This window comes from uncultured Serinicoccus sp. (assembly GCF_947500995.1).
Lineage (GTDB): Bacteria > Actinomycetota > Actinomycetes > Actinomycetales > Dermatophilaceae > Ornithinicoccus.
Genome location: NZ_CANMUA010000007.1, coordinates 57,672 through 171,457 on the forward strand (window position 1 = coordinate 57,672; position 113,786 = coordinate 171,457).

A 113,786-nucleotide genomic window follows, 5' to 3' on the forward strand; every position below is an offset into this window, starting at 1 on the left:
CCATCGTCAGCCGGCCGGGACGCACGCGCAGCCCGGACCTCTCGTCGACGAGCTCGCCGGCCGCCAGGGAGCGCAGCTGGTCGGGCTCGAGCGGCGCGCGCTCCGGCCACGGGTCGGTGGTGCCGAAGACCCCGACGGTCTTGCGGGCCGAGACGACCGAGCGGGTGATCTGCTGGGCCGCCTCGAAGACGACGCGGATGGGCTGGACGAGGAAGAGGGCATACCCGAGGAAGGTGATGAGCTCGCCGATCTCGATGTCGCCCTGGCGCACGCGCTGGACGCCGAGCACCATGAGCGCGACGACGAACAGCCCGGAGAGCAGCACGCCCACCCCCTCGACGAAGGCGCCCCAGGCCCCGGCCTGGACGCCCGCGTGGCGCACCCGCTGGCTCTGCCGGGCGTAGTTGTCGCCGAAGATCCGCTCGCCCCCGATCCCGCGCAGGATGCGCAGCCCGGCCACGATGTCGGTGGCCATCGAGGTCAGCTCGGAGTCGCGGCTGCGCTCGCGCGTCTGCGCGGCGGCCAGCGGCCGCAGCAGCACCGAGGAGATGAGCACGAGCACCGGCGCGACGAGCAGGACGACGAGCCCCAGCGGCACCGAGATCTGCAGCACGATGACGGCGACGAGCAGGTAGGCCACGACATTGCCGACCAGCCGGGAGAAGATCTCGATGAACTGGCCGAACTGGTCGCCGTCGCTGCCGTTGACGCTGAGCACCTCACCGGTCGGGGCCCGGCGGGGCAGGACGTGCCCGAGCCGGGTGGCCTGGTGGGTGACGAGGCGGGTCTGGCCGTACGCGGCATACAGCCAGGAGCGCACGACGACGGTGTGGTAGAAGACGCCGCTGCTGGCGCCGACGAGGGTGACGACGAGCAGCATCCCGCACCACAGGGCGGTGCGGGTGCTGTCACCGGCGAGGATCCCCTCGTCGATGGCCTGGCCGAAGATCCACGGCGTCAGCGCGGTCGGCAGCATCCACAGCAGGCTGCACAGGCATCCGACGAGCACGAGGTCGCGCTGCTGGCGCAGCAGCCACCAGAGGAAGCGCCCCGGCCCCCGGGTGTCGGGCACGCCGATGCCGGCCCGATGACCCTGCTGCGTCGAGGCGGGGGTCCAGGCGGTGACGGTGGGTGGGAAGTCGCGCATGGCGTGGGTCAGCCTAGGACGCCCGCCCGACAGACCTCCACCGGTTTTCCGTGCACGTCAAGGCGCCCGGGAGGGTGGGTCCGGGTATGCCGTGCCGCCGCGTGCCGGAGAGGTCTGGGACGGCTCGCCCAGGGATGAGAGGATGAGGGTCGAAGCATCCGTCCCGGCGTCCTGGAGGAACCTCGTGAGCACCCAGCAGAACCTGGCCTGGTGGCAGAAGCTGCTCGTCGCGCTGAAGCTGTGGCGCCCGGAGCACCGCACGGACCACCACGTGCGCAAGGAGATGGAGCGTCCCGAGATGCCCCCGGTGACCGGGGCCTACGGCAACCGGCTGGTGACGGCCACGCGGCGCCGGTTGGTGCCGCAGCGGGGGGACGACGCCCCCATCACCAGCACGATGGACTGAGCCTCGCGAGCGTCTGTCGGTGGCGCGTGGCACAGTGACCGCGTGACCGGCAGCCAGCAGCGGGACAGCAGCCCCGCGCCCCCGGACCCGGCGACGGTGCTGGGTCGTTTCTCCGGGCCGACCCGGGCCTGGTTCGAGGCGTCCTTCGCCGGGCCCACCGCCGCGCAGCTGGGAGCCTGGGACGCCATCAGCCGCCGGGAGCACACGCTCGTCGTGGCGCCGACCGGCTCCGGCAAGACCTTGTCGGCCTTCCTGTGGGCCCTCGACCGGATCGTCAGCGAGCCCCGTCCCGACGCCCGGCCCCCGTCCCGCCGGCGCTCGTCGGCCGCCCGTGGGTCCTCGGCGACGACGGGCGACCCGGAGCCCGAGCAGCGGGGTCGGTGCCGCGTGCTCTACGTCTCCCCGTTGAAGGCGCTCGCCGTCGACGTGGAGCGCAACCTGCGCTCGCCTCTCGTCGGCATCGGCCACGCGGCGCGACGGCTCGGGGGCGCCGCGCCCGAGGTGTCGGTGGCGGTGCGCTCGGGCGACACCCCGGCCGCCGAGCGACGGGCCTTCGCCAAGGACGGCGCGGAGATCCTCATCACCACCCCGGAGTCGCTCTTCCTCCTGCTGACCTCGCAGGCCCGCAGCGCCCTCACCGGGGTCGAGTCGGTCATCGTCGACGAGGTCCACGCCGTGGCCGGGACCAAGCGCGGCACCCACCTGGCCCTCACCCTGGACCGCCTCGACCACCTGCTGGAGCGCCCGGCCCAGCGCATCGGGCTCTCCGCGACCGTGCGGCCGGTCGAGGAGGTCGCCCGCTACCTGGCCGGCGGCCGCCCGGTGACGACCGTCCAGCCGCCGTCCACCAAGAGCTGGGACCTCGAGGTCGTCGTGCCGATCCCGGACATGTCGGACCCCGGTGCCGCCGACCGTCCCGACGCCCCGGGCGCCGAGGTCGCGTCGCGCAGCGGCACGCCGCCGCCGGGCAGCGAGGACTGGGAGCACCCGGACCACCACCGGGGTGAGGGGGGCGAGGGCCCGGTCCTGCCGGAGCCGGACGACGACGACGACGCACCGAGCGTGGGGACGGGCCCGGTCCTGCCGGACCTCGACGGCACCGGGACGGGCCCGGACGAGGACGTCTGGGCCCCGGTCGTGGACCCCGAGGAGCGTGCCTCGATCTGGCCGCACATCGAGCGGCGGGTCGCCGACCTCGTCTCGGGGCAGACCTCGACGCTCGTCTTCACCAACTCGCGTCGGGTGGCCGAGCGCTTCACCTCGCGGCTCAACGAGGAGTGGGAGGACCGGCACCAGCGTCCGGGCGAGGAGGACGACGGCGACCACCAGGGCGGCGACCACCACGACGGCGACGACGCGGGAGGCGGCGGGGGGCGGCATACCTCACGCACCCCGGCGCAGGTCATGGCGCAGTCCGGCGCGAGCGGCGGCGCCGCACCCGTGCTCGCGCGCGCCCACCACGGGTCGGTGAGCAAGGAGCAGCGCGCGCAGATCGAGGACGCCCTCAAGACGGGTCAGCTGCCCGCCGTCGTGGCGACCAGCAGCCTGGAGCTGGGGATCGACATGGGCGCGGTCGACCTCGTCGTCCAGGTCGCCAGCCCGCCGAGCGTCGCCTCGGGGCTGCAGCGGGTCGGGCGGGCCGGCCACCAGGTCGGGGCCACCAGCCACGGCGTCTTCTTCCCCACCCACCGGGCCGACCTCGTGCAGACCGCCGTCGTGGTGGACCGCATGCGCCGCGGCGCGATCGAGCAGCTGGCGGTCCCCACCAACCCCCTCGACGTCCTGGCCCAGCAGGTCGTCGCCATGCTGGCGATGGAGGACTGGTCCGTCACGGACCTCTTCGAGCTGGTGCGGCGCAGCGCCTCCTACGCCGCCCTCCCCCGCTCCCTGTTCGACGCCGTCCTCGACATGCTGGCCGGACGCTACCCCGGCGAGGACTTCTCCGACCTGCGCCCGCGCATCGTGTGGGACCGGGTGACCGACACGCTCAGCGCGCGGCGCGGGGCGCAGCTGCTCGCGGTCACCTCCGGCGGCACCATCCCCGACCGGGGCATGTATGCCGTCATGCTCGCCACCGGCGAGGGTCCCGGGCGCCGGGTCGGCGAGCTCGACGAGGAGATGGTCTACGAGTCCCGCGTCGGTGACGTGTTCACCCTGGGCACCACGAGCTGGCGCATCGAGGACATCACGCACGACCAGGTGCTCGTCACCCCCGCACCGGGTCAGATCGGCCGGCTCCCCTTCTGGAAGGGAGAGTCCCTCGGGCGCCCCGCCGAGCTCGGGGCGGCGGTCGGCGAGTTCGTGCGGCGGATCGCCGGGCAGCCGCGGGAGGCCGCGCTGGGCGAGCTCACCGAGCAGGGGCTCGACGGGTTCGCCGCCGACAACCTCGTCACCTACCTCGGCGAGCAGCGCGAGGCCGTGGGCCACCTGCCGGACGACCGCACCCTCGTCGTCGAGCGCTTCCGCGACGAGATCGGGGACTGGCGCGTCGTCGTGCACTCGCCGTGGGGCAGCCCGGTGCACGCCCCGTGGGCGCTGTGCCTGGCCGCCCGGATGCGCGAGCGCTTCGGCACCGACGTGCAGGCGCTCGCCGCGGACGACGGCATCGTGCTGCGCCTGCCCGACCTCGGGGGCTGGGACGACCCGGGCGGCTCCGGCCCGGCGGACGACGGCGTCGGCTCCCGGGGTGGCAGCCCTCGTGGCAGCACCGGCGGCGCTCCGGGGGGCGGCTCGGAGGCGGCCCGGCTGGACGCGGAGATCGCCGAGCTGCTCACCCTCGACCCGGACGAGGTCGCCGACCTGGTGACCCAGGAGATCGGTGGCTCGGCGCTGTTCGCCGCCCGCTTCCGCGAGTGCGCGGCGCGGGCGCTGCTGCTGCCCCGGCGCAACCCTGGCAAGCGGCAGCCCCTGTGGCAGCAGCGGCAGCGTTCGGCCCAGCTGCTCGAGGTGGCCGCCCGCTACCCCACCTTCCCCATTGTGCTCGAGGCGGTGCGCGAGTGCGTCCAGGACGTCTACGACGTCGACGCCCTGCGCGAGCTCATGCGGCGCCTCGCCGCCCGCGAGGTCCGGCTGGTCTCGGTGGCCAGCCAGCGCCCCTCCCCCTTCGCGTCCTCGCTGCTCATGGGCTACATCGCGCAGTTCCTCTACGAGGGCGACTCCCCGCTGGCGGAGCGGCGCGCGGCGGCCCTCTCCCTCGACGCCGGCCTGCTCGCCGAGCTCCTGGGCCGCGGGGAGGGCGCGGCGCTGCGCGACCTGCTCGACCCCGAGGTGGTCGCCCGCACCGAGGCCGAGCTGCAGCGGCTGGCCCCGGACCGCCGGGCACGGGACCCCGAGGAGGTCGTGGACCTCCTGCGGGTGCTGGGCCCCCTCAGCCGGCAGGAGGTGACGGACCGCACGACCGAGGAGGCCCAGGACCAGGTCGAGGGCTGGCTCGCCTCGCTCCTGGACTCCCGGCGCGTCATCGAGGTGCGGATCGCCGGGGAGCAGCGGGTGGCCGACGCGCAGGACGCCGCGCGGCTGCGCGACGCGCTGGGGGTCGCGATGCCCGTCGGGGTGCCCGCGACCTTCCTCGAGGGCGTGGAGGACCCGCTCGGCGACCTGGTCGTCCGGCACGCGCGCACCCACACCCCCTTCACCGTCGAGTCGCTGGCGACCCGTCTCGGGCTCGGCACGGCGGTGGTGCGGGACGCCGTGCGGCGCCAGGTGTCGTCGGGGCGGATGGTGGTCGGCGCGCTGGCCCCGTCCGGCACCGGCGAGGAGGACGTCTGCGACGCCGAGGTGCTGCGGCTGCTGCGCCGTCGCTCCCTGGCCGCCCTGAGGCAGGAGGTCGAGCCGGTCACCCAGGCGACCTACGCCCGCTTCCTGCCCCGGTGGCAGTCGGTCGGCGAGCTGCGCGGGCTGGACGGCACGGTGCGCGCGGTGGAGCAGCTGGCCGGGGCCCGCATCCCTGCCTCGGCGCTGGAGTCGCTCGTCCTGCCCGCCCGGGTCGTCGACTACTCCCCCGCCATGCTCGACGAGCTCATGAGCTCCGGCGAGATCCTGTGGCAGGGGCACGGGTCGCTGCCGGGCGACGACGGGTGGGTCTCCCTGCACCTGGCGGACACCGCCCACCTGACGATGACGCCGCCCCCGGAGCAGTCGGCCGGGGCGGGCGGACCGCAGGAGGACGCCCCGACCGACGATCTGGGCGGGACCGCACGCGCGGTGCTCGAGGTGCTGGAGCGGGTGGCCGGCGGGGCCTACTTTTTCCGGGCGCTTAGCGACGCCGTGGGCTCGTTGGACGACCAGCAGCTGGCGGGCACCCTGTGGGACCTGGTGTGGGCGGGTCGCGTCGGCGCCGACACCTACGCCCCGGTCAGAGCACTGCTGGCAGGCGGGCGCACCACCCACAAGGCCCGTCGCGCCCCGTCCCGCACGGGCCGCTGGTCACGCACCTCCGTGGGCCTGGCGGCCTCGCGTGGTGGTAGCGCCTCCCGCCCGGGTCGTCCGACGCGGTCCGGGCCCCCCGCCACCGTCGGCCGGTGGTCCCTCCTGCCCCCCGTCGAGACGGACCCGACCGTGCGCGCGCTGGCGAATGCCGAGCAGCTGCTGGACCGCTACGGCGTGCTGACCCGCGGCTCGGTGGTGGCCGAGGGCGTGCCCGGCGGGTTCGCCGGGGTCTACCGCGTGCTGTCCGGGGCCGAGGAGGCCGGGCGGGTCCGCCGCGGGTATGTCGTGGAGGGCCTCGGCGCGGCGCAGTTCGGCAGCAGCGGGGCCATCGACCGGCTCCGCGCCCTCAGCCACGAACGCCGGCCCGGGTCCTCGGCCGACGGGTCGGACCAGGGCCCCGAGGTCGTCCTGCTCGCGGCGACCGACCCCGCGAGCCCGTTCGGGGCCAGCGTGCCCTGGCCCGAGCGTGGCGACGACGAGGGCTCGCACCGCCCGGCGCGCAAGGCCGGCTCGATGGTCGTCCTGGTGGACGGCGCCCTGGCGCTCTACCTCGAACGCGGCGGCCGCCGGGCGCTCACCATGGAGCTGCCGCCCGAGGCCGCCCCCGACGTGGTCTGGCCCGCGGCTGCCCGCGCCCTCGTCAGCGCCGTCCGCCGCGGGTCGGTCAGCGGCCTGACCATCGCCACGATCGACGGCGGGGGCGCCCTCTCCTCCTCGCACCCGCTCGCCGCCGCCCTGACCGACGCCGGCTTCCACACCGCGCCGCAGGGGTTGCGGCTCCGCCGCTGACGTCGGCCCCCCTAGCCTGGGGTGGTGCACGAGCCACCCCGCAGCGTCACGTCGGACCAGATCCTCAGACAGGTCCGCTCCCTGTGGGACAGCCGCGTGGTCGGTGTGGAGCACCTGGCCGTCGGGTTCGGGGCCTGGCACTGGCGCGCCGACGTCCCCGGCCGGGATGGACACCCCCAGCCGGGCTACTTCGTCACCCTGGACCCCCCGTGGTGGCACTCGGCGGCGACCCTGGAGGCGACGTATACCGCCGCGGCCTCCTTGGGCGAGGCCCTCCCGTTCGTCCATCCGTGCGTGCGGACGTCGACCGGCAGGTTCACCATCCCCACCGGTGACGGCAGCCTCAGCCTGACGTCGTGGGTGCCCGGCCACCGACCAGGATCGCTCGGGCCGGAGGCGGTCCGGGCCCTGGCCGACCTCCATGCGAGCCGGCCGCCGGAGGGGATCCTCACCTGGGAGCCCTCGGTCGGACCAGACCTGGTGGACCACCTCGCGGAGTGGACACGCAGCGCGTGGACGGACGGTCCGCTCGGCGAGGCGGCGCGAGACGCCGTCCGGGAAGGAGCGGCCGACGTCCGACGGGGCCTCGCGGACTACCTCCGGCTCGTCCAGCGTCTCGACCCGCAGACCTACGTGCCGACCCACGGCGAGCCCGGAGTGCACAACCTGTGGCGATCGGACGACGGTCGCCTGCTGCTGCTGGACTGGGAGACCCTGCGTCTCGCACCCCCCCGAGCGCGACGTGCTCGCGGGCTATGCCTCCGCGATCCCCCACGACCCGGCGTTGCTGGAGCTCTTCCGGCTGGAGTGGCAGCTGAGCGAGGTCGGCTCCTACAGCGACTGGCTCCGTGGCCCCCACGACGACGACGCGGACACCCGCACCGCCCTGGACGGGCTGCGCGCGGAGCTGAACGGCCTGCGGACGTCGACTATCCGGTCGCGCCGGGCGGAGGGGAGCGCCTAGGCTCGGCGCCATGTCGATCTCCTGAGGCTGCCCCGCGCCGCACGACCGCCTGCCCGCTGCCCCAGGAGACCCATGTCCGTCACCTCTCACCTGCCGTCCGGCGACGCCGACGGCCCGCTCCACCTCCGGGTGGACGGGGTGTCCAAGTCCTTCCCCACCCATCGGGTGCTGACCGACGTGTCGCTCGTCGTGCCCTCCGGCGGACGGGCCTGCCTCATCGGCGAGAACGGCTCCGGCAAGTCGACGCTGCTGCGGATCGTGGCCGGACTGACCGCACCGGACGCCGGCCAGGTCCAGGCGCCCGGCACCGTGGGCCTGCACCACCAGGAGGTGCCCTTCGACCTCGGGCTCACCGTGGTCGAGGTGCTGGAGGACGCCGTCGCCGCGGTCCGCCGACTGGCCGACCGGGTCGAGCACGCGGCCGCGGCGCTGGCCCGTGCGGAGCCCGGCGCCGGTGCTGCGCTCGACGCGGCGATCGAGGACGCCCGCCGGCACGCTGCCTGGGACGTCGAGCACCGTGCCGCGCGAGTGGTCGACGGCCTGGGTCTGGGCTCCCTCCCCCGCGACCGCCGGACCGGCGAGCTCTCCGGCGGTCAGCTCTCCCGGCTCTCGCTCGCCTGGACGCTGCTGCGCTCGCCCGACACCCTGCTGCTCGACGAGCCGACCAACCACCTCGACGACGCCGGCACCGCCCTGCTCACGGACCTGCTGCGCTCCTGGTCCGGGCCGGTGCTGCTGGCCAGCCACGACCGGGCCTTCCTGGACGAGGTGGCCACTACCGTGCTGGACCTCGACCCGACACCGGTGCCGCACGCCCGGGTCGCCGCCGACGACGACTCGCCCGGTTCGGGATACGGGCTGACCCGGTACACCGGCAGCTACACGGCATACCTGCAGCAGCGCCGGGAGGACCGGCGGCGCTGGGTGCGCCGGCACCGGGACGAGCAGGCCGAGCTGGTGCGGCTGCGGCGCAAGGTGGCCGACGACCACACCGTCGGCCACGCCGACCGGGGACCCCGCACCGAGGCCCGCGCCAGCAGGAAGTTCTACGCCGACCGCAACGCCAGGGTCGTGGCCCGGCGGGTCAACGACGCGAGCACCGCGCTCGAGCGCCTCGAACGTGAGCAGGTGCGTCGCCCGCCCGCGCGGCTGCGCTTCCGTGGGCTCGGCGCACCTCAGGGTGGGCCGGCGGCGCGCCCCGGCACCGACCCCCTCCTGCGCGCCGTCGACGTGCGCCTGCACGGGCGGCTCGCGCCGCTGTCCCTGGTCGTGCCGGCCCACGGGCGACTGCTCGTCACCGGCGGCAACGGCTCGGGAAAGTCCACGCTGCTCGACCTGCTGGCCGGCACCCTGCGCCCGAGCGGCGGACGCATCACGTGGGCGCCCGGGCTCAGCGTCGACCTGCTGTCCCAGGAGCCGACACCGCACCCGACGCGCGACACCGCCCGGTCGGAGTATGCCCGCCGGGTCGGCCACGAGCGCGCCGCCCGGCAGCCGCTGGCCGGCTTCGGGCTCCTCGCCGGCCGCGACCTCGACCGACCGGTGGCGGAGCTGTCGGTCGGCCAGCGGCGGCGTCTGGACCTGGCCGTGGTCCTGGCCGACCCGCCGGACCTGCTGCTGCTGGACGAGCCGACCAACCACCTCTCGCTCCTGCTGGTCTCCGAGCTCGAGCTCGCGCTGCCCGCCTACCCGGGAGCGGTGGTCGTCGCCAGCCACGACCGGTGGCTGCGCGAGGACTGGTCGGGTGAGCGCCTGCACCTCCAGGAGCCCGCCCACGTGCAGTCCGCCGGGCCGGAGGAGACACTGGGCACGTGAGGGCACCCGACATCACCCGGCGGACGGGTCTGAACCGGACGGTGCTGCTGCGCCCCGGTGCGACCTGGCACGGGCGGCCTGCGGGGCGGGTGCTGGGCGCCACCGGGTTGTCCGCGACCGTCCGGGCCGCGGCGTCCGAGGCCGAGGTCGCGGTGGAGGGTGCGCCGCTGCTGGTGCTCGACCGTGCCCTCCGGGCCGGGGACGCGTGGGCGGAGGGGGTCGCCGAGGAGTGGGTCGACGCGTTCGCGCACCTGCTGCGGACCGTGCGCAGCCCGACCGCCGCCGACCGTGCGGCCCGCGCCGAGTGGACCGAGGCGGACTGGGCCCGGTGGGAGACGGCCGCTCGTGTCGTCGTGTGCGGTGGCGTCGTCGCCGGCGAGCTGGGGTCCCGTGCCTCCGGCGACCCCCGGGTGCGGGCGCACGGCGCGGAGGTGGCGCCCGACCCGGGCCGGGCTGCGCTGGTGGGCCTCGCGGTCGGCGTCGGTGACGATCCGGGCGTCGTCCTCGACCTCGGTCACTCGCGCATCAAGGCGTCCCGGGTGCGCCAGGGCCTGCTCGGGCCCTCGGTGGCGGTGGCCGTCCCCTGGACCCCGTTCGAGACGCGCACCTGGCCGGCCCCCACCGCCCTCCTGGACCTCGTGGCCCAGGCGTGCCGACAGGTCCTCCCGGACGACCACGAGACCGGTCCGCTGCGGGTGCGCGTCGCCATCGCCAACTACGTCGTGGACGGTCGGCTCGACGTCGACGAGACCTACGGCACGATCGCCCGGCCCGAGGAGGACCCCCGCGCCCGCCTCTCCGGCGAGCTGTCGGCCCGCCTCGGCCGGCCGGTCCAGGTCGACCTGCTGGTCAACGACGGAGCGGCGGCCGCCCTGTCCGTGCGCTCGCCCCTCCCGGCGGCCGCGGTCATCAGCATCGGCACGTCGCTCGGGACGGGGTTCACCGGTGCCTGAGGGCGATGCGGTCTGGCGGACGGCGCGGCGGTTGCACCAGGCCCTGGCCGGCGAGGTCCTCGAGGGCTCGGACGTGCGGGTCCCCGCCCACGCCACGGCCGATCTCTCGGGCCGCCGGACCCTGGAGGTCGTGCCCCGCGGCAAGCACCTGCTGCACCGGGTCGAGGGTGACGTCACCGTGCACAGCCACCTGCGGATGGAGGGGTCCTGGCGGGTCCACCCGGTGGCGCGCCGGCACGCGCTGGCGCGACGGCATACCGTGCGGATCCTGGTGTGGACCGGGCGCCGGGTCGCCGTCGGGGACTCCCTGGGGATGCTCGAGCTGGTCCGCACCAGCGAGGAGCACCGGGTGGTCGGCCACCTCGGTCCGGACCTGCTGGACCCCGCGTACGACGGCGAGCTCGCCCTGGCCAACGTGCGCTCCGACCCGGCACGGACCGTCACCGAGGCCTGCCTCGACCAGCGCAACGTGGCGGGCATGGGCACGATCTTCACCGCCGAGCCGCTCTTCCTGCTCGGCATCAACCCGTGGACCCCCGTCGGAGAGCTGGACGAGGAGCAGGTGCGCGAGCTGCTCGAGCTGGCCCGCCGACTGCTGGTCGTCAGCTGCCGGGCCGGCCGGACGACCATCACCGGACGGGGTGACGTCAACGAGGACGACGCGTGGGTGCACGGGCGCATGGGGCTGCCCTGCAAGCGCTGCGGGAGCACGATCCGGCTGGCGCCGATCGGCCGCCAGCCCCAGGAACGCGTGATGTTCTCCTGCCCCCGCTGTCAGGGAGGTCGCGCCCCGACCGACGACGGGCGCCCGCAGTCGCCCCTCGGGCACGGGCGGCGGCCGAGCTACTGACCCCTCTCCTGCGGTCCCGGCACGGACGCGGGTCAGGCCCGGGTCCCGGGCAGGAGGCGGCGGACCGCGTCGCGAGCCCGCCGCGCCCGGGCCCGCGCCTCCCGGCGCGCCCGCCCCCGCATCCGCGACCACCGCTCCTGCGGCGGGTGGGCCTCGAACCAGTCGACCAGGGCCTGCTGCGCCGCCGCCCGGTCCTCGTCCCGGACGTCGTAGTCGCGGACCGCCTGCTCCTCGGCGGGGCTCATCGGCGGGGCCACCCGGTGCAGCCAGTCCGAGACCTCCTCCCGGTAGGGCTGCGGGACCAGCTCGAGCGCGGGGTCGAAGGAGCGCGAGAGCCACGGCAGCGGGTCCGGGCCGACCTTGCGGGCGACGAGGCGCAGCAGGGCACTGTCGCCCCCGTCGGCGAGGTGGCGGTGGACGGCGTGGGAGATCACCGGCTCCACCTTGATCGGGTCGGCGAGCAGGTGGGCCCGCGGCTCGGCCCCGCGCCACTGGCGCTCGAGCGTCGACGCCGAGGGCCATCGACCGGTCACGGCACCGGCGAGCAGCGTCTTGCGGGCGCACTTCGCGCACCGGCCGCACGGCGAGCCGAGCCGGGGCCCACGCACGCACGACTGCGCGGCCGCGCCCAGCGCGTGGGTGTGGACGATCCTGCTGGTCACCAGCTCGGAGACACCGGCGATGGGCACGCACACCGGGAGCCCGACCGCCTGGAAGACCGGGCCCCACTCGGCCACGAAGGGCGAGTCGGCGAAGTCACGGTAGTGACCGCGCTGCAGCCGGTAGGTCGCCTCCAGCGGGGCACCCCAGGCGATGACGTCCACCCGGTCCCGATCGGCGTGCAGCAGGAGAGGGACGGCGGTGGTGAAGTCGTGCGGGAAGCCCATCGACTCGCGGAGGTACTCCACGTCGCTGTCCACGACATCGACCCGGCGACCGTGTCGCCGCACGACCTCGCAGGACTCCTGCGCGGCCCGGGTGTCGAACATCGTGGCCCGCCGCTCGCCCTCCGGCGCCCGTCGGAGCAGGTGGTAGGAGCGGGTGGTCTCCGGCATCACGGCGAGCGTGGCGACGCTGTCGGTCCCGCCGCTGAAGCACAGCCCGGGCACCCCCGGCTCGGGCCTGCGCCGCGGGGGCAGGGCCGGGTCCACGGACCCGAGCCGCAGCCCCGGTCCCGAGGCCAGGGCTCCGGCCAGGGCGGGGCTCCCGGACAGGTTGCTGGTCACCGGCGTCTGGCGGCGGATCCACGGGCGGGCGCAGAGCACGGCGGACAGCACCAGCAGGTCGGGGTGCAGGCTGCGCGGGGCGACGGTGACCGCGAACGACGCGGTATGCCTGGCCAGCGCGCCCTTGCGGGTGTCGGGCTCGCGGTCGCCCGGGGTCAGCGTGATGTGAACCCGGCCGGGCTCGTGGTGGATGTCGAGGTGCATCAGCGATGCGCCGTGGTCGGGCTCAGGCGGCGGAGACCACGGAGTCGCGGCGACCGACGCGGCGCGGGTCGATCGGCTGCGCCAGACCCTCGGTGAGGACCGTCGTCATCTGCGTCTCGGCGGTCTCGGTGAGGCTGACCCGGTCGGCGACGGTCGAGAGCATCTGGGACAGCGGCACGTCCAGGGCGCGGCAGATCGAGGCCAGCAGCTCCGAGCTCGCCTCCTTCTCCCCCCGCTCGATCTCGGAGAGGTAGCCCAGCGAGCAGGACGCCGAGGCACTGACCTCCCGCAGCGTCCGGCCCTGCGTCTGCCGCGTCTCCCGGAGAGCGTCCCCGAGCTCGCGTCGTAGGAGCACCATGGTCATCCCTCCTCACCTCTCGCGTCCGCTGTGCCCGGTGCCGCTGCGTCGACCCGTGCCGACCCGGGGGCCGGACCGGATGCCGTGGCGGCACCTCGTACCTCTACCGTACCGTCCCCGCCCGACACACCTCTCCTCAGGCAGTCCTGCAGCAGGTCGAGCGCGACGCTCACCGTCGCCCTCCTGATGTGGTCACGGTCACCATGGAGGGAGAACACCCGGTGGCCCACCACCTGTTCCCGGCGGGCGACGGCGACGTGCACGGTGCCGGCGGGGGTGCCCTCGCTGGGTCCCGGCCCGGCCACGCCGGTCGTCGCGACGCACCAGTCGGCGTGCAGCACCCGGGCGCCCCCGAGTGCCATCGCCTCCGCGCACTCGCGCGAGACCGCCCCCGGCCCCTCCAGCACCGCGGCACCGACCCCCAGCACCTGCTCCTTGACCGGGTCGAGGTAGGCGACGACCGAGCCGCGCACCGTGCCGCTGGCGCCCGGCACGTCGGTCAGCGCAGCGCACACCAGACCCCCGGTCAGCGACTCGGCGGTGACCACGGACTCCTCGCGGGCCAGGAGGTCCCGCACCAGCACCGAGGCCCGCGCCCCACCCGGGGACCCGGTCATGACCCGGTGGCCGGCGGCCTGCCCGCGGGAGCCAGGGCCTGACGGACGTAGTCGACACCGGTCACGACCGTGACCAGGGTCGCGGCATACATGACCCACAGCCCGAGGTCGTGGAACCAGCCCGCGACCGGTGCGACGAGCACGGCGATCCCCACGGACTGCAGCACCGTCTTGAGCTTGCCGCCCTTGCTGGCCGGGATGACCCCGCGCCGGATGACGACGAAGCGCATGAGCGTGATGCCGACCTCGCGCACCAGGATGACGACGGTGACCCACCACGGCAGGAGGGAGAGGAGGGAGAGACCGACGAGGGCGGTCCCGATGAGCGCCTTGTCGGCGATCGGGTCCATGAGCTTGCCGAAGGCCGTGATCAGCCCCTGCTTGCGGGCGAGGTGGCCGTCCACCCAGTCGGTGCCGATGGCCACGAGGAAGACGGCGAGCGCCCACCACCGCAGCCCCGGGTCGTCCCCGCCGCCGCTGAGCAGCAACCACCCGAAGATCGGGACCAGGGCGATCCGCAGGACGGTGAGCGCGTTGGGGAGGTTCCAGGGGGAGACGCGCTGCGAGGCCGTGGCGGTCGCCAGGTCAGGTCCGTCGGGGTCGTGCGGGCCGATCATCGGCCGGGCTCCTCGCTGCCGGGGGACGCGATGGGACATGCCACCAGATCCACACCCTCGGTGTCCACCACCCGCGCCGTGACGACCGCACCGGGCACGAGCGCAGGCATCCGGCCGTCCTCGTCGACGAGGTAGGTCACGCCGTCGACGTCCGGGCCCTGCTGCCCGGCGCGACCGACGAGCCGCAGGTCCTCGTCGTCGTCCTCGACCGCCTCGACCAGCACCTCCACGAGCGTCCCGACCCGTTCGGCGGCCCGTTGGGTGGTCAGCTCCTCGACGAGCGCACCCACCTGCTCGACGCGCTCCCGGATCACGTGCTCGGGGACCTTGTCGGCATACCCCTCCGCCTCCGTGCCGTCCTCGTCGGAGTAGCCGAAGACGCCGACCACGTCGAGGCGCGCCGCAGCGAGGAAGTCGGTCAGCTCGGCGACGTCCTCCTCGGTCTCGCCCGGGAAGCCGACGATGACGTTGGTCCGGATCCCTGCCTCGGGGACGCGGGAGCGCACCTGCTCGAGCAGCCCGAGGAAGGACTCGCGGTCGCCGAAGCGGCGCATGCGGCGCAGCAGGGGCCCGGAGGCGTGCTGGAAGGAGATGTCGAAGTAGGGCGCCACGCCGGGGGTACCGGCCATGGCGTCCAGCAGGTCGGGACGGATCTCGGCCGGCTGCAGGTAGGACACCCGGACCCGCTCGATGCCCGGCACCCGGGTCAGCTCGGGCAGCAGTGCGTCCACGAGCCGCAGGTCACCCAGGTCCTTGCCGTAGGACGTGGTGTTCTCGCTGACGAGGAACACCTCCTTGACGCCCCGCTCCCCCAGCCAGGCCGCCTCGGCGAGGATCTCCTCCGGCGTCCGCGACACGAACGCGCCGCGGAACATGGGGATCGCACAGAACGCGCACCGCCGGTCGCAGCCCGAGGCGATCTTCAGCGGCGCCCACGGCCGTCCGTCCAGGCGGGCGCGGACGACCCGGGGGCCGGTGGCCGGTGCCACCTGCTCGAGCGGGACGACCGGCTCGACCTCGGTCCGGGTGGGCGTCCCCCCCGACTGCTGGTGGCCGGGCAGCGCCACCGCCGCGCTGGAGGTATGCCGTGCGCTGGGGGAGATCGGCAGCAGCCGACGCCGGTCGGCGGGGACGTGCGAGGGCACGCTCCCGCCCCCGAGGATGGTGCGCAGGTGCTGGGACATGTCCCCGTAGGAGTCGAAGCCCAGGACCGCGTCCGCCTCCGGCAGCTCCGTGGCGAGCTGCTCGCCGTACCGCTCGGCCATGCACCCCACCGCGACGACCTTCTGGGTGCGCCCGGTGCGCTTGAGGTCGTTCGCCTCGAGGAGGGCGTCGATCGAGTCCTTCTTGGCCTGCTCGACGAAGCCGCAGGTGTTCACCACGGCCACGTCGGCGTCCGCGGCGTCCTCGACGAGGGTCCAGCCCTCGGCCGCCAGCCGCCCCGCCAGCTCCTCGGAGTCCACCTCGTTACGGGTGCACCCGAGGGTGACGACGGCGACGCTTCGCGTGGTCTCCAGCATCCCTCGAGTGTAGGTGCGGCCCGCCCCTGCCGTGGCCGTCCACGCCTCCCCCCGGCCCGGGCCGCGGCCTCCCGTGGTCAGATGTGCCCATGGACGAGCAGACGGACCCCGGGTCCTGGAGCGGTCGGCACCTGGTCGTCGACGGGCACAACGACCTGCCCTGGGCGCTGCGCGAGCTCGTCGGGGGGGAGCGCGGACCGGAGGTCGACCTGCGCTCGGGCACGCGCGACCGCGGTCTGCACACGGACCTCCCGCGGCTGCACCGCGGAGGGGTGGGCGGGCAGTTCTGGTCGGTCTACGTCCCGTCCTCGCTGGACGAGGCCAAGGCCGTGGCGACCACGCTCGAGCAGATCGACCTCGTGCACCGCCTGCTCGAGCGGTATGCCGACCGCCTCACCCTCGCGGCGACCGCCGCCCAGGTGCGCGAGGCGATGGCGCAGGGCCGGGTCGGTTCCCTCCTGGGCGCCGAGGGCGGGCAGTCGATCGGGTCGTCGCTGGGGGTGCTGCGGGTGCTGCACCGGCTGGGGGTGCGCTACCTCACCCTCACTCACAACCACAACACCCCCTGGGCCGACAGCGCCACCGACGCCGCGGAGCACGACGGCCTCACGGCCTTCGGACGCGAGGTGGTCGGCGAGCTCAACCGGCTCGGCATGCTCGTGGACCTCTCGCACGTCGCGGCCACGACGATGCGGGACGCGCTGGCGGCCTCGACGGCAACCCTGCTCTTCAGCCACTCCAACGCCCGCGCCCTGTGCCCCTCGCCGCGCAACGTGCCGGACGACGTGCTGGCCTCGATGGCCTCCGCCGGAGGGGTGTGCATGGCGACCTTCGTGCCGCAGTTCGTCTCCCCCGCCTGCTGGCGCTGGCAGGTCGACGCCCGCGAGGCGGCGCAGGAGGCGGGGCTCGACCCGAACGACCACCCGGCGATGACCCGCTTCGCCGGGTCCTGGGAGCAGCGCCACCCCCGGCCGGAGGCGACGCTGCCGCAGGTGGCCGACCACCTGGACCACCTGCGGGCCGTCGCGGGCGTCGGGCATCTCGGGCTGGGCGGGGACTTCGACGGCACCGAGCAGGTCGTCGTCGGCCTCGAGGACGTCTCGACCTACCCGGCCCTGCTCGCCGAGCTGCGGGACCGGGGGTGGTCCGCCTCCGACCTGGACGCGCTGACCCACGGCAACGTCCTGCGGGTCCTGCAGGACGTCGAGGACGCGGCGCAGGCCTGAGGGGCCCCTAGAGCCAGGCCGGCAGCTGCGGCAGCCGGTCGCCGGTGACCCCGAGGGGCAGCGTGGCGGGTCGTCCGGTCACCCAGGCGGCCAGCGCGCGGACGTCGCCGACCACCGGCTGCGTCCCCGACCCGGGACGACCGACCTCCCAGCGGGCCCCGCCGTCCTGGTCGAGCAGGACGAGGCTCGGGTGTCCCTCCATGCGGGACCGCTGGCGGGTGACGTCGCCCAGGAGGGCGTGGGCGAAGGCCTCGGGCAGGTCCTGGTCGCGGGCCCCGGCACCCAGGTCGAGCGCGTGCAGGAAGACCTCCCGTGCCCGCAGCCAGGGGATCGTGTCGGCGGCGATCGCGGTGCCCTGCCGGACCCGCACCCGCGCCTCCCACTGCTCGGCCCCCAGCCGGCCCATCCCCTGCATCAGCTCCTGCGCCGCGTCCTGCGAACGTGCCCGCAGGACCGCCGCCGGGGCCGGGGCCAGCTCCTCGATGTCGGCGTCGCGGGCCTCCGGCGAGGCATACATGGGCGTCTCGACCCCGGTGCGGGCCCAGGTGACGAGGTGGCCCAGGGCCCGGGCGTTGAGCGCGACGTGCGCGACGACGTGCGCCCGGCTCCAGCCGGGCAGCAGCGAGGGTGCCCGCAGCGCCTGGTCCTCCACGGACCCGAGCGTCGTCTCCCAGAGACGGGTCCCGGCCTCGACCCACGCCAGCGAGTCGCGGCGCCCGGGAGCCACGTCAGTCGCGTCCCGTGAGCGACCAGGCGTCCTCGCTCTCGGGCTCCTCCTCGTCCTCGACGTAGCTGCCGCTGATGGGGTCGCCGTCGTAGCGGGTGTCGCGGCGGGCCGCGTGGGCCGGCGCACCGTCGTCACGCACGGAGCCCGGCGCCTCCGCCACGGCGGCGTCGTCCTCGTCGGCGACCTCGGTCGGATCGGCGTCGAAGGGTGCGGTGTCGGACTCCACCTCGGGCCGCGGCGGGTCCTGACCCTGCATGAGCGCGAGGGTGGTCTCCAGGTCGTCCGGCTTGACCAGCACGTCGCGGGCCTTGCTGCCCTCTGACGGTCCCACGATGCCCCGGCTCTCCATGAGGTCCATGAGACGGCCCGCCTTGGCGAAGCCGACGCGCAGCTTGCGCTGCAGCATGGAGGTCGAGCCGAACTGGGTCGTGACGACCTGCTCGGTGGCCTGGAGGAGGAGGTCGAGGTCGTCGCCGATGTCCTCGTCGATCTGCTTCTTGGCCGGAGCGGCGATGACCTCCTCGACGTACCTCGGCTTGAGCTGCCCGGTGACGTGCGCGACGACGTCGTGGATCTCGGACTCGGTGACCCACGACCCCTGCACGCGCATCGTCTTGCTGGCACCCATCGGCAGGAAGAGCGCGTCGCCCATGCCGATGAGCTTCTCCGCACCCGGCTGGTCCAGCACGACCCGGGAGTCGGCCAGCGAGGACGTCGCGAAGGCCATCCGGCTCGGCACGTTGGCCTTGATGAGGCCGGTGACCACGTCGACGCTGGGGCGCTGCGTGGCGAGCACCAGGTGGATGCCGGCGGCGCGGGCGAGCTGGGTGATGCGCACCACCGACTCCTCGACGTCGCGCGGGGCGACCATCATGAGGTCGGCCAGCTCGTCGACGACGACGAGCAGGTAGGGGTAGGGCTGCAGCACCCGCTCCGACCCCGGCGGGGGCGTGACCTTGCCGGCCCGGATGGCCTTGTTGAAGTCGTCGATGTGCTTGTAGCCGAACGCCGCGAGGTCGTCGTAGCGGTGGTCCATCTCCTTGACCACCCAGGCGAGCGCCTCGGCGGCCTTCTTGGGGCTGGTGATGATGGGGGTGATGAGGTGCGGGATGCCCTCGTAGGCCGTGAGCTCGACCCGCTTGGGGTCGACGAGGATGAGGCGCACCTCGTCGGGGGTCGAACGCATGAGGATGGAGGTGATCATCGAGTTGACGAAGCTCGACTTGCCGGAGCCGGTGGCGCCGGCGACGAGCATGTGCGGCATCTTGGCGAGGTTGGCGATGACGTAGCCGCCCTCGACGTCCTTGCCGACGCCCATGACCATGGGGTGGGTGTTGTTGCGTGCCGTCTGGCTGCGCAGGACGTCACCGAGGCTGACGTTCTCCCGGTCCGCGTTGGGGATCTCCACGCCGACCGCCGACTTGCCCGGGATGGGGGACAGGATGCGGACGTCGGCGCTGGCGACGGCGTACGCGATGTTCTTGGACAGCGCGGTGATCCGCTCCACCTTGACGCCCGGCCCGAGCTCGACCTCGTAGCGGGTGACGGTCGGCCCGCGGCTGAAGTCGGTGACCTGCGCGTCGATGTTGAAGTCCTCGAGCACGCCGGTCAGCGCCTCGACCACCTTGTCGTTGGCCTCCGAGCGCTCCTTGTGCGGGGTGCCGGGCTTGAGCAGCGCCGACTCCGGCAGGGTGTAGGTGATGTCCCCGGCCAGCTGCAGCTGCTCCACGCGCTGCGGCAGCTGGGCCGTCGGCGGCGCCTCGAGCTCGGACTTGGCCGCCTTGGCCTTCTCGACCGCGGTGGGGGCGGCCGGTCGCTTCTGCCCGGGCCGGGGCCCGGGGATCTCGTCGGTGGAGTCGCCCTGGACCTCCCGGGCGGGAGCCGTCCTCGACGCGGGCCGGGGGGCCGTCCTCGGGGCGGTCCTGCCGGTCGCCGGCGGGGCGACCTCCCCCGTGCCGTCGTCGTCGGCCGCGGCCTTGCGGGCCCCCGCACGCCGGGCGCGCCTCGCCGCACGGTCGACCTCCGCGGCCTGGTCGAAGGGCACGTCCCCCACGCGCGGGCCGTCGACGTCCCCGGCGCCGCGGCGACGACGCGGCAGCGGGTTGCCGTCGGCGTCGACCTCGTCGAAGCGGGCGGAGTCGAAGAGCTGCTGCTCGACCTCGCGGATGCGGTCGGGGATGCGGTGCACGGGGGTGCGCGTGAGCACGAGGAACCCGAAGACGCCCAGCAGGGTGAGCACGATGTAGGCCCCGGTCACGGTGATCGCCGACGCCGGGATGGAGGACGCCATGAACCCCAGGATCCCGCCGGAGCGCTGCAGCACCACCGAGCCCTCGGCGTAGTCCGGGTTGCCGGTCGCGAGGTGGGTGATCCCGCTGGCGGACACGAGGATGGCGCACATCCCGATGCTCATCCGGTTGGTCGCCTGCTGCTCCCCCGGGGCGCGGAAGAGCCGGACGGCGAAGAAGAGGAGCACCGCCGGCAGGACCAGCGCGACCCGACCGAAGGTGCCTGCCGCCGCGACGTGGATCAGGTCGCCGACGTAGCCGTCCAGGCCCCACCACTCCCGCAGGGCCACGACCAGGGCCAGGGCGAGCAGGAGGAACCCCGCGCCGTCGCGCCGGTGCTCGGGGTCCAGGTCGTGCGCCGTGTCGGTCATCGCGCGCACGGTGCCCCCGGTGACCCCGGCGATGCCGCGGAGTGCCCGGCCCGGGAGCGAGGGACCGTCGGCCGGCCGGGAGGCGGCGGGCTTGCCCCGGCCCGAGCCGGCCGAGCCGCGGCCCTTGGTCGTCGTCGATCGGCTCGCGGGGCGCCGGGAGGCGCCGCCGGAGCCGGCTCGGGTCGAGGTCACAGTCTTGGCCACGGTCGCACGGTACCCAATGGTCACCGTCGTCACACGGGTCCCACGCCGTCCACCGCCCGACCCGGCTCGCCGTCCGCGTCGTGACGGGGCACCCGGCCACCTCCTGACAGGTGTCACGCCCCTCGGGACGCCGCGACGTCTAGCGTCGAGGCATACCGTCCGACCAGCGAGGAGCTGCCATGACCATCCCGGTGCAGGGCCGACCCGGCCCGTTCGACACGACCGGTGCGACGGGCGCCCCGCCCCCGCTGCCCACGCCCGGGACGGGGGGCGTGGAGGAGGTGCCCGTGCGGCCCGTGCGAGCGCACGTACCCGGCCTGCCCGGACCCGGCGGGTTCCCGGTGCCCCCGGGCGTCGCCCGGTGCGGTCCGCACGGTCGTGGCGACCTGTCCGCCAGCCGGGACCGGGTCGTGCGGGCGGTGGCGCTCATCGGGCTGCTCGTCGCCGTCTGGGCGGTCAGCGGCGGCGGGCACTTCTGGCCGGCGTGGGTCATGATCGGCTGGGGGGCGTTCCTGGTGCCCGACATCATGCGCATCCTCGACGGCCGAGGGGGTCGTGGCCGTGGCCCCTGCTGAGTACGCTGGAACGGTGAGCCAGCTACCGCAGGGACCGCAGGACCCGGTCGAGGGGGGCGTCCCGCTGCAGCCCTACCGGCCGCACGCCGAGCTCGACCCCGAGATGCGCGAACGGGCGCTGCAGCGCCTGCAGCAGCGCAAGGAGTTCGCCCAGCACCTGTCGGTCTACCTCATCGTCATGACGCTGCTGACCGCCATCTGGCTGGTGTCCGGGATGGGCTACTACTGGCCCGTCTGGCCGATGATGGGCTGGGGCGTCGGCGTCGCCATCCACGCCACCACGCTGCGTCTGGACCGCGAGCCCACCGAGGCGCAGATCGCCGAGGAAGCCGCCCGCCTGCGTCGGCGGCTCGGCCGCCCCGACCACCCCGAGGACTGACCGCCGCCGACCGACCCGGGTCAGGCGTCGATGACGATGGGGATGATCATCGGCCGACGGCGCAGCTTGTTGCCGACGAACGACCCGACCGTGCGCCGGATGACCTGCTGCAGCTGGTAGCTGTCCTGGGTACCGGTGCGCTGGGCCTCCTCGAGCGCCGCGACCAGCTTCGGGCGGACCCGCTCGAAGACGTCCTCGCCCTCGGCGAAGCCGCGGGTCTGGATCTCGGGCCCGGCCGCGATCGCCCCCGAGGAGGCGTCCCGGACGAGGATGATGGTGACGAAGCCCTCGTCGCGCAGGATCCTGCGGTCCTTGAGCATCGTCTCGTCCGCGGCGCCGACGAGCGAGCCGTCGACGTAGACGTAGCCGCAGTCGACGGCGCCCGCGATGCGGACCTTGCCGTCGACGAGGTCCACGACGACGCCGTCCTCGGCGATGACGACGTTGTCGTGGGGCACACCCGTCTGGACGGCCAGGTCGGCGTTGGCCACCATGTGCCGCCACTCGCCGTGGACGGGCAGGACGTTGCGCGGGCGCACGATGTTGTAGCAGTAGAGCAGCTCGCCGGCGCTGGCGTGCCCGGAGACGTGCACCAGCGCGTTCTCCTTGTGCACGACGTCCGCCCCGCGGCGGGTCAGCCCGTTGATGACGCGGTAGACGGCGTTCTCGTTGCCGGGGATGAGCGAGGAGGCGAGCAGCACGGTGTCGCCCTCGCCGACGTCGATCTTGTGGTCGCCACCGGCCATGCGGGACAGGGCGGCCATGGGCTCGCCCTGCGAGCCGGTGCAGACGAGCACCTGCTGGTCGTCGGGCAGCCGGGTCAGCCGGTTGAGGTCGACGAGCACGCCGTCCGGGATGCGCAGGTAGCCCAGGTCGGCCGCGATGCCCATGTTGCGGATCATCGAGCGTCCGACCATGGCCACCTTGCGGCCCGACTCCTCGGCCGCGTCGAGCACCTGCTGCACGCGGTGCACGTGGGAGGAGAAGCAGGCGACGATGATCCGTCGCGAGGCGTTGTGGAAGACCCGCTCGATGGCCGGGGCGATCTGCCGCTCGGGGGTCGTGAAGCCCGGCACGTGGGCGTTGGTCGAGTCGGTCATGAAGAGGTCGACGCCCTCCTCCCCCAACCGGGCGAAGGCGCGCAGGTCGGTGATCCGCCCGTCCAGCGGCAGCTGGTCCATCTTGAAGTCGCCGGTGTGCAGGATCGTGCCGCCGGAGGTGCGGACGAAGACCGCGAGGGCGTCCGGGATCGAGTGGTTGACGGCGACGAACTCGCAGTCGAAGGGGCCGAGCTGCTCGCGACCGCCCTCCCTCACGCCCAGCGTGAGCGGGGTGATCTTGTGCTCCTTGAGCTTGGCCTCGATGAGCGCGAGGGTCAGCTGGGAGCCGACCAGCGGGATGTCGGGCTTGAGCCGCAGGAGGTAGGGGACGGCGCCGATGTGGTCCTCGTGGCCGTGCGTCAGCACGATGGCGACGATGTCGTCCAGCCGGTCCTCGATGGCGGTGAAGTCGGGGAGGATGAGGTCGATCCCGGGATGGTGCTCCTCGGGGAAGAGCACGCCGCAGTCGATGACCAGCAGCTTGCCGCGGTGCTCGATGACGGCCATGTTGCGGCCCACCTCACCGAGCCCCCCGAGCGGGATGACGCGGACGCCCCCGTCCGGGAGGGGCGGGGGCGCGGACAGCTCGGGATGGGGGTGGCTCATGGCGCACCAGGATATCTCCCGGAGCGGCCTCCGACCCTCCTGGCGTCGGCCCTGCGGTGCTGCCGTCCGCGCCCGCCTGTCGGGGCGCGCCTCTAGAGTGGGCGGCATGCAGGCATACCTCGACCTCCTGGAGCGGATCCGCACCGAGGGGGTGCGCAAGGAGGACCGCACCGGCACCGGCACCCTGTCGGTCTTCGGCCACCAGATGCGCTTCGACCTCACCGAGGGCTTTCCGGCGCTGACCACCAAGAAGCTGCACCTGCGCTCCATCGTCGGCGAGCTCATCTGGTTCCTGCGCGGTGACACCAACGTGCGGTGGCTGCAGGAGCGCCGCATCACCATCTGGGACGAGTGGGCCGACGAGCACGGTGACCTCGGCCCCGTCTACGGGCACCAGTGGCGCTCCTGGCCGGCCCCCGACGGGGGGACCATCGACCAGATCCAGCGGCTCGTCGACGGCCTGCGGACCGCCCCCGACTCGCGGCGCCACGTCGTCAGCGCCTGGAACGTCGCCGACGTCGACCGGATGGCGCTGCCGCCGTGCCACACCATGTTCCAGTTCTACGTCGCGCCGGCGGCGGCCGACGACCCCGACCGGCGGGGCTGGCTGTCCTGCCAGCTCTACCAGCGCAGCGCCGACACCTTCCTCGGCGTGCCGTTCAACATCGCCTCCTACGCCCTGCTGACCCATCTGGTGGCACAGGTCACCGACCTGCGGGCCAAGGACTTCGTGCACACCCTCGGTGACGCGCACCTCTACCTCAACCACCTCGACCAGGCCGCCGAGCAGCTCACCCGCACCCCGGGGCCGCTGCCGACCCTGTGGCTCAACCCCGAGGTCCGCGAGATCGACGCCTTCGAGATCGAGGACGTCGAGGTCCGCGACTACGTCGCCGCCCCCACGATCAAGGCACCGATCGCCGTATGACGCACGGCCCGGTGCAGCACCCCCCGGACGGGCGCCTGGTGCCCGCGACCTACGTCGTCCTGCAGCGCGAGGGCTCGCACGGCACCGAGGTGCTGCTGCAGCTGCGCCGCGGCACCCCGTTCATGGACGGCTGGTGGGCGTGCGGCGCGGCCGGCCACGTCGAGGCCGGTGAGTCCTTCCCGCAGGCGGGGGTCCGCGAGGCCCGGGAGGAGCTGGGGGTGACCCTGCACGCCGCCGACCTGCACCACGTCGCGACCGTCCACCGGACCTGCGCCCTCCCCGACCCGGTCGAGCAGCGGGTCGACGTGTTCGTCACCACCAGCTCGTGGGAGGGCGAACCGCACGTCGCCGAGGCCCACCGGGCGGCTGAGCTGCGGTGGTGGCCGCTGGACGCCCTGCCGGACGGCGTCGTTCCGCACGAGCGCCGGGCGCTGGACGCCCTGCGGGAGGGCCGCACCGGCGCGCTGCTGGTGCACGGGTTCGAGCAGTCGCTGACGCTGGTGGCGGCGGTCGGCCGCAACGGGGTCATCGGGGACGGGTCCGCGATGCCGTGGCACCTGCCGGCCGACCTGCGCTTCTTCAAGGAGACGACGACGGGCGGGGTCCTCCTCATGGGCCGCGGCACCTGGGACTCCATCGGCCGGGCCCTGCCCGGCCGGCGGACGGTCGTGGTCACCCGCCGACGGGGGTGGTCGGCGGAGGGCGCCCAGGTCGCGCACTCCCTGGCCGAGGCCCTGCTCGTCGCCGGCGACACGGAGGTGTTCGTCGTCGGTGGCGGGGAGATCTACGCGCAGACGATCGAGCACGCCAGCCGGCTGGTCCTCACCGAGGTGGACCTCGAGCCGGAGGGCGTCACCCGGTTCCCCGAGGTCGACCCGGCCGTGTGGCAGGAGGTGTCCCGCGAGCCCGGCCCCGGGGACGACGCGATCGGCGCGTGGGTGGTCCTGGAGCGCCGCGGCGCGCCGACCCGGATGCGCTGAGCCACCGGGGGACGACGCCGGGAGCGTCCGTCGTAAGGTCGAGGACGTGAAGCCCTCAGACCTGACCGCGATCCGCACCCTGTCCTCCCCCACCGTGCGGCCGGACGGTGGCGACGTCGTCGTCGCCGTCAGCAGGCCGGACACCGAGGACAACCGCTACCGCTCCAGCCTGTGGCGCCTCGACGTGACCCAGGAGGGCGCCGAGCCGGTCCGCCTGACGAGCAGCACCCGCGACTCCGCCCCCCGCTACTCCCCCGACGGCCGCATGCTGGCGTTCCTGCGCGCCGGCGAGGACGGGCCGGCCCAGCTGCACGTCATGCGCGCGGACGGGGGTGACGCCCGCGTCCTCACCGAGCAGAAGCTCGGCGTGAGCAGCTTCGACTGGTCGCCGGAGAGCACCCACCTGGCGTATGCCGCGCGGGTCCCCGAGGACGGCCGCTACGGCACAGACGACGACATCAAGCCTGACCAGGAGGCCCCGCGCCTCATCAGCCACAGCACCTACCTCGCCGACGGCCTGGGCTACGTGCTGGACCGGCCCAGCTCCATCTTCGTGCTGGACCTCACCGACCTCCCCGACGGGGACGCGGCCGACGCCGACGAGGTCCCCACCAGCACCCGGCTCACCCAGGGCGGGGGCGACGACACCGAGCCACGGTTCATGCACGGCGGCACCCGGATCGCCTTCCTCGCCTCGCGGGACCGACGGGGCGCCTGGGTCCCGGACACCCTGGTCCGTGACGTCTGCTCGGTGGACCTGCGCGGCAAGGGCTTTCGTCGGCACACCGACGGCACCGGCAGCGTCGCCAGCGTGACGGTGGGCACCGACGGCACCGCGGTCTACGGCGCGAACGACCTGGGCAGCTCGCGGCAGGACTTCGTCGCCCGCAACGCCGTGCTACGGCGGCTCGACGGTCCCGGCGTCGCCCTGACCGACGCCGAGGCCGACCACCTCGCCTGCGCCCCGGTCATCACCGCGGACGGCAGCGTCGTGGGGGCCTTCGAGCACCGCGGGGACACCGTGGTCCGCCAGGTCGGCTCGGGGGACGTCCTGCTCGACGGACACGTGTCGGTGTCCGCGCTGGCGACCGGGGGCGACCTGGTGGTCGCCGTCGCCGGCACGCGCACGTCATACTCCGAGCTGTTCGTCGGCCGGCTCGGCGAGACGCTCACCCGGCGCACGGACTTCGGTCGCCACCTCAGGGATGCGGCCGCCCCGATCGAGCCGGAGGAGCTGTCGGCGTCGGCGAACGACGGCTACCCGGTGCACGGCTGGCTCTTCCGCCCCACCTCCCGGCCGCGTCGCAAGGTGGGCCACCCGGTGGTCCTCATGATCCACGGCGGTCCCTACACGCAGTACTCCGGCAACCTCTTCGACGAGGCGCAGGTCCTCGCCGGGGCGGGGTATGCCGTGGTCATGGGCAACCCGCGCGGCGGCTCCGGCTACGGCGCCGAGCACGGGCGGTCGGTCAAGGAGGCGATCGGCACGGTCGACGTCGCCGACCTCACCGCACTCCTCGACCACGCGCTGACCCTCCCCGGGCTCGACGCCTCGCGCGTCGGGGTGCAGGGCGGGTCCTACGGCGGCCTCATGACGACGTGGCTCATCGGTCACTCCGACCGGTTCACCGCCGCCATCAGCGAGCGCGCGGTCAATGCGTGGGACTCCTTCGCCGGCACGAGCGACATCGGGTGGTTCTTCGCCGACGAGTACGCCGGCGCCCGCCAGCACGAGCAGTCGCCGCTGACCTGGGCCGACAGCATCACCACGCCGACGCTCATCATCCACTCCGAGCGCGACTTCCGCTGCCCGCTCGAGCAGGGGCAACGGCTCTTCGCCCGGCTGCGCCGCAACGGCGTGCACACCCAGCTGCTCGTCTTCCCCGGCGAGGGCCACGAGCTGACCCGCAGCGGGCAGCCGCGGCACCGTCAGCAGCGCTTCGAGCACATCCTCACCTGGTGGGACCAGCACCTGCGCTGAGCCGGCGGCCGTGCGCCCACCGCACGCGGGCGGGCGGTGCCCTCAGTCCAGCTCGGGTCCGTGCACCCGCTCCTCCGGGGTGCGGTGGTGGTAGGTGACGAGCTCACTGACGCTGCGCCGGCCGATGGCATACCGGCCCTGCTCCGGCTCGAAGAGGCGGTACTCCGCGAGGGCGGCCTTCTTGACCGCCCGGGCCCGCTCGTCCAGCACGACGCGCTCGGCCCGCTCGTCGAGGACCTGCGGGACGGGGAGGAAGAACTTCGCGTCACCGACCAGCCCGAGCCGGTGGGCCCGCCGCAGCGCGCGGCCGGCCGTCGCGTGGTCGGGGTGCGGGTCGAGGTAGCTCATCGTCCGGTGCGCCGCTCCGGGTCGACGTCGGGCGTGCCGGCGGATGACGGCCAGGACGGAGTCCTCGGTGATGCCGCCGTCGGGCAGCCCCACCCGGTGCACGTCGCGACGGTCGACCCCGAGCCGGGCGACCGCGGCGGTGAACTCGCGGTCGCGTGCCGCGACGAACTCGTCGAGCCCGATCTCCCGGCCCAGCCGTCGCCGCAGGCTGTGGATGGCCTGCGACCCCTCCCCCGGGGTGAGCAGCACGATCACGTGCCGCCGGTCCGGCTCGGAGGCGATGGCCCCGCCCATGAAGATCGACTCGTCGTCCGGGTGGGGGACGTACCAGACCGTCACCGCCCGGGTCAGCCGTCGGGTGCGCGCGACCCGCTTGGCCTGCTGCGCCGCGGGCTCGGGCATGCGCGCGATGGCGGCTCGGACGCCTCGGCGCACGGTCCGTCGCCACGGCGGCTGCCCGTCGTCGGCGGGCGCTAGGGACGACGACGACGCCGGCGACGGCGAGGGTGAGGGCGAAGGCGGGCGCGCCGTCCCCGCTGCCGGGGCCGGCGTCACGGCCCGGGTCGCGGCGGAGGTCGTCGCCACCGGCGCCGGCTTCGCGGCCGGGGGCCGGGGTGGCTTGAGCAGGTAGCGGTAGGTGGGTCGCTGGTGCGGGGTCCACTCGAACTTCCACGGGTACTTCCCCGCGCCCAGGTCGAACTCGTCGGCCAGGTCGTGCTCGGTCACGTGCTCGAGGATCGCCAGCTGGAGCACCTTGCCCATCCGGTAGCGCTCGAACTCGGGCAGGTAGGCGCTGTTCCAGGACAGCAGCCGGCGGCCGTCGCGGAAGACGGTGCGGTAGGCCAGCACGCGACCGGTCGCCGGGTCCTCGCCGTCGAGGAACGCGAAGGTCAGCGCGTCGTCGGTCGTGGTGAACACCTGACGGATGTGCTCGGTCCGCCGGTCGTCGTCGTAGAGCGAGTGCCGCTCGGAGCGGGCGTGGGTCTCGATGAGGTGGTTCTTCTCCGCGCGGTGCACCTCGGCGATCCGGTCGAGGATGCCGTGCTCGTCGGCGGTGAAGGTGTGCAGGTGCACGTCGTGCTCGCGGCGCAGCTTGCGGAGGTACTTGCCGGTGTGCGACGGCGCGGACCAGGGTCCGCGCAGGTCGATCCAGGGGTTCTCGATGAGGAAGGCGAGCCGCCGGTGGTGGACCTGGGAGGTGCGGACGTGCCACGCGAACGCCGACTCCGACGGTATGCCGGTCAGCTGCACGACCTGCGCCTCGCCGTCGTCCACGACGCGGTCCAGCTCGGCGAAGACGTGGCCCGAGATCGTCTGCGGGCTGGCCACCGACGGACCGTCGGCGTGGAGCACGGACAGGTAGTCGCCGTGGGACGCCCAGCGCAGGACCGTCACCGGCTCCCCCTCCCGCTTCTCGGGACGGAAGGCGAACGGCCCCACCCCGACGAGCTGGCCCTCCTGACGCACCAGCACCACGTGCAACCGGTAGCCCGGGGCGTGCCGGTAGCTGGCCCACCAGGCGGAGACGAAGCGGTGGCTCGTGTAGTAGGACTCCCCCGGCCGCTCCAGCGCCTCCCACTCCTCGCGCAGCGCGGCCAGGTCCTCGGTGGTCCGGCAGATCGACGTCTCGATCATCGGGCGGGGATCTCCACCCAGGTCGGGAAGGTGAGCGTGCGTCCGCGGTCCTTGAGGAAGACGTGCTGGCGGGTGCGCCGGGCTCCGAACACGGCATACGAGGCGCGGGACGCCTTGTTCTTGCGGGAGATCATCGTCACCCCCCGCACCTTGCCCTCCTCGGCGAGGATCTCCAGCCGCCGGGCGATGGAGAAGGCGTGCAGGCCGCGTCGCCGGTGGGCGACGAAGACGTGGTCGTCCCAGAAGTACGCCTCGCGCGCGGAGACCCGCAGCCGCAGGTGGATCCGGGCGTTCTCGGTGTCGCCGTAGGTGAGGTGGCAGTAGCCGCACGGCTCACCGTGCTCGTCGCGGATGACGAGGGTGCGGTCGGCGGGGTGCTGCAACCGCTCCACGAGCATCCGGTGCTTGCGCTCGTTGAGGTCGTCGGGGTAGTCGCGCCGCATCTGGTCCAGCACGGCCTCGGTGGCGTCCTCCAGGGTCCGGGACGGCTCGGGCGCCGGCCCCGGTCCCTGGACGGGGAACACGTAGGTGTCCAGCACCTCGCGCTTGCGCCAGGACTGCTGCCACGACGCGGGGAGCAGGGACGTCAGCGGCATGCCGGTCATGCTAGTCGACACCCCGGGCGGGGCCGTGGACTCCGTCCAGCGCCTCAGGTCCTCAGGTGCCCCGGCAGCCGGTCGAGCACGTCGTTCCAGCCCTGCTCGTAGGCGCCGGCGTGCTCGGTGGAGGTATGCCGCACGGTCACCTCGGTCCCGACGCCTACCGCGAGAGACGTGATGCGCAGGTGCCCGCCCTGGCGGACGTCCACCTAGTACGTGGTGTCTTCTGCCCGTCCCGTCTCGGCCGGGCCGTCAGTCCTGACCGACCCCTGGGTCGTCGTCATCATCCTGGGACGAGAGCGCGGAGGAGGACAACTCGGGTGGCGCCACCCGGTCGACCTCCGGGTCCCGCAGCCGCGGCGGCTTGGCCGACCACGGCTTGAGATGCTGCACCACGGCGCCGTAGAACAGGTCGACCCCGTCCACGACGCTGTCGATGAAGGCTCCCTGACCCCGACCCCTCTTCGTGCCCAACGACACGGAGTGGGTGATGCGGAAGCTCTTGATCTCCCGCTTGGAATCTCCTGCCAGGAGCTCAGGGCTCTCGCGCGCCGATGCCAGGAGCTCAGCCGTACCTGGTCCCCTGGAGCTCACGAAGAAGGCCTCGACGCGAAGGTCGTCCGGGGCATCCTTCAACTGTCTGATCAACCAGTTGACCCGGGTCTTGCTTCGACCTTCCTGAGGCGCCGGCAGATCCACCGAGCACTCCACGACCCCGGACCTGAGATCGGCGGTGATGGAGAGGGGCGACACCGTGTCTGGAATGCGGACCGCTCCGCGCAGCTTTCCCTCGTCCACCAGACGGTCCAAGAGGTCCTGTGCCCGGACAGCAGGATTGGGCTGCTCACGACGCGACCGCACATGGATGACGTCAGCCCCCAACTGTCGCCCGAGCCGGAGACTGACATAGCGGAGGAGGGCATCGAACTTCGCCACGATCTCCGGGCCACCCTTGTCTGCCGGACGAAGCGTGCCGGCCTTCACGGCTTGGCGGATGCCGACCCAGTCCCCACCCATGTCGTCGAACTCCAGGGCGCCCGAACGCGGATGCTCGAGATACCTGATCAGCTCGCCCAGGATCCAGGCCTGCTCCGGATCCGAGACACCGCGATGCTCCTTCTGCACGACCGCGGTGGACAGGAGGTAGGTCCAAGACCAGTGGTGGATGTCGACCTTCCGCAGCTTGCGCCGGTCGATCTTCGTCGGATGCTCGCCCCAGGCCACCGGGATCTCGTTGCTGATGGTGATGAGTGTGTCAAAACCATAGCTCCGGCAGATATCCAGGTAGCGGTCGAGCTGGTCCGCCCCGAGCTGGTTGCGTCCTGTCTTCACCTCCACCAGGGCGGTCCACGATGTCTTTCCCCTCGTGACTCGGATCAGCCCGTCCGGGTACCACTTCTTGTCACCCATCTGGAAGGGCGCCTCGATATAGGTGGACACCGTCCCCGCCGGCGCTCCTACGGACTTCAGCAGTCCACGGGAGAAGTCCGGGACCGCCCCCATGACCGCCAGCAGCGCGGAGGTGGCTCGCCTTTCCTGTTCCTCCGCGCCGGAGATTCCTGAGGTCGGAATGAGTCGTGCTTCGTTCCAGCTCTCAACAGACATACGTTCCTTCGACTTCCTCGTCGGGAATGCTGGACGCCATCGAGGCTACCCATCAGTCACGTGAACGGCAGCGCGAGGAAGTCAGGACCCTGACCCGACCCGAAGGGTGAGCGGTGCCGGGCACCGCGCATGCCTCATCTCCCCGAGGAACGGCGACCCAGGAGATAGCTGCCGACGGCGAGCAACGCAGCACCGAGGCATATGGCGATCGGCCCCATGACGTCGGCCCAGGAGAAGACCTGGTAGGGCTCGATCTCCAGGTCACCGAACCACCCGAAGGACACCGGGCGGTTGAGGAGCGCGACCAGGCCGACGACGACGCCGGCCGCCCCTGCCAGAGCCAGCACGAGGGGAAGCGCACCCCGCCGAGCCATCAGACCGGGGGGATGCTGCGGTGACGGGTGGAGAAGTGCCGGTCCCGGCGCGCGGCATACCGGAGCCGGTGCACGACCTCGGCGCGCAGGTCCTCGGGCTCGGTGATGGCGTCGATGACGAGGTCGGAGGCGAGCCGCTCCAGGTCGACGTCCTCGAGGTACTCGGCGCGGCGGGCCTCGATGAAGTCCTGCCGCTCCTGCGGGTCCGCGATCTCGGCGATCTTGTTGGCGTAGACCGCGTTGACGGCGGCCTCCGGCCCCATGACCGCGATCCGGGCGGTGGGCAGCGCGATGGTCGCCTCGGGACCGAACCCGGGCCCGCCCATGGCGTAGAGCCCGGCGCCGTAGGCCTTGCGCAGCACGATGCACAGCTGCGGCACCGTCGCCTCGGACACCGCCGAGACCATCTTGGCGCCGTGCCGGATGATCCCGCCGCGCTCGACCTCCGAGCCGATCATGAAGCCGGGCACGTCGGCGAGGTAGAGCAGCGGGATGCCGTAGGCGTCGCATAACCAGATGAAGCGCGCGGCCTTGTCGGCCGAGTCGGTGAACAGCACGCCGCCCTTGACCGCCGAGTTGTTGGCGAGGATGCCCACGGTCTGGCCGTCGACCCGCCCGAGCCCCACCACGAGCTCGGCGGCGAACAGCGGCTTGACCTCGAAGAAGCTGTCGTCGTCGACGAGCCCGTCGATGACGTCGTGGACGTCGAAGGGCACGGACTCCGACTCCGGCACGGTATGCCGCTGCAACGGCCGCGCAGGCTCCTCGGCCTCGTAGGCGGGGACGGGGGCGCGCCACGACTCGGGCAGGTAGGAGAAGAAGTGCCGGGCGAGCTCGATCGCCTCGGTGTCGTCGGCGGCGAGCAGGTCCCCGACCCCGGAGACGGTGCAGTGCATGCGCGCGCCGCCCATCTCCTCCAGCGAGACCTTCTCCCCCACGACCATCTCGGCCATCCGGGGGCTGCCGAGGTACATCGAGGCGTTGCCCTCGACCATGATGATGAGGTCGGTGAAGCTCGGGATGTAGGCGCCGCCGGCCGCGCTCGGCCCGAAGAGGCAGCAGATCTGCGGCACCTTCCCGGAGAGCGCGACCTGGTTGTGGAAGATCCGCCCCGCGCCGCGCCGGCCGGGGAAGAGGTCGACCTGGTCGGTGATGCGGGCGCCGGCTGAGTCGACGAACCAGAAGATCGGCAGCTCCTCGCGCAGCGCCGCCTCGGTCGCCCGGATGATCTTCTCGACGGTGCGCGCTCCCCACGACCCGGCCTTGACCGTGGGGTCGTTCGCGACGACGATCGCCGCCCGCCCGTCCACCTCACCCCGACCGGTGACGACGCCGTCCGCCGGGAGCGTCCCCGCGGTCGCGTGGGCATACCGGCCGTCCTCGACGAAGGTGCCCTCGTCGAAGAGCAGGGCGATGCGCTCCCTGACGTAGAGCTTGTTCTGGGAGTCCAGCTTGGCGCGGGCCCGCTCGCTCGGCTCCGCCGAGGCACGGTATGCCGTGCCCAGCCGGTCGCGGAGGTCGGCGACCCGGGGGTCGCCGGGGGTGTCGGCCTCGCTGCTGCTCATCAACGTCCGTCCTCTTCTGTGCTGGCGTCCGGCGAGGGGGTCCTGGCTCAGCGGGCGGGCAGGCCCAGACCGCGGGCGATGACCATGCGCTGGACCTCCGAGGTGCCCTCGCCGATCTCCAGGATCTTGGCGTCGCGGTAGAAGCGGGCGACGGGGTACTCCTCCATGAAGCCGTTGCCGCCGAAGACCTGGGTGGCGATGCGGGTGGCGCTCACCGCGGCCTCGGTGGAGTAGAGCTTGGCGATGGCGGCGGCCTGCTTGACCTCGGCCACCCCGCGCCGCCCGGCCTCCTGCTCGTCCTTGAGCCATGCGGCCTTGTAGGTCAGCAGCCGGGCCGCCTCGACCATGACGGCCAGGTCGGAGATCTGGAACGAGACGCCCTGGTTGACCGCGATCGGCCGCCCGAAGGCCTGCCGCTGCTGGCTGTAGGCCGTGCACTCCTCGAGCATCCGCTGGGCGCAGCCGACGGCGAGCGCCGAGATCGCGACGCGGCCGTCGTCCAGCGTCTTGAGGAACTGCCGGAAACCCTGGCCGCGCTCTCCGAGCAGGTTGTCCTCCGGCACCCGGCACCCCTCGAAGGTGAGCCCGTGCGTGTCGGAGATGTGCCAGCCGAGCTTGCGGTAGGCCGGCTCCACGACGAAGCCGTCGGTGCCCGCGGGGACCATGATGGCGCTGATCTCGGGTCGCCCGTCCGCGGTCTCGCCGGTCTTGGCGGTGACCGTGACGACCGACGTCAGGGCGGTCCCCGAGTTGGTGATGAAGGCCTTCGCCCCGTCGACGACCCAGTGGCCGTCCTCGAGCCGCGCCTTGGTGCGGCTGGCCCCGGCGTCGGAGCCGGCGTCCGGTTCGGTGAGGCCGAAGCCGGCCAGCGCGCGACCGGCCAGCAGGTCCGGGAGGTAGGTCTCCTTCTGCTCCTGGGTGCCGAAGGACAGGATCGGGTTGATGCCCAGGCCGACGCCGGCCGACAGGGTGATGCCGATCGACTGGTCGATCCGGCCCAGCTCCTCGATCGCCAGGCAGGTGTAGGTGAAGCCGCCGTGCTCGGTGCCCGCGCCGCCGAACTCCTCGGGGGCGTTGAGGCCGAACAGGCCGAGCTCGCCCATCTGGGGGATGAGGTCCTCCGGGAAGGTCGAGTCCTTGTCCCACTGCTCGACGTGGGGGGCGATCTCACCCTCGGCGAACTCGCGGACCAGGCCGCGGAACTCCTCGTGGTCCTCGGTCAGTTCGAACATCGGTGTCCGCATCCTTGCTCGCCTCGACGGTGGCGACGGGGACTCCCGCCGACGTCCTCACCATCCTGCTTGACGTTGACGCCAAGGTCAAGCAGGATGGTCGCGACGACCTTGACGTTAGGACAAGCACCGTGACCGACACCACGACGACGTGGACCATCGCGCAGATGGCCGACGACTACGACGTCACCCACCGGGCGCTGCGGCACTACGAGCACCTCGGGCTGCTGGCCCCGGACCGCGAGGGGCAGCGCCGGATCTACCACCGTCGCGAGCGGACCCGCCTCGCGCTCATCCTGCGGGGCCGCCGGCTCGGCTTCTCCCTCGAGGAGATCGCCACGATCCTCGACATGTACGACGACCAGCCCGGCGAGGTCGGCCAGCTGCGCTACCTGCTGTCGCAGATCGGCGACCGACGCGCGGACCTCGAGCGCCGGCGTCGCGACATCGAGGACAGCCTGCGCGAGCTCGACGAGCTGGAGCAGCGCTGCGCAGAGGACGTCGCGCGCCTGTCGTGACCCTCCCGGGCCTCCCGCCGGGGGCCGCGACCGGGCCGTGCCGCCTGGCCGCGAGCGGCATACCTCTCCGGCTAGGGTGACCCCCATGCCGATCAGCAAGGTCCTCATTGCCAACCGGGGCGAGATCGCCGTGCGCATCGCCCGTGCCTGCAGCGACGCAGGCCTGGGCTCCGTCGCGGTCTACGCCGACCCCGACCGCGACGCGCTGCACGTCAAGGTCGCCGACGAGGCGTACTCCCTGGGCGGCACGACCCCCGGCGAGTCCTACCTGGTGCAGGACAAGCTGCTGGACGTCGCCCGCCAGGCCGGGGCGGACGCGGTGCACCCGGGCTACGGCTTCCTCGCCGAGAACGCCTCCTTCGCCCAGGCCGTCATGGACGCCGGGCTCACCTGGATCGGCCCCTCCCCCGAGGCCATCGACGCGCTCGGTGACAAGGTCAAGGCCCGGCACATCGCGCTGGAGGCCGAGGCACCGCTCGTCCCCGGCACCACCGACCCCGTCGCCGGTCCCGAGGAGGTCGTGGCCTTCGCCGAGGAGCACGGGCTGCCGGTCGCCATCAAGGCGGCGTACGGCGGCGGCGGCCGCGGGCTCAAGGTGGCCCGCACGATGGAGGAGATCCCCGACCTCTTCGACTCCGCGGTCCGGGAGGCGGTCACCGCCTTCGGGCGCGGCGAGTGCTTCGTCGAGCGCTTCCTCGACCGGCCCCGGCACGTCGAGACCCAGTGCCTGGCCGACCAGCACGGCAACGTCGTGGTCGTCTCGACGCGGGACTGCTCGTTGCAGCGGCGCAACCAGAAGCTCGTCGAGGAGGCCCCGGCGCCGTTCCTCACCGAGGAGCAGCACGCGGAGCTGGTGCGGGCCAGCAAGGCGATCCTGCAGAGGGCGGGCTACGTCGGTGCCGGCACCTGCGAGTTCCTCGTCGGGCCCGAGGGCGACATCTCCTTCCTCGAGGTCAACACCCGCCTGCAGGTCGAGCACCCGGTGACCGAGGAGGTCACCGGGGTCGACCTCGTCCGCGAGCAGTTCCGGATCGCCGACGGCGAGGAGCTGGGCTACGACGACCCGGAGCCGGTGGCGCACTCCTTTGAGTTCCGGCTCAACGCCGAGGACGCCGGCCGCGAGTTCCTCCCGGCGCCGGGCACGGCCACGGTCTTCCGCCCGCCCTCGGGCCCAGGGGTGCGCCTCGACTCCGGCGTCGTCGAGGGCGACACCGTGGCGGGCGCGTTCGACTCGATGCTGGCCAAGCTCATCGTCACCGGGCGCACCCGCCAGCAGGCCCTGGAGCGCTCACGCCGGGCGCTCGCGGAGTTCGAGCTGGAGGGTATGCCGACCGTGCTCGCCTTCCACCGCGCCGTGGTCTCCGACCCTGCCTTCGCCCCGGAAGACCCCGAGGCGCCCTTCACCGTGCACACGCGCTGGATCGAGACCGACTTCGACAACCAGATCGAGGCATACTCCGGCCCGACCGCGGACGCCCCGGAGGAGACCGAGCGTCAGACCGTGGTCGTCGAGGTCGGTGGCCAGCGCCTCGAGGTGTCCCTCCCCGCCGGGCTCGCCCTCGGTGGTGGCGGGGGCGGCGCGGCGGCCGGCGGCCGCAAGAAGGCCCCCAAGCGCTCGCGTGGCGGAGGCGGCGGCGCGGCCGTGTCCGGCGACGCCGTGACGGCCCCCATGCAGGGGACCATCGTCAAGATCGCCGTCGAGGACGGCCAGTCCCTGGCCGAGGGCGACGTCGTCGTGGTGCTCGAGGCGATGAAGATGGAGCAGCCCATCAAGGCGCACAAGGCCGGCACGGTCAGCGGCCTGTCGGCCGCCGTCGGCGACACCGTCACGACCGGTGCCGTCATCTGCGAGCTCACCGACTGACCCCTTCCCGACCTGACCGGGCCCGCCCCGACGGCCGCCCTCCCGACAACCCGACCGGGCACATCTCATACCACCGGGCGCACCTCATACCACCGAGCGTCGTGAATGGTTGCCGTCAGTGGCCGACACCAACCATTCGCGGCGCCCGGTCGCCCTCAGGGCAACCATTCGCGGCGCCCGGTCGTATGAGGGTGGGTCAGTCGGCGATCTCGTGCAGCTGGCGGGCGGCCTCGGACAACGAGCCGCTCATCGAGGGGTAGACCGTGAAGGTCGCCGAGAACTGGTCGACGTTGAGGCGGTTCGCGACGGCCAGCGCGATGGGGAAGATCAGCTCGCTGGCGCGGGGCGCCACGACGACACCCCCGACGATGGTCGCGCTGCCGCTGCGGGCGAAGAGCTTGACGAAGCCGTCCTGGAGGTTCTGCATCTTGGCGCGCGGGTTCTTGGTCAGCGGCAGCATGACCGCGCGCGCGTCGACCCGGCCCTCGTCGACGTCGGCCTGGCTCACCCCGACCGTGGCGATCTCGGGGTCGGTGAAGATGTTGGAGCTGACCTTGCCCAGGGACAGCGGCGCGACCGCGTCGCCGAGGGAGTGCGCGACCGCGATCCGGCCCTGCATGGCGGCGATGGAGGCGAGCGGGAAGACGCCCGTGCAGTCGCCCGCGGCATACACCCCGGCGGCGCTGGTGCGGGAGACCCGGTCGACCTCGACGTGCCCCGAGCGGCTCAGCCGCACCCCGGCCTCTTCCAGCCCCATGTCCGTGGTGTTGGGGATCGAGCCGACGGCCAGCAGCGCGTGGCTGCCCTCCACCTCACGGCCGTCCTCCAGGGTGACGACGACCCCCTCGCCCTCGCGGCGGACGGCCCCGGCGCGCGAGCGGTTGAGCACCGTCATCCCGCGGCGGCGGAAGACCTCCTCGACGACGTTGGCGGCGTCGGCGTCCTCGCCCGGCAGCACCCGGTCCCGCGAGGAGATGAGGGTCACCCGGCACCCGAGCCCGAGGTAGGCGTGGGCCAGCTCGGCGCCGGTGACGCCGGAGCCGATGACGACGAGGTGCTCGGGCAGCTCGGCGAGGTTCCAGATCTGCTGCCAGGTGAGGATCCGCTCTCCGTCCGGCTGCGCCGACTCGAGCACCCGCGGACGCGCCCCGGTCGAGACGAGGATGACGTCGGCCTCCAGCTCCCGGCGGGTGTGCTCGTGGTCGCAGTCCTCGTCGTGCGGGGCCGGCTCCTCCCCCGACAGCACGTCGTCGACGCCCTCGAGCACCTGCACCCGGCCCGCGCCCAGCAGGCTCCCGGCGCCCTGGATGACCTCGACGCCCGCGGACTCCAGACGCTCCCCGATGTCCCTGCTCTGCGCCCGGGCGAGGTCCATGATCCGGCTGTTGACGTCGGTGATGTGGGCGGTCACGCCCTGGTCACCGGGCACCTGGGCCCCGTCGAAGTGGACGCCGATGCGCTTGGCCGCGCTGAAGCGGTCCATGAAGTCGGCGGTGGCGATGAGGGCCTTGCTGGGGACGCAGTCGGTGAGCACCGCGGCACCCCCCAGCCCGGAGCGCTCGACCACCGTGACCTCCGAGCCGAGCTGGGCGGCGGCCAGGGCGGCCTCGTAGCCACCGGGACCTCCCCCGATGACGACGACGGACTTGTTGGCGGCACTCACGTGCCCATCAAACCATCGCTACCCTGACCCGATGACTACTGGTGCTCCTCCCGACCTCGACGACCCGGCCACCGACCCCCTGGAGGTGGCGGCGGCCGCGGCTGACGTCATCGCCCGCCGGACCGGCGCGGACCGGCACGACATCGCCCTGGTGCTGGGCAGCGGGTGGAAGCCGGCGGCGGACGCGCTGGGCCGCGCCGACGCCGAGGTCGACCACGCCGACGTGCCCGGTTTCGCCGCCGCCGCCGTGGCCGGGCACTCGGGCACGATGCGGTCCATCCCGCTGAGCAGCGGCCGCCGCGCCCTCGTCTACGGCACGCGCACCCACTTCTACGAGGGCAAGGGGGTCCGCTCGGTGGTGCACGCGGTGCGCACCGCCGCCGCCGCCGGGTGCTCCACCATCGTGCTCACCAACGGCTGCGGCGGGCTGCGCCCCGAGTGGGCGCCCGGCACCCCGGTGCTCATCAAGGACCACCTCAACCTCACGGCCACCTCGCCCATCGAGGGTGCGAACTTCGTGGACCTCACCGACCTCTACTCCACCCGGCTGCGCGACCTCGCCCGCGAGGTCGACCCGGACCTGGACGAGGGCGTCTACGTGCAGTTCCCCGGACCCCACTACGAGACGCCGGCCGAGGTCCAGATGGCCAAGGTGCTGGGCGGCGACCTCGTCGGTATGTCGACCGCCCTGGAGGCGATCGCGGCCCGACAGGCAGGCCTCGAGGTGCTCGGCGTCTCCCTCGTCACCAATGCGGCGGCCGGGATCAGCGAGGCGCCGCTGGACCACCAGGAGGTCATCGACGCCGGGACCGCCGCGGCCCAGCGCTGCGGCGAGCTGCTGGCCCGCATCGTCGAGCGCATCTGACCGACCGCACGCGCGGCCGGACCGCACCAGGCAGCACCGACACCACCGCAACCCCATCCACCGCTTCGCGAGGAGTGAGCATGAGCGAGACCGACGACCTGGTGACCACCGCCAGGTCCTGGCTGGACGACGACCCCGACCCCGCGACCCGGGCCGAGCTCGACGCCGTCCTTCAGGCCGTCGAGGCAGGTGACGACGAGGCGCGCGCCGACCTGGCCGACCGCTTCTCCGCCTTCCTGGAGTTCGGCACCGCCGGGCTGCGCGGCGAGCTCGGCGCCGGCCCGAACCGGATGAACCGCGCGGTGGTCATCCGCACGGCCGCCGGGCTGACGGCATACCTGCGGGCACAGCTCGAGGCGGCCGGCGACGCCACCCCGGGGCCGGCGGTCGTCATCGGCTTCGACGCCCGGCGCAACTCCGACGTCTTCGCCCGCGACACCGCGGCCGTCGTCACCGCGGCCGGGGGCCGGGCCATGGTGCTTCCGCACCCGTTGCCGACGCCGGTGCTGGCGTTCGCCATCCGGCACCTGGGCGCCGACGCCGGGGTCATGGTCACCGCCAGCCACAACCCGCCGCAGGACAACGGCTACAAGGTCTACCTCGGCGACGGCTCCCAGATCGTCCCGCCCGCGGACGCCGAGATCGCCGCGCAGATCGCCGCGGTCGAGAGCGTCGCCGGGGTCCCGCTGGCGGACGACGGCTGGCAGACGCTGGACGAGGAGGTGCTCGAGGCCTACCTCGACCGCGCGGTCGCGGTGCTCGACCCCGGCAGCCCGCGGGACCTGTCCATCGTCCACACCGCCCTGCACGGCGTGGGGTCCGAGGTCGTCCGTCGGGCCTTCGAGCGGGCGGGCTTCGCGCCGCCGGCACCGGTCCCGAGCCAGTCCGAGCCCGACCCCGGCTTCCCCACGGTCCCCTTCCCCAACCCCGAGGAGCCCGGCGCCATCGACGCCGCTCTCGAGCTGGCCGCTCAGGTCCGTCCCGACCTGGTGATCGCCAACGACCCGGACGCCGACCGGTGCGCCCTCGCCGTCGAGGACGAGGACGGGTGGCGGATGCTGCGCGGCGACGAGGTGGGCGCCCTGCTCGGGCAGCACGTCATCGACCGCGGTCGGGTCGGGGGCGAGCGCCGCGTCCTGGCCCGTTCCATCGTCTCCTCGCGCCTGCTGGGCGCGATGGCGCAGGCGGCCGGGCTGGAGCCGGCCGAGACGCTCACCGGCTTCAAGTGGATCGGTCGCGTGCCCGGGCTCGCCTACGGCTACGAGGAGGCCCTCGGCTACTGCGTCGACCCGGCCTCGGTCCCGGACAAGGACGGCGTAACGGCCGCTCTCCTGGCCGCCGAGCTGGCGGCGACGCTGAAGGCCCAGGGACGGACCCTCACCGACCTCCTGGACGAGCTGGCCGTGCGCCACGGCGTCCACCAGACCGACGCCTTCTCGGTGCGGGTCAGCGACCTCGCGCAGATCCCGCCGGTGATGGCGCGGCTGCGCGAGCAGCCCCCGGCCGAGCTGGGCGGGGTCCCCGTCGAACGCCTCGACGACCTCGCCGACGGGGTCGACGGGCTCCCCCCGACCGACGGTCTGCGCCTCCTGCTCTCCGATGACACCCGGGTCGTCGTGCGGCCCAGCGGCACCGAGCCCAAGCTCAAGGTCTATCTCGAGGCGGTCGTCGGGGTCGAGGACCCGGCGGGCCTCGCGCCGGCCCGCGAGGAGGCCGGGCGCAGGCTGCACAGGGTGCGCGAGAGTATGCAGCAGCTGACCGAGGTCTGAGCCGACCCGGGCCACCCGTGGTCCGGAGGGAGAGGAAGGAGCACCCATGGCAGCGGCGGACGCGACCCTGCGCGGTGAGGTCCTGGGCACCTACCGGGCCCTGCCCGCCCGGGTGCTGGGCTGGGTGATGGTGGGCTGCGCGGGCATCCTCGCGGCCCTCACCGTCTGGGACGTGCTCTCCGGCCACCGGGACGGCGCGTTGGGCGCCGTCGCGCTCGTGGTGGGCGTCGCCGCGGCCGCGTGGGTGCTCTTCCTGCGTCCGCGCGCGGTGCTGCACGCGGACGGCGTGCTCCTGGTCAACGTCGTGCGGGACACCGCGGTGCCGTTCGCGGCGGTCGACGAGGTCACCCACCAGTGGGCGCTGGAGCTGCACGACACCGAGGGCCGGCGGCACAGCGCCTGGGCGGTGCCGGCGAAGCGGGAGCGGACCCGCCCGACCCGGCTGGACGACTACGCCGGCACGACCCGTCGGCGTGGCGACGGGGGCACCACCGCCCAGACCGTCGCCGACGAGGTCCAGCGGGCGCTGCACCGCTGGCGGCTCGACGGCGGCCAGCTCGAGCAGGCGGCCACCGGGGTGACGAGCACGCCCGCCCGGCCCGCGCTCGCGGTGCTGGCCCTCGCGGTCCTCCTGGCGTTGCTCGCCGTGCTGCTCTGAGCGCAGGTCCCCGGCGGCGGCTCCCGGGACCGCGACCTAGACTGTCCCCCCATGGACCCGGCCCCCGCCCCCGCCCGTGTCCTCGTGCTCGCCGGCCCCAGCGGGGCCGGCAAGTCCAGGCTCGCCGCGCACCTGCACTCGACCCACGGCTGGCCGGTGGTGCAGCTGGACGACTTCTACCGCGAGGGCACCGACCCGGACCTGCCGATGAGCCCCCTGGGGCTGCCCGACTGGGACCACGTCGACTCGTGGGACCTCGACGCCGCGCTGGGAGCGCTCGAGCAGCTGTGCCGGGCCGGCACGGCCCAGATGCCGGTCTACGACATCAGCCGCTCGGCCGTGAGCGGGACCCACGAGGTGAGCCGGGGGCGGCACGCCGTCGTCGTGGCGGAGGGCATCTTCGCCGCCCACACCACGGCCGGCCTGCGCTCGCGCGGGCTGCTGGCGGACGCCTGGTGCATCCGCAACCGGCCCTGGGTCACCTTCGGCCGCCGCCTGGCCCGTGACCTGGCCGAACGTCGCAAGCCGCCGCTGACCCTCTGGCGGCGCGGCCACGTCCTGCGACGGGCCGAGCCGGGTATCGTGGCCGCCCAGGAGGAGCTGGGCGCGCGCGCCATGACCGCGCGAGAGGCACAGCTGCTCGCCCGGGGGCTGACCGCGTCGTCGGGCCCGCGCACGTCGTCGATCTATCGAGGAGCAGGGGGATGACCCAGCCACCCTTCGGGCCGCCGCCCGGAGACACCGGGCGCGGCGAGCCGTCGTCGGCTCCCCCGCCCATCCCGCAGGCCCCGCCGGGACAGTCCGTGGGTGGGTCACCGCAGTGGCAGCAGCCGCCCGGCGGGAGCGCGCCGCGGCAGGACGGCCCCGGGCCGACGCGCTGGCAGCAGCTGCCGCCCGAGCAGCTCACCCGTCTGCACCGGCCCGGCGTCGTACCCCTGCGTCCGCTGACCCTCGGCGACATGTTCGGCGGGTCGCTGCAGACGATGCGGCGCAACCCCGAGGCGACGATCGGGATGGGCCTCCTCGTGCTCTCCGTCGTGCTCGTCCCCTCGCTCCTGCTGACCCTGCTCGCGACCCGCTCGGTCTCCTCGGTGGACCAGCTGGGGGCCGAGCTCATCCTGCTCCTCGTGGGAGGTCTCCTCAGCTCGCTGGCCTCGATCGCCCTCACCGGGATGATCGTGCACGTCGTCGGCGAGGCCGTCCTGGGCGACCGGGCCAGCCTGGCCTCGACCTGGGCCGCGGTGCGCGGGCGCCTGCTCGCCCTCGTCGGCACCGTGCTGCTGCTGCTCGTCCTCTTCACGGCGGCCCTCGTCGCCCTGGTCGCCGCGGTCGTCGGCCTGGTGGTCGGTCTGGGCGAGTCGGGCCTGGCCATCCTCCTGGTCGTGCTCCTGTCGGTCGCCTTCGTGGTGGGCCTGGTCTGGGCGGGCTGCCGGCTCAGCCTCGCCCCCGCTCCGGTCGTGCTGGAACGCGTGGGTCCGTGGCGCGGGATCGTCCGCGCCTGGACCCTCACCAAGGGCGCCCAGGGCTGGCGCGTCGTCGGCATCACCGTGCTCGCCGGGATCGTCACAGGCATCCTGGCCGCGATCGTCCAGCTGCCCGTCGTGGCCGTGGTCTCCGCGCTGGTCGGCCCGGAGGTGGTCACCTCCCCCCTGAGCCCGGTCACCGTCCTCACCGACCACGCGCTGCAGCTCGTGGTCGGGGCGCTCACCATCCCGTTCACCGCCGGGGTGACCGCCCTGCTCTACCTCGACCAGCGGATCCGGCGCGAGGGTCTGGACGTCTCGCTCGTCGGGGCCGCCCAGGAGCGCGCCGCGACCCGGTCCCGCTGAGTCCGGCCGGCCCAGGTATGCCCGTGCCCGCCCTGCGCACCCCGCACCTCGCGGCTCCCGCCCAGGGGGCGGTGGACCCGGACCGCGACGAGGCGCGTCGGTGGCTCCAGGAGGAGCTGGAGTCCGGCGACTACCGGCTCGAGGAGCCCTGGTGGCTCCGCCTCTGGCGGTGGGTCACCGACCGCCTGCCGGACCCGGCGGCCCTGGGCCCCCTCCCCCCGTGGACGACCTGGGTCGTCCTGGCCGCGGTCGGCGTCGCCGTGCTCGCCGTCGCGCTCTTCGTCACGCGGGACCGGTGGCGGACGGGACGGCTGGCCCCCGCGGGGCGGACGGGGGCCGTGCTGGACGGCCGACGCCGGTCCGCGGCGGACTACCGCCGCGCCGCACGCGCGGCCCTGCAGGCAGGGCGGGCCGACGAGGCCGTGCTGGAGGCCTACCGGGCCATCGCGGCCGGCGCGACCGAGCGCACCCTGCTGGAGGACCGTCCCGGCCGCACCGCGCACGAGGTCGCGGTCGAGCTGGGACACGTCTTCGCCCGCCACGCCGAGCAGCTGCGGCGCGCCGGGGACACCTTCGACGCCGTCCGCTACGGGGGCCACCGGGTCGACACCGACCAGGCCCGGGCGGTCGTCGACCTCGACGCGACGCTCGACGCGGCCCGCCCCGAGCTGCCCGGTGAGCGGCGCCCTCCGCTGGCGGTCCCCTCGTGAGGGCCGTGCGCCGGTGGGCGCCCTGGGTGCTGCTCGTCCTGGTCGTGGCCGTGGTGGCCGCCCTCCTCAGCACGCCTCGCTCCGGCGAGCCGCTCAGCCCGGCCAACAACGGCCCCGACGGCGCCCAGGCGCTGGCCGAGGTGCTGCGCCAGGAGGGGGTGGACGTCGAGCTCGTCGCGGGCACCGCGGGCCTCGACCCGTCCTCGCTCGGCCCGGAGACCACCCTCCTGCTCCCGCACACCCGCTACCTCGGCCCCGAGACGGGTCCGGACCTCGTGGCCGGCCTCGCGGACGTGGACCAGCTCGTGGTGCTCGCCGACGGCACCGGCGAGGTGGGCGCCTCGCTCGGGCTGGACGTCGAGGAGTCGTGGGGGGCGGGCATACCGGTGGCCGCCGACTGCTCCGCGCCGTTCGCGCGGGAGGGGGACCAGCTCGTGGGCTGGGACGTCCTGCTGGCCGCCGGGTCGCAGGACCGGCCCGCGACCACGGCGTGCTTCCCCCCGGGTGCGGGGCACAACCTGGGCGGGGCCCGTGAGGGGGCCGTGCTCGTGCTGGAGCAGGACGGGTCGCGTCCGCGCACCGTGCTGGCCGGCATCGGCCCGACGTGGACCAACGCCCGCATCACCGAGGGAGCCAACGCCGCGGTGGCGCTGCGGCTGCTGGGCGGCAGCGACCGCCTCGTCTGGGTGCAGCCGCAACCCTCCGACCTGGGGCTGGAGGCGGGCGGCTCGCTGTGGGACGTGCTCCCCCGGAGCCTCACGCCGGCGCTGTGGGTCGTCGGGGGTGGGGTGCTCGCCCTCGCCCTCTGGCGGGGCCGCCGCCTGGGCGCCGTCGTGACCGAGCCCCTGCCCGCCGTCGTCCGCTCGACCGAGACCACCGTGAGCCGGGCGCGGCTCTACCACCAGGCCCACGACAGCCGGCACGCCGCCCGCGCGGTCCAGTCCGGGGCCCGACGACGGCTCGCCCCGCTGCTGGGGCTGCCGACCACCACCGGGGCCGACCGCCTCGCCGAGGTGGTCGGCAGGGTGAGCGGGCGCCCGCTGGACCAGGTCCGCCACCTGCTGCTGGACCCGGGGGCCGCGCACGACGACGCGGGGCTGCTCGTGCTGGTGCGCGAGATCCACGCGCTGGAGGACGAGCTGCGTCGCCCGGGCGGCCCAGTCGCCACCGAGCCGGGCTACCCCGCCGACTACCCTGACCAGGGGGGCTCCGCACCCGCCGCGCAGCGCCCCGGAACCAGCACCAGCACGGCCGAGAGGACACGATGACCGAGCAGCCACCCCCGGGCCGGGAGAACCCCGACCGACCGGCGACGCCCCCCGACGCCGAGGCCGCGCGGGAGGCCCTGCAGGCCGTCCGGACCGAGGTCGCCAAGGCCGTCGTGGGCCAGGACCAGGCCGTCTCCGGGCTCATCGTGGCGCTGCTGGCCCGTGGGCACATCCTGCTCGAGGGGGTGCCCGGCGTCGCCAAGACGCTGCTCGTCCGCACCCTGGCGACCGCGCTGTCGATCGACACCAAGCGGGTGCAGTTCACCCCCGACCTCATGCCCGGCGACGTCACCGGCTCGATGATCTACGACAGCGGCCGCGGCGAGTTCACGTTCCGCCCCGGCCCGGTCTTCACGAACCTGCTGCTCGCCGACGAGATCAACCGCACCCCGCCCAAGACGCAGTCCTCGCTGCTCGAGGCCATGGAGGAGCGGCAGGTGACCGTGGACGGCACGTCCCGGGCGCTGCCCTCCCCCTTCCTCGTCGCCGCGACCCAGAACCCGGTGGAGTACGAGGGCACCTACCCGCTGCCCGAGGCCCAGCTCGACCGGTTCCTCATGAAGGTCACCCTCCCGCTGCCCCCGCGCGAGGACGAGGTGCAGGTGCTCGAGCGGCACGCCTCCGGCTTCGACCCCCGCGACCTCGGCGCCGCCGGGGTGCGGGCCGTCGCCTCCCCGCACGACCTGCAGGCCGCCTCCGCCGCGGTCCGCGGCGTGCAGGTCTCCCCCGAGGTCGTGGGGTATGTCGTCGACCTCGCCCGCGCGACCCGCGAGGCTCCCTCCCTCCAGCTCGGCGTCAGCCCCCGCGGCGCGACGGCCCTGCTGAGCACGGCGCGGGCGTGGGCCTGGCTGTCCGGCCGTGGCTTCGTCACGCCGGACGACGTGAAGGCGCTCGCCCGGGCGACGCTCGGGCACCGCGTGGCCCTGCGCCCCGAGGCCGAGCTCGAGGGTGTGACCGGCGACTCGGTGCTGGAGTCCGTGCTGTCCAGCGTCCCGGTCCCCCGCTGAGCCGCCCCGCGCGATGATCGTCCGTGGACCCGTCGTGGCGATGGCCCTGCTCGGGCTGCTCCCGGTCCTCCTGTGGCCGGCCGCGTCCGGGCCGCTCGCCGCCGGGTGGCTCGCGCTCGTCGCCACGCTCGTCGTCGTGGACGCCGTCGCGGCGCCCCGGCCGACCTCGCTGGAGCTGCACCGCCCGCCGGTGGCGCAGGTCCGGCTGCAGGAGGAGACCACGACGACGCTGCTGGTCACCAACCGCGGGCGCCGTCGGGTCCGCGGCCTGCTGCGGGACGCCTGGGTGCCCTCGGCGGGGGCGCAGGAGCCGACGCGTCATCCGCTGGACCTGCCCCCCGGCGAGCGACGCCGGGTGGCCACGAGCCTCCGGCCGACCCGACGGGGCGACCGACCGGCCGTCGGTGTCACCGTGCGCACCCACGGCCCGCTGGGGCTCGCGGGGCGCCAGGGCACCGTGCTCGTGCCCGGTGCCGTGCGGTCGCTGCCACCGTTCCGGTCCCGGCGGCACCTCCCAGCCAAGCTAGCCCAGCTGCGCCAGCTCGACGGGCGCTCCGCGGTGCGGACCCGTGGGCAGGGCACCGAGTTCGACTCCCTGCGCGACTACGTCGAGGGCGACGACGTCCGGTCCATCGACTGGCGGGCCACGGCGCGCCGCCAGCACGTGGTGGTGCGCACCTGGCAGCCGGAGCGCGACCGCCGGGTCATCCTCGTGCTCGACACCGCCCGCACCAGTGCCGCCCGGGTCGGGGACGAGCCACGGCTGGACGCCGCGATGGACGCAGCCCTGCTGCTGGCCGCACTCGCGTCCCGGGCCGGCGACCGCGTCGACCTGGTGGCCGGCGACCGGGCCGTCCGTGCCCGCGTGGGCTCGGGCACCACCGCCGGCCGGTCCGGGCTCCTGCACCAGCTGGTGACGGCCATGGCGCCCCTGGAGCCCGCGCTGCTGGAGGCGGACTGGCCCATGCTGGCCGGAGCCGTGACGACGCTGACCCGCCGCCGCGCCCTCGTGGTACTCCTCACCCCGCTGGAGCCCGCGGCGCTCGAGGAGGGGCTGCTGCCCGTCCTGCCCTCGCTCACCGCGCACCACCGGGTCGTCGTGGCCTCGGTCGCCGACCCGGCCCTGCACGACCTGCAGCGGGGTGCGGACGACGTCGCCGGGGCCTACGCGGCCGCCGCGGCCGAGCGCACCGAGGCCCTGCGGCACCGCACCGCCACGGCCCTGGCCCAGCTGGGGGTGACCGTCCTCGACGAGCCGCCGGAGCAGCTTCCGCTGGCCCTGGCGGACCACTACCTCGCCCTCAAGGCCCAGGGCCTGCTCTAGCGTCCTCGTCCGTCCCCGGGGGGCGACGCCGGTCGGGGGGCGCGGTGTGCCGTCGACCCGCCCGTCCGGAACGGCTCATCCGCGCACGTGCGTGGATGAGCCGGTGGCGACGGGCGTGTCGGGCGGCTCAGCCGGCCGTCGGCGCAGTGGCGGCCTGGAGGTCCTCGCCGACGTCCCCGCTGACGCCGCGGCGGACCGCCCACCGACCCAGGGTGAAGACGTAGGCGAAGAACAGGCCGAGCGCCAGGGCACCGATCCCCACCCGCGCCCACGTCGGCAGCGGCGAGGGCGTGACGAACCCCTCGATGAGACCGGAGACCAGCAGCACGAAGACCAGGCCGATCGCGACCCCGGCAGCCGTCCTGCCCTCGGCGGCCAGGTTGGCCAGCCGGGTCCGCCGGCCGGGAGCCACCCAGGCCCAGAAGAGCCGCAGCCCCACCCCGGCCGCGACGAAGATCGCCATGAGCTCGAGCAACCCGTGCGGCGCGATGAGTCCCCAGAAGACGTCCCCACGGCCGTGCCGGTGCATGAGCGAGCCGATCACCGCGACGTTGGCGATGTTCTGCCACAGCAGCCAGATGACCGGCAGGCCGAGAACGCCCATACCGATGCACCGGGCCGCGACCCAGGCGTTGTTGACCCAGACGAGGGTGGAGAAGCTGCTCGCGGCGTTCTCGGAGTAGTAGGACTCGAAGCTGACGTTGACGAGCTCGGTCACCTCCTCCGGGGAGAGCAGGGACTGCTCCACCACCGGGTTCTGCACCAGCCACCAGCCGAGCACGAGCCCCACCACGACGTTCGCGAGAGCGGTGATCCCCCACCACCAGCGCAACCGGTAGAGCGCGGCCGGGAAGTCCTCGACGAAGAACCGACCGATCCCCGACCAGCTCGCCGTCCGCACCCGGGCCGCGCGCGCCCGGGCCCGCGCCACCAGCGTCGACAGGTGGGTCACCACGCCGGCGTCCGGCGCGCTCGAGCGCACCAGCGACAGGTCGGTGGCCGCGCGCTGGTAGCCGTCGAGCAGCTCGTCCGCCTGCTCGCCGTCGAGCCGGCGCTGCCGCGCGAGGTGGTCCAGCCGCTCCCACGCCGCCCGCCGGCGCCCCACCAGGGCATCGAGATCCACCCGCCCACCGTAGGTCATCCGCCGGTGCGCGCGGACTAGAGTGCGGCGTATGGCGAGCCGGGGCATCTTCGAGGCGCAGCGCTTCGTCACCAGCGAGGCGGTCGAGGTCGAGCTGCCCGCCGCCGCGCTGCCGACGCGCATGCTCTCCGGCCTCATCGACCTGCTCGTGGTCGCGGCAGGGGTCGTCGCCCTCGTCCTGCTCGTGCCGGGCGACCTCTTCGAGGCGGACGCCGCCCTCGGTCAGGTGTTCGTCATCGTGCTGACGGTGCTGGCCATGGCAGGCATACCGATCACGCTGGAGACCCTCACCCACGGCCGCACCCTCGGCAAGCTGGTCATGGGGCTGCGCACCGTCAGGGACGACACCGGGCCCATCGGCCTGCGGCACGCGGTCATCCGCGCCCTGGTCGGTGCGTTCGAGATCTGGATGACGCTCGGCAGCGTGGCCCTCATCACGGCGATGACCAACGAGAAGGGCAAGCGGCTCGGGGACTTCCTCGCCGGGACGTACGTCGTGCACGACCGGGTGCGGCTGCGGCTGCCCGAGCCGCCCCAGGCCGACCCCGCGCTGGCCGCCTGGGTGCAGGGGGCCGACATCGGCGTCGTCCCGGACGCCCTCGTGGTGGCCACCCGCCAGTTCCTGGCCCGGTCCTCGAGCCTGACGCCCTCGGCGCGCGCGCAGACCGGGGGTGAGCTGTATGCCGCGCTGCTCGGCTACGTGGCGCCGGCGCCACCCCCCGGCGCGCCCCCGGAGCAGGTCATGGCCACCGTGCTGGCGCGGCGGCGCGAGCACGGTGAGGAGCGTCTCGAGCGGGCCGACCGGCTGCGGGCCCGGCTGCTGCCCGACCGCGGCTGACCTCTCTCGTCCCTGGACAGGGCCCCCGTGGGCGACGGGCCCGGGAGGCGAGGCCCAGACCGGTGGTCAGCCGTCGTAGGCGGGCTTGAGCACGTCCTCGATGAGCGCGAGCCGCTCGTCGAAGGGCAGGAAGGCCGACTTCATCGCGTTGACCGTCACCCGGCGCAGCTCGGGCACGCCCCACCCGGCCTGGTCCACGAGGAGCTGGGCCTCCCGGGTCATGGAGGTCGCGCTCATCAGCCGGTTGTCGGTGTTGAGGGTCACCCGGAAGCGCAGGGCGTCCAGCAGCCGGATCGCGTGCTCCGCGATCGAGGGGGCCGCGCCGGTCTGCACGTTGCTGCTGGGGCACATCTCCAGCGGGATCCGGCGGTCGCGCACGTAGGCGGCCAGGTCCCCCAGCGAGAAGGCACCCGGCTCCTCCCGCGCCCGGTCGATCGCGCCGGTGAGGTCGTCGGTGACCGGCGAGCCGTCCAGACGGATGTCGTCCACGATCCGGATGCCGTGACCGAGACGCTCGGCCCCGCACCGCTGGATCGCCTCCCAGATGCTGGGCAGGCCGAAGGCCTCACCGGCGTGGATGGTGAAGTGGGCGTTGGCCTGGCGCAGGAACTCGAAGGCGCCCAGGTGCCGGGTGGGCGGGAAGCCGTCCTCCGCCCCGGCGATGTCGAAGCCGCAGACCTGCTCGGCCCGGTGGCGCACCGCGAGCTCGGCGATCTCCCGGCTCCGCGCCGCGTGCCGCATCGCGGTGAGCATCGCGCGGACCCGGATGGGCCCGGCCGGGGCGTCGGCGTCCGGGCCCGCCACGACCTCCTCGCCCTCGCGGAACCCGGCGTTCACCGCCTCGACCACCTCGTCCAGCCCCAGGCCGCCCTCGAGGTGCTGCTCCGGGGCATACCTCACCTCGGCGTAGACGACGCCGTCCGCGGCGAGGTCGAGCACGCACTCCCGGGCCGTCCGCCGCAGCGCCTCGGCCGTCTGCATCACCCCGACGGTGTGGCTGAAGGTCTCGAGGTAGCGCACGAGCGAGCCGCTGTCCGCCGAGGCCGCGAACCACCCCGACAGTGACGCGACGTCGTCGGCCGGCAGCGCGGCATACCCCTGCTCGCGCGCCAGCTCGAGCACCGTCGCCGGGCGCACGCCGCCGTCGAGGTGGTCGTGCAGGAGCACCTTGGGCAGCCGGCGGATCTGCTCGGTGCCGAGCGCCTCAGCCGTCACGGTTCGCCCGCTCCAGGGTGAACGCCGGGGCGCAGACGGCGAGGTACTCCGCACCGCCGGGACCCACCGAGTAGCGCACCCACTCGCCCGCGCGGGTCAGGACGCACTCCCCCGGGCCCAGCTCGAGCCGGCCCCCCTCGTGCTCGACGACGAGGTGCCCCGCGAGGAGATAGGTGACCTCGTCGAACTCCGGGCGCTGTCCCGGCTCGTCCCACCCCGCCGGCGCGGTCATCCGCGCCACGGACACGGTGTCCTGGCTGGTGCTCGCGGCACCGGCCAGCTCCTGGATCAGCTTCTCCCCGGTCCCGGGCACCCGGACCGGCCGCAACATCGTCGGCATGAGGATGATCCTATTCTGGTGGGTATGTCGCACACGATCACCCCCGGCACCACGCTGACCACCCAGGACGTCGCCGACCTCATCGACCACGCCCTCCTCAAGCCCGAGCTCACCCCGCAGGAGGTGGAGCAGGCCTGCCGCGAGCTCGCCGCCGACGAGATCTGGTCGGTGTGCGTGCGGCCCTCCGACGTCCGGCTCGCGCTCGCCGCCGTGGACGGGCACCGGACCCGCGTCTGCACCGTCATCGGCTTCCCGCACGGCACCACCTCGACCGCGGGCAAGGTGGCCGAGGCGCGCCAGGCGCTGGCCGACGGCGCGACCGAGCTCGACATGGTCCTCAACATCGGCCGGCTGCGCGGGGGTGACCTCGACGCCGTCAAGCAGGACATCGCCGCGGTCGTCGAGGTCGGCCACGCCACCGACGTCCTGGTCAAGGTCATCATGGAGACCGCGCTGCTCGACGACGAGCAGAAGCAGGCCGCCTGCCGCGCCAGCCAGGAGGCCGGTGCCGACTTCGTCAAGACCTCGACCGGCTTCGCCGGCGGCGGGGCGACCCTGCCGGACGTGCGCCTCATGCGGGCGACCGTGCCGGACACCATGCAGGTCAAGGCCTCCGGCGGGGTGCGTGACATCGACACCCTCCTGGCGATGGTGGCCGAGGGCGTCACCCGCATCGGCACGTCCTCGACGCAGGCGCTGCTGGCCGGCGCCCGGGAGCGCGAGGAGGCCGGCACCCTCGTCGTCCCCGAGCCCGGGTCGGACGTCGCGGGGGCCGACGGGCAGGGCTACTGACGGCGTTCCGGCGCGCGCCCGGTGCGTGCTGGGCGCGCGTCCGGTGCGGGCTGGGCGCGCGTCCTGTGCGGGAGGTGGCGGGTAAGGGTCAGCTCACGCGGTCGATGACGATGCTCTCGGCCGTCTCCACCTCGTCGGCCGACCCGATCGCCCAGGCGCCGTCGAGGGCCGCGGCGGCCCGCTCGATGCGGTTCGCGTCGTCGGTGTGCAGGGTCAGGAGCGGCTGACCTCGGCGGACCTCGTCGCCGGGCTTGGCGTGCATCACCACACCGGCCGCGGCCTGCACCGGGTCCTCCTTGCGGGCCCGGCCGGCCCCCAGGCGCCAGGCCGCGACCCCGACGGCCAGGGCGTCGAGCCGGGTGAGCACCCCGTCGGCGTCGGCCACGACCTCGTGGCTCTCCGTCGACTCCGGCATGGGGGCGTCGGGGTCGCCACCCTGAGCAGCGATCATCCGCCGCCACACGTCCATCGCGCGACCGTCGGCGAGCGCGTCCGCGGGGTCGACGTCGCTGACGCCGGCTCCCTGCAGCATCTCGCGGGCCAGGGCGACGGTGAGGTCGACCACGTCCTGCGGTCCGCCACCGGCGAGCACCTCGACCGACTCGGCGACCTCGACGCCGTTGCCGGCGGTCAGCCCCAGGGGGGTCGACATGTCGGTCAGCAGGGCCACCGTGTGCACACCGGCGTCCTGGCCCAGCGCCACCATGGTCTCGGCGAGCTCACGGGCGTCGGCCTCGGTCTTCATGAACGCCCCCGACCCCACCTTGACGTCGAGCACCAGGGTCCCGGTGCCCTCGGCGATCTTCTTGCTCATGATGGAGGAGGCGATGAGCGGGATCGCCTCCACCGTCCCGGTGACGTCGCGCAGGGCGTACAACCGCTTGTCCGCCGGGGCGAGCCCCGAGCCCGCCGCGCAGATGACCGCGCCGACGTCCTCGAGCTGGTCGAGCATCTCCTCGTTGGACAGCGAGGCGCGCCAGCCCGGGATCGCCTCCAGCTTGTCCAGGGTGCCGCCGGTGTGGCCGAGCCCGCGGCCGGAGAGCTGTGGCACCGCGACCCCGCAGGCGGCGACCAGCGGCGCCAGCGGCAGGGTGATCTTGTCGCCGACCCCGCCGGTCGAGTGCTTGTCGGCGGTCGGCCGGGACAGGGAGGAGAAGTCCATCCGCTCCCCCGAGGCGATCATGGCCTTCGTCCAGTCGCTGATCTCCCGGCGGTCCATGCCGTTGAGCAGGATGGCCATCGCCAGGGCCGACATCTGCTCGTCCGCGACCGCGTCACGGGTGTAGGCGTCGATGACCCAGGCGATCTCCTCGCCGCTCAGCTCCCCCCGGTCCCGCTTCGTCCGGATGATGTCGACCGCATCGAAAGACTCGCTCATCCGCCCAGTGTGACGTATGCCGCGGCTAGGCGTAGCGGCCGGTCCGGGCGAGCGAGCCCGAGCTCTGCACCACCCGTGCCACCCGGCTCCCGGCGGGCTCCTCGCCGCGGGCGGCGTCCACCTCGCGCGCCAGGCGCCGCAGCCCGGACTCGAACTCCCTGCGCCCGCTGCCCGGTCCTCCGTGGGCGCCGGAGAGCATCATGAGGGAGCGCTCGACCAGCTGGTCGATCTCGCCGAGCAGGCGCGCCACGTCCGGCCCGGCGCCGGCGCACGCGGCGGTGTCCAGCTCCCGGCCGAGCCGTCCCAGGTGCAGCTGTCCCAGGGACACGACCGGGTCGGTCGAGGTGCTGGTCGGGTATGCGCCGGCGCCGTGGTCGTCCACCGCGCCGGCACCCGGCCCGGGCAGGGGCGGGGGCGGGGCCTCGTCGGGGTAGCGGGGGACGTCGATGCGCGGCAGGTCGGAGGTGCCTCCCACGGGGTCCTGCGGGGTGGCGCCGGGCCGGTCGTCGGAGGCACGCCCCCCGCCGACGGACCCCGGGCGTCGCCCCTGGCCGGTGACCATGCTGAAGATCACCAGCCCGATGATGATGGGCACGACCGGCACGTCCCAGCTCGAGAAGACGTTGACGAGGACGACCACGAGCACGATGCCGAAGATCGGCACCCGGGTGGGCTTCTTCATACCTGTCTCCGCTCTCGCTGTCCGACCGTGGGTCGGTGTGACATCCTGGCCCGCGTGCTCATCGCAGACATCATGGCCCTCGTCGCGCCACCGGTCACGGACCTGCTGCGCCGTTCCCGCAGTGTGACGCAGGACCCGCAACCGATGTTCCCCACCATCGTCGCCGTGCGCAACGACCGCGTCCTGGCCACGGTGTCGACCCTGCGCATCGAGGCGACGATGTCGGCCGCGTCGACGATGGCCGTGGGGCTCGACCCGCAGGCGCTCGTCGTGGCCACCGAGGCGCGGCTGGACGACCGCCCCGCCCTGACCTACGCCGTGATGACCCGCGAGCGCAGCGCCCGCTGGGTCGTCCAGGAGATCCACGACGACGGCCCCCAGGTGCGCTTCTCGGTCCCCGTCGACGGGGGCGAGCCGCGCGGGCAGGCGGCCGGCACGCTGCGCGTGCTGGCCGAGGCCCTGGGCCAGCGCCCGATGGACGTCTCGACGGTGGCACGCCAGGACCGCTCGGGCACCTTCGGCGAGGACACGTTCCTGCCGCCGGAGCAGGGCCGCGTGGTCGTCGACGCGGGCACGATGAGCACCCTGCACGAGCGGGTCGCCGAGATCGGCGGCCAGGTGCTCTACCTCGCGCGCAGCCCGGAGTCCGGGCGGCTCGCCCTCGAGGCCGGCCTGCCCCGGGCCTGTCTGCTCGCCCCCGCCCCTCCCGCAGGCTCATGACCACCGCCCGCTACGGGGTGCGCCCGCACTTCTGGCGGGTCATGGGGGGTGCCGCCGTCGTGGGGCTGCTCGCCGGCGCGGCCTGCGTGGTCTACCTCGCCGTCGAGCACGTGGTGACCCGACTCCTCTGGGGCGAGGGGGGCACGCCGCTCGGCCTGTTCACCGGCTCGCTGGTGGGGGTGCTCGTCGTCCTGGCCGCCGGAGCGCTGGTCGGGTGGGTGCGGCACCGCACGGGGCTGACCGGTCCCGACCCCGACTTCATCGCCGAGATGATCGAGGGCGAGGTCCCGCTGCGGCGGGGGGCACGCTACGGCCTGCTGGGCCTCATCAGCCTCGTCGGTGGCGGCTCGGTGGGGCCGGAGGCTCCGCTCGGCACGCTCGGCGGCGGGATCGGCACCGCCGTGGGCCGGCGCTACGAGCGACGTGAGGAGGCCACGCAGGACCTCACCTTCGCGGGCATCTCCGGGGTGTTCGGCGCCCTGGGCACCTTCCCCTTCGCCGGACCGATCATGGCCTGGGAGGTCCACCACGACCGCTGGCACGAGGCACCGCACCGGATGCTGCCCGGCATCGTCTCGGCCACCACGGCGCTCGCGGTGCTCTACCCCCTGCTCGGCACGCCCTTCCTCTCCGTCTACGACCTGGGCGACTCCGACCTGCGCGTGTGGTGGATCGGCCTGGCCGCCGTGCTGGGGGTCGCCGGGGCGGCGCTGGGCGCGGTGTGCGTCCTGGCGATGACGCTCTCGCGGCGGTGGAGCGCCCGCGTCCCCCACGTGGTGGTCCGCGCCCTCGTCGGCGCCGCGGTCGTCGCCGCGGTGGGGTATGCCGTCCCCCTCACCCTCTTCTCCGGTCGCGCCCAGCTGAGCGGGGTCCTGGAGGGTGGCGTCGCCGTGACGGCCGGGCTGCTCGTGCTGGTGCTGCTGGGGAAGGTCCTGACCTTCGTGGTCTCGATGACCTGGGGCTTCTTCGGCGGCCCGATCTTCCCGCTGGTCTTCGTCGGCGCCGTCGCCGGGGTCCTCGTCCACCAGGTGGTCCCCGGCATACCGCTCGTCGTGGCCGTCCCGGCGCTCGCCGCCTCGGTGACGGCCGCCCTGGTGCCCCTGCCCCTCATGGTCATGGTCATCACGACCATGCTGTTCGGCCTGCAGCTGGAGCTCGGGGTCGTCCCCGCGGTGGCCGTCGTCACGTCGACCGTGCTGGTGCGCGGCACCGGCCTGGCCGCGTGGCTCTCCGGTCCCAGCCGTCCCACCGGCACCACCGCGCGGGGAAACGAGCAGCGACCGGGGAGATAACCCGGGCCGCGGGACACATCCCCGCAGGATGTGACGCCTGTGGCTCGCGGGGCGCCGGCTCAGCGGCGCTCCAGGTCCTCCGGGCCGAACGCCTGCGGCAGCACCTCGTCCATGCGCAGCACGCCCTGGGGGGTCTGCAGCAGGCAGTCCGCGCCGCCGTGCTCCCACACCAGCTGGCGGCAGCGCCCGCAGGGCATGATCGTCTCGCCCCGGCCGTCGACGCACCACACCGCCACCAACCGTCCGCCGCCGCCGGCGACGAGGTCGGAGACCATCCCGCACTCGGCGCACAGCGTGACGCCGTAGCCGGCGTTCTCGACGTTGCACCCGGCCACCACCCGCCCGTCGTCGACCAGCCCGGCGACCCCCACGGGGTAGCCGGAGTAGGGCGCGTAGGCGCGCCGCGTCATCGCCACCGCGGCGTCGTGCAGCGGCTGCCAGTCGATCTCGGCCATGGGGGGACTCCTCGGGGGTCGGCGCCGGCCCGGCCCGGCTGGCTCGGGCCGCGCGCTCAGCTCTTGGTGTAGGGCACGCCCTCGGCAGCCGGCGGACGGACCCGCCCGACGAAGCCGGCGACGGCCAGGATGGTGATGACGTAGGGCAGCATGAGGAGCAGCTCGGAGGGCACGCCGCTGCCGATGCTGGACAGCACGTTGCCGAGGTTCTTGGAGAAGCCGAAGAGCAGGGCGGCCATGACCGCCCCCCAGGGGTTCCACTTCCCGAGGATCATGGCGGCCAGCGCGATGTAGCCCTGCCCGGCCGACATCTCCCGCCCGAAGGCGAGTCCCGAGCCGACGGTGAAGAAGGCCCCGCCCAGCCCGGCGATGGCCCCGCCGAGGATGGTGTTCCAGACCCGACGGACGTTGACCTTGATCCCCACCGTGTCCGCCGCCTTGGGGTGCTCGCCCACGGCCCTCGTGCGCAGGCCCCAGCGGCTGCGGAAGAGCATGAACTGCAGGCCGAAGATCAGGGCGTACATGAGGTAGACCAGGATCGTCTGGTTGAACAGCACCGGCCCGATGACGGGGATGTCGGCCAGCAGCGGGATCCGGATGCGGGGCAGGGGCATCCGGCTGTTCCACAGGGCCTTGTTGTCCGACAGCACGGTCGAGAACAGGAAGCCGGTCAACCCGATGATGAGGGTGTTGAGCACGACGCCGACGATGATCTGGTTGACCCGGAAGGACACCGAGAACCACGCCAGGCCGGCGCCGACGAGGGCACCGGCGAGCGGTGCCGCGACGAGCCCGAGGTAGGCCGATCCCGCCGCGGAGGCGACGACCGCCCCCATGAACGCCCCGAACAGCAGCTGGCCCTCGATGGCGATGTTGATGATGCCCGAGCGCTCGCAGATGACCCCCGACATGGCGCCGAAGACGAGCGGCACCGAGAGCGCGAGCGCCCCCGCGAGCAGCGAGACCATGGGGATGACGGTGCTGCGCCCGGCCCCGACGAAGGTGAGGAAGGCCAGGACGAAGGCGACCCCCACGACGACGTGCGTCCAGGCGGGCAGCGGCCGGCGCTCGCGCCAGCGCCAGAAGGAGAAGCCGGTGGCCGCAAGCATGACCACGAGCAGCACCACGAGGAAGCCCAGCGCCGGGACCGGGATGTTCGGGATGCTCACGAGGTCGCCGCTCGTGCCGAACTGGAAGGTGGTGCGCGCGTCCGCCGGGGTGTCGAGCACCCAGGCGACGAGGGTCACCAGGGCGGCGAGGGCGTAGACGACCGTCGCCTTGAGGCTCACCTTGGGCCGGGCCCGCTGGGGTCCGGCGCCCTCGGAGGGGGTGGCCTGCTGCGGCTGGGTGGCGGTGCTCATGCCGTCGCCTCCTGGGTCGTGCGGGTGTCGGCCTTGCGCCGTCGCCGGCGGTCGGGGTCGGGCAGCCGGAAGACGGACCGGACCAACGGGGGCGCGGCGATGAACAGCACGATGAGCGACTGCACCACCAGGACGATGTCGATCGGGGTCGAGGTCAGGGACTGCATGAGGAAGCCGCCGGCCTTGAGCGCCCCGAAGAGCAGCCCGGCGAAGAAGGTGCCCCACGGCCGGGACCGACCGAGCAGGGCGACGGTGATGGCGTCGAAGCCGAAGGAGGCGGCCACCCCCGCCGTGAGCGAGCGCTCGGTGCCGAGGACCTGTCCGGTCGCGGCCAGCCCGGCGAGCGCGCCGGCGACGACCATGGTGATGACGGTGATCCGACCGACCGACATGCCGGCCGTCCTGGCCGCCGCAGGGTTGGCGCCGACCGCACGGATCTGGAAGCCCACGGTGGACCGCTCCATGAGCCACCAGACGAAGATCGTGGCCAGGATCGCGACCACGAAGCCCCAGTGCAGGCGGAAGCCGTTGTCCGGCCACAGCCACTGCGGCACGAGCAGCGGGTAGGTCGCGTCGGGGCTGACGGCCGGGCTGCGCTGGCCCGTGCGCCCCGGGTTGAAGCCGGGCTGCTTGAGGATGTAGCTGATGAGGTAGACGGCGATGTAGTTGAGCATGATCGTGACGATCACCTCGTTGGCCCCGAACCTCGCCTTGAGGACGCCGGGGATACCACCCCAGACGGCGCCGCCGATCGCGCCGCCGAGGATGGCGACGAGCAGGTGGATCACCGGGGGCAGGTCGAAGGCGAAGCCCAGCCAGGCGGCCCCGATGGCGCCGACGATGATCTGCCCCTGGGCGCCGATGTTGAACAGGCCGGCGCGGAAGCCGACGGCGATGCCCAGGCCGGCCAGGATGAGCGGGACGGCGAAGACCATCGACTCGGTGAGCGGGTTGACCATGCCGGCGAAGGTCGCCGCCTGCCAGTCGAAGACCGAGCCGCGGAACATCGCGACGTATGCCTCGGTCATGGCGCTCAGCCCGGCCGTGATGGTGTCGAGAGGCCGTGCGAAGAAGTAGGTCGCCGCCTCCCTCGTGTCCTCGTCGGCGAAGGCGATGAGCAGGCCGCCGATGAAGAGGGCCAGCACGACGGCGAGCACCGACATGAGGGCGCTGCCGCCGAGCATCTGCTGGAGGACACCGGGGCGCTCCTGCTCCCGCACGGTGGGTCCGCCGTTCTCGCTGCCCGCGTCGGCGGGAGGCGGGGCCGCGACGGACTGCTCCTCGCCGGCGTCGGGCCGGTTCTGGTCGTTCATGCCTGCTCCTCACCGAGATCGGCGGCACCGAGCACGGACCGGTGCTGCGCCGCCTGCTGCTGGGCGTCCTCGAGCGGGACGCCGGCCATCATGAGGCCCAGGACGTCACGGCTGACCGGGGTGCCGTCCTCCCCGACGGCGTCCACGATGCCGACGATCCGCCCGCGGTACATCACCGCGATCCGGTCGGCCAGACCGAGCACCTCGTCCAGCTCGGTGGAGACGATGATGACGGGCGTGCCGCGGTCGCGCTCGGCGACGACCCGCCCGTGCACGAACTCGATGGAGCCGACGTCCAGACCCCGGGTGGGCTGGGACGCGACGAGCAGGCGCAGCGGGCGGGACATCTCGCGAGCCAGCACCACCTTCTGCGCGTTGCCGCCGCTGAGGGTCGAGATCGGGTCGTGGACCGAGGTGTAGCGGACGTCGAACTCCTCGGTGCGCTGCTCGGCGTTCGCGGTGACCTTGGCCGGGCTCATGGAGACCCCGCGCGCGAAGGGCGGGGTGTCGTAGAGGTCGAGCACGAGGTTCTCGGCGATCGAGAAGCTGGAGACCACGCCGTCGGTCGACCGGTCCTCGGGAACGAAGCCGATGCCCGAGCGCAGGCGCTCCTTGACCCCGGTGCCGAGGATGTCCTTGCCGTCGAGGCGGACCGACCCGGAGTCGGCCTCCTCGATGCCGAGGATGACCTCCGCGAGCTCGGTCTGGCCGTTGCCCTGCACCCCCGCCACGCACAGGATCTCGCCCGCCCGGACGTCGAAGGAGATGTCGTCGACGAGGACGGTGCCGGTGGGGGCCACGACGGACAGGCCCTCGACCTCGAAGGTCGCCTCTCCCGGCTGCGCCGGCTCCTTCTCGACGGTGAGGCTGACCGAGCGGCCGACCATGAGCGAGGCGAGCTCGGTCTCGGTCGAGGTCGGGCTGGCCTCCCCCACGACCCGGCCGCGCCGGATGACGGTGATCCGGTCGGCGATCGCCCGGACCTCGCGCAGCTTGTGGGTGATGAACACGATCGAGGTCCCGGACTCCTTGAGCTCGCGCATGATGCGGATGAGCTCGTCGGTCTCCTGCGGGGTGAGCACGGCGGTGGGCTCGTCCAGGATGAGCACCTGCGCGTCCCGGGACAGGGCCTTGATGATCTCGACCCGCTGCTGCACACCGACGGGCAGGTCCTCGATCCGGGCGTCCGGGTCGACCTGGAAGCCGAACCGGTCGGAGATCTCCCGCACCCGCCGGCGCGCCTCCTCCAGCCTGAGCACACCACCGGCGCCGGTCGGCTCGTAGCCCAGGGCCACCGACTCGGCGACGGTGAAGACGGGCACCAGCATGAAGTGCTGGTGCACCATGCCGATGCCGGCGGACACCGCGTCGCCGGGGCCCTTGAACGTCGCCGGGGCCCCGTCGAGCAGGATCTGTCCGTCGTCGGGGTCGTAGAGGCCGTAGAGGACGTTCATCAGCGTCGACTTGCCGGCACCGTTCTCGCCGAGCAGGGCGTGGATCTCCCCGGGCTCGACGACGAGGTCGATGTGGTCGTTGGCGACCAGCGAGCCGAAGACCTTGGTGATGCCCTGCAGCTCGAGCTTCATCGCAGAACCTGCTTCATACATACCTCACGGGGTGGTGCGGTCCGGGCGCGGCGATCAGGGGCCGCCCGGGGGGATGCGGAGGACAGCGTAGCGGCCCGGCCCGAGGTGGGCCGGGCCGCTACCGGAGCGGGGTCTGCGGGTCGGTGGGACCGGTCCGGCAGACCCTCGCGTCACTGCTGCGGGCTGTTGGGCGACTCGACGGTGAGGTCGCCGGAGACGACCATCTCCTCGAGCATGGTGACCGCCTCGGCGAGCGACATCTCCTCGCCGTCGGGACCGGTGACCATCATGCCCTCGACGTCGCCGGCCATGTCGTGGTACTCGGCCAGGCCGACCCCGTCGTTCTCCAGCGTGCCGACGTAGGGCTCGTTGGTGAAGCCGCCGTCCACCGCCTCGGTGACGGTGGTCTCGACGGCCGCGCCGATCTCCTTCATGACCGAGGTGAGCATGAGGTCGGAGTACTCGGAGGCGGTGAGGTAGCCGTCGGAGTCCACCCAGATGATGTGCACGCCGTCGGCCTCAGAGGCGGCCGCGGCGGCACCGAGGCCGACCGGACCGGCGACCGGCATGACGATGTCGGCACCCTGGGAGATGAACTGCTCGGTGAGGGTCTGGCCCTGGCTCTGGTTCTCGAAGTCACCGGAGAAGGCGCCCTCCTGGGCCTCCTTGTCCCACCCGAGCAGGTTGACGTCGGTGCCGTTGTCCTCGTTGAACTTGTCGACGCCGTCGGCGAAGCCGTCCATGAAGACCGAGACCGAGGGGATCTGCAGGCCGCCGAAGGTCGCGACGGTGCCGGACTCGCTCATGCCGGCGGCGAGGTAGCCGGCCAGGTAGCTGGCCTCCGCGGTGTTGAAGAGGATCGGCTTGGCGTTGTCCAGCTCCACCGGGTTGAAGTCGGCGTCGCTGAAGGCGGAGTCGATGAGCGCGAAGTTGGTGTCGGGGTTCTCCTCGGCGGCCGCCTGGATGGCGTCCTCGAGCAGGAAGCCGACACCGATGGTGATGTTGCAGCCCTGGGAGACGAGGTTGGAGACGTTGGTGGCGTAGTCGGTGTCCGCCTGGGACTCGACCTCGACCGGCTCGATGCCCAGCTCGTCGGCCGCGGCGTCGAGGCCCTCCTTGCCGGACTGGTTGAACGACTGGTCGTCGAACCCGCCGGAGTCGGAGACCATGCAGGCCTTGAAGTCACCGGCGTCGCCGCCGGCGGCCTCGCCGTCCTCACTGCTCTCGGCGTTCTCGCCGCCACCGGCAGTGGTGTCGTCTTCGGAGGGGGCCTCGCCGCACGCGGCAAGGACGAGGGTGGCCGCCGCACCGGCGGTGGCGAGCTTCAGGACCCGACGCACGGGATACTCCTTTGTCCTGTGGGTATGACGCGACGATGGTAACCCTGGTGACTCGCCGGTAGGTGCCACGCCTCACGGGCGCGTGGCAAGACGTGACGAACTCGTGACCTGGGTCGTCACAGGCGTCACACGCGTCCCGTGCCGGGTGCCCGCGACCGGGCGGGACGGTCAGGGGTGCATCTCCCCCAGCGCCGTGAAGACCGCACCGGCGAGCAGCTTGGCACCCACGAGCACCGACCGCTCGTCGACGACGAGGTCCCCCTGGTGCAGCTCGTAGGTCGGGCCGCCCGGTGCCCGGGTCCCGAGCCGGGCCATCGCCCCGGGCACCTGCTGGAGGTACCACCCGAGGTCCTCGCCCCCCATGGACTGCTTGGTGGCCTGCACCGACCCGGCCCCCAGGAGCATCATGCCGGCCTTGGAGAGTGCGACGACCGAGGCGTTCTCGTTGTCCACGGGGGGCACGCCCTTGGTGTACTCGACGGTCGCGGTCACGCCGTAGGGCGCCACCACCGCCTGGACGGTCTCGGTGAAGATCGGCTCGACGACGTCCCAGAGCTCGGCGTCGAGCATGCGCAGCGTGCCGAGGGCCTCGCCCCGCGCCGGGATGACGTTGGCCGCGGCCCCCGCACGCACGACACCCCAGACGAGGACCGCGGCCGCCCGGGGGTCCAGCCGACGGGTCAGCGCGGCGGGCACCTCCGTGACGACCTTGGCCAGCGCGTAGGTGATGTCCTGGGTCAGGTGGGGCCGGGAGGTGTGCCCGCCGCGGCCGGTGATGACGACGCGGACCTCGTCGGACGCCGCGGTGATCGGCCCCACGCGCAGGCCGATGCGCCCGACGTCGACGGAGGGGTCGCAGTGGACCGCCAGCATCCGGTCGACGCCCTCGAGCCCTCCCTGCTCCATGACCTTGAGCGCGCCCCCGGGGTGCGTCTCCTCGGCCGGCTGGAAGACGAGCCGGACGGCCGCCTGCCGCGCCACCAGCTCCTCGGACAGCTCGTGCAGGGCCAGCCCCGCCCCGACCAGCCCGACCGTGTGCACGTCGTGACCGCAGGCGTGGCAGACGCCCGCGGTGGTGGAGGCGAAGGGCAGGCCGGTCACCTCGTCGATGGGCAGGGCGTCGAGGTCCGCGCGCAGGGCGATGCGGGTGCGCGGCTCGGGGTGCCCGATGTCGACGAGGGCACCGGTGCCCGGCAGGGTGCGCACCTGCGCCCCGGCCTGGGACAGCACGCCCGCGACGAGCTCGGTGGTCCGGTGCTCGGTCCAGCACACCTCCGGGTGCTCGTGCACCTGTCGCCGCCAGGCCAGCAGCTCCTCGGCCCGCCCCTCGACCACGGCCTCGATCCGTCGCATCACCTCGGCGAGGGGGCGGGGACCGCCGCGCTCCCCCGGACCGGGGTCGGGGGCTGCGGTCTCGCGCTGGGTGCGGGCGTCGGTGGTCAACGGCTCTCTCCGGACGGGGCTGGGGGTCACCGACGAGCATACGCGCGGCGCCCGGGCCGCCCCCTCACCCCCACCGAGCGCCGTGAACGGTTCCCCTCACCCCCACCGAGCGCCGTGAACGGTTCTCCTCACGCCCACCGGGCGCCGTCCGGGGTCGTCGCGGTCACGGCGTCGGCGACGAGGCCGGGCCCGGCATACACGAGGCCGGTGTAGAGCTGGACGAGGTCGGCACCCGCGTCGACCAGCGCGGCGGCGTCCGCGCCGGTCAACACCCCGCCCACGCCGATGATTGGCAGGTCGGTCAACCCCCGCACCCGGCCGACGACCTCCCTCGCCCGCAGCGTCAGCGGTGCCCCGGACAGCCCTCCGGTCTCGGCCGCAGCCCGGGCCGCGTCCACCGACGCGACCCCCTCCCGGGACAGGGTCGTGTTGGTCGCGATGACCCCGCCCACCCCGGCGTCCACCGCCACGGCGACCGCCTGCTCCAGCGCGGGCGCGGTGAGGTCGGGCGCGACCTTGACGAGCACCGGCACGTCGGCGGCCCGCACCACCGCGGTCAGCAGCTCCGCCAGCGGGCCCGCGTCCTGCAGCGAGCGCAGGCCCGGGGTGTTGGGCGAGGACACGTTGACCGCCAGGTAGTCGGCGAGCCCGGTGAGCGCCCGTACCGAGACGAGGTAGTCCTCCACCGCCGCCTCCACCGGCGTGACCTTGCTCTTGCCGATGCTCACCCCGACGGGCAGCCGCACGGACCCGGCCCGCCGCGCGGCGCGGAGCCGGCCGGCGAGCGCCTCGACGCCCTCGTTGTTGAACCCCATGCGGTTGATGACCGCACGGCTGACCGGCAGCCGCACCAGGCGCGGCCGGGGGTTGCCCGGTTGCGGCAGGGCGGTGACGGTGCCCAGCTCGACGTGCCCGAAGCCGAGGGCCCCCCAGCCCGCCACGGCGCGACCGTCCTTGTCCATCCCGGCGGCCAGACCGACCCGGTGGGCGAACCGCAGCCCCAGCACCTCCACGCCCGGACCTCGGGGGACCGCGGCGCCACCCGCGGCGAGCAGCCCCCGGGTGAGCGGGCTCCGGCCCAGCACGTCCACGCCGCGGACGGTGAGGTGGTGGGCCTGCTCGGCCTCCAGCCGCCACGCCACCGGCCGCACCACCCCGCGGTAGCCGAGGCGCTGGGCCGCGCCGAGAACCCGGCGCGGGGCACCGGCGGACGGCAGGGACGCTGGCATGGGAGCAACCCTAGACTGGCAGGGGTGAGCACCTCTCGCCGCGCCGCCGGCACCGCGGACGACGCCCTCGCCGACCTCACGGCCGTCGTCCCGGCCGGGGGATCGGGGACCCGACTGTGGCCCCTGTCGCGCAGCGACGCCCCGAAGTTCCTCCAGGACCTCACCGGGTCGGGCCGCTCGATGCTGCAGGAGACGGTCGACCGGGTCGGTCGGCTCGTCGGCGGGCGGGTGCTCGTCGTCACCGGCCAGGCCCACGCGTCGGCCGTGCGCCGGCAGCTGGGTGGGCTGCCCGAGGACCGTCTGCTGCTCGAGCCCTCGCCGCGGGACTCGATGCCGGCGATCGGGTGGGCCGCGGCGGTGCTCGAGCGCAGCGACCCGGACGCGGTGCTCGGCTCGTTCGCCGCGGACCACGTCATCGAGGACGAGGATGCCTTCGGCGAGTGCGTGCGCCAGGCGGTGGTCGCCGCCCGGTCCGGGTCCCTGGTCACGCTGGGCGTCCAGCCGCGCTACCCCGCCACCGGGTTCGGTTACATCGAGGTGGGTGAGCGACGGTCCTCCCCCGCCGCCCCGGACGTCCACCAGGTCGTCTCCTTCGTGGAGAAGCCGGACCGCGGCGTCGCCGAGCGCTACCTCGAGGACGGTCGGCACCTGTGGAACGCCGGCATCTTCGTCGTGCGGGCCGGCGTCCTCCTGGACCTGCTGGCCGTCGAGCACCCGGAGATGGTGCACCTCCTGCGGCTGCTCGCCCGGGACCCGGGACGGCTGGAGGAGGTATGGAGCTCGCTGCCGGCCGTGGCCATCGACCGGGCCGTGGCCGAGCCGGCCGCCCGCGCGGGCGTCGTGGAGGTGGTCCCGGCGGACCTGGGCTGGGACGACGTCGGTGACTTCGCCTCCCTCGCCACGCTGCTCCAGGAGCATCCCCGTCACCCCGGCGTGCGGGTGCTGGGCAGCCCCGACGAGGTCCTCGCGCAGGACTCCACCGGGCTGGTCGCCGCCCGCGGAGGCCGGACCGTGGTGACCCTGGGCGTGCAGGGGGTCGTGGTCGTCGACACCCCCGACGCCGTGCTCGTCACCACCCGCGAGCGCTGCCAGGACGTCCGCGCGCTGGTGGCCACCCTGCAGCAGATGGGGCGGGAGGACCTGACGTGACGACGCGCCCGGGCACCGCGCGCTCCCCCCGTCGCGCCCTGCGCGACGGCATCGGGCACCATCTCGTCACCCGTCGGCCACCCGACACACCCCCAGGGTCCGCCGACGACATACCCGACGCGCCGAGGATGGACCACGTGCGCGTCGCCATCGTCACCGAGTCCTTCCTCCCCGCCCTCAACGGCGTCACCACGAGCGTCTGCAAGGTGCTGGAGTGCCTGCGCGAGCAGGGGCACGAGGCGCTGGTCATCGCCCCCGGCACCAGCCCGTGGAGCCCGGTCATGACCCCGGAGCACTACGCCGGGTTCCCGGTCCACACCGTCACCAGCCTGCCCGTGCGCAAGTTCCGGGTCGGCCTGCCCTCCTACGAGCTCGAGACCGTCCTGCACCGCTTCCGGCCCGACGTGGTCCACGTCGCCTCGCCGTTCGTGCTCGGGGTCCGCGGCCTCGTCGCCGCCCGCGCGCTGGGCATCCCGTCGGTGGCGATCTACCAGACCGACATGCCCTCCTACATCCGCCAGCACGCCGGCCCCGCGGGCGACCTGACCGCCCGGGCCACCTGGCGCTGGATCCGGCGCATCCACGAGCAGGCCGACCTCACCCTGGCCCCCTCCACCTCCGCGCTGGCCGACCTGGCCGCCCACCACGTCCCCCGGGTCGCGCTCTGGGGACGAGGAGTCGACAGCGACCTGTTCCACCCCGACCGCCGCCACGACCCCGCCGCGGACGCGCTGCACGCCACACTCGCACCGCGCGGGGAGACCGTCCTGGGCTACGTCGGCCGGCTCGCCCCGGAGAAGGAGCTGCACCGGCTGACCGAGCTCGCCTCGCTGCCGGGCACCCGGCTCGTCCTCGTGGGCGAGGGACCCAGCCGGGAGATCCTGCAGGCCCAGCTGCCCGAGGCGGTCTTCCTGGGCCGTCGTGAGGGAGCCGAGCTCGCGCGCGCCTACGCCGCCTTCGACGTCTTCGTGCACACCGGGACCCGCGAGACCTTCGGCCAGACGCTGCAGGAGGCCTCCGCCGCCGGGCTGCCGGTCGTCGCGCCGGCGCGGGGCGGCCCCGTCGACCTCATCGAGCCCGGGGTGACCGGTGCGCTGTTCGACCCCGACGTGCGGGGTGCGCTGAGAGAGGCCGTCCTGCCGCTGGTCGGTGCCGGGGCCGAGGAGCAGGAGCTGCGGCGGCGGCTGGGCGCGGCAGGGCGCCGGCGGGTGGAGGAGCGTTCGTGGCCGGCCCTGGTGGACCAGCTGGTCGGGCACTACTCGCGGGTCGTGCACAAGGCCGCCCGCTCGGTGGCCTGAACGCCTCACGAGGGGGGCGGACGGTGCCGAGTAGGGTGGGCCGATGACCACCGGCCCCTCGTCCGACCCCGTGGTCGACCCGGCCGTGGTCGGCGTGGCCGTCCCCGTCCCGGAGCCGTGGGGAGCCCACCTGCAGCGCCTGCGGATCGGCTACGGCGAGGAGCGGGCGGCGCACATCCCCACCCACATCACGCTGCTGCCGCCGACCGAGGTCGCGGCGGGCGTGGCCGACGACCTCGACGCCCACCTGGGCCGGGTGGCCGCCTCGCACGCCCCCTTCGAGGTGCTGCTGCGCGGCACCGGGACCTTCCGCCCCGTCTCGGACGTCGTCTTCGTCCAGGTGGCCAAGGGGGTCGCAGGCTGCGAGCGACTCGAGCAGGCGGTGCGGTCGGGGCCGGTGCAGCGCCGGATCGACTTCCCCTACCACCCGCACGTCACCCTGGCGCACGACCTCCCCGGCCCCGCGATGGACCGGGCGTTCAGCGACCTCGCGGCGTTCAGCTGCACCTTCACCGCCGACGTCGTCCGTCTCTACGCCCACGACGGGGACGGGGTGTGGCGTACGCGCACCGACCACCCGCTGACCGGGGGGGTGACCCCGACGGTCGGCGTCCGCTCGGTCAGTCCCCGTCGCGGGGCAGGCGGAAGACCTGGCCCGCGAAGATCAGCTCCGGGTCCGGGATGCCGTTGAGGCGGACGATGCCGTCCTCGTCGACACCGTGGCGGGCCGCGAGGTCGGCCAGGGTGTCCCCGGGCTGCACCGTGGCCGTGGGGTGACGTCCGGCCGAGCCCGCCGCCGCGTCCGGCTCGCCCGCGGAGGCGGCGTCGTCGGGAGCGGCCGCCGGTGCCGCGTCGCCGGGGGCGGCCGCCGGGTGCTGGCGCTCGGGCCCGGCCTCACGGCCCGCCACGGCGCCGGACGCGCCGGGGCGCCGGCCGCGCAACGCCCCCCTGATCCGGTCGATGAGTCCCATGGTCCACTCCGTTCCTGCGGCCGGGCGGGGCCGGCGCCCCGCACGCGACGGCCGTCGTGCCCGCGCACCGTAGCCCACGAGCGCTGCGCCCGGCCACTCGGACGCGGTGGCCCGCGCGCAGGGTGCTAGCGTCGCTCGCATCAGCCGTCCGACGGCGCGGCGCTGCCCGACACCGTGCGTGCACGGCGCCAGTCCATCTGCACCCGAAGGAAGGTCCCCGCTCGTGAACACTCCCGTCAAGGTCGCCGTCACCGGAGCTGCCGGTCAGATCGGCTACAGCCTGCTCTTCCGCATCGCCTCCGGCGAGCTGCTGGGCCCGGACACCCCCGTCGAGCTGCGGCTGCTGGAGATCACCCCGGCGCTGGGCGCCCTCGAGGGCGTCGTCATGGAGCTCGACGACTGCGCCTTCCCGCTGCTCACGGGCGTCCAGACCGGTGACGACGCCGACGTCGTCTTCGACGGCGTCAACGTGGCACTGCTCGTGGGCGCGCGCCCGCGCACCAAGGGGATGGAGCGCGGCGACCTGCTCGAGGCCAACGGCGCCATCTTCACCGCCCAGGGCAAGGCCCTCAACAGCCACGCCGCCGACGACGTCCGGATCACGGTGACGGGCAACCCGGCCAACACCAACGCCCTCATCGCCATGAGCAACGCCCCCGACATCCCGACCGAGCGCTTCTCGGCCCTCACCCGGCTGGACCACAACCGGGCGATCGCCCAGCTCGCGGCCAAGGTCGGCGCCCCCGTCACCGACGTCTCGCACATGACGATCTGGGGCAACCACAGCGCCACCCAGTACCCCGACCTCTTCCACGCCCAGGTCGGTGGCCGCAACGCCGCCGAGGCCGTGGGCGACCAGCAGTGGATCGAGGACACCTTCATCCCCACGGTCGCCAAGCGTGGCGCGGCCATCATCGAGGCCCGGGGTTCCTCCTCGGCGGCCTCCGCGGCGTCGGCCACCATCGACCACGCCCGGGACTGGCTGCGCGGCTCGCCGGAGGGCGACTGGGTGTCGATGGCCGTGCGCTCCGACGGCTCGTACGGCGTCGAGGAGGGGCTCATCAGCTCCTTCCCGGTGACCACCCGCGACGGGTCCTACGAGATCGTGCAGGGTCTGGACATCGACGACTTCTCCCGGGGCCGCATCGACGCCACGGTGGCCGAGCTGTCCGAGGAGAAGGCCGCGGTCACCCAGCTCGGCCTCGTCTAGCCCTCCCCCACGGACCACCACCGCCCCTCCTCGCCCGTCGAGGGGGGGCGTGCTCGTCCCCCGCGTCCCGCCGGCCGGGCCGTCGTGGCTCAGCCCAGGCGCAGGGTCGCGGCGACGGCCACCGTCGCCGTGCCCAGCAGGAGCAGCGTCACGACGTCGGTGAGCCGGCTGCGGACCGCCAGACCGCCGGCCCGACCGGGTGGGAGGAGCGCGCGGAGCAGGGCGAGCACGCCGAGGGTGGCCCCGAGCGCGTAGCCGTACGCGCGCAGGTTGGACGAGGTCAGCAGCACGCCGGAGACCACGAGACCGAGGACCCCGACCCACCAGGCGCCCAGCGGCTGCGTGGCGGCGCCGGACTCCCGCCGCTGCTCCTCCCCCGGCGCGCCGCCCATCACGCCGCGTCGAGGGTGCGTTCCGCGGCCTCCACGACGTTGCTCAGCAGCATGGCCCGCGTCATGGGCCCCACGCCGCCGGGATTCGGGGTCAGCCAGCCGGCCACCTCGGCGACGTCCGGGTGCACGTCGCCGGCGATCTTGCCGTCCCGCCGGGCGACGCCGACGTCCATGACGGCCGCTCCGGGCTTGACCATGTCCGGGGTGATCATGTCCGGCACCCCTGCGGCCGAGATGACGATGTCGGCCGACCTCGTGTGGGCGGCGAGGTCCCGCGTGCCGGTGTGGCACAGGGTCACCGTCGCGTTCTCGCTGCGCCGCGTGAGGATGAGGCCCAGGGGCCGGCCGACGGTGAGGCCGCGGCCCACGACGACGACCTCGGCACCGGCGATCGGCACGTCGTAGCGACGCAGCAGCTCCACGCACCCCACGGGGGTGCACGGCAGCGGCGCCGGCTCGCCCAGCACGAGGGCCCCGAGGTTCCTCGGGTGCAGCCCGTCGACGTCCTTGGCCGGGTCGACCCGGGAGAGGATGGCGAACTCGTCCAGACCCGTGGGCTGCTGCACGAGGAAGGCGGTCACGGCCGGGTCGGCGTTGAGCTCGTCGACGGTGGCGAGCACGTCGGCGAGGCCGGCGCCGGCGGGCAGCTCACGCCGCACCGAGGTGACGCCGATGGCGGCGCAGTCCTTGTGCTTGGCCCCGACGTACCAGCGGCTGGCCGGGTCGTCACCCACGAGGACCGTGGCCAGCCCGGGCACGACTCCCCGCCGGGCCAGGGCCTCGACCCGGGTGCGCAGCTCGTCCTGGATCGTCGCGTGCACGGCCTTGCCGTCGAGGATCGTCGCGGTCATGGCGTCGAGTGTAGGGACGTGCGGGCGGCGGGGCTCACTCCCACTCCGGCTGGTCGTCGGCGTCGAAGCTGATGTCCACGAGGAGCTCGGCGGCCAGCTCCTCCAGGGCCTGCCGCAGGACCGACAGGTCGATCTCCGCGGGGGCGCGCAGGCGCACCTTGGCGGCGAAGAGGTCACCCCCGGCCTGGGGTGCCGGCACGACCTTCGTCTGGAGGTCCTCCACGGACACCTGGTGCCCGGCCAGGATGCCGGTGATCTCCTTGACGATGCCGGGGCGGTCGTTGCCGACCAGGTCCAGGTGCAGCAGGTCCCCCTCGGGGCCGGACGGGGCGGTGGCGACCACGCCCTCGTCCTCGCCCACGAGGTGCACGGTCGTCTCCAGCACGCCCCCGAGACCCCCCAGGGCCTCGGCCAGGGCCTGGGACCGGCTGTCCGGGACGTCCACGGTGACGATCCCGGCGAACTTGCCGGCGAGCTCGGCCAGCTGGCTGCGCTCCCAGCTCCCGCCGTGCTCGGCCACCACGTCGGCCAGCACGTTGACCAGGCCGGGGCGGTCGTCGCCGATGACGGTGATCACGAGAGTCGCCATGGCGGGGAGCCTACCGGTGCGCGACCACCGCGGGCGAGGACGCGCGCCGACGTCGCGGCGGTCGGGCCAGCGCGGCCCAGACCGAGGCCGTGAGCGCCAGGGCGACACCGAGGAGCAGCTGGGGGCCGAGGGCCGCACGGCCCACCGGGTCGAGGGCATCGATCAGCACGCCCACCAGCAGCTGGGTCGTGATGGTCACGAGGGCGAAGACGAGGACCGGGAGGTGCTGCACCGCGTAGGCCGCGAGGGCGATGAAGACGATGCCCATGACGCCCCCGGTCCACGCCCACCAGGGCAGCCCGGTGTGCACGGCGCTCGGACGGAACCCGCCGGCCAGCGAGGCCACCAGCCCGATGAGCACCAGGGTCAGCGTCCCGGTGAGGAAGTTCACCCAGGCGGTCGCGACCGGAGCCCTGCTCACGGTGGTCACCACGCCGTTGAGCGCCTGCTGCACCGAGGTGAGCGCGCCGGCCGCGCAGACCAGCACGAGCGCCACGGCGAACCCCAGGCCCGCGCCGTCCGCGGCACCGCCCTCCTGCGGCCGGGCCGTGGCGGCCACCGCCACCCCGACCACGGCGAGCGCCGCCGCCCCCACCCGTCCGGCCCGCCACGGCTGCGCGGGCCCCGGGCCGAGACCGGCGCGGTCCACGAGCAGCGCGCTGACCGACTGCCCGCCGATCACGGCGACGAGGAAGGCGGTCACCCCGACCAGCGGCACGGCATACGTCTGGCTGGCCACGAGCAGCGCGCCACCGACACCACCGACCACCTGCCAGCGCCGCAGCCCCCCGGACCGCACCGCCACCCACACGGCCGCGGCGCGGCGGCGCAACGGGGCGAGCGCCAGCAGCAGCGTGAGCACGACCAGCCCGCTGCCGAAGGACAGCGTGGCCGCCGGGAGCGCTCCCACCTGCTCCGAGAGCACCCCGTTGACCCGGGACTGGACCGGCAGCACCGCACCGCAGGCCCCCGCCGCCAGCAGCGGCAGGAGGGTCACCACCAGGGGCCGTCCCCCGGCCGGGGACTCCGCGGCGGTGTCAGTGGGCAAAGTGCCGGGTGCCGGTGAAGTACATCGTCACCCCCGCGCTCTCGGCCGCGGCGACGACCTCCTCGTCCCGGATCGACCCACCGGGTGCGACCACCGCCCGGACCCCCGCGTCGAGCAGCACCTGCAGGCCGTCGGCGAAGGGGAAGAACGCGTCGGAGGAGGCGACCGACCCGGCGGCCCGGTCCCCGGCCCGGCGCACGGCCAGCTGGCAGGAGTCCACCCGGTTGACCTGACCCATCCCGACCCCGACCGACGCCCCGGCGTCGGCCAGCAGGATGGCGTTGGACCGCGTGGCCCGCACCGCCCGCCACGCGAACTGCAGGTCGGCGAGGGTCGCCTCGTCGGCCGGGTCGCCGGCCACCAGGCGCCAGCGCGCGGCGTCGTCGCCCCCGTCCTCCACCCGGGCGTCCACCGCGTCGACCTCCTGGACGAGCAGGCCGCCGGAGATCGCCCGGGTCTCGGTCCCCCCGGACCGCGGCGAGGCGACCCGGAGCAGCCGCAGGTTCTTCTTCGTGCCCAGGACCTCCAGGGCCGCCGGCTCGAAGTCCGGCGCCACGACGACCTCGGTGAAGACCTCGGCGACCTGCCGGGCCATCTGCTCGGTGACCGGCCGGTTGGTCGCGACGATCCCCCCGAAGGCGGAGACCGGGTCGCAGGCGTGCGCCTTGGCGTGGGCGTCGGCGACGTCGGTGCCGACCGCGATCCCGCAGGGGTTGGCGTGCTTGATGATCGCCACGGTCGGCTGGTCGCCGTGGTCGTGCGCGGCCCGCCGGGCGGCGTCGGCATCCACGTAGTTGTTGAACGACATCTCCTTGCCGCCCAGCTGCTCGGCCTGCGCCAGGCCGGGCCCGGTCGCGTGGCCGTCGGCGTAGAGCGCGGCCCGCTGGTGCGGGTTCTCGCCGTAGCGCAGGACCGCCGCCCGGTCCCAGGTCGCCCCGATCCAGGCAGGGAAGCCGGTCCCGTCGTCGCTGTCGGTGAGCGCGTTGCCCATCCACGAGGCGACGTGCACGTCGTAGGTCGCGGTGTGCACGAAGGCGGCGGCGGCGAGCCGCCGCCGCTGCGCGAGGGTGAACCCGCCGGCGGCGACCGCCTCCAGCACCTCCGGGTATGCGGTGGGGCTGGTGACGACGGCGACGCTGCGGTGGTTCTTGGCCGCGGCCCGGACCATGGACGGCCCGCCGATGTCGATCTGCTCGACGCACGCGTCCTCGTCGGCCCCGGAGGCCACCGTGTCGGCGAACGGGTAGAGGTTGCCGACGACCAGGTCGAAGCCCTCGACGCCGAGCTCGTCCAGCTGCCGCACGTGCTCGGGGTTGGTCGTGTCCGCCAGCAGCCCGGCGTGCACCCGCGGGTGGAGGGTCTTGACCCGCCCGTCGAGGCACTCGGGGAAGCCGGTGAGCTCCTCCACGCGGGTGACCGGCAGGCCGAGGCCCTCGATCCGGGCGGCCGACCCGCCCGTGGAGACCAGGGCGACCCCGGCCTCGGCCAGACCGGTGACGAGCTCGTCGAGACCGGTCTTGTCGTAGACCGAGACGAGGGCGCGGCGGACCGGCCGGCGCCCGTCGGGCAGGGTGTCGCTGGAAGGGGACGGGGTGCTCACGCGGATCGCTCCTCTGGTGCGGGCCGGGCAGCCGGTTGTGGTGCCCGGACGGACGGTGCGGGCACCCAGGCGGGCGATACCCACGCGTGCACTCCCCGGTGGTGTCCCACCCGCGCCAGTCGTGTGGCCCCACTCTACCCGCGCGCGGGCGCACCCCCGGGCGGGTAGGTTCGGTGCGTGGACGCACGGCACGCCCGGCACGCCCGGCACTGGGACCGGCTCGCCGACCGCTACGACGAGGTGTCGGCGGGCGTGGAACGCCGCTTCCTCGCCGCCAGCCGCCCCTGGGTGGCGGGCCGCGCCCACGGGCGGGTGCTCGAGGTCGGGGTGGGGACCGGGGCCAACCTGCCGTTCTACCCGGCCGGCGTCGAGCTCGTGTGCCTCGAGCGCAGCGCCCCCATGCTCGCGCAGGCCCGGCGGCGGGCGGCCGCGCTCGGCCTGCCCGTGACCTTCGTGCTGGGCGACGCCGGTGCCCTCGCCGTCGACGAGGCCTCGGTCGACACGGTCGTCTCCACCTTCACCCTGTGCTGCGTGCCCGACCTCGGGTCCGCGCTGGCGGAGATGGTCCGCGTGCTGCGACCCGGCGGGTCGCTGCTGCTGGCCGACCACGTGGCCTCCGACCGCTGGTGGGTGCGGGCGCCGCAGGCGCTCCTGGACGCGGCCACGGTGCCGCTGGCCGGCGAGCACCTGGGGCGCCGCCCCGCGGCCCACCTGGCCGCCCTCGGCCTGCGGGTGGTGGAGTCGCAGCGGACGACGCTAGGCGTCATCGAGCGGGTGCACGCGCGCCAGCCCGGGTAGGGCCGCGACGAGCATCTCCCGCTCGGCCACCTTGATCCGCTCGTGCAGGCTCTCCTCGGTGTCGCCGGGCAGGACCCTCACGGCGCGCTGGTCGAGGATCCGACCGGTGTCGACGCCGGCGTCGACCTCGTGGAGCGTGCACCCGCTGACCCGCACGCCGTGGGCGAGGGCGTCGCGGACCGCGTGCGCCCCGGGGAACGAAGGCAGCAGCGCAGGGTGGGTGTTGACGACCCGGTGCCCGGCCAGCACGGCCGGGCCCAGGATCCGCATGAACCCCGCGCTGAGCACGAGGTCGGGGTGGTGGGCAGCGATCCGTCCGGCCAGCGCGACGTCCCAGGCCTCCCGGTCCGGGTGGGCGGTGACCGGCTCGACGAAGGTCGGCAGACCGCGCCGGCGCGCCCGCGCCAACCCCTCGATCCCGTCGCGGTCGGCGCCCACGGCCACCACGTCCAGCGCGTAGGCGGGGTCGGCGCACGCCTCGAGCACCGCCTCCAGGAGGGTGCCGCTCCCCGAGACGAGGGCCAGCACGCGGGGTCGCGGCAGCCCGCTCACGGGTGACCGGCCGGGCTCACCGGCGGCTCCGGAGCCGGCGCCGGCTCAGGTGCAGCGCGGTGACGACGACCAGGCCGCCCGCGGCCAGCTCGAGCAGCAGCATCCCGGACACCCGCCACGGCTCCACGCCGACGGTTCCCAGCAGACCTGGGGTGAGGCCACCGGTCGCCAACCAGGACAGCACCAGGACGACGCCCGCGACCGCCACGCAGGAGGCCAGCATGATCTGCGCCTTCGTCCACCAGGAGGCCAACCGGGAGGCCGAGCCGACGGCCCGGTAGCCGATCCAGCCCCCGGCGACCAGCGGGACCAGCGCCAGCGCCCACATCCCCGGCGGCATGGCTCCCGGCTCGGGCAGCGCGCCGAGCACCGGCAGCATGGGCAGGTCGCCCGCGGTGGTGTCGGTCCAGCCCACGTGCACGGTGCCGACGGTGACCCCCGACCCGGTCATCCAGGCCAGCGCCCACACCATGAGGTTGGGCAGCGCCAGCAGCTGGCCGACCGTGAGCAGCGACGTGCCGACCAGCCCGGCGTCCAGGGAGCCGTAGAGGGTGACGATGCGCTCCCCCCGCAGCACGAGCAGCCCCAGCACGAGGAGGAGGGCGACGGTGACCAGCCCGACGAGGACCTCGGCGACCGGCGGGAGGGCGCGTCGCACCAGGACCGGCGTGCGCGCCTCGAGGAAGGCCAACCCGGCCCCGACGGTGGGGTGCTCCTCCCGACGGTGCTCCCCCAGCCACACCAGCCCGAGGGCCACCAGCGGCACGAGCACGGCGCCGGGGACGAGCGTGAGCAGCCGCACCGGGGCGAGACCGAAGCTCGCGGTGTGGGCGACGAGCAGTCCGGTGAGGAGGTAGCCGATGACGAAGGCCGTGCCGTCGGAACCCCCCAGCGCGCTCCACGCCGTCCGCCACCCGCCGATCCGCGGGACCCGCGCGGTGAGGTGGTGCCGGCTCAGGACGACCTGGCGCGCGGCATACGAGCAGAGCCCGAGGAAGAGCAGGGTGAGCAGCAGCGGCGCCAGGACCACCTCCGCCGCGGGGGTGCTGATGCTCGCCCGGTGCGCGAGCGCCCAGACGTCGACCCCCACGCCGACCGTCTGCCAGAACGTCGCCGTGCTGCGCTCCTCGACGACCCAGGCCAGGACCGTGGGCAGGACCACGACGAGCAGGCCGACCAGCACGCAGACGACGCCGGCCGTCGCGGCGCCGAGCAGTTCACCGAGCCGGCGGACGGTCAGCACGGGCCCCCGCCCGGGCACACCCTCGCGCGCCGCCTCCGGGGACCTTCTGCCGCTCGTGCGCTCCACCACAGTCATCCCCACCATCGTCGGGGACGGCGGGCGGCGGCGTCGGGAGGCGCGCCGGTCCGACCGGGGCAGTCCGGTCGGACCGGCGGGCGCCCGGGGCTCAGCCCAGACCCGCGACGATCTCCCGCATGAGCTCGGCGGTCTCGGACGGGGTCTTGCCGACCCTCACCCCGGCGGCCTCCAGGGCCTCCTTCTTGGCCGCGGCCGTGCCCGAGGACCCGCTGACGATGGCACCGGCGTGGCCCATCGTCTTGCCCTCCGGCGCCGTGAAGCCGGCGACGTAGCCGACCACCGGCTTGGTGACGTGCTCCTTGATGTAGTCGGCGGCCCGCTCCTCGGCGTCTCCCCCGATCTCCCCGATCATGACGATGGCGTCGGTGTCCGGGTCGTCCTGGAAGGCCTGGAGGCAGTCGATGTGCGTGGTCCCGATGATGGGGTCACCACCGATGCCGACGGCGGTGGAGAAGCCGATCTCGCGCAGCTCGTACATCATCTGGTAGGTCAGCGTGCCCGACTTGGACACCAGACCGATCCGGCCGGGGCCGGTGATGTCGGCCGGGATGATGCCGGCGTTGGACTGCTCGGGGCTGATGAGCCCGGGGCAGTTGGGGCCGATGATGCGCGTGGTGCCCTTGGCCTGGGCGTAGGCGAAGAACTCCGCCGTGTCCTGCACGGGCACGCCCTCGGTGATGACGACGGCCAGCGGCATGCCCGCGTCCACCGCCTCGACGACCGCCGCCTTGGTGAAGGCCGGCGGCACGAAGAGGACGGACACGTCGGCGCCGGTGGCCTCCATCGCCTCGGCGACGGAGCCGAAGACCGGCACCTGCACGCCGTCCTCGAAGTCGACGGTCTGCCCGGCCTTGCGCGGGTTGACGCCGCCGACGACCTGGGTGCCCGAGCGCAGCATGCGCTGGGTGTGCTTCATGCCCTCCGAGCCGGTCATGCCCTGGACGATGACGTGGGAGTCGTGGGTGAGGAAGATCGCCATGGTGGTCTCTAGATTCCTTCGGTATGTCGTGTCGTCAGGGTCAGTTCGCGGCCAGCTCGGCGGCCCGCCGGGCGGCGCCGTCCATGGTGTCCTCGATGGTCACCAGCGGGTGGTCGGCCCGGGCGAGGATGGCGCGCCCCTCCTCGACGTTGTTGCCGTCGAGCCGGACGACGAGAGGCTTGGTGGCCTCGTCCCCGAGGATCTCCAGCGCCGAGACGATGCCGGTGGCGACCGCGTCGCAGGCGGTGATCCCGCCGAAGACGTTGACGAAGACCGACCTCACCTGGTCGTCGTTCAGGATGACGTCGAGACCGTTGGACATGACCTCGGCCGAGGCACCTCCACCGATGTCGAGGAAGTTGGCCGGCTTGGCCCGCCCGCCGGTGTGCTCCTCGCCGGCGTAGGCCACCACGTCGAGGGTCGACATGACCAGCCCGGCGCCGTTGCCGATGATGCCCACGTTGCCGTCCAGCTTGACGTAGTTGAGGCCCATCTCCTTGGCCTTGGCCTCCAGCGGGTCGGCGGCCGCGGTGTCGGCGAGCGCTGCGTGGTCCTCGTGCCGGAAGTCGGCGTTGTCGTCCAGGGTGACCTTGCCGTCGAGGGCCAGCACCTGGCCGTCCTCGGTCTTCACCATCGGGTTGACCTCGACGAGGGTCGCGTCCTCGCCCTGGTAGACGTCCCACAGGCGGACGAGGGCGGGCGCGATGGCGTCCACGTCGGCGGTGTCGAAGCCGGCCTGCTCGAGGATGTGGCGGGCGGTGGCGTCGTCGATGCCGGTCCGGGCGTCGACGGCCACCCGGGCCAGGGCCTCCGGCCGTTCCTCGGCGAGGGTCTCGATGTCGACCCCGCCCTCCTTGCTGCACATGGCGAGCAGCGAGCGGTTGGTGCGGTCCAGGAGGAGGGAGAAGTAGTACTCCTCGGCGATCCTGGCCCCCTGGGCGATCATCACGGCACCGACGGTGTGGCCCTTGATGTCCATGCCGAGGATCTGCTCGGCGGCCTCCACGGCCTCCTGCGGGCTCTTGGCGAGCTTGACGCCACCGGCCTTGCCGCGCCCCCCGACCTTCACCTGGGCCTTGACGACCACGACCCCGCCGCTGTCGGCGCCGACGCGCTCGGCCGCCGGACCGGCGTCGGCCGCGTCGGTGACGACCTCGGCCGCGAGCACGGGTACCCCGTGCTTCTCGAAGAGGTCACGTGCCTGGTACTCGAACAGATCCACAGTTGCGGTTCCCGTCTGTCGATGAGGGCCGGAGGAGCTCCGACCTGCCGGTGGTCACCGCACGACCGCACGCAGAAGGCGCCGTCGGCGGCACTGCGAGGCAGACTATCGCAGGGCGTCTCAGAGCTTGACCAGCGGAGCCACGCGCACCAGCAGCCGCTTGAGGCCGGCCTCGCCGAAGTCCACGTGCGCCATCGCGTGCTTGCCGGTGCCCTCGACGAGCACCACCGTGCCCATGCCGAAGCTGTCGTGGCTGACCTTGTCGCCGGCGGCCAGCCCGGCCAGCTCGGTCTCCTGCTCCGGGGTGCGGTCGCGCCTCGGCACGCTGCCCCGCGGGTCGAGGCGCACGGACGCCGGACGTCCGCCGGACTGCCCTCCGCGGCCCCCGGCATACCCGCCAGACCAGCTCAGGCCCATCCCCTCGGCGGCCGACCGGCGACCGCCCATGCTCATCCGGTCGGCGTCGGTGCGCTCCCACGTGACGAGGTCCTCGGGGATCTCGTCGAGGAAGCGGGAGGCGGGGAACCACTGGGGCGCCCCGAAGGCCGCCCGGCTGCCGGCCCGGGACAGGTGCAGCTGCTCCCGCGCCCGGGTGATCCCGACGTAGGCCAGCCGTCGCTCCTCCTCGAGCTCGTCGGGGTCGTCGAGGCTGCGCTGGTGGGGGAACGTGCCGTCCTCGAGACCGGTGAGGAAGACGACCGGGAACTCCAGGCCCTTGGCGGTGTGCAGCGTCATCAGCGTGACGACGCCCTGGTCCTCCCCGCGTCCCGCCTCGCCCTCGGGGATCTCGTCGGCGTCCGCGACCAACGAGACCTGCTCGAGGAAGTCGACCAGCCCACCCTCCGGGTAGTTGTCGTCGAACTCGCGGGCGACGGTGACGAGCTCGGTGAGGTTCTCCACCCGCGTCTCGTCCTGGGGGTCGTGGCTGGCGCGGAGCTCGGCGAGGTAGCCGGTGCGGTCCAGGATCGCCTCCAGCAGCGCGCCGATCCCCGACCCTTCCTCGGCGGCGAGGTCACCGAGCTCCTCGAGCAGCGCCGTGAAGCCGGAGATCGCGGCGACCGAGCGCGAGGCGATGCCCGGCGCGTCACCGGCCCGGCCCAGGGCGGCGACGAAGGGGATGCGCTCCCGCTCGGCCAGCGCCGTGACGGCGGCCACCGCCCGGTCCCCGATGCCCCGCTTGGGCGTGTTGAGGATGCGCCTGAGGTTGACGTCGTCGGCGGGGTTGGCGATGACCCGCAGGTAGGCCAGGGCGTCCTTGACCTCCCGGCGCTCGTAGAAGCGGGTGCCCCCGACGACCTTGTAGGGCAGCCCGGTGCGGACCAGGACCTCCTCCAGGGCCCGGGACTGGGCGTTGGTGCGGTAGAACACCGCGACGTCACCAGGTCGGACGCCGCGCTCGTCGGCGAGCTCGTCGATGCGACGGGCCACGAAGGAGGCCTCGTCGTGCTCGCTGTCGGCGACGTAGCCGACGATCCGGTGGCCCTCCCCCTGGTCGGTCCACAGGCGCTTGTCGCGGCGCCGCGGGTTGCGGGCGATGACGGCGTTGGCCGCGGTGAGGATGGTGCTGGTGGAGCGGTAGTTCTGCTCGAGCAGGATGGTGCGGGCCTGCGGGTAGTCCTGCTCGAACTCGACGATGTTGCGGATGGTCGCGCCCCGGAAGGCGTAGATCGACTGGTCGGCGTCACCGACGACGCACAGCTCGGCCGGCGGCAGCTCCCGGCTGCCCCCGTCGACGATGTCCCCGGCGAACCCGACGAGCTCGCGGACCAGGGCGTACTGGGCGTGGTTGGTGTCCTGGTACTCGTCGACCATGACGTGCCGGAAGCGTCTCCGGTAGTGCTCGCGCACGGCCGGGAAGGCGCGCAGCAGGTGGACCGTGGTGGAGATGATGTCGTCGAAGTCCAGGGCGTTGGCCGCACGGAGCCGCCGCTGGTACATCGCGTAGGCCTCGGCCACCTTGGCCTCGTAGCTGTTGGCGCCGACGGTGGCGGCGAAGGCCTCCTCGTCGATGAGCTCGTTCTTGGCGTTCGAGACCTTGGCCAGGAAGGCCCGGGCCGGGTAGCGCTTCGGGTCCAGGTCGAGGTCACGGATGACCATGCCCATGAGGCGCTGGCTGTCGGCCGCGTCGTAGATGGAGAACGAGCTGCGCAGCCCGGCGGTCTGGGCCTCGCGGCGCAGGATGCGCACGCACGCGGAGTGGAAGGTCGAGACCCACATCGCCTTGGCCCGGGGACCGACGAGCGCCTCGACGCGCTCGCGCATCTCGGCCGCCGCCTTGTTGGTGAAGGTGATCGCCAGGATCTGTCCGGGGTGGACGTGCCGCTCGCCCAGCAGGTAGGCGATCCGGTGGGTGAGCACCCGGGTCTTGCCCGACCCCGCACCGGCCACGATGAGCAGCGGGCTGCCCTCGTGGCGCACCGCCTCCGCCTGGGGCCCGTTGAGCCCGGCGAGCAGCTCCTCGACGGTGGGTCCGGAGGGGCCGCGACCCGCTCCCCTCCCGGTCGCCGGCGCGTCGCCGGACACGGCCCAGGCGGGCACCCCACGGTCGTCCACGGACCCGTCGTCCCGGTGCGGGTCCGCGTGCCCGCTGGCCGCGGCCGCGCTCATCGAGGGGACCGGGTCGTCGAAGGGGAGGTGGTCGAAGAGGCCGCTCATCGTCACCCATCCTAGGCAGCCGCCCTGACGTGCCCACCCAGGTCGTCCACAACCGCGAGCCCTACCCTGGTGGCGTGACCTCCCGTCGACCGTGCCGCCGGTGCCTGCCGTGACGACCGGCTCCTCGGCATACCTCGACCCCCCGACCCTCGCCGTGCTGGTGGGAGGCCTGGCCATCGCGCTCGTCTGCCTCCTCGCCGGGCTGAACGGCAGGTCCCCCGGGCGGGTGACCGTCGGGCTGACCCTGCTGCTGCAGGCCGGGGTGGTCGCCTACTGCGCGAGCTACCTCGGGCGCCAGCTGGGCGGGGCGGACCCGGTCGGGCCGGGCTGGGAGCTCTGGGCCTACCTGGTGACCATCCTCATGCTCCCCGCCCTCGCCCTGGTGTGGGCCCAGCAGGAGCCCACCCGGTGGAGCACCTTCGTGCTGGCGGTCGCCGCCTTCACCGTCGCCGTGATGGCCGCGCGCAGCGCGCAGATCTGGTACGGCGTCGGGATGGTCGCATGAGCCGCGTCACGGCCGACTCGGGAGACCGCCGGCACGGCCCGGGCCGCGTCATCCTCGCGCTCTACCTCGTCTTCGTCATCGGGACCGTCTCCCGCTCGGCGGCGCAGATCTCCACCCGGTTCGACCAGGCGCCCCTCGCGTACTCGCTGTCCGCGGTCGCCGCGGTCGTCTACGTCGTGGCGCTGGTCTCCCTGTCCCTGCGCGGGCGCGCCGCGTGGTGGGTGAGCCTGGTGGCGCTCAGCGTCGAGCTGGCCGGGGTCCTCGCGGTCGGGACCTGGAGCTACCTCGCCCCCTCGATGTTCCCGGACCAGACGGTGTGGAGCCACTACGGTCAGGGCTATCTCTTCATCCCGCTCGTGCTGCCGGCCGCCGGCCTGTGGTGGCTGCTGTCGGCACGGGGAGCCCGTGCCGTGTCGCACCCGGCGCCGGACCGGGAGTCTGCCAGCATGAAGGGCATGACCCGGGGACAGACGTGAGTGTGGCGGACCGTGAACCCGCGCTGCGTCGACTGACCTGGAGGGACGCGGTCGCCTCGGTGCTCGGCACCACGGTGGCCGTGCTGCTCATCGCGGTCGGGCTGCCGTACTTCCTCGACACCTCGTGGGCGCAGATCGGCGCCCAGCTCGGCCGCATCCGCCCGGGCACCGCGGTCGTCATGGCCGCGCTGCTCCTGGGGGGCCTGTTCAGCTACACCTGGGTGCTCATGGGGTCGTTGCCCGGCCTGGGCCACCTGCAGGCGCTCAAGGTCAACGCCGTGTCCGCGACCGCCGCCAACCTGCTGCCGCTCGGCGGTGCGCTCGGGGTGGGGCTCATGGTCCTCATGCTCCGCTCCTGGGGGTTCGCCCGGCGGGCCCTCTCCTCCAGCGTCGCCGTGGTGGGCCTCTGGAACATCCTCGCGCGGGTCGCGCTCCCGGTCATCGGGTGCCTGGTCCTCGTCGCAGGGCCCATCGCCGCCCCGGAGGTGGTGGTCCGCGGTGGCTGGGTGGCGGTCGCCGCGGGCACCGCCCTGGTGCTGCTCGCGAGCCTGGTCGTCCTCTCGGACCGGGTGGCGGACGCCCTGGCCTCCCTCGGCCGTCCGCTGCTGGCCCGGCTCCTGCCCGCGCGCCCGGGCCGCCCTCCGCTGGACCTGCTGCTGACCGACCAGCGCCGGCGGGTCGCCGACGTGGTGCGCACCAGCGGCGTGACCATGACCCTGGGGATGACCGGCCAGTTCGTGCTGCTCTTCGGGCTCTACTGGTATGCCGCCCGCGTGGTCGGTCTGGACCTGCCGCTGGCCGAGCTGGTCTGCGCCTACACCTTCCGCCAGTTCCTCACCGTGGTGGCCGTCACACCGGGGGGCCTCGGCGTCACCGAGGTCGGGACGGCAGGGCTGCTCGTGCTGCTCGGTGGCGACCCCGGCGCCGCGTCCGCGACCGCCCTCCTCTACGCCATCTACGCCCACGTGGTCATCGTGCCCTTCGGCCTGGCCGCCGGGGCCGCGTGGTGGTTCTCCCCCGCCCGCATGAACGGCAGCGGACTCGCCGCTCAGGAGCCGAGCAGCCTGCGCACCTGAGCCTGGTGGGCTCGGTCGGCCACGGTGTCGTCGACCTCCGCCGGGGCCCATCCGCCGGTGGCCCGCCGGGCGGCGACCTCCAGCAGCCCGTCCGCCAGGGCCGGGTTCGCCGGCAGGACCGGGCCGTGCAGGTAGGACCCGACGACGTTGCCCGTCCGGGCTCCCTCGTGCCCGTCGGAGCCGTTGTTGCCGCGGCCGTGCCGGACCCGTCCGAACGGCTGCTGCCCCTCCCCCAGCACCGTGGACCCGGAGTGGTTCTCGTAGCCCACGACCGAGCCGAAGTCGGTGTCGAGCACCACCGGACCGATCATCCGGGTGGCGTTGCCCCGGGTGGTGACGTCGAGGATGCCCAGGCCCGGCAGCCGCTGACCCTCCACGGTGATGAAGGCCTCGCCGAAGAGCTGGTACATCCCGCAGATCATGAGCATGGGCAGGCCGTCCAGGGCGAGCTCGCGCAGGCGGTCCGCGTGGCGCGCCAGGTCCTCGGTGACCCGGACCTGACCGCTGTCCTGCCCGCCGCCCCCGAGGATGATGTCGGCGCGCTCGGGCCACGGCGCCCCGGGGTGGTGGTCGTGCACCACCGGGCGGTAGCCGTGCCAGCGCAGGCGGGCGGCGAGGCACCGGGTGTTGCCGAGGTCGCCGTAGATGCTCATCTCGCGCGGGTAGAGGTGGACGACGTGCACCTCGCCCTTGTCGGCGGGGACGTCGGCCAGGGCGGCGACGTCGTCCGGCAGGGCCTGCGCCACTCCCCGGTCCTCGCTCATGCGTCGGGGTCCTCTCCGAAGCGCGCCAGGGCGAAGCGGTCGGCCAGCCGGCGCCGCAGGTGCATCATGGCGGTGTAGGTGCAGAAGATGCGCGTCGGCCGGCCCCGGTGGTCCTCGAGGAACCGGTCCAGGGCCAGGTCGAGGTCCTGCTCGACGTGGCCCACCTCGACGCCGTCGTAGCGCAGGCGCAGCGCCATGTCCCACGCCCGGACCCCGGACGTCAGCGCCACCCCGCGCTCGCGGAGGGAGTCGAAGGACACGTCGTAGAGCCAGGACACGTCGCGCCCGTCGGCGTAGTTGTCGTTGATCGCGACCATCGTGGCGACCGGCTCGGTGCCGTAGGTGCCGAGCGCCACGGTGAACCCGGCCGGGTTCTTCACCAGGACCAGCTCCAGGGGGGCGCCGTCGACGTCGATGACCTCGCCCCGGCCGAACGGCGGGGCGACGGCCGCCAGGGCGCGGGCGGCCGTCGGTGCCGAGAAGGACGGACCGAGCAGGTGGCGGGCGGTGGCCGTGGCGGCGGTGGCGTTGATCATGGCGGCGAGACCCCGCTGGCGCAGGGTCAGCGGACCGACGGCCTCCTCCGGGTCGCCCACGAACCGGACGGTGAAGGCCTGACCGTCCTCCTCGGGCAGCAGCAGCGCGTCCCCGGGACCCGGCTCCCGGGCCGGCTCCGCGTCCTCGAAGCGGACGTCGGCCTCCTGCAGCTCGGGCAGCCGGTCCGCGATGCTGGGGTCGACCCCGAACCACCGCACCTGCACCCCGTCGCCGACGTGCCCGCGGATCCGGGAGACGAAGGAGTCGTCGGCGTTGAGGACGACCCCGTCGGTCGTCTGCTCGGCCAGCGTGGTCAGCAGCCGCGCGGTGTGGTCGATCTCGGCGAACCTGTCCAGCTGGTCCCGCGCGACGTTGAGCAGCAGGGAGTGGGTCGGCGGCACCTGCGCGCTGAAGTGCAGCGCGTGCGCCTCGTCCAGCTCCACCACCGCCACGTCGGCGTCCAGGCGGCCCGAGAGCCCCACCTCGCCCAGGAGGGAGGAGATGACCCCCCGGGTGAAGTTGGAGCCGGTGGGGTTGGTGAAGACCCGCAGGTCGTGCGCGCGCAGCAGGGCCACGAGCATCTTGGTGGTCGTCGTCTTGCCGTTGGTGCCGCTCACCACGACCACTCCCTGCGGCAGCGCGCCGAGGGTATGCCGCAGCACGGCCGGGTCGAGACGCTCGGTCACGAGTCCCGGCAGCGCCGACCCCCCGCCCCGGAGCCGGGACAGGGCGCGGGTCCCCTTGCCTGCCGCCAGGGCCAGGCTGGTCCTCACTCCCACTCGATCGTCCCCGGGGGCTTGCTCGTGACGTCCAGGGTGACCCGGTTGATCTCCTCCACCTCGTTGGTGACCCGCGAGGAGATGCGGGCGAGCACGTCGTAGGGCAGCCGGGTCCAGTCCGCCGTCATGGCGTCCTCGGAGGACACGGGACGCAGCACCACGGGGTGGCCGTAGGTGCGGCCGTCGCCCTGGACGCCGACGGAGCGCACGTCCGCGAGCAGGACCACGGGGCACTGCCAGATCTCCCGGTCCAGGCCGGCGGCGGTGAGCTCCTCCCGGGCGATGGCGTCGGCCCGACGCAGGATCGAGAGCCGGTCAGCGGTCACCTCGCCGATGATGCGGATCCCGAGACCCGGCCCGGGGAACGGCTGCCGCCAGACGATGCCCTCGGGCACCCCCAGCTCCAGGCCGACCTGGCGCACCTCGTCCTTGAAGAGCGTGCGCAGCGGCTCCACGAGCGAGAACTGCAGGTCCTCCGGCAGGCCGCCGACGTTGTGGTGGCTCTTGATGTTGGCGGCGCCCGTGCCGCCGCCGGACTCGACGACGTCGGGGTAGAGCGTGCCCTGCACGAGCCAGCGCACGGGATGCTCCCCCCCGGTGTCGCCCGCGTCGCCGTCCGCGTCGCCGGAGCCGCCCTGGTGGGCCCGGACCACGTCGCGGGCGGCCTGCTCGAACACCCGGATGAACTCCCGGCCGATGACCTTGCGCTTGGCCTCCGGGTCGGTCACCCCCGCCAGGGCGTCGAGGAAGCGCTGCCGGGCGTCGACGACGACGAGGTCCACGCCGGTCGCCGCCACGAAGTCGGTCTCGACCTGCTCGGCCTCCCCCTCGCGCAGCAGCCCGTGGTCGACGAAGACGCACGTCAGCTGGTCACCGACGGCCCGCTGGACCAAGGCGGCGGCGACCGAGGAGTCGACACCGCCGGACAGCCCGCAGATGACGCGGTCGGACCCGATCTGCTCCCGCACCTGCTCGACGAGCTGGTCGGCGACGTTCCCGCTGGTCCAGGCGGGCGTGATCCCGGCGCCCCGGGTGAGGAAGTTGCGCAGCACCTGCTGCCCGTAGGTGGAGTGCAGCACCTCGGGGTGCCACTGGACGCCGTAGAGCCGGCGCTCGTCGTCCTCGAAGGCCGCCACCGGCGCCCCCGCGGTCCGGGCCGTGACCGCGCACCCCTGGGGGGCCGCCGTGACGGCGTCGCCGTGCGACATCCAGACCACCTGCTGGTCGGGCTGGTCGGCGAAGAGCGTGCTCGGGGGCCCGGCGACGGTGGCGTCGCTCTGGCCGTACTCGCGGCGCCCGGTGCGCTCCACCGTGCCGCCCAGGGCCTGGGCCATGGCCTGGAATCCGTAGCAGATGCCCAGCACGGGCACCCCAGCCGTCACCACCGCGGTCTCCAGGGCGGGGGCGCCCTCGGCATACACCGAGGCGGGCCCGCCGGAGAGGATGATGGCGGCTGGGTCCCGGGCGAGCATCTGCTCGGCCGGCATGGTGTGCGGCACGATCTCGCTGTAGCAGTCGGCCTCACGCACCCGTCGGGCGATGAGCTGGGCGTACTGCGCGCCGAAGTCGACGACGAGGACCGGGCGGGCGTCCAGAGGGGGGGCCGGAGTCACGCCGTCACCCTACCGGCGGCGGTCCCGGAGGCCTCGTCGCCCTCGATCTGGGCCAGGGCCTGCCGGGCCACGCGGTGCTCCACCCAGAAGGACAGGAAGGGCACGCAGCCGGCCAGCATCACCCCCACCATCCGGCCCAGGCCCCAGCGCAGCTGGAACCCCAGCAGCGCGGTCGCCACGAGGTAGACCATGTAGACCCACCCGTGCGGGGAGGGCCACCAGGCCAGGGCGTGGTTGCCGAAGCCGTAGCGCAGCACCATGTGCGCGACCAGCAGGAGCAGTCCCACGCCGACGACGAAGGCCATCACGCGGAAGAACAGCAGCTTGGCGCGGGGGGTCATGGACGGAGCTCCTTCACGGGCGGGGCGGGGGTCGTGGGTGCGGGTGCGGCCTCCGGCGGGGCCGGCTGCCGCCGGGACGCGTCGAGCAGGAAGCGGAGGTACATGTAGACCGCGAAGCCGGCGAAGACGAACCACTGCAGGCCGTAGCCGACGTTGCGCCAGAGGACCCCGGACTCGCCGAAGGTCGGCGGGGGGACCGGCTCGACGGCCGCGCCGGTGAGGGCCGGCTGCTCCGAAACGAGGAACACGAAGGCGTCGTAGATCGGGGCGTCCCAGTCGTTGACGAGCTCGGCAGTGTCGATCGAGCCCCGCTGGCCCTCCGGCAGGCCGCTCGGCCCCGGGGCCTCGCCGGGAGCCAGGGTGCCGGTCACCTCGACGGGGGTCCGGGCGGGCAGGTCCGCCTGCTGCGGGTCGGTGACGAAGCCGCGCACCACCGGCAGCAGCGCCCCGGTGTCCTCGACCTCGACGGGCGTCACCACCCAGTAGCCCTCCTCGCCCTCCAGCAGCCGCCGCGGCACGAGGAACTGCTGCTCGGGCAGGTAGCTGCCGGTCACCAGGACCGAGCGTCCCGCGCCGTCGTCGGGGAACGTGGTCTGGGGGCTCAGCGCCTCCGCGAGCGGCACCGTTGGCCGGGCCGCCTGCTCGGCCGCGAACTCCCGCGAGGCGGCGCTCGAGCTCACGCCGAGCTGCCACATACCGAGCTGGTAGAAGGTCACCACGACCACCACGAGCAGCGCGAGCAGCGCCAGCCAGGCTGGTCTGAGGGCGGTGCGGATCACCCCACCAGGGTAGGTGGTGCTCCTGGGTGTCAGAGCAGGCTGTCCTGGTCGTCGAAGACGTAGATCGACCCGCCGTAGCAGGCCACCCAGACGGTGTGGGTGACCGGGTCGTAGTCGATGCCGATCGGGTTGGCGTCCACGCCGACGGTGTCGATGACCTCCATGTCCGAGGTCCGGATCTTGGACACGCTCGCCTCGTCGTAGTTGACGACGTAGAGCGCCTTCTCGTCCGGGCTCAGGGCCACGCTGCGCGGCTCCGCCCCCGGCGCGGCCTCGTCGACCACCTCGTCGGTGGCGGTGTCCATCTTGAGGATGGCGTTGCCGCCGCTCGTGGTGAGGTAGAGGGTCCGCCCCTCGTCGGCGAGGTTGAGGTGGCGCGGCCGGGACGGCGTCTGCATGACCACCTCCGCGGTGCCCTCGGCCAGGTCCACCTTGTAGAGCTCGTCGGCATACATCGCCACGGCGTAGACCGTGCGGTTGTCCGGCATGATCGCCAGCCCGCGCGGCGCGGCCGCCAGCTCGACGGTCCCGGTCTCCTCGCCCTTCTCGGTGTCGACGACGCTCAGCGTGGCGTCGCACCAGTTGCTGACGAGCAGGGTGCGCTGGTCCGGGCTGAGCGCGAGGTACTTCGGGACCGCCCCCACCTGGAAGACCTGGTCCCACGCCATCTCCTGGGCGTCGAAGCGGTAGACGAAGGAGGGGCCGACGCCGCTGTCCCTGGTGCACGCGTCGAAGCCCTCGACGCCGAAGTTCTGCCCGTACATCGTGTACTGGGAGACGTAGGCGTAGCGGCCGTCCTCGGTCCACACCGCCTCGACCGGGGAGCCCTGGGACACCCCGGGGTGCCCCTCGATCCCGAAGGCCGCGAGGTCGACGCCGTCCTCCAGCACCTCGACCTGCTCCCGGGTGGTGCTGTCGAAGACGGTCGAGGTGTGCGAGTACATCATGTTGTTGGCGATCATCAGGCCGTGCCCGGACGCCATGACCGACTTGGGCGTGAGCCCGCCGGTGAGGTAGTCCACCTGCTCCAGCGCCGTGGTGTCGCTCGGGTGCTCGGCCGGGGCGGGCTCGCGCTGCCACACCTGGTCGGCCTCGCCCTCCTCACCCGCCGGGTCGGTGGTGTCCTCGGCAGGGGTGTCCTCGGCGGACGACTCCTCGGAGCTCTCCGCGTCCGCGGCGGGCTCCTCCTGCTCCGCGCCCGCGTCGTCGGCACCGGAGCCCTCGCCCTCTGCCGCGCCCTGCTGCGGCGCGGTGGCCTCCGTCGGGCCGGCCACGGACTCGCCCTGTCCGGCCGAGGAGTCGTCTCCGCCGAGCACCTGGGCCATGCCCCAGCCGCCGAGCAGGACCGCTCCCAGCAGCGCGCCGGCGGCCAGCCGGCGGCGCCGCACGTGCACCGGGTCCTTGCTGACGCTCACCTCGGGCACCCCGGCCGGACGAGCGCGTCCGTCGGTCCCGGGCCCCTGGTCATCGTTCGCCATAGGGCGCCACCACCACATCCACGCGCTGGAACTCCTTGAGCTCGGTATATCCGGTCGTCGCCATGGCGCGCCGCAGGGCGCCCATCATGTTGGTCGTGCCGTCCGCCGTGCGGGCCGGTCCCACGAGGACCTCCTCGAGGGTGCCCACCGTCCCGACGTGCACCTTCTCGCCCCGGGGGAGCTCGGGGTGGTGCGCCTCGCTGCCCCAGTGGTAGCCGGCGCCGGGTGCCTCCTGCGCCCTCGCCAGCGCCGCCCCGAGCATGACGGCGTCCGCGCCGCAGGCCACCGCCTTGACGATCTCGCCGGACACGCTGGTGCCCCCGTCGGAGATGACGTGGACGTAGCGCCCGCCGGACTCGTCGAGGTAGTCCCGGCGCGCGGCCGCGACGTCGGCGATGGCGGTCGCCGAGGGCGCGTGGATCCCCAGGGCGGTGCGCGTCCGGTGCGTCGACCCGCCACCGAAGCCGACGAGCACGCCGGCCGCGCCGGTGCGCATGAGGTGCAGCGCCGCGGTGTAGGTGCCCGCGCCGCCGACGATGACCGGGACGTCGAGCTCGTAGATGAACCGCTTGAGGTTGAGCGGCTCGGCCTGGCTGGACACGTGCTCGGCCGACACCGTCGTGCCGCGGATGACGAAGAGGTCGACACCGGCGTCCACGACCGCCTTCCAGTACTGCTGGGTGCGCTGCGGCGACAGGGCACCGGCGACGGTGACCCCGGCCTCCCGGACCTCGCGCAGCCGGGCGGTGATGAGCTCGGGGCGGATCGGTGCGGCATACAGCTCGCGCATCCGGGCCGTCGCCGCCTCGCCGTCGAGCCCGGCGATCTCGGCCAGCCGTGCCGAGGGGTCGTCGTAGCGGGTCCAGAGCCCCTCCAGGTCGAGCACGCCGAGGCCGCCGAGGCGCCCCAGCGCGATCGCGGTCTCCGGCGACACGACCGAGTCCATGGGAGCCGCGAGGATCGGGAGGTCGAAGTGGTAGGCGTCGATCTGCCAGGTGATCGACACGTCCTCGGGGTCCCTGGTGCGGCGGGAGGGGACGACGGCGACGTCGTCGAAGGAGTAGGCGCGGCGGCCCCGTTTGCCTCGTCCGATCTCGATCTCGCTCACCACGTCAGGCTACCGTCCGGGGCGGGTGCTCCCGTCCCGCGCCACGCGCCCGCCTGCTGCTCAGCCGTAGTTCGGCGCCTGCGCGGTCATCTCGATGTCGTGCGGGTGCGACTCCTGCAGGCTGGCCTGGGTGATCCGCACGAACCGCCCCCGGGACCGCAGCTCGGGAACCGTGCGGGCGCCGACGTAGAACATCGCCTGGCGCAGTCCGCCGGCCATCTGGTGGACCACGGCGCCCGCCGCCCCGCGGTAGGCCACCTTGCCCTCCACGCCCTCGGGCACCAGCTGGTCGTCGCTCGTGACCTCGGCCTGGAAGTAGCGGTCCTTGGAGAACGAGGTCTTGCCCCGTGAGCTCATCGCGGCCAGCGACCCCATCCCCCGGTAGCTCTTGAACTGCTTGCCGTTGACGAAGATCAGCTCGCCCGGGCTCTCCTCGCAGCCCGCGAGCATGGAACCCATCATCACCGCCTCGGCGCCGGCGACCAGGGCCTTGGGGATGTCGCCGGAGTACTTCATGCCCCCGTCGGCGATGACCGGGACCCCGGCCGGCCCGCACACCTGGGCCGCCTCGTGCACCGCGGACAGCTGCGGCACCCCCACGCCGGTCACCACCCGGGTGGTGCAGATCGCCCCGGGGCCCACGCCCACCTTCACGGCGTCTGCACCCGCGTCGACGAAGGCCTGGGCGCCCGCCCCGGTCGCGACGTTGCCGCCGACGACCTGCACGTGTCGGGTGGCCGGGTCCTGCTTCAACCGGGCGACCATGTCGAGCAGCAGACGCACGTGACCGTGCGCGGTGTCGGCGACGAGGACGTCGACCCCCGCCTCGACCAGCGTGGTGGCCCGCTCCCAGGAGTCCCCGAAGTAGCCGATGGCGGCCCCCACCAGCAGCCGGCCGTCGCCGTCCTTGGAGGCGTGCGGGAACTGCTCGCTCTTGACGAAGTCCTTGACCGTGATGAGGCCCGACAGCCGGCCCGCCTCGTCCACCAGCGGGAGCCGCTCGCGCTTGTGCGCGCGCAGGATCGCGGTGGCCTCCTCCCGCGACACGTCGGCCGGTGCGGTCACCAGCGGCATCGGGGTCATGACGTCGCTGACCAGGGTGCGGTCCCACTCGGCGACGGGGGTGAACCGCAGGTCCCGGTTGGTGCAGATGCCCATGAGGATGCCCCGCTCGTCGACGACCGGGAGCCCGGAGACGCGGTACTGCCCGCAGATGCGGTCCAGGTCCTCGAGCGTGGCCCCGGGGGCGATGGTGACCGGGTTGGTGATGCGGCCGGTCTGGGTGCGCTTGACCAGGTCGACCTGGAGGGCCTGGTCCTCGACCGACAGGTTGCGGTGCAGGATGCCGATCCCGCCCTGGCGGGCCATGGCGATCGCCATCCGCGCCTCGGTGACGGTGTCCATCGCGGCCGACACCAGGGGCAGGCGGAGCGAGATCTCCCTGGTGAGACGGCTGCTCGTGTCGATCTGGTCCGGGGACATGTCGGTCTCGCCCGGGAGGAGCAGGACGTCGTCGTAGGTCAGCCCGAGCCGGGCGAACGGGTCGGGGGGGCCCTCGAGGTCACCAGCGCTCATGGCGGCATTCTAGGCGGGTCCGCGATCGCCCCACCGCGCGGCACCCGCGGCTATGCCGTGCGCCGCGCACGACGTAGAGTGACGGGACGACGAGGTACTCGTCACGCCCGGACCCCTGGTGATCTCGGCCCCTGACGGGGCGGGCTGGCGGGATCGGGCACCGCCCTCGAGAGGAGGAAACGCGTGGCCGAGGCCGTTCATCAGCCTGGACCGGTGGCAGATCTGTGGGAGTGGCAGTTCGAGGGGGCCTGTCGTACCACCAGTCCCGAGGTCTTCTTCCACCCCGAGGGGGAGCGCGGTCCGGCACGTCGCCGCCGCGACGAGCGCGCCAAGCAGGTCTGCGCGAGCTGCCCCGTCCTGGAGCAGTGCCGCACCCACGCGCTCGCCGTCCGTGAGCCCTACGGCGTCTGGGGCGGCATGACCGAGGAGGAGCGCGTGGCCTACTACGAGCAGGTCGACTCCGCCCGCCCCCACCGACGCTGAACCGCCCGCACCTCCGGGCTGCGCCGCGGACCACCCCGCACACCGACGACCACGCCCCTCCGGGTGAACCCGGAGGGGCGTGGTCGTCTCTCGTGCCGCGCGGAGGCCGGTGCGGCCGCCGTGCGCGCGACTCAGTGCGAGTGGCCGTGGCCCTCGTCGTCGTCGCCCTCCGGCTTGTCCACGACCAGGGTGTCCGTGGTCAGGACCATGGAGGCGATGGACGCGGCGTTGCGCAGGGCCGAGCGGGTGACCTTGACCGGGTCGATGACGCCGGCGGAGAAGAGGTCGCCGTACTCACCCGTGGCGGCGTTGAGACCCTGACCGGGGCTCATCTCCGCCACGCGCGTCGTGGCGACGTAGCCCTGCAGGCCGGCGTTCTCGGCGATCCAGCGCAGCGGCTCCGCGGCGGACTTGCGCACGATGGCGGCACCGACCGCCTCGTCCCCGTCCAGCCCGAGCTCCAACGCCGCACCGGCGGCGTGCACGAGGGCCGAGCCACCGCCGGCGACGATGCCCTCCTCGATGGCCGCGCGGGTCGCCGAGACGGCGTCCTCGATGCGGTGCTTCTTCTCCTTGAGCTCGACCTCGGTGTGGGCGCCGACCTTGATGACGCAGACGCCACCGGCGAGCTTGGCGATCCGCTCCTGGAGCTTCTCGCGGTCCCAGTCGGAGTCGGTCGCCGCGGCCTCGGCCTGCAGCTGCGCGACGCGGTCGCTGACCGCCTGCGCGTCGCCGTTCCCCTCCACGATGGTCGTGGTGTCCTTCGTCGCGACGACGCGGCGCGCGGTGCCCAGCACCTCCAGGCCGACCGAGTCCAGCGACAGGCCGACCTCCTCGGCCACGACCTGGCCGCCGGTGAGGATCGCCATGTCCTGCAGCATCGCCTTGCGGCGGTCACCGAAGCCGGGGGCCTTGACGGCGACAGCGTTGAAGGTGCCGCGCACCTTGTTGACGACCAGGGTCGAGAGCGCCTCGGCCTCGACGTCCTCGGCGATGATCATGAGCGGCTTGCCCTCGCCCACGACCTTCTCCAGCAGCGGCAGCAGGTCGGCGACCTTGGAGATCTTGCCCTGCACCAGCAGGACGTAGGCGTCCTCGAGGACGGCCTCCATCCGCTCGCTGTCGGTCACGAAGTACGGCGAGAGGTAGCCCTTGTCGAACTGCATACCCTCGGTGAACTCGAGCTCCATCGCGGTGGTGGAGGACTCCTCGACCGTGATGACCCCGTCCTTGCCCACCTTGTCGAAGGCGTCGGCGATGAGCTCGCCGATCTGCGGGTCCTGCGCCGACAGCCCGGCGACCTGGGCGATCTCGTCGCGGCCCTCGAGCTCGCGGGCCGTCTCCAGGAGGCGGTCGTTGATGGCGGTCACCGCGGCGTCGATGCCCCGCTTGAGACCGGAGGGGGCGGCACCCGCGGCGACGTTGCGCAGGCCTTCCTTGACCATGGCCTGGGCGAGCACCGTGGCGGTCGTCGTGCCGTCACCGGCGATGTCGTTGGTCTTGGTCGCGACCTCCTTGGCGAGCTGGGCGCCGAGGTTCTCGTAGGGGTCCTCCAGCTCCACCTCGCGGGCGATGGTCACGCCGTCGTTGGTGATGGTGGGGGCGCCCCACTTCTTGTCGAGGACGACGTTGCGGCCCTTGGGGCCCAGCGTCACCTTGACCGCGTTGGCCAGGGCGTCGACGCCCCGCTCCAGCGCCTTGCGGGCGTCGTCGTTGAACTGCAGCTGCTTCGCCATGGGCAAAGAGCTCCTTTCTTGCAGGTATGCGGTGTGCGTCCGGATGCGCGTCGCCCCGGTCGCCCGAGGGGCGGCCGGGGCGACGCGTCGAGAGAGGTGGAGCGGTCGTCAGCCGACGATCGCGAGCACGTCGCGCGCCGAGAGGATGAGGTACTCCTCGCCGGAGTACTTCACCTCGGTGCCGCCGTACTTGCTGTAGATGACGCGGTCACCCACGGTGACGTCCATGGGGACCCGGTTGCCGTTGTCGTCGATGCGACCCGGACCGACCGCCAGGACCTCGCCCTCCTGGGGCTTCTCCTTGGCGGTGTCCGGGATGACCAGGCCGGAGGCCGTGGTCTGCTCGGCCTCGACGGCCTTGACGACGATGCGGTCCTCGAGCGGCTTGATGGAAACCGACACGGTTACCTTCCTTCTCGTTCAGGTGACGGGCCTGTGCAGCCCGCCAGGTGGTCTTGTGCTGGCCGTCACTCCCCCGCGATCACCCACCGCCGTCGCGGGGGTCGGTCGGCTCTCGCGGCTGGCACTGACGTGCCGAGAGTGCTAGGGACGAATCTAGGCACCGGGTTAGCACTCGGTCAAGCCGAGTGCCAACACGCCCGTCCGCCGGGGCCGCCGTGACTGCGGGTGAGCGGGTGCGCGGTGCCGCTAGAGCAGCACCTGCAACGGCTGCAGCACCCGCTCGACGACCCGCGGTCCCACGCCCCGCTGACCCCACGCCTCGAGGGTGAGCTCCTCGCACCGCTCGAGATCGGCGCGGAAGATGTCCTCCATGTAGGCGGCCTGGTCCTCGTCGACGATCTCGAGGTTGATCTCGTAGTTGCCCTGCATGGAGAGCCGATCGATGTTGGCGGTGCCGATGGTCGCCCACCGGCCGTCCACGGTCATGGTCTTCGCGTGGACCATGACGTCCTGGTAGAGGAAGATCCGCACGCCGCCCTCGAGCAGGGTCTCGTAGTAGGACTGGGCCACGACGTCGGCCAGGACGTGGTTGGAGGCCTCCGGCAGGACCACCCGCACGTCCACCCCGCGGGTGGCGGCGGTGAGCAGCCCGTGCAGGATCTCCCGGTCCGGGATGAAGTAGCCCTGGGTGATCCAGATGCTGTGCACCGCCCGGTCCATGGCGTCCAGGTAGAGGGCGCGCACCGGGTAGACCACCCGGCTGGGCTCGTTGCGCGCCGCCCGGATGGAGGTCTTCCAGTCCACGGTCCCGCTGTCGAGCAGCCTCGGGCGGCGTGACCCCTTGTGCCGGTTCCAGAAGTCGGCGAAGGCGTTCTGCAGCTCCCAGACGCTCGGCCCCTCCACCCGGACGTGCGTGTCCCGCCAGCTGGTGGCGTACAGGGAACCGATGTTGTAGCCGCCGACGAAGCCCACGCGCCCGTCCACGACGAGGATCTTGCGGTGGTCCCGCCCGGAGGCGCGGACGTCGACGATGGGCAGGGCGGTGCGCAGCACCGGGAAGCGCAGCATGTGCACGCCGTCCGGGAAGCGGAGGAACTCCCGCGGCACCACGAGGTTGGCGAAGCCGTCGACGACGAGGCACACGAGCACCCCCCGGTCGGCGGCCCGCACGACCGCCTCCTTGAACGCCCGCCCGACATCGTCGGCCTTCCAGATGTAGGACGCGAGGTAGACGTAGTCCTGTGCCTCGTCGATCGCGGCGATCATGTCGTCGTAGAGGTACCGGCCGTAGGTGTACGTCGTCACCCGTGACCCCTCGACCGTGGTGCTGACCGGGTCCTGGACCGGGGCGTCCCGGTCCACGTGGTCGCGTCGCTTGCGGAGCGCGTCCACGGCCACCACCCCGGCGGCGAGCGTGAGCTGGCCGGCGAGGGCGACGCCGGCGGCGCCGACCGCCAGCCGACGCCCGCGACGCACGAGGCGGTGGACCTTGCGGCTGAAGACGCGGGGCATGCGCCCAATCTACTGCCGCAGAATGGGGCGATGACCGCCGATCCCGCCGCCGACCTCCTGCGACGGCTCGCCGAGGGTCCCGGGGCCCGACTGCTCGACACCCTGCCGCCCTACGACGAGCGGCACGCGCTGGCGCTCCAGGCCCGGCTGCGCGCCGACGGGCACGACCCGGAGCTGGTCTCCGCCGCCCTGACCCAGTCCCGGCTGCGGACGCGCGGCCGGGACCGGCTCGGCCCGGGCGTGGACGACCTGCTGCTCACGCCGGACGGGCTGGAGCAGGCCACCCGCCCGGGGGTGGCCACCCGGCGGGCCGGGCGGCTGGCGCGGACCGGGGTCCGGCACGTGCTCGACCTCGGGTGCGGGCTCGGGCTCGACGCCATCGCCTTCGCCCGGGAGGGGCTGGAGGTGACGGCCGTCGAGCGGGACCCGGTGGTGGCCGCCGCCGCCCGCGCCAACCTCGCCCCGTGGCCCGGCGCCCGGGTGCTGACCGGCGACGCCCTCGCCCACCCGGTCGGGGCCGGCGACGGGGCGTTCCTCGACCCCGCCCGTCGCGTGCCCGGGGTGGCAGACGCCCGGGGCCGCACCCGGAGGGTGCGCGGGCTGGAGGGCCTGTCCCCCTCGTTCGAGCAGGTCCAGGACGTGGCGCGCCGGGCCCGCGCGACCGTCGCCAAGCTGGGCCCCTCCTTCGACCCCCGCGACGTGCCGGCCGGCGCCGACGCCGAGTGGGTGTCCCTGGACGGCGACCTGCTCGAGTGCGCCCTGTGGTGGGGGGCCGGTCCGCCCCGGCGCCGTGCGGTGGTCGGGCGCACCATCCGTCCAGGCACCGCGACCGGCTGCGGCGGGTCCGAGGTGGCGGCGGTCTGGGAGGAGGTCGTCGAGGCCACGGACGCGCCGACGCCCCTGGAGGACCCCGCCGGGCTGCTGGGCCACCTGGCCGAGGTCGACGACGCGGTGCGCGCGGCCGGCCTGACCGCCTCCCTGGCCGCCGCGGTCGACGGGCGGGAGACCGCCGCCGGGACCGGTTACGTCACCGCCGCGGCGCCCGTCGACCACCCGGCCCTGCGCTGGTTCGTCGTCCGGGAGGTCCTCCCCCTGCGGCCCACGGTGGTGCGGGCCTGGCTGCGGGAGCACCACGACCCGGCCGGGCCCGTGACCCTCAAGAAGAGCGGGGTCCGGCTCGACCCCGAGGGCTTCCGCAGGGACCTGCGTCTGCCGAGGAGGACGCGGGGCGGGGACGAGGTCGTCCTCGTGCTGACGACCGTCGCCGGCTCCGCCCGCGCCCTCGTCGTGGAGCGGCTCGGGCCCCCGTCCCCGTCAGCGGTCGAGCACTGACCGACGCTGCGGGGTCCGTGGGAGGGCGATGAAGCGCTCGACGTCGGCGATGCGCCCCGAGACCACCAGCTCGTCCCCCTCCTCGACCACGGTCTCGGGGACGGCGTACGTGAACTCCTCCCCCGGACGCTTGAGCCCGACCACGGTGATCGTGTGCCGGGTGCGGACCCCGGAGTCGGCCAGGGACCGCCCCCACGTCTCGGCCGGTGCGGTGCAGCGGGCGATGGCGAACTCGTCGTCGAACTCCAGGTAGTCCGCCACCCCGTCGGTCACCATGTGGGCGACCCGCTGACCCATGACGTACTCCGGGTAGATGACGTGGTGCGCCCCGATGCTGGCCAGGATCTTGCCGTGCTTGCGGGTGATCGCCTTGGCGTAGATGCGCTCCACCCCCGCCTCGTGCAGCGTGATGACCGACAGGACGCTGGCCTCGATGTCGGACCCGATCGCGACGACCGCACGGCTCACCGAGCCGACGCCGAGCTGGCGCATGGCCTCCCCGTCGGTGGCGTCGGCCACGACGGTGTGCGTCAGCTCGTCGGCGTACTTCTGCACCCGTCGCTCGTCGGTGTCGATCGCCAGCACCTCGACGCCCTGACGGACCAGCGACTCGCAGACCGCGGTGCCGAACCGGCCCAGGCCCACGACGAGGACGGTGTAGGCGCCGCTGTCGGCGGGGCGCCTTCTCTTAGCCAACAATGGGTCTCTCCTCCGGGAGTCGGTAGTGGCGGTGTCGGGTGTTGAGGGCCAGGGCGGCGGCCACCGTGATGGGGCCGAGGCGGCCGAGGAACATCAGGGCCATGAGCACGAGCTGTGCGGCCGGAGGGAGGCTGGCCGTGATCCCCGTGGACAGACCGACGGTCGCGAAGGCCGAGATGACCTCGAAGCCCAGGTCCAGCGGCGGCAGGTCCGTGAGGATCATCAGGGTGATGGTGCTCCCGATGACGAGCCCCACGGCCAGCAGCACGACGGAGAGCGCCTGCCGGACCACCGGCATCCCCACCCGGCGCCGACCGATGACCACGTCGGGCTCTCCCCGGACCTCCGACCAGATGACCGCGGCGAGGAGCAGGAAGGTGGTGACCTTGATGCCCCCGGCGGTCCCCGCGCTGCCCCCGCCGACGAACATCAGGGCCATGGTGATGGCCTCCGTCTCGTCGGCGATCGAGGCGTAGTCGACCGAGTTGAAGCCGGCCGTGCGGGGGAACAGCCCGCCCCCGAGCGCGCCGACCAGCTGGCCGCGCGGGCCCAGCTGGGCCAGGGTGCCGCCCGGCTGGGCCTCGAACGCCCAGAACGCCGCCACCCCGAGGACCATGAGCCCCGCCGAGCCCCAGACGGTGAGCCGGGTGTGGATGGTCCACGTCCCCGGCCGTCGACCGCGCAGGAGCTCGCGCAGGACGGGGAAGCCCAGGCCACCCAGGACCAGCGCCACGCAGATCGGTCCGATGATCCAGAGGTCTCCCACGAAGCCCACCAGGCTGTCCTGGTAGAGCGCGAAACCGGCGTTGTTGAACGCGGACACGGCGTGGAACAGGCCGTGCCAGAGGGCGGTCGGCCAGGCGTAGCCGTAACCGAGGTGGAAGCGCAGCGCCAGCGCCGCCCACGTCACCGCCTCGATGAGCAGCATCAGCTGCAGCATGCGGCGCAGGATGCCGCGGACGTCCCCCAGGGAGCGGCTGCGGGTGTCCGCCTGGGCGGCCAGCGAGGTGCTCAGCCGCAGCTTGCCGCGGACGACGAGCGCGATGAGGGTGGCGAGGGTCATCACCCCGAAGCCCCCGATCTGGATGAGCACGAGCAGCACCGCCTGGCCGAACGGCGACCAGTAGCTCGCGGTGTCCACGGTGATGAGGCCGGTGACGCAGGTGGCCGACACGGTGGTGAAGGCCGCGACCATGAGGTCGGCACCCGCGCCCGGACCGCGGGACACGGGGAGCATGAGCAGCGTCGTCCCCGCGAGCACCACCAGGACGAAACCGAGGGTCACCGAGCGGGCCGGGTGGGCCCAGAAGACGTGCACGAGGGTCCATGGTGCGCCTCGACCCCGCGCCGGGCAAGTCGCCCGGCCACCGGCGCGTCGCGCCAGGGCCCCGTCGGCTCAGGCCCGGACCTGCTCGACCGGCTGGGAGGAGTCGGCCGGCAGGTCGAGCCGGGACTCCGGGCGGCCCTTCATCACCATCTGCGCGCCGAGGGCCGCGACCATGGCCCCGTTGTCGGTGCACAACCCGGGCCGCGGGACCCGCAGCCGGATGCCGGCGTCGTCGCACCGCTCCTGGGCCAGCGCGCGCAGGCGGCTGTTGGCGGCCACGCCACCCCCGATGAGGAGGTCCTCGACCCCGTGCTCGGCGCACGCCAGCACGGCCTTGCGGGTGAGGACGTCCACGACGGCCTCCTGGAAGCTGGCCGCGACGTCCGCGACCGGCACCGGCTGACCCGTCGCCTCGCGGGCCTGCACCCACCGGGCGACGGCGGTCTTGAGACCGGAGAAGGAGTAGTCGAAGCGGTGCCGCTGCAGGTCCCGGCCGGAGGTGAGGCCGCGCGGGAAGTCGATGGCGACCTGGTCGCCCTCCCGGGCCACCCGGTCGATGTGCGGGCCCCCCGGGAAGGGCAGCCCCAGGACGCGGGCCACCTTGTCGAAGGCCTCCCCCGCCGCGTCGTCGATGGTGGCCCCGAGGGAGCGGATGTCGTCGGTGACGTCCGGCACGAGGAGGAGGTTGGAGTGACCCCCGCTGACGAGCAGTCCCATGGTCGGCTCGGGGAGCGGGCCGTGCTCGACCACGTCGACCGCGACGTGCGCGGCCAGGTGGTTGACCCCGTAGAGCGGCACGCCGAGAGCGAGCGCCAGCGCCTTGGCGGAGGCCACCCCGACCAGCAGGGCGCCGGCCAGACCGGGCCCGGCCGTGACCGACACGGCGTCGACGTCGGTGAGCCGCACCCCGGCCTCGCGGCAGGCGCGCTCGACGGTGGGGACCATGGCCTCCAGGTGGGCGCGGCTGGCCACCTCGGGGACCACGCCGCCGAACCGCGCGTGCTCCTCCACGCTGCTCGCGATGGCGTCGAACAGCAGCGTGCGGCCGCGGACGAGGCCCACGCCCGTCTCGTCGCAGCTCGTCTCGATGCCCAGGACGAGGGGTCCGCTCATGGGTGCAGCTCCTTCCTCAGGACGAGGGCGTCCTCGCCGGACCGGTAGTACCGCTCCCGGGTCCGCACCAGCCCGTAGCCGTGGGCCGCGTAGAGGCGGCGCGCGACCTCGTTGCCGCTCCTGACCTCGAGCAGGACGCTCGTGGCCCCGGCACCCCGGGCCAGGTCGTGCAGGCGCCCCAGCAGCGACGATCCCAGTCCACCTCCGCGTGACCCGGGATGGACCGCCAGGGTCATGACGTCGGCGACGTCACCGGCCACGTCCAGGCCGGCATACCCCTCGATCCCCTCGTGGCCCTGCTGGCCCTCGCGCGCGGCGACGACGTAGGCGCGCCGGGGCCGGGACGCCAGCTCGGCCCACAGGCCCGCCTCGTCCCAGGGCTCGTCCGGGAAGGCCGCGCGCTCCACCGCCAGCATCCCGGGGATGTCGCGCCACGTGGCGGGCCGCAGCAGCGCCGGGGCGACCCCGCTCATCGCGCCCTCGTCTCCACCGCGTCCGGGCGGCGCAGGTAGAGCGGCTCGGGCGGCAGCAGACCGGTCGCTGCGTCCGGGTGCGTCCCGTCGCGCAGGCGGACGGCGAGGTCGGCCAGGACCCCCGGCGAGACGTCCAGGGGGGCGCCGTCGAGCTGCCCGGTCAGGGCCTGCGGGTAGAGCAGCCCGCCGCGCCCCACGGCAGGGAGCAGCCGGACCTCCTCGGACAGCCCCGAGGCCGGACCGACCCCCGGCCCTTCCACCCGGCGGGCCCCGGCCGGGGTCATCTCGTAACGGGCCCAGTAGACCTCGCGCCGACGCGCGTCGGTCGCCACGAGCAGCTCAGGAGCGGCGAGGCCAGGCGCGCCAGCAGCCTCCAGGTGCGCCGCGTGGGCGAGGGCGTCCAGCGAGCACACTCCCTGAGGTGCCGGGAGTCCTCGTCCCAGGGCCAGGACGAGGGCGGTGACGACGCCGACCCGCAGACCGGTGAACGGGCCGGGCCCCACGCCGCAGACGATCGCGGTGACCTCGCTCATCCGCAGACCCGCCTCGTCGAGGGCGTCGCTCACCGCGGGGACGAGCAGCTCCCCGTGGCGGCGGACGTCGTGCCGGACCACCTCGGCGCGGACCACCTCGCCGTCGTGCAGGGCGGCGCCGACGGACCCGGTGGCGGTGTCGATCGCGAGCAGCACCCGCTCAGGCTAACGTGGTGGGTGTTGGAGTCCCCCTCCCGACCTACTGCAAAGGATGGCCGATGTTCACCAGGTTCTTCGCCCCCACCATCGAGGTCAGCGCCCACTGCGACCTGCCGTGCGGCGTCTACGACCCCGCCCAGGCGCGGATCGAGGCCGAGTCCGTCAAGAAGATCTGCGAGAAGGTCGCGGACAACGACGACGCGGACTTCCGCATGCGCGCCATGATCATCAAGGAGCAGCGCTCCGAGCTCGTCAAGCACCACCTCTGGGTGCTGTGGACGGACTACTTCAAGCCGCCGCACTTCGAGCAGTTCCCCGAGCTGCACGTCCTCGTCAACGAGGCCACCAAGCTCGCGGGCGCCTCGGGCACCAAGGGCAGCTTCGACGTGGCCACCGCGGATGAGCTGCTCGGCAAGATCGAGCGCATCGCGGAGATCTACGCCGAGACCAAGAAGGGCTGACCTGCCGCACCGACGAGGGCCGACCCGCCGCCACGGCGGGTCGGCCCTCGTCGTGGGTGTGCGTCAGCGACTCAACGACTCCGCCTGCCCGGTGGACAACGACCCACGGCGCTCCAGCTGGTGGACGAGGACGCGGACGACCTCCGGGTCGTACTCGTGCGGGGTGCTGCGCAGGAGCCGCTCGAGGGCCTCGACGGGGGCGCTGCTGCCGGCCAGCCGCGTGCCCCGGCCGGTGAGGTCGTCGTAGGCCGACGCCACCCGGACGATGCGGGAGGCGAGCGCCACGTCGCCGCGCTCGACGGCGCGGTGGTGGGCGAGCCCGACGTCCGCGACGACGGACGCCAACCGGGACAGCTCGGCGGTACGTCCGAGGATCGAGGAGCCGGTCGAGGCGATCTGCCGCTGGTCGCGGGCCGAGAGCTCCACCGTGGCGCCGCCGGGGACCGGCCGGCTGAGCCCCACCTGACCGATGTCGTGGAGCAGCGCGGCCGCCTCCACGTCGCGCAGGTCGGCAGCCTCCACCCCCATGTCGCGGGCGATGGGGACAGCCAGCTCGGCCACCCGGGCGGCATGGCCCGTCATCGCCAGCCCGGCCTCCTCCGGCAGGCGTGCGAGCGCGAAGATGGTCTGCCGCTGGGCCCGCCGGATGTGCCGCTGGCGGTTGACCGCGGGCTGCAGCACCAGGAGCGGGACCAGGAACAGCACCAGGCTCAGCGGGCCGAGCTCGGTCAGCGCCAGGGCCATGACGACCGCCGTGGAAGCCCCGGCGAGCGAGACGGGGCCCTGCCGCTCGAACTCCCCGCTCAGGGTGGCCCACGCCATGCTCCGGCTGCGCACCGAGGCGCGGACCCCGCGCCAGACCAACGGGGCGGCGGCGGCGAGGACGGCGACCAGCAGCAGCAGGATGGCGATGAGCAGGGGTGCGTCCTGGGAGCGCCAGACGCTCTCGAGGAGGGTGTCCCCGCCCGGCCCGGGGATACGCACGAGCACCCCGGCCACGATCACGGAGGTCCCGAGCCGCATGAGCTCGCGCTGCGTGGAGCGCAGACGTCGACGCCACCCGGCGACGAGGAGCACGGCGCCCGTCGCCAGCAGCAGGGGACCCAGCATCCCGAGCAGGTGCCCGGCCTCGCCGGAGGCGATCGGCCAGGCCGTCGCCATGGCCAGGGCCATCGCCGTCGCCTGCGAGAGAGGGGCCTCGCGCGCCGGTCCGGAGGACGTCTGCCGCCACATCTCGCTGAGGACCATGACCGTCACGCCCACCAGGGCGGTCCCCCAGGTGAGGATCACAGCGCCTCACCCGAGCCCGGGAAGAGCAGGTCGGACGACTCGGGCTGCCAGTCCGCGAAGGCGTCGCTGATGCTGGGATGGTCGTGGTCGGGCAGGAGCTTGTCGGTGCTGCCGGCCGTCGGCCGCCGTCCCCCCAGCCACGGGCTGCCCGGGCGGGCCAGCACCCCGTCCAGCGCCTCGACGACCTGCGGGTCGAGGTGGCTGCCGACGCGCCGACGCAGCTCCTGGAGCGCCTCGGGGGCGGCGCACCCGCCGTCCTCCGGCGCGCCCGTCAGGGCGTCGAAGGCGTCGGCCACGGCGATGATCCGCGCCGCCAGCGGGATCTCCTCGGCGCGCAGGCCGGCCGGGTAGCCGCGGCCGTCCCAGCGCTCGTGGTGGTGGGCGATGCCGGGCAGCGAGTCCTCCAGGAAGTCGAGGCCCTCGAGGACGTTGACCCCCGCCAGGGGGTGGGCGCTGAGGGCGCTGAGGTAGGCGATCTCGTCCTGCGGGTCGGTCGGCAGGTCGGCACGGACCACCATGATGCCGATGTCGTGCAGCAGCGCGGCGTAGCGCAGGTCCTCGGCCTCGGGGGCCCCGACGCCGAGCTGCTCGGCGAGAGCCTCCGCCAGGTCCGCCACCCGGGCGCTGTGGCCGACGGACGACGGGTCCGCCTCCTCCAGCGCGGCGACGAAGGTGGTGACGGTCTCCTGGTGCTCGCGACGGGCCAGCGCGTCCCGGCCGATGGCCCAGTGCGCGATGAGCAGCGGGCCCAGCACGAAGAGCGCCGACCCCGGACCCAGTCCGACCGGCCCCCAGAGCACGACGAAGAGGAAGCCGGTGGCGGCGTGCGAGAGGTACCCCCAGCCCAGGCTGCGCAGGACGGACTCCGCCACGGGCAGCACCCGGGTCCCCCTGCTCACCGCCGAGACCAGGCCGATGCACAGGACGTTGACCCCGATCATCGCCACGTAGGCGAGGAGCAGCGGCGCCCCCACCCGCAGCAGCAGCGCCCCCGGTCCGGCCGGGATGTCGTCGACCAGCACCCCCCCGGTCGCCAGGTAGACGAGGGATCCGGCCGCGCCCATGGTCGCCGTCATCCCGCAGTTGAAGAAGCGTGTGCGCCAGTTCCGGCTGCGGAAGTCGGTGAGGTACGGCAGACCCGCAGCCACGGTCGTCCCCACGGGGCCGGCGATGGGGATCGCCGCGGCCAGGACGACCGTCGAGACGGACACGCTCCAGTGGCTCATCCCCCGTTCGTGGATCTGGACCCCCAGGGTGACCAGCGCCATGAGCAGGAGCGTCACCCCCATGCCGGCACCCAGGTCGGGCGCCCGGAGCAGCCCCCCGAGGCCGGCCAGCGCTGCTGCGAGGACGATGAGAGAGCCCGCCAGCAGCGCCACGGGCATGAACGAGGGGCGCGGATCGTAACGATCCGCGCCCCTCGTCGAGTGAGTGGGTCGGCTCAGCCGTTCCACTGCACGACGTCGATGAAGCTGAACAGGGCGCTGAAGGCGCCCGAGGTGACGAAGTCGGTGATGAGCTGCAACATGATGGTGTCCTTCCGTAGAGACGCTCCCGACGGGTAGGAGCGATGGCCGGTGAGACCTCCGGCCTGTCTCCAATATGCCACACGCGTCACAGACCAGTCCTGCCGAGAACGACCGCGACGGACAAAATTGAACAAACCTTTACCATACCCGTGACGAGAGTCACACGAGGCTGGTCACGAGGCGGCTGTGGGACACTGGGTGCCGTCACCGATCGTTGGGAGGACCCACATGAGCAAGCGAGCCCGCAAGCGTCGCGACCGCAAGAAGAAGGCGGCCAACCACGGCCGCAAGCCGAACGCCTGAGCGCCGGCAACCGCACGAGGGCCGCCCCAACCGGGGCGGCCCTCGTCGCGTCCAGGTCCGGGAGCCCGGGTTACGTGTCGGTGCGACGGACGACGGTGACCTGGGTGCTGGTGATCCGGGTGAGGATCTGGCTGCGCAGCTCCGGGGGTGCGCTCTGGCGCGCGCACGCCCGCCGGACCAGTGCCTTGAGCAGCAGGTCACGGTCGTACTCCGCCAGACAGGACCCGCAGTCGTCCAGGTGGGCCTGGATCCGTGCGCGGTCCACCGGTCCGGTCTCGTTGTCCACGAACTCGACGAGCCTCAGCAGCACGCCGGCGCAGTCGACGGCGTCCTCCTCACCCTGGGGGCGCTCTGCCATCACGACCCCTCCTCTGCACGCGTGATGCCGCGCTCGGCGGCGTAGTCGGTCAACAGCTCGCGCAGCTGCTTGCGGCCCCGGTGCAACCGGGACATCACGGTCCCGATGGGGGTGTCCATGATGTCGGCGATCTCCTTGTAGGAGAAGCCCTCGACGTCGGCCAGGTAGACCGCCATCCGGAAGTCCTCGCCGATGCTGGCCAGCGCCCTCGTGACGTCGCTGTCGGGCAGGTGGTCCAGCGCCTCCGCCTCCGCCGAGCGCAGACCCGAGGACGTGTGCGAGGCAGCCCGTGCCAGCTGGTAGTCCTCGACCTCGGCCGCGTCCGACTGCAGCGGCTGGCGCTGCTTCTTGCGGTAGGTGTTGATGTAGGAGTTGGTGAGGATGCGGTACATCCAGGCGCGCAGGTTCGTCCCGGGCCGGTACTGGTGGAAGGCCGCGAAGGCCTTGGCGTAGGTCTCCTGCACCAGGTCCTCGGCGTCGGTCGGGTTCCGGGTGGTCCGCAGGGCCGCGCTGTACATCTGGTCGAGCAACGGCATGGCCTCACGCTCGAAGCGCGCGGAACGTTCCTGTGGGCTCTCGGTCGCGACGTCGACGGTCGCGTCTGCCGCGGCCTGGGCGTCGATCTCCTCGACGGCCGGCTGTTCGGTACTCATCGCCGTCCAGCCTAGCCCGTGCGGGCTCGCCAGGGCGAAGTCACCGGCCGCCTCACCGGGAGCGGTGGTGGTCCTCAGCACTCTCGTCTCCTCCGCAGTGTCGTGGCAACTGGGGGGTCAACGTGGGGATCGGGCGCGCGCATTCCCGGCCGCCGGACCGGCGCGGGGAGGATGGGACGATGTGCGGGTGAACCCGAGCACCCGCCCCGACCGACTCCGCCCGCTGACCCAGCCGGCGAAGCTGCAGAACGTCCTCTACGAGATCCGCGGACCGGTGGCGGCGCGGGCCGCGGCCCTGGAGGCCGAGGGGCACCGCATCCTCAAGCTCAACATCGGCAACCCGGCTCCGTTCGGCTTCGAGGCGCCCGACATCATCCTGCAGGACATGATCGCGGCCCTGCCCGGGGCGCAGGGGTACTCGGAGTCCAAGGGCATCCTGCCCGCCCGTCGAGCCGTCGTCTCCCGCTACCAGGACGAGCCCGACTTCCCCCCGCTCGACGTCGACCACGTCTACCTCGGCAACGGCGTCTCCGAGCTCATCATGATGACGCTCAACGCCCTCCTCGACCCCGGGGACGAGGTGCTGGTCCCGGCGCCGGACTACCCCCTGTGGACCGCCGCGACCAGCCTGGCAGGCGGCACCCCGCGCCACTACCTGTGCGACGAGGCGGACGGCTGGAACCCTCAGGTGGAGGACATCCGGGCCAAGATCACGCCGCGCACCAAGGCCCTGGTGGTCATCAACCCGAACAACCCCACGGGGGCGGTCTACTCGCGTGAGGTGCTCGAGCAGGTCGCCGAGCTGGCGCGGGAGCACTCCCTCCTGCTGCTCGCCGACGAGATCTACGACCGCATCGTCTACGACGACGCCCGGCACGTGTCGATCGCCTCGCTCGCGCCCGACCTGCTGTGCCTCACCTTCAACGGGCTGTCCAAGACCTACCGGGTCGCCGGCTACCGGGCCGGGTGGGTCGCCATCACCGGGCCCACCGCGCACGCGCGGGGCTTCCTCGAGGGCATCGAGCTGCTCGCCTCCACCCGGTTGTGCCCCAACGTGCCCGCCCAGCACGCGATCCAGGTGGCCGTGTCCGGTCACCAGAGCATCGAGGAGCTGATCGCGCCGGGGGGGCGCCTCGCCGAGCAGCGCGACATCGCGACCGGCATGCTGAACGCCATGGAGGGGGTGAGCTGCGTCGAGCCCAGAGGCGCCCTCTACGTCTTCCCGCGCCTCGACCCGGAGGTGCACGAGATCCACGACGACGTGCAGCTGTGCCTCGACCTCCTGGAACGCGAGAAGATCCTCGTGGTGCACGGCACGGGTTTCAACTGGCCCACCCCCGACCACCTGCGCGTCGTGACCCTCCCCTGGGGGTCGGACCTGAGGGCGGCCCTGGAGCGGATGGGCAACTTCCTGTCCGCCTACCGCCAGTGAGAGCACGGAGCTGCTGATGTGCGGACGGTATGCCGCGAGCGCCCACCCGGACGAGCTCGTCGAGGCCTACGACGTCGAGCTCGACGCCACCGGGGAGCGGTCGCTCAGCCTGCTGAAGAACCCCCAGACGCCGGCCCCGGGTGAGCCGGACTACAACGTGGCCCCCAGCAAGCAGGCCCCCGTGGTGCTGACGCGGGCGCCCCGGGCCGCGACGGACCGCACGTCCTCCGCGGACGCCGCCCCCGCACCGGTCCGCCAGCTGCGGATGCTCACGTGGGGGCTCGTGCCGTCCTGGGCCAAGGACCCCTCGGTCGGGGCGCGCATGATCAACGCGCGTCAGGAGACCCTGCTCGAGAAGCCGGCCTACGCCCGCGCCGCGCTGGCCCGGCGCGCCCTGGTGCCGATCAGCGGGTGGTACGAGTGGCAGGCCAGCCCGGTCGCGACCGACACCAGGGGCCGGCCCCGCAAACAGCCCTTCTACGTCACCCGCGCCGACGACCGGCCGCTGGCGCTGGCCGGCCTCTACGAGTTCTGGCGCAACCCGCAGGCCGGCCCCGACGGTGAGGACGCCTGGCTCGTGACCTACGCCGTCCTCACCACCGCCGCGGAGCCGGGTCTGGACCGGATCCACGAGCGCCAGCCCCTCGCCCTCGAGCCGGAGCAGTGGGCCGACTGGCTGGACCCCGACCTCACCGACGCCGACGACGTCCGGTCCATGGTCGCGGCCGCCCACGTCCCGGGGCGCTTCACGGCCTGGCCCGTGAGCCGTGCCGTCGGCAACGCCGGCAGCAACGGCGCGGGCCTCGTGGAGCCCCTCCCCCGCACCGAGCTGGTCGGGGTGGTCGACCCCGCCAGCGGAGAGGTGATCGGCGGGTGACCCCACGATGAGGGTGGTGGTGGCCGCCATCGGCAGCAGAGGTGACGTCCTGCCCTTCACCCACCTGGCCCGGCGCTTCGCGACGGCGGGCCACGAGGTCACCCTCGTCACGCACGGGACCCTCGTCGACGGGGCCCACCCCGGCCTGCGGGTGGTGGAGGTGTCCAGCGACCCCGAGGAGCTGCTGGCCGGACCCGCGGCCCGGGCCGTGCGCCGCGGGAGCCCACGACAGCTGAGCCGCACCCGGCAGCTCTTCGCGGACTTCATCGACTCCGCGCACCAGCCGGCGCTGGAGGCCCTGGACGGCGCGGACGTGCTCGTGGCGTCGACCTTCGCCATCGCCGCGGTCCACGAGGCCCTGGACCGGTCCGTGCCGGTGGTGCGGGCCCACATGTGGCCGGAGTACGCCGACCTCCGGGGCCCCATGCCCCTGCTCCCCTACTCGTGGCTGCTGCCCGGGCCGCTGCGGCGCCTGGCCCGGCACGGGCTCCGCCGCATCGAGCGCTACCTCGGCGGCGTGGACGGGGGGTGGCGTCGTGGTCGGCTCCACCTGGTGGCCCGTCACCCGGTCAGCCTGACCACCTCCACGCACGGCTCCCTCTTCGCCTTCGGTCGCGAGCTCGTCCCCGACAGCCCGGCGCACGGCGTGGTGACCGGCTGGTGGACGGCGCCGGAGCGCTCACGGCCGGTCTCGGCACCGGTGGCGAGGGCCGTGGACGACGGCCACGAGTGGATCTACGTCGGCTTCGGGTCGATGCACCAGCGCGACCCGGACGCCCTGCTGGACCGTCTGGAGGAGGTCTGCGCCCGGCTCGGGGTCCACGCGCTCGTCCAGGTGGCGGGAGCGGACACCAGCGACCACCCGCACCTGCTGGCCGTCACCGACGAGCCGCACGACGACCTGTTCGGACGGGTGCGGGCCGTCGTGCACCACGGCGGAGCGGGCACGACGGGCGCGGCCGTCCGGGCGGGCACCCCGTCGGTCGTCGTGCCGCACCTCGCCGACCAGTTCTACTGGGGTCGGCGGCTGCACCTCCTGGGGGTGGCCCCCCGACCGGTCCCCCGGACGACGGCGTCCACCGGGAGGCTGACGCGGGCGCTGGGTGAGGCCATGTCGCCGGTCCTGCACCACCGTGCCGCCGACCTCGCCCGTCGGGTCGAGGGCCAGGACGGGTGCGGGGTGGCCGTGCGGCAGGTCGAGGAGTGGCTGGCCCACGCGGAGCGCCGGTGAGGTCGAGGGCCGCGGCCCGCGTCGGCCCCAGCCCGCTCCGGGTGGCGGCGCCACCCATGCTGGCGGTGGCCGTGGTGCTGCTCGCGGTCGCCCCCCGCTACGGACCGCACTGGGACGAGCTGTACTTCGGGATGCTGCCACCCCGGTGGTGGTACGAGGACCAGCCCCCGCTGACCGTCTGGGTCACGTGGGCCCTGGGCAGGGTCAGCGACGACCTGTGGGTGCAGCGTCTGCCCGCGGTCGCGGCCGCCGTGGCCGGGGCCTTCGTCGCGACCCTCTACCCCCGCACGCTGGGGGCCTCCCCACAGGTCCAGCGCCTGGCGGGCTGGGCGCACGCCTTCACCGTCTACCCGCTCATCATGGGCCACCTGTTCACCACTTCGACCGTCGACCTGCTGGCCTGGCAGGTCGTCGTCCTGTGCGTCCTGCGCGCCACCCTGGGCCACCCGCACGGGCTGCTCTGGGCCGGGACCGTCGCCGGGCTGGCGTGCTGGAACAAGCTGCTCGTCGTCGTCCTCGCGGCAGCCCTCCTCGTCGGTCTGCTGCTGACCCGCCGCAGCATCCTGCTCACCCGGGACGCGCTCCTGGGCTCCCTCGCCTTCGTGGCGCTCGGAGCCCCCCAGGTCCTGCTGCAGCTCCTCCACGGCGTACCGATGACCCAGGTCTCCAGCGGGCTCGTCGACCAGCAGGGGGATCTGGTCCGCCTCGCCCTGCTGCCCGCACTGGCGTTGTTCGTCGGACCCCCGCTGCTCCTCGTCTGGGGAGGCGCCCTGCTCGCGCCGTGGCGGGAGGACCGTCCGGGCCGCTTCCTGCTGCCGACCTTTCTCGTCGTGCTCCTCTGGACCCTCGCCAACCCCTCCCAGCCCTACTACCCGGTGGGGGTCCTGCTGCCGGCCCTGGCCGTGGGATGGGTGACGTCGGGGGTGGCGCGGCGGTGGAGCCCGCGCAGGAGCTCCCTGGTGGTCGCCGCCAACGGGCTCGTCGCCTGCCTGGTCTGCCTGCCGCTCCTCCCGCCGACCGAGCCCTGGCTCTCCGCGCTGTCGCGGGTCAACCCCACCATCCGGGACCAGGTGGGGTGGCCGGGGTATGCCGAGCAGATCACCTCCCTGCGCGGGGCCGGCGAGGACGTCGTGGTCGACACCTACGCCCTGGCGGGCGCAGTGCACCGCTACGGGACGGCGGAGGACCGCGCGGCCGTGCACTCCGGCCAGAACGCGCTGTGGGACCTCGGTCCGCCCGCGAGCGACCTGGTGCTGCTCGTCGGCCAGGACGCGGTGCGGCAGCGCGACGCCTTCGACACCTGCCGGTCGGCGGGGGCGCTGGAGACGGGCCCGGTCGTCCACCCCCAGCTCGTGCACGTGCCGGTGCTGCACTGCGAGAGGCCGGTCACGGACTGGCAGACCCTGTGGCCGCGCTTCCGCCGGCTGACCGGTTGACCGTCGGGCTCACCGGGATCTCGAGGCCAGGACCCGCACCGACTCCACGAGCAGGGCGAGGACCAGGCAGGAGACGATGATGATCTGCCCCGTGCCCTCCTGCACCAGGGGCGGGGGGATGCGGTTCTCCGCGCAGAAGAGCAGCGCCACGGTGGCCAGGGTGCCCCGGGTCACGCGGCCCCGCGCCAGCCAGGGCGTCTCGGGACGCACGGCCGAGAGCAGCAGCCCGCCGGCGGGGACCACCAGGGCCAGGATGACGCCCGCGAGGTGCACGGCCCCGGTGTCCCCGGCGGGGAAGACGGCGGCGACGACGAGACCGAGTCCCATGACCCCCACGCTGCCGGCGAGCCAGCGGCCCCACCGGGCCGTCAGGCAGAGCGCGGCGACGCTCAGCAGCACCCCGGTCAGCAGCAGCCCGACGTTGAACGCCGCCGAACCCGGCGAGCAGATCCACCGCCCGTCCCGGGGGCGGCACGCCCCGTCGCCCAGGTCGCTGATCATGTTCACCGACCAGACGAAGGTCGTCCCGGTGGTGTGGATCGCGGCCCCCACCGTGGCCGCGAACAGCAGCATGGCCGCCAGCACGCCCGCCGCACCGAGGACGGACCGACGGTTCGACACCGGGGAGCGAGTCATCTCGGGCAGTCCTTCGGCCTCGTAGGGCCAGGGTGTGCGTCGGACAGGTCCGCCGGTCGGGACGGAGCCGGCCTGCTCGACCTGGACGAGGAGGAGCGGGACGGCGCCCACCGACCGACGCGGGAACGGTAGCACCGCAGGTCCGGCTCGACGGCGGAGGCGCTAGGTTGGGCCGGGACCGAGACCACGACGAGGAGCCCGCTGCGATGACCGATGCGACGACCTGGGCCGCGCCCTGCGCCGACGGCCCGATCGACGCCCGGGTGCGGGTGCCGGGCAGCAAGTCGCTCACGAACCGCTGGCTGGTCCTCGCGCTGCTGGCCGACGGTCCGTGCACCCTGCGCCACCCGCTGCGCTCCGACGACACCCTGCGCATGGTGGGGGCACTGCGCGCCCTCGGCGCCGAGGTGGACGACGACGACCCGCAGGCCTGGGTGGTCCGGCCGCCGGAGGGGGGACCTCGCGGCGGCGTGGACGTCGACTGCGGCCAGGCCGGCACGGTGATGCGGTTCGTGCCACCGCTCGCGGCCCTGGCCGACGGCCCGGTCCGGTTCGACGGGCACCCGAGCGCCCGCACGAGGCCCGTGGGCCCGGTGCTCCGGGCGCTCACCGACATCGGGGTGGAGGTCCGCGAGGGCGGGACGGGGACCATGCCCTTCGAGGTCCTCGGCCCGCTGCGCGACGACGGGGGCCGGACCCCGCACGTGCGCATCGACGCCTCCGCCAGCTCGCAGTTCGTCTCCGCCTTGCTGCTCGCGGGAGCGACATACCCGGCCGGTCTGCGCCTGGAGCACACCGGGACGGTGCTGCCGAGCCTCCCGCACATCGAGATGACGCTGGACGTCCTGGACGCCGTCGGTGTCCACGTCGACCGGCCGGACCCGACGAGCTGGCTGGTCCCTCCCGGCCGGATGCGGGCCTTCGACGT

General features: G+C 73.8%; 105 protein-coding genes (2 of these 105 cut by a window edge). 43 read left to right on the forward strand and 62 right to left on the reverse strand.

Annotated features, from left to right (window positions below):
* Positions 1-1,147, reverse strand: partial view of an ABC transporter ATP-binding protein gene (locus Q0967_RS11735; protein WP_298750412.1) — the 5' portion only. 833 nt of this gene lie to the left of the window's left edge; the window shows 1,147 of its 1,980 coding nt (coding positions 1-1,147); it begins with the start codon at positions 1,145-1,147; its stop codon lies beyond the left edge, outside the window.
* A gap of 184 nt (positions 1,148-1,331) precedes the next feature.
* Between Q0967_RS11735 and Q0967_RS11740 the strand changes: the two genes are divergently transcribed.
* The 6 genes from Q0967_RS11740 to Q0967_RS11765 all read left to right on the forward strand — a co-directional run bounded on the left by Q0967_RS11740 (position 1,332) and on the right by Q0967_RS11765 (position 11,352).
* Positions 1,332-1,553 carry a hypothetical protein gene (locus tag Q0967_RS11740; protein WP_298750414.1) on the forward strand — a complete coding sequence of 74 codons (222 nt, stop codon included), beginning with the start codon at positions 1,332-1,334 and terminating at the stop codon, positions 1,551-1,553.
* 42 nt (positions 1,554-1,595) lie between these two features.
* Positions 1,596-6,770 (forward strand): DEAD/DEAH box helicase, encoded by a 5,175-nt coding sequence (locus Q0967_RS11745; RefSeq protein ID WP_298750416.1) that lies wholly within the window; start codon positions 1,596-1,598, stop codon positions 6,768-6,770.
* A gap of 742 nt (positions 6,771-7,512) precedes the next feature.
* Positions 7,513-7,734, forward strand: a complete 222-nt coding sequence (locus Q0967_RS11750; RefSeq protein ID WP_298750418.1) for a hypothetical protein — start codon at positions 7,513-7,515, stop codon at positions 7,732-7,734.
* 72 nt (positions 7,735-7,806) lie between these two features.
* Entirely contained in the window at positions 7,807-9,549 is a 1,743-nt protein-coding gene (locus Q0967_RS11755) for an ABC-F family ATP-binding cassette domain-containing protein (RefSeq protein WP_298750420.1), read from the forward strand.
* Positions 9,546-10,502 carry a hypothetical protein gene (locus Q0967_RS11760; protein WP_298750422.1) on the forward strand — a complete coding sequence of 319 codons (957 nt, stop codon included), beginning with the start codon at positions 9,546-9,548 and terminating at the stop codon, positions 10,500-10,502. Before Q0967_RS11755 ends, Q0967_RS11760 begins: the two co-directional genes overlap by 4 nt.
* A complete protein-coding gene (locus Q0967_RS11765) occupies positions 10,495-11,352 on the forward strand; it encodes a DNA-formamidopyrimidine glycosylase family protein (RefSeq protein ID WP_298750425.1) in 858 nt (285 codons plus the stop codon). Before Q0967_RS11760 ends, Q0967_RS11765 begins: the two co-directional genes overlap by 8 nt.
* A gap of 32 nt (positions 11,353-11,384) precedes the next feature.
* Here Q0967_RS11765 and Q0967_RS11770 read toward each other — a convergent pair whose 3' ends face one another.
* From Q0967_RS11770 to rimO, 5 genes are read right to left on the reverse strand one after another with little or no spacing between them, the layout of a single operon-like run.
* Complete coding sequence (locus Q0967_RS11770; protein ID WP_298750427.1) at positions 11,385-12,782, reverse strand: DUF6395 domain-containing protein; 1,398 nt, start codon at positions 12,780-12,782, stop codon at positions 11,385-11,387.
* A 22-nt stretch (positions 12,783-12,804) separates the two neighbouring features.
* Entirely contained in the window at positions 12,805-13,140 is a 336-nt protein-coding gene (locus tag Q0967_RS11775) for a helix-turn-helix domain-containing protein (RefSeq protein ID WP_130013149.1), read from the reverse strand.
* Between the two features lie 2 nt (positions 13,141-13,142).
* Entirely contained in the window at positions 13,143-13,757 is a 615-nt protein-coding gene (locus Q0967_RS11780) for a CinA family protein (protein ID WP_298750433.1), read from the reverse strand.
* On the reverse strand, positions 13,754-14,374 hold the full coding sequence (gene pgsA / locus Q0967_RS11785; RefSeq protein WP_298750435.1) for a CDP-diacylglycerol--glycerol-3-phosphate 3-phosphatidyltransferase: 621 nt from the start codon (positions 14,372-14,374) through the stop codon (positions 13,754-13,756). The genes Q0967_RS11780 and pgsA overlap by 4 nt, the downstream gene beginning before the upstream one ends.
* Complete coding sequence (gene rimO, locus Q0967_RS11790; protein ID WP_298750438.1) at positions 14,371-15,894, reverse strand: 30S ribosomal protein S12 methylthiotransferase RimO; 1,524 nt, start codon at positions 15,892-15,894, stop codon at positions 14,371-14,373. Before rimO ends, pgsA begins: the two co-directional genes overlap by 4 nt.
* Before the next feature lie 89 nt (positions 15,895-15,983).
* Between rimO and Q0967_RS11795 the strand changes: the two genes are divergently transcribed.
* Positions 15,984-17,120, forward strand: coding sequence for a dipeptidase (locus Q0967_RS11795; RefSeq protein ID WP_298750440.1), 1,137 nt, complete (start codon positions 15,984-15,986; stop codon positions 17,118-17,120).
* A gap of 7 nt (positions 17,121-17,127) precedes the next feature.
* On the opposite strand, the gene Q0967_RS11800 is transcribed toward Q0967_RS11795, so the two are convergent.
* Entirely contained in the window at positions 17,128-17,847 is a 720-nt protein-coding gene (locus tag Q0967_RS11800; RefSeq protein WP_298750442.1) for a maleylpyruvate isomerase family mycothiol-dependent enzyme, read from the reverse strand.
* 1 nt (position 17,848) lies between these two features.
* A complete protein-coding gene (locus Q0967_RS11805; RefSeq protein ID WP_298750863.1) occupies positions 17,849-20,506 on the reverse strand; it encodes a DNA translocase FtsK in 2,658 nt (885 codons plus the stop codon).
* A gap of 383 nt (positions 20,507-20,889) precedes the next feature.
* Here Q0967_RS11805 and Q0967_RS11810 point away from each other — a divergent pair, with 383 nt between their 5' ends.
* Positions 20,890-21,285, forward strand: a complete 396-nt coding sequence (locus Q0967_RS11810; protein WP_298750444.1) for a hypothetical protein — start codon at positions 20,890-20,892, stop codon at positions 21,283-21,285.
* A 13-nt stretch (positions 21,286-21,298) separates the two neighbouring features.
* Positions 21,299-21,664 carry a 2TM domain-containing protein gene (locus tag Q0967_RS11815; RefSeq protein WP_298750446.1) on the forward strand — a complete coding sequence of 122 codons (366 nt, stop codon included), beginning with the start codon at positions 21,299-21,301 and terminating at the stop codon, positions 21,662-21,664.
* A gap of 20 nt (positions 21,665-21,684) precedes the next feature.
* Here Q0967_RS11815 and Q0967_RS11820 read toward each other — a convergent pair whose 3' ends face one another.
* On the reverse strand, positions 21,685-23,370 hold the full coding sequence (locus Q0967_RS11820) for a ribonuclease J (protein ID WP_298750448.1): 1,686 nt from the start codon (positions 23,368-23,370) through the stop codon (positions 21,685-21,687).
* Between the two features lie 106 nt (positions 23,371-23,476).
* Here Q0967_RS11820 and Q0967_RS11825 point away from each other — a divergent pair, with 106 nt between their 5' ends.
* From Q0967_RS11825 to Q0967_RS11835, 3 genes are read left to right on the forward strand one after another with little or no spacing between them, the layout of a single operon-like run.
* The gene (locus Q0967_RS11825) at positions 23,477-24,298 is read left to right on the forward strand and encodes a thymidylate synthase (protein ID WP_298750450.1); all 822 of its coding nucleotides are present in this window, start codon (positions 23,477-23,479) and stop codon (positions 24,296-24,298) included.
* A complete protein-coding gene (locus tag Q0967_RS11830; RefSeq protein ID WP_298750453.1) occupies positions 24,295-25,278 on the forward strand; it encodes a dihydrofolate reductase in 984 nt (327 codons plus the stop codon). Before Q0967_RS11825 ends, Q0967_RS11830 begins: the two co-directional genes overlap by 4 nt.
* A 46-nt stretch (positions 25,279-25,324) precedes the next feature.
* Positions 25,325-27,259 (forward strand): S9 family peptidase, encoded by a 1,935-nt coding sequence (locus Q0967_RS11835; RefSeq protein ID WP_298750455.1) that lies wholly within the window; start codon positions 25,325-25,327, stop codon positions 27,257-27,259.
* Positions 27,260-27,301: 42 nt separating this feature from the next.
* Here the strand turns inward: Q0967_RS11835 and Q0967_RS11840 are convergent, their stop codons facing one another.
* The 7 genes from Q0967_RS11840 to Q0967_RS11870 all read right to left on the reverse strand — a co-directional run bounded on the left by Q0967_RS11840 (position 27,302) and on the right by Q0967_RS11870 (position 34,617).
* The gene (locus Q0967_RS11840) at positions 27,302-29,242 is read right to left on the reverse strand and encodes a GNAT family N-acetyltransferase (RefSeq protein ID WP_298750456.1); all 1,941 of its coding nucleotides are present in this window, start codon (positions 29,240-29,242) and stop codon (positions 27,302-27,304) included.
* Positions 29,239-29,838 carry a hypothetical protein gene (locus tag Q0967_RS11845; protein ID WP_298750458.1) on the reverse strand — a complete coding sequence of 200 codons (600 nt, stop codon included), beginning with the start codon at positions 29,836-29,838 and terminating at the stop codon, positions 29,239-29,241. The genes Q0967_RS11840 and Q0967_RS11845 overlap by 4 nt, the downstream gene beginning before the upstream one ends.
* Positions 29,839-29,891: 53 nt before the next feature.
* Entirely contained in the window at positions 29,892-30,050 is a 159-nt protein-coding gene (locus Q0967_RS11850; protein WP_298750460.1) for a hypothetical protein, read from the reverse strand.
* A gap of 43 nt (positions 30,051-30,093) precedes the next feature.
* A complete protein-coding gene (locus Q0967_RS11855; protein WP_298750463.1) occupies positions 30,094-31,446 on the reverse strand; it encodes a hypothetical protein in 1,353 nt (450 codons plus the stop codon).
* A 134-nt stretch (positions 31,447-31,580) separates the two neighbouring features.
* Positions 31,581-31,793, reverse strand: a complete 213-nt coding sequence (locus tag Q0967_RS11860) for a hypothetical protein (RefSeq protein WP_298750465.1) — start codon at positions 31,791-31,793, stop codon at positions 31,581-31,583.
* Between the two features lie 26 nt (positions 31,794-31,819).
* Positions 31,820-33,385, reverse strand: a complete 1,566-nt coding sequence (locus tag Q0967_RS11865; RefSeq protein WP_298750467.1) for an acyl-CoA carboxylase subunit beta — start codon at positions 33,383-33,385, stop codon at positions 31,820-31,822.
* A 47-nt stretch (positions 33,386-33,432) separates the two neighbouring features.
* The gene (locus tag Q0967_RS11870; protein WP_298750470.1) at positions 33,433-34,617 is read right to left on the reverse strand and encodes an acyl-CoA dehydrogenase family protein; all 1,185 of its coding nucleotides are present in this window, start codon (positions 34,615-34,617) and stop codon (positions 33,433-33,435) included.
* A gap of 131 nt (positions 34,618-34,748) precedes the next feature.
* Between Q0967_RS11870 and Q0967_RS11875 the strand changes: the two genes are divergently transcribed.
* Entirely contained in the window at positions 34,749-35,135 is a 387-nt protein-coding gene (locus Q0967_RS11875) for a MerR family DNA-binding transcriptional regulator (RefSeq protein ID WP_083518565.1), read from the forward strand.
* 85 nt (positions 35,136-35,220) lie between these two features.
* Positions 35,221-36,999 (forward strand): biotin carboxylase N-terminal domain-containing protein, encoded by a 1,779-nt coding sequence (locus Q0967_RS11880; RefSeq protein WP_298750477.1) that lies wholly within the window; start codon positions 35,221-35,223, stop codon positions 36,997-36,999.
* A 196-nt stretch (positions 37,000-37,195) separates the two neighbouring features.
* Here the strand turns inward: Q0967_RS11880 and Q0967_RS11885 are convergent, their stop codons facing one another.
* Positions 37,196-38,662, reverse strand: coding sequence for an NAD(P)H-quinone dehydrogenase (locus tag Q0967_RS11885; protein WP_299450266.1), 1,467 nt, complete (start codon positions 38,660-38,662; stop codon positions 37,196-37,198).
* A gap of 31 nt (positions 38,663-38,693) precedes the next feature.
* Between Q0967_RS11885 and Q0967_RS11890 the strand changes: the two genes are divergently transcribed.
* The 9 genes from Q0967_RS11890 (at position 38,694) to Q0967_RS11930 (ending at position 48,092) form a co-directional block, all read left to right on the forward strand.
* A complete protein-coding gene (locus Q0967_RS11890) occupies positions 38,694-39,527 on the forward strand; it encodes a purine-nucleoside phosphorylase (protein ID WP_298750482.1) in 834 nt (277 codons plus the stop codon).
* Positions 39,528-39,607: 80 nt separating this feature from the next.
* Complete coding sequence (locus Q0967_RS11895) at positions 39,608-41,296, forward strand: phospho-sugar mutase (RefSeq protein WP_298750483.1); 1,689 nt, start codon at positions 39,608-39,610, stop codon at positions 41,294-41,296.
* A 46-nt stretch (positions 41,297-41,342) separates the two neighbouring features.
* On the forward strand, positions 41,343-41,954 hold the full coding sequence (locus Q0967_RS11900) for a hypothetical protein (RefSeq protein WP_298750485.1): 612 nt from the start codon (positions 41,343-41,345) through the stop codon (positions 41,952-41,954).
* Between the two features lie 51 nt (positions 41,955-42,005).
* Positions 42,006-42,662 (forward strand): uridine kinase, encoded by a 657-nt coding sequence (locus Q0967_RS11905; protein ID WP_298750487.1) that lies wholly within the window; start codon positions 42,006-42,008, stop codon positions 42,660-42,662.
* The gene (locus Q0967_RS11910) at positions 42,659-43,783 is read left to right on the forward strand and encodes a hypothetical protein (protein WP_298750489.1); all 1,125 of its coding nucleotides are present in this window, start codon (positions 42,659-42,661) and stop codon (positions 43,781-43,783) included. The genes Q0967_RS11905 and Q0967_RS11910 overlap by 4 nt, the downstream gene beginning before the upstream one ends.
* Positions 43,784-43,806: 23 nt before the next feature.
* Positions 43,807-44,493 carry a DUF4129 domain-containing protein gene (locus tag Q0967_RS11915; RefSeq protein WP_298750491.1) on the forward strand — a complete coding sequence of 229 codons (687 nt, stop codon included), beginning with the start codon at positions 43,807-43,809 and terminating at the stop codon, positions 44,491-44,493.
* Positions 44,490-45,761 (forward strand): DUF4350 domain-containing protein, encoded by a 1,272-nt coding sequence (locus Q0967_RS11920; RefSeq protein WP_298750493.1) that lies wholly within the window; start codon positions 44,490-44,492, stop codon positions 45,759-45,761. Before Q0967_RS11915 ends, Q0967_RS11920 begins: the two co-directional genes overlap by 4 nt.
* Complete coding sequence (locus tag Q0967_RS11925) at positions 45,758-46,768, forward strand: MoxR family ATPase (RefSeq protein WP_298750496.1); 1,011 nt, start codon at positions 45,758-45,760, stop codon at positions 46,766-46,768. The genes Q0967_RS11920 and Q0967_RS11925 overlap by 4 nt, the downstream gene beginning before the upstream one ends.
* 13 nt (positions 46,769-46,781) lie before the next feature.
* Positions 46,782-48,092, forward strand: coding sequence for a DUF58 domain-containing protein (locus tag Q0967_RS11930; protein WP_298750498.1), 1,311 nt, complete (start codon positions 46,782-46,784; stop codon positions 48,090-48,092).
* A gap of 127 nt (positions 48,093-48,219) precedes the next feature.
* Here Q0967_RS11930 and Q0967_RS11935 read toward each other — a convergent pair whose 3' ends face one another.
* Positions 48,220-49,215 carry a stage II sporulation protein M gene (locus Q0967_RS11935; RefSeq protein ID WP_298750500.1) on the reverse strand — a complete coding sequence of 332 codons (996 nt, stop codon included), beginning with the start codon at positions 49,213-49,215 and terminating at the stop codon, positions 48,220-48,222.
* A 49-nt stretch (positions 49,216-49,264) separates the two neighbouring features.
* On the opposite strand from Q0967_RS11935, the gene Q0967_RS11940 reads away from it, so the two are divergent.
* Positions 49,265-50,071: an RDD family protein gene (locus Q0967_RS11940; RefSeq protein ID WP_298750502.1), complete on the forward strand. Its 807-nt coding sequence runs from the start codon at positions 49,265-49,267 to the stop codon at positions 50,069-50,071.
* A gap of 66 nt (positions 50,072-50,137) precedes the next feature.
* Here the strand turns inward: Q0967_RS11940 and Q0967_RS11945 are convergent, their stop codons facing one another.
* Both Q0967_RS11945 and Q0967_RS11950 read right to left on the reverse strand, forming a co-directional pair.
* Positions 50,138-51,286, reverse strand: coding sequence for an adenosine deaminase (locus Q0967_RS11945; RefSeq protein WP_298750504.1), 1,149 nt, complete (start codon positions 51,284-51,286; stop codon positions 50,138-50,140).
* Positions 51,276-51,626, reverse strand: a complete 351-nt coding sequence (locus Q0967_RS11950) for an AraC family ligand binding domain-containing protein (RefSeq protein ID WP_298750505.1) — start codon at positions 51,624-51,626, stop codon at positions 51,276-51,278. Before Q0967_RS11950 ends, Q0967_RS11945 begins: the two co-directional genes overlap by 11 nt.
* 24 nt (positions 51,627-51,650) lie before the next feature.
* Between Q0967_RS11950 and deoC the strand changes: the two genes are divergently transcribed.
* On the forward strand, positions 51,651-52,418 hold the full coding sequence (gene deoC, locus Q0967_RS11955; protein WP_298750507.1) for a deoxyribose-phosphate aldolase: 768 nt from the start codon (positions 51,651-51,653) through the stop codon (positions 52,416-52,418).
* An 88-nt stretch (positions 52,419-52,506) separates the two neighbouring features.
* Here the strand turns inward: deoC and Q0967_RS11960 are convergent, their stop codons facing one another.
* Both Q0967_RS11960 and Q0967_RS11965 read right to left on the reverse strand, forming a co-directional pair.
* Positions 52,507-53,796 carry a thymidine phosphorylase gene (locus Q0967_RS11960; protein ID WP_298750509.1) on the reverse strand — a complete coding sequence of 430 codons (1,290 nt, stop codon included), beginning with the start codon at positions 53,794-53,796 and terminating at the stop codon, positions 52,507-52,509.
* Between the two features lie 25 nt (positions 53,797-53,821).
* Complete coding sequence (locus Q0967_RS11965; RefSeq protein WP_298750512.1) at positions 53,822-54,478, reverse strand: hypothetical protein; 657 nt, start codon at positions 54,476-54,478, stop codon at positions 53,822-53,824.
* Positions 54,479-54,532: 54 nt separating this feature from the next.
* On the opposite strand from Q0967_RS11965, the gene Q0967_RS11970 reads away from it, so the two are divergent.
* Positions 54,533-55,198, forward strand: a complete 666-nt coding sequence (locus tag Q0967_RS11970) for a hypothetical protein (protein ID WP_298750514.1) — start codon at positions 54,533-54,535, stop codon at positions 55,196-55,198.
* Positions 55,195-56,490 carry a chloride channel protein gene (locus Q0967_RS11975; RefSeq protein WP_298750516.1) on the forward strand — a complete coding sequence of 432 codons (1,296 nt, stop codon included), beginning with the start codon at positions 55,195-55,197 and terminating at the stop codon, positions 56,488-56,490. The genes Q0967_RS11970 and Q0967_RS11975 overlap by 4 nt, the downstream gene beginning before the upstream one ends.
* A gap of 59 nt (positions 56,491-56,549) precedes the next feature.
* Here Q0967_RS11975 and Q0967_RS11980 read toward each other — a convergent pair whose 3' ends face one another.
* The 7 genes from Q0967_RS11980 to Q0967_RS12010 form a co-directional block, all read right to left on the reverse strand.
* Positions 56,550-56,945 carry a cytidine deaminase gene (locus tag Q0967_RS11980; RefSeq protein WP_298750518.1) on the reverse strand — a complete coding sequence of 132 codons (396 nt, stop codon included), beginning with the start codon at positions 56,943-56,945 and terminating at the stop codon, positions 56,550-56,552.
* Positions 56,946-57,001: 56 nt separating this feature from the next.
* Positions 57,002-58,306 carry an ABC transporter permease gene (locus Q0967_RS11985; protein WP_298750520.1) on the reverse strand — a complete coding sequence of 435 codons (1,305 nt, stop codon included), beginning with the start codon at positions 58,304-58,306 and terminating at the stop codon, positions 57,002-57,004.
* The gene (locus Q0967_RS11990) at positions 58,303-59,619 is read right to left on the reverse strand and encodes an ABC transporter permease (protein ID WP_298750522.1); all 1,317 of its coding nucleotides are present in this window, start codon (positions 59,617-59,619) and stop codon (positions 58,303-58,305) included. Before Q0967_RS11990 ends, Q0967_RS11985 begins: the two co-directional genes overlap by 4 nt.
* The gene (locus tag Q0967_RS11995; protein WP_298750523.1) at positions 59,616-61,205 is read right to left on the reverse strand and encodes an ABC transporter ATP-binding protein; all 1,590 of its coding nucleotides are present in this window, start codon (positions 61,203-61,205) and stop codon (positions 59,616-59,618) included. The genes Q0967_RS11990 and Q0967_RS11995 overlap by 4 nt, the downstream gene beginning before the upstream one ends.
* Before the next feature lie 170 nt (positions 61,206-61,375).
* Positions 61,376-62,545 (reverse strand): BMP family protein, encoded by a 1,170-nt coding sequence (locus Q0967_RS12000; protein ID WP_298750524.1) that lies wholly within the window; start codon positions 62,543-62,545, stop codon positions 61,376-61,378.
* A gap of 168 nt (positions 62,546-62,713) precedes the next feature.
* Complete coding sequence (locus Q0967_RS12005; protein WP_298750864.1) at positions 62,714-63,988, reverse strand: amidohydrolase; 1,275 nt, start codon at positions 63,986-63,988, stop codon at positions 62,714-62,716.
* Positions 63,989-64,116: 128 nt separating this feature from the next.
* Positions 64,117-65,217, reverse strand: coding sequence for a quinone-dependent dihydroorotate dehydrogenase (locus Q0967_RS12010; protein WP_298750526.1), 1,101 nt, complete (start codon positions 65,215-65,217; stop codon positions 64,117-64,119).
* 24 nt (positions 65,218-65,241) lie between these two features.
* Between Q0967_RS12010 and Q0967_RS12015 the strand changes: the two genes are divergently transcribed.
* The 3 genes from Q0967_RS12015 to Q0967_RS12025 all read left to right on the forward strand — a co-directional run bounded on the left by Q0967_RS12015 (position 65,242) and on the right by Q0967_RS12025 (position 68,355).
* Positions 65,242-66,366: a mannose-1-phosphate guanylyltransferase gene (locus Q0967_RS12015; RefSeq protein WP_298750527.1), complete on the forward strand. Its 1,125-nt coding sequence runs from the start codon at positions 65,242-65,244 to the stop codon at positions 66,364-66,366.
* Between the two features lie 137 nt (positions 66,367-66,503).
* The gene (locus Q0967_RS12020) at positions 66,504-67,664 is read left to right on the forward strand and encodes a glycosyltransferase family 1 protein (protein WP_298750866.1); all 1,161 of its coding nucleotides are present in this window, start codon (positions 66,504-66,506) and stop codon (positions 67,662-67,664) included.
* Between the two features lie 43 nt (positions 67,665-67,707).
* Positions 67,708-68,355, forward strand: coding sequence for a 2'-5' RNA ligase family protein (locus tag Q0967_RS12025; protein ID WP_298750530.1), 648 nt, complete (start codon positions 67,708-67,710; stop codon positions 68,353-68,355).
* Here Q0967_RS12025 and Q0967_RS12030 read toward each other — a convergent pair.
* Positions 68,285-68,635 (reverse strand): LysM domain-containing protein, encoded by a 351-nt coding sequence (locus Q0967_RS12030; RefSeq protein ID WP_298750531.1) that lies wholly within the window; start codon positions 68,633-68,635, stop codon positions 68,285-68,287. The genes Q0967_RS12025 and Q0967_RS12030 overlap by 71 nt on opposite strands.
* Positions 68,636-68,858: 223 nt before the next feature.
* Here Q0967_RS12030 and Q0967_RS12035 point away from each other — a divergent pair, with 223 nt between their 5' ends.
* Entirely contained in the window at positions 68,859-69,845 is a 987-nt protein-coding gene (locus tag Q0967_RS12035) for a malate dehydrogenase (protein ID WP_298750533.1), read from the forward strand.
* 89 nt (positions 69,846-69,934) lie between these two features.
* Here Q0967_RS12035 and Q0967_RS12040 read toward each other — a convergent pair whose 3' ends face one another.
* The 5 genes from Q0967_RS12040 to purH are packed head-to-tail and all read right to left on the reverse strand — an operon-like array spanning position 69,935 to position 74,325.
* Positions 69,935-70,237 carry a DUF3017 domain-containing protein gene (locus Q0967_RS12040; RefSeq protein ID WP_298750536.1) on the reverse strand — a complete coding sequence of 101 codons (303 nt, stop codon included), beginning with the start codon at positions 70,235-70,237 and terminating at the stop codon, positions 69,935-69,937.
* Positions 70,237-71,088: a bifunctional methylenetetrahydrofolate dehydrogenase/methenyltetrahydrofolate cyclohydrolase gene (locus Q0967_RS12045; RefSeq protein WP_298750538.1), complete on the reverse strand. Its 852-nt coding sequence runs from the start codon at positions 71,086-71,088 to the stop codon at positions 70,237-70,239. The genes Q0967_RS12040 and Q0967_RS12045 overlap by 1 nt, the downstream gene beginning before the upstream one ends.
* 34 nt (positions 71,089-71,122) lie before the next feature.
* Entirely contained in the window at positions 71,123-71,677 is a 555-nt protein-coding gene (locus Q0967_RS12050) for a glycine cleavage system protein R (protein WP_298750540.1), read from the reverse strand.
* Positions 71,678-71,687: 10 nt separating this feature from the next.
* Positions 71,688-72,725, reverse strand: coding sequence for a DMT family transporter (locus Q0967_RS12055; RefSeq protein WP_298750542.1), 1,038 nt, complete (start codon positions 72,723-72,725; stop codon positions 71,688-71,690).
* Complete coding sequence (gene purH, locus Q0967_RS12060; RefSeq protein WP_298750546.1) at positions 72,715-74,325, reverse strand: bifunctional phosphoribosylaminoimidazolecarboxamide formyltransferase/IMP cyclohydrolase; 1,611 nt, start codon at positions 74,323-74,325, stop codon at positions 72,715-72,717. Before purH ends, Q0967_RS12055 begins: the two co-directional genes overlap by 11 nt.
* Positions 74,326-74,502: 177 nt before the next feature.
* On the opposite strand from purH, the gene Q0967_RS12065 reads away from it, so the two are divergent.
* The gene (locus Q0967_RS12065) at positions 74,503-75,123 is read left to right on the forward strand and encodes a class I SAM-dependent methyltransferase (protein ID WP_298750548.1); all 621 of its coding nucleotides are present in this window, start codon (positions 74,503-74,505) and stop codon (positions 75,121-75,123) included.
* On the opposite strand, the gene purN is transcribed toward Q0967_RS12065, so the two are convergent.
* The 5 genes from purN to pcrA all read right to left on the reverse strand — a co-directional run bounded on the left by purN (position 75,082) and on the right by pcrA (position 81,852).
* Entirely contained in the window at positions 75,082-75,675 is a 594-nt protein-coding gene (gene purN, locus Q0967_RS12070) for a phosphoribosylglycinamide formyltransferase (protein ID WP_298750550.1), read from the reverse strand. The genes Q0967_RS12065 and purN overlap by 42 nt on opposite strands.
* A gap of 16 nt (positions 75,676-75,691) precedes the next feature.
* Positions 75,692-76,993 (reverse strand): DUF6350 family protein, encoded by a 1,302-nt coding sequence (locus Q0967_RS12075; protein WP_298750552.1) that lies wholly within the window; start codon positions 76,991-76,993, stop codon positions 75,692-75,694.
* A gap of 91 nt (positions 76,994-77,084) precedes the next feature.
* Complete coding sequence (sucD, locus tag Q0967_RS12080; RefSeq protein ID WP_298750554.1) at positions 77,085-77,975, reverse strand: succinate--CoA ligase subunit alpha; 891 nt, start codon at positions 77,973-77,975, stop codon at positions 77,085-77,087.
* A 40-nt stretch (positions 77,976-78,015) separates the two neighbouring features.
* On the reverse strand, positions 78,016-79,197 hold the full coding sequence (sucC, locus tag Q0967_RS12085; RefSeq protein ID WP_298750556.1) for an ADP-forming succinate--CoA ligase subunit beta: 1,182 nt from the start codon (positions 79,195-79,197) through the stop codon (positions 78,016-78,018).
* Positions 79,198-79,317: 120 nt separating this feature from the next.
* Complete coding sequence (pcrA, locus tag Q0967_RS12090; RefSeq protein WP_298750558.1) at positions 79,318-81,852, reverse strand: DNA helicase PcrA; 2,535 nt, start codon at positions 81,850-81,852, stop codon at positions 79,318-79,320.
* 100 nt (positions 81,853-81,952) lie between these two features.
* On the opposite strand from pcrA, the gene Q0967_RS12095 reads away from it, so the two are divergent.
* The 3 genes from Q0967_RS12095 to Q0967_RS12105 are packed head-to-tail and all read left to right on the forward strand — an operon-like array spanning position 81,953 to position 83,909.
* Positions 81,953-82,357, forward strand: a complete 405-nt coding sequence (locus Q0967_RS12095) for a hypothetical protein (RefSeq protein ID WP_298750560.1) — start codon at positions 81,953-81,955, stop codon at positions 82,355-82,357.
* A complete protein-coding gene (locus Q0967_RS12100) occupies positions 82,354-82,833 on the forward strand; it encodes a hypothetical protein (protein ID WP_298750563.1) in 480 nt (159 codons plus the stop codon). Before Q0967_RS12095 ends, Q0967_RS12100 begins: the two co-directional genes overlap by 4 nt.
* Positions 82,830-83,909 carry a lysylphosphatidylglycerol synthase transmembrane domain-containing protein gene (locus tag Q0967_RS12105; protein WP_298750565.1) on the forward strand — a complete coding sequence of 360 codons (1,080 nt, stop codon included), beginning with the start codon at positions 82,830-82,832 and terminating at the stop codon, positions 83,907-83,909. The genes Q0967_RS12100 and Q0967_RS12105 overlap by 4 nt, the downstream gene beginning before the upstream one ends.
* On the opposite strand, the gene Q0967_RS12110 is transcribed toward Q0967_RS12105, so the two are convergent.
* From Q0967_RS12110 to guaB, 8 genes are read right to left on the reverse strand one after another with little or no spacing between them, the layout of a single operon-like run.
* Positions 83,882-84,673 carry a type 1 glutamine amidotransferase gene (locus tag Q0967_RS12110; RefSeq protein ID WP_298750567.1) on the reverse strand — a complete coding sequence of 264 codons (792 nt, stop codon included), beginning with the start codon at positions 84,671-84,673 and terminating at the stop codon, positions 83,882-83,884. The two genes, Q0967_RS12105 and Q0967_RS12110, sit on opposite strands and share 28 nt — an antisense overlap.
* Positions 84,670-85,983 (reverse strand): Mur ligase family protein, encoded by a 1,314-nt coding sequence (locus tag Q0967_RS12115; protein ID WP_298750569.1) that lies wholly within the window; start codon positions 85,981-85,983, stop codon positions 84,670-84,672. The genes Q0967_RS12110 and Q0967_RS12115 overlap by 4 nt, the downstream gene beginning before the upstream one ends.
* Positions 85,980-87,602, reverse strand: coding sequence for a glutamine-hydrolyzing GMP synthase (gene guaA / locus Q0967_RS12120; protein ID WP_298750571.1), 1,623 nt, complete (start codon positions 87,600-87,602; stop codon positions 85,980-85,982). Before guaA ends, Q0967_RS12115 begins: the two co-directional genes overlap by 4 nt.
* Positions 87,599-87,943 (reverse strand): DUF3817 domain-containing protein, encoded by a 345-nt coding sequence (locus tag Q0967_RS12125; protein ID WP_298750573.1) that lies wholly within the window; start codon positions 87,941-87,943, stop codon positions 87,599-87,601. Before Q0967_RS12125 ends, guaA begins: the two co-directional genes overlap by 4 nt.
* Entirely contained in the window at positions 87,940-88,722 is a 783-nt protein-coding gene (locus Q0967_RS12130) for an SURF1 family protein (protein ID WP_298750575.1), read from the reverse strand. The genes Q0967_RS12125 and Q0967_RS12130 overlap by 4 nt, the downstream gene beginning before the upstream one ends.
* Positions 88,723-88,751: 29 nt before the next feature.
* Positions 88,752-90,137, reverse strand: a complete 1,386-nt coding sequence (locus Q0967_RS12135) for a YncE family protein (protein ID WP_298750576.1) — start codon at positions 90,135-90,137, stop codon at positions 88,752-88,754.
* A 49-nt stretch (positions 90,138-90,186) separates the two neighbouring features.
* A complete protein-coding gene (locus Q0967_RS12140) occupies positions 90,187-91,311 on the reverse strand; it encodes a GuaB3 family IMP dehydrogenase-related protein (RefSeq protein ID WP_298750578.1) in 1,125 nt (374 codons plus the stop codon).
* 57 nt (positions 91,312-91,368) lie between these two features.
* A complete protein-coding gene (gene guaB, locus Q0967_RS12145; RefSeq protein ID WP_298750579.1) occupies positions 91,369-92,883 on the reverse strand; it encodes an IMP dehydrogenase in 1,515 nt (504 codons plus the stop codon).
* Positions 92,884-93,096: 213 nt separating this feature from the next.
* Here guaB and Q0967_RS12150 point away from each other — a divergent pair, with 213 nt between their 5' ends.
* The gene (locus Q0967_RS12150; RefSeq protein WP_298750581.1) at positions 93,097-93,366 is read left to right on the forward strand and encodes a WhiB family transcriptional regulator; all 270 of its coding nucleotides are present in this window, start codon (positions 93,097-93,099) and stop codon (positions 93,364-93,366) included.
* Between the two features lie 131 nt (positions 93,367-93,497).
* Here the strand turns inward: Q0967_RS12150 and groL are convergent, their stop codons facing one another.
* From groL to Q0967_RS12165, 3 genes are all read right to left on the reverse strand, one after another.
* Positions 93,498-95,102 (reverse strand): chaperonin GroEL, encoded by a 1,605-nt coding sequence (groL, locus tag Q0967_RS12155; RefSeq protein WP_298750583.1) that lies wholly within the window; start codon positions 95,100-95,102, stop codon positions 93,498-93,500.
* 108 nt (positions 95,103-95,210) lie between these two features.
* Entirely contained in the window at positions 95,211-95,504 is a 294-nt protein-coding gene (gene groES / locus Q0967_RS12160) for a co-chaperone GroES (RefSeq protein WP_058889829.1), read from the reverse strand.
* 246 nt (positions 95,505-95,750) lie between these two features.
* On the reverse strand, positions 95,751-97,016 hold the full coding sequence (locus Q0967_RS12165) for a phosphatidylserine/phosphatidylglycerophosphate/cardiolipin synthase family protein (protein WP_298750591.1): 1,266 nt from the start codon (positions 97,014-97,016) through the stop codon (positions 95,751-95,753).
* 30 nt (positions 97,017-97,046) lie between these two features.
* On the opposite strand from Q0967_RS12165, the gene Q0967_RS12170 reads away from it, so the two are divergent.
* Entirely contained in the window at positions 97,047-98,348 is a 1,302-nt protein-coding gene (locus Q0967_RS12170; protein WP_298750592.1) for a class I SAM-dependent methyltransferase, read from the forward strand.
* Here the strand turns inward: Q0967_RS12170 and Q0967_RS12175 are convergent.
* The 5 genes from Q0967_RS12175 to tsaB all read right to left on the reverse strand — a co-directional run bounded on the left by Q0967_RS12175 (position 98,331) and on the right by tsaB (position 102,649).
* Positions 98,331-99,044: a TrkA family potassium uptake protein gene (locus Q0967_RS12175; protein ID WP_298750594.1), complete on the reverse strand. Its 714-nt coding sequence runs from the start codon at positions 99,042-99,044 to the stop codon at positions 98,331-98,333. The two genes, Q0967_RS12170 and Q0967_RS12175, sit on opposite strands and share 18 nt — an antisense overlap.
* Positions 99,037-100,365, reverse strand: a complete 1,329-nt coding sequence (locus Q0967_RS12180; RefSeq protein WP_298750596.1) for a TrkH family potassium uptake protein — start codon at positions 100,363-100,365, stop codon at positions 99,037-99,039. Before Q0967_RS12180 ends, Q0967_RS12175 begins: the two co-directional genes overlap by 8 nt.
* 78 nt (positions 100,366-100,443) lie before the next feature.
* Positions 100,444-101,487: a tRNA (adenosine(37)-N6)-threonylcarbamoyltransferase complex transferase subunit TsaD gene (gene tsaD, locus Q0967_RS12185; protein WP_298750598.1), complete on the reverse strand. Its 1,044-nt coding sequence runs from the start codon at positions 101,485-101,487 to the stop codon at positions 100,444-100,446.
* The gene (gene rimI / locus Q0967_RS12190) at positions 101,484-101,960 is read right to left on the reverse strand and encodes a ribosomal protein S18-alanine N-acetyltransferase (protein WP_298750600.1); all 477 of its coding nucleotides are present in this window, start codon (positions 101,958-101,960) and stop codon (positions 101,484-101,486) included. The genes tsaD and rimI overlap by 4 nt, the downstream gene beginning before the upstream one ends.
* The gene (gene tsaB / locus Q0967_RS12195) at positions 101,957-102,649 is read right to left on the reverse strand and encodes a tRNA (adenosine(37)-N6)-threonylcarbamoyltransferase complex dimerization subunit type 1 TsaB (RefSeq protein ID WP_298750603.1); all 693 of its coding nucleotides are present in this window, start codon (positions 102,647-102,649) and stop codon (positions 101,957-101,959) included. The genes rimI and tsaB overlap by 4 nt, the downstream gene beginning before the upstream one ends.
* 62 nt (positions 102,650-102,711) lie before the next feature.
* Here tsaB and sodN point away from each other — a divergent pair, with 62 nt between their 5' ends.
* A complete protein-coding gene (gene sodN, locus Q0967_RS12200; RefSeq protein WP_058889836.1) occupies positions 102,712-103,113 on the forward strand; it encodes a superoxide dismutase, Ni in 402 nt (133 codons plus the stop codon).
* A gap of 63 nt (positions 103,114-103,176) precedes the next feature.
* Here sodN and Q0967_RS12205 read toward each other — a convergent pair whose 3' ends face one another.
* The 5 genes from Q0967_RS12205 to Q0967_RS12225 form a co-directional block, all read right to left on the reverse strand.
* Complete coding sequence (locus Q0967_RS12205) at positions 103,177-104,403, reverse strand: HD-GYP domain-containing protein (protein WP_298750608.1); 1,227 nt, start codon at positions 104,401-104,403, stop codon at positions 103,177-103,179.
* Positions 104,400-105,788: an HD-GYP domain-containing protein gene (locus Q0967_RS12210; RefSeq protein WP_298750610.1), complete on the reverse strand. Its 1,389-nt coding sequence runs from the start codon at positions 105,786-105,788 to the stop codon at positions 104,400-104,402. Before Q0967_RS12210 ends, Q0967_RS12205 begins: the two co-directional genes overlap by 4 nt.
* Before the next feature lie 56 nt (positions 105,789-105,844).
* Positions 105,845-106,021, reverse strand: a complete 177-nt coding sequence (locus Q0967_RS12215; protein ID WP_299450295.1) for a hypothetical protein — start codon at positions 106,019-106,021, stop codon at positions 105,845-105,847.
* A gap of 284 nt (positions 106,022-106,305) precedes the next feature.
* Positions 106,306-106,593, reverse strand: coding sequence for a mycothiol system anti-sigma-R factor (gene rsrA, locus Q0967_RS12220; RefSeq protein WP_298750614.1), 288 nt, complete (start codon positions 106,591-106,593; stop codon positions 106,306-106,308).
* Complete coding sequence (locus Q0967_RS12225) at positions 106,593-107,246, reverse strand: sigma-70 family RNA polymerase sigma factor (protein WP_298750868.1); 654 nt, start codon at positions 107,244-107,246, stop codon at positions 106,593-106,595. Before Q0967_RS12225 ends, rsrA begins: the two co-directional genes overlap by 1 nt.
* Before the next feature lie 187 nt (positions 107,247-107,433).
* Between Q0967_RS12225 and Q0967_RS12230 the strand changes: the two genes are divergently transcribed.
* Genes Q0967_RS12230 through Q0967_RS12245 form a run of 4 tightly spaced genes read left to right on the forward strand, consistent with a single transcriptional unit; the run spans position 107,434 to position 112,222 of the window.
* Positions 107,434-108,678, forward strand: coding sequence for a pyridoxal phosphate-dependent aminotransferase (locus Q0967_RS12230; protein WP_298750617.1), 1,245 nt, complete (start codon positions 107,434-107,436; stop codon positions 108,676-108,678).
* Between the two features lie 16 nt (positions 108,679-108,694).
* Positions 108,695-109,555 (forward strand): SOS response-associated peptidase, encoded by an 861-nt coding sequence (locus Q0967_RS12235; RefSeq protein ID WP_298750619.1) that lies wholly within the window; start codon positions 108,695-108,697, stop codon positions 109,553-109,555.
* 16 nt (positions 109,556-109,571) lie between these two features.
* Entirely contained in the window at positions 109,572-110,786 is a 1,215-nt protein-coding gene (locus Q0967_RS12240) for a glycosyltransferase (RefSeq protein ID WP_298750621.1), read from the forward strand.
* The gene (locus Q0967_RS12245; RefSeq protein ID WP_298750624.1) at positions 110,783-112,222 is read left to right on the forward strand and encodes a glycosyltransferase family 39 protein; all 1,440 of its coding nucleotides are present in this window, start codon (positions 110,783-110,785) and stop codon (positions 112,220-112,222) included. The genes Q0967_RS12240 and Q0967_RS12245 overlap by 4 nt, the downstream gene beginning before the upstream one ends.
* Before the next feature lie 9 nt (positions 112,223-112,231).
* Here the strand turns inward: Q0967_RS12245 and Q0967_RS12250 are convergent, their stop codons facing one another.
* A complete protein-coding gene (locus tag Q0967_RS12250; protein WP_298750626.1) occupies positions 112,232-112,858 on the reverse strand; it encodes a DUF998 domain-containing protein in 627 nt (208 codons plus the stop codon).
* Positions 112,859-113,064: 206 nt separating this feature from the next.
* On the opposite strand from Q0967_RS12250, the gene aroA reads away from it, so the two are divergent.
* A protein-coding gene (gene aroA, locus Q0967_RS12255; protein ID WP_298750628.1) for a 3-phosphoshikimate 1-carboxyvinyltransferase crosses the window boundary here: on the forward strand, positions 113,065-113,786 show its 5' portion. It continues 598 nt past the right edge of the window; only the first 722 of its 1,320 coding nucleotides appear in the window; its start codon is at positions 113,065-113,067; the stop codon falls past the right edge of the window.

What these genes read in the sequence shown, in the direction of transcription:
- Q0967_RS12250 (WP_298750626.1), bottom strand. Translation starts at nt 112,858, where the DNA reads ATGACTCGCTCCCCGGTGTCGAACCGTCGGTCCGTCCTCGGTGCGGCG.
- Q0967_RS11890 (WP_298750482.1), top strand. Translation starts at nt 38,694, where the DNA reads ATGACTACTGGTGCTCCTCCCGACCTCGACGACCCGGCCACCGACCCC.
- Q0967_RS11910 (WP_298750489.1), top strand. Translation starts at nt 42,659, where the DNA reads ATGACCCAGCCACCCTTCGGGCCGCCGCCCGGAGACACCGGGCGCGGC.
- Q0967_RS11925 (WP_298750496.1), top strand. Translation starts at nt 45,758, where the DNA reads ATGACCGAGCAGCCACCCCCGGGCCGGGAGAACCCCGACCGACCGGCG.
- Q0967_RS11780 (WP_298750433.1), bottom strand. Translation starts at nt 13,757, where the DNA reads ATGACCGGGTCCCCGGGTGGGGCGCGGGCCTCGGTGCTGGTGCGGGAC.
- Q0967_RS11870 (WP_298750470.1), bottom strand. Translation starts at nt 34,617, where the DNA reads ATGTTCGAACTGACCGAGGACCACGAGGAGTTCCGCGGCCTGGTCCGC.
- Q0967_RS12030 (WP_298750531.1), bottom strand. Translation starts at nt 68,635, where the DNA reads ATGGGACTCATCGACCGGATCAGGGGGGCGTTGCGCGGCCGGCGCCCC.
- Q0967_RS12125 (WP_298750573.1), bottom strand. Translation starts at nt 87,943, where the DNA reads ATGACCCCCCGCGCCAAGCTGCTGTTCTTCCGCGTGATGGCCTTCGTC.
- sodN (WP_058889836.1), top strand. Translation starts at nt 102,712, where the DNA reads ATGTTCACCAGGTTCTTCGCCCCCACCATCGAGGTCAGCGCCCACTGC.
- Q0967_RS11960 (WP_298750509.1), bottom strand. Translation starts at nt 53,796, where the DNA reads ATGAGCGAGTCTTTCGATGCGGTCGACATCATCCGGACGAAGCGGGAC.
- guaB (WP_298750579.1), bottom strand. Translation starts at nt 92,883, where the DNA reads ATGAGCGCTGGTGACCTCGAGGGCCCCCCCGACCCGTTCGCCCGGCTC.
- Q0967_RS11930 (WP_298750498.1), top strand. Translation starts at nt 46,782, where the DNA reads ATGATCGTCCGTGGACCCGTCGTGGCGATGGCCCTGCTCGGGCTGCTC.
- sucD (WP_298750554.1), bottom strand. Translation starts at nt 77,975, where the DNA reads ATGGCGATCTTCCTCACCCACGACTCCCACGTCATCGTCCAGGGCATG.
- Q0967_RS12045 (WP_298750538.1), bottom strand. Translation starts at nt 71,088, where the DNA reads ATGACCGCGACGATCCTCGACGGCAAGGCCGTGCACGCGACGATCCAG.
- pcrA (WP_298750558.1), bottom strand. Translation starts at nt 81,852, where the DNA reads ATGAGCGGCCTCTTCGACCACCTCCCCTTCGACGACCCGGTCCCCTCG.
- Q0967_RS11975 (WP_298750516.1), top strand. Translation starts at nt 55,195, where the DNA reads ATGACCACCGCCCGCTACGGGGTGCGCCCGCACTTCTGGCGGGTCATG.
- Q0967_RS12165 (WP_298750591.1), bottom strand. Translation starts at nt 97,016, where the DNA reads ATGCCCCGCGTCTTCAGCCGCAAGGTCCACCGCCTCGTGCGTCGCGGG.
- Q0967_RS11985 (WP_298750520.1), bottom strand. Translation starts at nt 58,306, where the DNA reads ATGAGCACCGCCACCCAGCCGCAGCAGGCCACCCCCTCCGAGGGCGCC.
- Q0967_RS12025 (WP_298750530.1), top strand. Translation starts at nt 67,708, where the DNA reads ATGACCACCGGCCCCTCGTCCGACCCCGTGGTCGACCCGGCCGTGGTC.
- Q0967_RS11770 (WP_298750427.1), bottom strand. Translation starts at nt 12,782, where the DNA reads ATGCACCTCGACATCCACCACGAGCCCGGCCGGGTTCACATCACGCTG.
- rsrA (WP_298750614.1), bottom strand. Translation starts at nt 106,593, where the DNA reads ATGGCAGAGCGCCCCCAGGGTGAGGAGGACGCCGTCGACTGCGCCGGC.
- Q0967_RS12170 (WP_298750592.1), top strand. Translation starts at nt 97,047, where the DNA reads ATGACCGCCGATCCCGCCGCCGACCTCCTGCGACGGCTCGCCGAGGGT.
- Q0967_RS11845 (WP_298750458.1), bottom strand. Translation starts at nt 29,838, where the DNA reads ATGCCGCTGACGTCCCTGCTCCCCGCGTCGTGGCAGCAGTCCTGGCGC.
- deoC (WP_298750507.1), top strand. Translation starts at nt 51,651, where the DNA reads ATGTCGCACACGATCACCCCCGGCACCACGCTGACCACCCAGGACGTC.
- Q0967_RS11820 (WP_298750448.1), bottom strand. Translation starts at nt 23,370, where the DNA reads ATGAGCCACCCCCATCCCGAGCTGTCCGCGCCCCCGCCCCTCCCGGAC.
- Q0967_RS12110 (WP_298750567.1), bottom strand. Translation starts at nt 84,673, where the DNA reads ATGAGCGAGGACCGGGGAGTGGCGCAGGCCCTGCCGGACGACGTCGCC.
- Q0967_RS12210 (WP_298750610.1), bottom strand. Translation starts at nt 105,788, where the DNA reads ATGCCCGTGGCGCTGCTGGCGGGCTCTCTCATCGTCCTCGCAGCAGCG.
- Q0967_RS11830 (WP_298750453.1), top strand. Translation starts at nt 24,295, where the DNA reads ATGACGCACGGCCCGGTGCAGCACCCCCCGGACGGGCGCCTGGTGCCC.
- Q0967_RS11900 (WP_298750485.1), top strand. Translation starts at nt 41,343, where the DNA reads ATGGCAGCGGCGGACGCGACCCTGCGCGGTGAGGTCCTGGGCACCTAC.
- Q0967_RS11795 (WP_298750440.1), top strand. Translation starts at nt 15,984, where the DNA reads ATGGACGAGCAGACGGACCCCGGGTCCTGGAGCGGTCGGCACCTGGTC.
- Q0967_RS11940 (WP_298750502.1), top strand. Translation starts at nt 49,265, where the DNA reads ATGGCGAGCCGGGGCATCTTCGAGGCGCAGCGCTTCGTCACCAGCGAG.
- Q0967_RS11950 (WP_298750505.1), bottom strand. Translation starts at nt 51,626, where the DNA reads ATGCCGACGATGTTGCGGCCGGTCCGGGTGCCCGGGACCGGGGAGAAG.
- Q0967_RS11855 (WP_298750463.1), bottom strand. Translation starts at nt 31,446, where the DNA reads ATGTCTGTTGAGAGCTGGAACGAAGCACGACTCATTCCGACCTCAGGA.
- Q0967_RS11810 (WP_298750444.1), top strand. Translation starts at nt 20,890, where the DNA reads ATGACCATCCCGGTGCAGGGCCGACCCGGCCCGTTCGACACGACCGGT.
- Q0967_RS11880 (WP_298750477.1), top strand. Translation starts at nt 35,221, where the DNA reads ATGCCGATCAGCAAGGTCCTCATTGCCAACCGGGGCGAGATCGCCGTG.
- Q0967_RS11995 (WP_298750523.1), bottom strand. Translation starts at nt 61,205, where the DNA reads ATGAAGCTCGAGCTGCAGGGCATCACCAAGGTCTTCGGCTCGCTGGTC.
- Q0967_RS11775 (WP_130013149.1), bottom strand. Translation starts at nt 13,140, where the DNA reads ATGGTGCTCCTACGACGCGAGCTCGGGGACGCTCTCCGGGAGACGCGG.
- Q0967_RS11825 (WP_298750450.1), top strand. Translation starts at nt 23,477, where the DNA reads ATGCAGGCATACCTCGACCTCCTGGAGCGGATCCGCACCGAGGGGGTG.
- tsaD (WP_298750598.1), bottom strand. Translation starts at nt 101,487, where the DNA reads ATGAGCGGACCCCTCGTCCTGGGCATCGAGACGAGCTGCGACGAGACG.
- Q0967_RS11755 (WP_298750420.1), top strand. Translation starts at nt 7,807, where the DNA reads ATGTCCGTCACCTCTCACCTGCCGTCCGGCGACGCCGACGGCCCGCTC.
- groL (WP_298750583.1), bottom strand. Translation starts at nt 95,102, where the DNA reads ATGGCGAAGCAGCTGCAGTTCAACGACGACGCCCGCAAGGCGCTGGAG.
- Q0967_RS11980 (WP_298750518.1), bottom strand. Translation starts at nt 56,945, where the DNA reads ATGGCCGAGATCGACTGGCAGCCGCTGCACGACGCCGCGGTGGCGATG.
- rimO (WP_298750438.1), bottom strand. Translation starts at nt 15,894, where the DNA reads ATGCTGGAGACCACGCGAAGCGTCGCCGTCGTCACCCTCGGGTGCACC.
- Q0967_RS12225 (WP_298750868.1), bottom strand. Translation starts at nt 107,246, where the DNA reads ATGAGTACCGAACAGCCGGCCGTCGAGGAGATCGACGCCCAGGCCGCG.
- Q0967_RS11965 (WP_298750512.1), bottom strand. Translation starts at nt 54,478, where the DNA reads ATGAAGAAGCCCACCCGGGTGCCGATCTTCGGCATCGTGCTCGTGGTC.
- rimI (WP_298750600.1), bottom strand. Translation starts at nt 101,960, where the DNA reads ATGAGCGGGGTCGCCCCGGCGCTGCTGCGGCCCGCCACGTGGCGCGAC.
- Q0967_RS12040 (WP_298750536.1), bottom strand. Translation starts at nt 70,237, where the DNA reads ATGGGCGGCGCGCCGGGGGAGGAGCAGCGGCGGGAGTCCGGCGCCGCC.
- Q0967_RS11990 (WP_298750522.1), bottom strand. Translation starts at nt 59,619, where the DNA reads ATGAACGACCAGAACCGGCCCGACGCCGGCGAGGAGCAGTCCGTCGCG.
- Q0967_RS12100 (WP_298750563.1), top strand. Translation starts at nt 82,354, where the DNA reads ATGAGCCGCGTCACGGCCGACTCGGGAGACCGCCGGCACGGCCCGGGC.
- Q0967_RS11865 (WP_298750467.1), bottom strand. Translation starts at nt 33,385, where the DNA reads ATGAGCAGCAGCGAGGCCGACACCCCCGGCGACCCCCGGGTCGCCGAC.
- Q0967_RS11905 (WP_298750487.1), top strand. Translation starts at nt 42,006, where the DNA reads ATGGACCCGGCCCCCGCCCCCGCCCGTGTCCTCGTGCTCGCCGGCCCC.
- Q0967_RS12235 (WP_298750619.1), top strand. Translation starts at nt 108,695, where the DNA reads ATGTGCGGACGGTATGCCGCGAGCGCCCACCCGGACGAGCTCGTCGAG.
- Q0967_RS12010 (WP_298750526.1), bottom strand. Translation starts at nt 65,217, where the DNA reads ATGCCAGCGTCCCTGCCGTCCGCCGGTGCCCCGCGCCGGGTTCTCGGC.
- Q0967_RS11895 (WP_298750483.1), top strand. Translation starts at nt 39,608, where the DNA reads ATGAGCGAGACCGACGACCTGGTGACCACCGCCAGGTCCTGGCTGGAC.
- Q0967_RS12075 (WP_298750552.1), bottom strand. Translation starts at nt 76,993, where the DNA reads ATGACTGTGGTGGAGCGCACGAGCGGCAGAAGGTCCCCGGAGGCGGCG.
- Q0967_RS12050 (WP_298750540.1), bottom strand. Translation starts at nt 71,677, where the DNA reads ATGGCGACTCTCGTGATCACCGTCATCGGCGACGACCGCCCCGGCCTG.
- pgsA (WP_298750435.1), bottom strand. Translation starts at nt 14,374, where the DNA reads ATGATCGGCCCGCACGACCCCGACGGACCTGACCTGGCGACCGCCACG.
- Q0967_RS11840 (WP_298750456.1), bottom strand. Translation starts at nt 29,242, where the DNA reads ATGATCGAGACGTCGATCTGCCGGACCACCGAGGACCTGGCCGCGCTG.
- Q0967_RS11805 (WP_298750863.1), bottom strand. Translation starts at nt 20,506, where the DNA reads ATGACCGACACGGCGCACGACCTGGACCCCGAGCACCGGCGCGACGGC.